Source organism: Mycobacterium sp. PDNC021 (genome assembly GCF_048282635.1).
Lineage (GTDB): Bacteria > Actinomycetota > Actinomycetes > Mycobacteriales > Mycobacteriaceae > Mycobacterium > Mycobacterium llatzerense.
This window is the reverse complement of sequence record NZ_CP182502.1, coordinates 2507810-2623152: the sequence shown is the minus strand read 5'-3', so window position 1 is coordinate 2623152 and position 115343 is coordinate 2507810. Positions and strand designations below refer to the sequence as shown.

Sequence of the window (115343 nt, the reverse complement as noted above, 5' to 3'; positions counted from 1 at the left end):
TGATCCCCATCGACGAAAGCACGTGGGCGCCGGCCAAGATCGCGCTGGCCTGGGCACCGGATCGGTTGAGCAACCGCGCCGAGATCGAGACGATCGTCGAGCAGCTCGCTATTGCCCTCTCGTAGGCCCTGAGTACCTGTCACCGCACAGCGGTAGGCTGCCTCGACGATCAAACTTCACCAAGGTGGCCCCGGAAGGTTCGATACCGTGCTCGACGCCGACGATGTGCGCCGCATCGCGCTGTCCCTCCCCGAGACCACCGAGAAGGAGCGTTGGGGTCATCCCACGTTCGACGTGGCGCGCAAGATGTTCGTCACCGTGCCCGACGATGAGACCTCTTTCGCGGTGCGCTGCCCCAGATTTGACCGCGAAGAGTTGATCGCCGCAGAACCACACAAATTCTGGGTGCCGCGGCACGAGGCGGCGTCGTCCTGGGTTCGGGTTCGGCTCGATGCCCTCGATGATGTCCAGGAACTGACCGACATCCTCCTCGACTCCTGGCGGCTGGCAGCCCCGGGCAGACTCACCGAGCCCGGGGAATCCTGATCAGGACGGGTCAGACCCGCTGCCTCACCCGGCCGAAGACCATGGACTCTTCGATCCGGTCGAAGCGGTGGTCGATGACGTCGAGCACGTAGTTGTGCCGCACGTGCCACGGCCGATGAGTACCCGACTTGGGCAGCGCGTGTGGGTTGCGGTTGATGTAGCCGGCGTCGAGGTCGAAGGTCTTCTTCTCGGCCATCGGTGCCGCGCCCAGATGCGGGTACGCGTGGGTGTAGCCGTGAGTGTCCATGTACTCCACCAGCTTTGCGAATGCTCGCGCCGTCATATCGGCACGCAGGGTCCATGACGCATTCGTGTAGCCCAGGCACCAGGCCATGTTGGGTACGTCCTCGAGCAGGAACTCCTTGTAGACGAACCGGTCGGACGGAGTGATCGGGTCACCGTCGACTGCCAGGGAGATGCCGCCGAGAGCCTGCAACTCCAGCCCCGTCGCGGTCACGATGATGTCGGCATCAACGCGCGCACCGGATTTCAGCACGATGCCGGTCGCGTCGACATGGTCGATGTGGTCGGTGACGACCTCGGCGCGACCGTCACCGATGGCCGTGAAGATATCCCGGTCGAGCACGGCGCAGAGGCGTTGATCCCACGGGTCGTACTTCGGGTTGAAGTGCACGTCGACCGGGTAGCCCTCCGGCAGTGCGGCCATGGCGCGGCTGCGGATGAGCCGTCGCCCGCCCTTCGGGAACTTCCGGAGCAGGTTGTAGCTGAGCACCCCGATGAGCACGTTGCGGAACCAGACGATGCGGTGGGCAAGCTTGCCCGGCAACAGCTTCCGGATGAAGTTGACCATCGGGTCGATCTGCCACTGCGACATCAGGTAGGTGGGCGACCGCTGCAGCATCGTCACCTTCGCGGCGGTCGTCGCCATCGCGGGTACCAGGCTGACGGCAGTCGCGCCGCTGCCGATCACCACCACCTTCTTGCCGGTGTAATCCAGTGATTCCGGCCAGAACTGCGGGTGGACGACGTCGCCGGCGAAGTTGTCGATGCCGGGGAAATCAGGGGTGTACCCCTGGTCGTAGTTGTAATAACCGGTGCCGCAGAACAGGAATCGGGCACGGTAGGACCTGACTTGGCCGTCCTGCACGGTCTGCACCGTCCAGGTGTCGGTCTCCGAATCCCAATTGGCCGACTGGACATGGGTGTTGAAGGTGATGTGACGGTCGATGCCGTGGGTGTGCGCCGCGGTGGTCAGGTACTCGCGGATGTGGTCGCCGTCGGCGATGTTCTCCGGTCTGGTCCACGGCTGGTACGGGAAGCTCAGCGTGAAAATGTCGCTGTCCGAACGAATTCCCGGATAGCGGAACAGATCCCAGGTGCCGCCGATGCGCGTCCGCCGCTCGAGGATCGCGTACGTCAGCTGCGGGTTGCGTTGGTGCAGCCGGTACGCGGCACCGATGCCGGAGATACCGGCGCCGATGATCAGCACATCGAGGAACTCGCCGTCGCTGCCCGTCATGAGTCTCCCTTGATCAAATCCGGTACCGCCGGTTTCACCTTAGGACATCACGGTCCTAGGCCGTCGAGCTGTGGGCCGACCCGACAAGCAGCGCCCGCAAATGCTGATTGACCTCGTCGGGACGCTCCAGGTTCGCGCAGTGCCCGCCGCCCAATTCGACGAACGACCAGAGATTCGGCACGTTCCTGGCGATCCGGCGGGACGCCGCGATAGGCAACAGCCGATCCTTGGTGCTGCCGATGACCAGCGTCGGCACCGTCAGGCTGTCGAGGCCGATGTGATGAGCATCGAGGTTGTCCACGAGCGCGTTGACCCACCCGCTGCGGCCGGCGGCAGACGTGCCCATGAACAGTTCGTAGACGTAGTCGGCGACCGCGGGGTCGGCGTCACGACCGACCGCGATCATGGCGACGAACTGGCGCGCCGCCTTGCGTGAACCCGGCACCAACGGGGCCCCGCCGAAGGTCTTGAGGATGCGGCCGGCCGCGTAGGCCCGGGATTTCGCCAGTGAGTTCGGGACCTGCGCCAGTTGAACCAGCTTCAGCAGGTCCCCGGTGGTGGTGTTGATCAGGGCGACGGCGTCCGCGCACTCGGTTACGCGCTGTGGGTAGCGCTGCGCCCAGGATGTGATGGCGATGCCGCCCATCGAATGCCCGGCGATGACGGCCCGCTCCCCTGGCCTGAGGGTCGCGCTCAACACCGCGTCGAGGTCGGCCGCGAGAAAGTCGAGGTTGTACTTGTGGCGGCCTTTGGGAGCTGCGCTCTGCCCGTGCCCGCGGTGGTCGTAGGCAATGACGCGGTAATCGGTCGCCAGGTCAGCGATCTGGTTACCCCATACGCCGATGGCGCAGGTGATGCCGTGGGCGAAGACGATCGGCTGCCCATGCTCAGGACCGAAAACCTCGGCGTGCAGTCGGGTCCCGTCGACAGCTGCGATCTCCAGCGAACGGCCTGGTGGCAGGGCTGCGGGACGTCCCGGTTTGACCAATTGGGGCTGATTGAAGACGGTCATACTGCTCCATTCGGGTTCGGCGACGTTGCCGGCGGGACATCCCGTACCAGCGAGCCTACCTAAATAACCAGCACAGGTTTGACTGCGCGACCGGCCGCGGCGTCCGACCAGGCGTCGGCGAAGCGGTCGAACTGGTATGTCCGTACCAGTTTGTCGACGGGCAACTCGCCCCGAAGGACGTGCCCGGCCAGCCGCGGGATGAAGCTGTGCGGCTCGCTGTCGCCTTCGATGACGCCCTGCACCCGCAGCCCGTTGGCCAGGATCAGACCGACGGGCAGCTCCGCGGTCAGCGCGCCCAGCCCGACGAGCGCGAGGCTGCCGCACTTGCGCAGCAGCGTCAGCGCGGTGCTGATGACCTCACTGCGCGCAGTGGTGTCGACGGCCAGGGTCGCCCCACCCCCGGTGAGTTCCGTGATCTCGGCCGGCAGGGTCTCCGAAGCCGAGTCGACGGCGCCAGTGGCACCCAATTCGATTGCCAGCGAACGCCGTTCGGCAATCGGGTCGACGGCGATGATCGCGCGGCACCCGGCGATCCGGGCACCCATCACCGCCGACAGACCCACCGCGCCGGCGCCCCACACCACCAGCGTGTCGGCCGGTCCCGCTGCCAACGTGTTCAGCACCGCGCCGACCCCGGTCTGCACACTGCAGGCCAGCGGCGCCGCCAGCTGTGCGTCGATGCCGTCCGGCAGGACCACGACGTTGGACGTGTTGGCCAGCGCGTGGGTGGCGAAGCTGGACTGCCCGAAAAATCCACCCCGAACCGGGCGACCGTCCAGCCGCAGCGCGCTCGTCTCGTCACCGCGGTCGCCCGCCATGTTCAGGCGGGTGGCGTTGTCGCAGTATGCGGGCGTGTCGGACGAGCACGCAGCGCACTGCGAGCAGCTGGCGAAGGTCAGGACGACCTGCCGACCGACGTCGATGCGGGCGTCCGGGCCCGCGGCCAGGACGGTGCCGGCGCCTTCGTGGCCGAACACCATGGGCAGTCGCTTCTCCGGCCAGCGTGCTGCCGTGCTGATGTCGGTATGGCAGATACCGACCGCATTGATGCCGACCAGCACCTCGTTGCCCTGCGGCTCGCGAATCTGAACGTCGGCCAGTTCGGGGGCCGAACCCGGGCGAAGCAATACCGCGGCACGTGCATCGATCATGCCGGGATGTTAGATGGTGACATCCTGCGACGAATTGAGGACACCATGCGCGCCATTCAGATCGCCCGGTTGGACGGCCCGTCAGCAGCCGGACTGAACGAGATTCCCGAACCCGACGCCGCCGGCGCCGTGGTGATCGAGGTGCACGCGGCCGGTGTCGCCTTCCCCGACGCGCTGCAGTCCCGCGGTCTCTATCAGCACAAGCCCGAGCTGCCCTATACCCCCGGCGCCGAGCTCGCTGGTGTGGTGCGCAGCGCGCCCGAAGGCGCGCATGTGGCGGCCGGAGACCGGGTGGCGGCCTTGACGATGCTGTCCGGCGCCATGGCCGAAGTCGTTGCACTACCGGCTGATCGGGTCTTCAAGCTGCCAGACACGGTGTCGTTCGAAGCCGGCGCCGGATTGCTGTTCAACGACCTGACGGTGCACTGCGCGCTGCGCACCCGCGGCCGCCTGGCTCCCGGCGAGACGGTGCTGGTCCACGGCGCCGCCGGCGGCATCGGCACGTCGACCCTGCGGCTGGCCCCGGCGTTCGGGGCGGCCCGCACCATCGCGGTGGTGAGCTCCGCGGACAAGGCCGAAATCGCGCGCGCTGCAGGTGCTTCCGACGTCGTGCTGGCCGACGGCTTCAAGGACGCGGTGCGCGAGCTGACCGGCGGGCGGGGCGTCGATCTGATCCTGGACCCGGTGGGCGGCGACCGGTTCACCGATTCCCTTCGATCGCTGGCACCGGGCGGCCGGCTGCTGGTGGTGGGGTTCACCGGCGGCGATATCCCGACGGTCAAGGTCAATCGATTGCTGCTCAACAACGTCGACGCGGTAGGTGTCGGCTGGGGCGCGTGGGCCATGACCCACCCCGGCTATCTCGCCGAACAGTGGGCCGAGCTGGAGCCGCTGCTGGCGTCCGGCGCGGTGGTCCCGCCGGCGCCCGAGGTGTATCCGCTGGAGCGGGCCGCGGACGCCATCGCATCGCTGGAAAACCGTTCCGCCAAGGGCAAAGTGGTGGTCAGGGTCCGCTGACCGGCAGCACCAACCTGGACTGCCCGCCGTCGCCGTGCGCGACGGTGTGCAGCGACGGCACCATCCGGGTCGCCGTTGCCAGCGGATCACCGGTGCCCAGATTGCGTGCGTACCGCGGGAAACAGCCACCGGCGATCAGCAGCCGGATCCGGTGGCCGGCCGCGAATCGGTATGCGGTCGCGTCGAGTTCCAGGCGGAGCAACGCCTCGGGGGCGTCGGCCGCGGTGAGCCGCAGGTATCCGTCGGTGACGTTGGTCGAATGCCCATCGGGCGCAACGTCACTGATCCGCACGAACACGTCGGCGTGCGGGTTGTCGGTGCGATGGTCCAGATCGACGTATGGCGTTCCGATGACGTCGACGTCAGCCGCCAACACGGGACCGGTGAACGACAGCACATCGGATCGCTCGGCCAGCTCGGTGTCGTCGATGTAGCCGGACTTGCCGGAAACCAGAAGGCGCCCACCGATACTCGGCGTCGGGTCGGCCGGGTCATAGACAAACGTGGACGACGCCCCAGTGTCCGGCGGAGCGTCTGCGAGGGCGCCACCAGGGTGCAGGTGCCACACCCGTTCGGCCGCCGGCGGCGGCCACTCCTGCATCTCGAGCCAGTCACCGCCGGCAACGCAGATCCGCACCGGGGCCGCGGCGCGGCGTGATCCGTCCAACCACAGCACGGATTCTTTGATGGCTTCGGTGCCGCCCGACCCGTGGGTCCACGGCCCCACGGTCAGCGCCACCTCGACGCCACGGGCCCGTAGCCGCCGGTACTGCTCCAGGGTCTGGTCCACGAATACGTCCTGCCACCCGGTGATCAGCAGCACTGGGCCGCGCAGATTGTCGAGGGCTGCCGCGACACCGTTCTCCGCCCAGTACGGCGATGACGGATCCGGCTGTTCGAGCCATGCGTTGAACCACGGCGTACGGCCGCCCAGCAGTTCAGCCGCGGCCGGATCGAGCGGCAGGGTCTCCACGACCGGCCTGAGGGTTCGGGGCGTCGCCATGCCGCGGAGGATCTGACGGATCCAGCCGCCACGGTGCTGCCAGGCCACCTGGTAGCTCCAACCCAGGAAGTCACCGAGCGCGAATGATCCTGTGCTCCAAACTGAATGGCCGAAATCGTGCGGCGCCATGGTGATCACCGAGGTGGTCAGGTCAGCAGGTTGGTCTACGAGCAGCGCCAGCTGGGTGAAGCCGAGGTAGGACGCGCCGACGGTGGCGAATTCTCCTGCATACCACGGTTGTTCACGCAACCACTGGACCGTGTCGGCACCGTCGTCGACCTCGTGCCGACCTGGCTCGAACGCACCGTCGGACCCGAAGGTCCCGCGCGTGCTCTGCAGCACGACATGGAAGCCCTGCCCCGCGTACAACCCCGCGAACACCCGGTTGGGCAGCCCGTCACGACCGTACGGACCCCGCATCAGCAACGTGCCGGCCGGCTTGCGGACCCGCGGCGCGTAGTGATCGGCCAACAGGACGGCGCCGTCGCGCATGGGTACCGGAAGCGAACGCTCCACCCGGAAGCTCTTGGCGCGCGGCAAACCCAAGCGGCGGGTCAGTGCGCGGGCACCGAGCCACGCCAGGGTGTCGCGTCGCATGTCGCAATCTCCTCGTCCGGTCGTGGGTCTGGGACCATTTTCCACGGCAGCAGCACATCCACAGCAATTCAGGGCCGGAACTGTGATCGGATCGACGGGGCAGGAAGCCCGGCGCGCGCGGGCTAGCGATTTGTGCACGATTTTCCGCGGCGGGCGCGCAAAATCGTGCACAAATCGCTAAAAAGCGGCGTTCTCCACTTCCATGACGTCGGTGTCCAGCGTCTCGATCACCTCACGCACCGAGGACAGCAGCGGCAGCATGTTCTTGGCGAAGAACTTCGCCACCGCGATCTTGCCGGTGTAGAACGCGTGGTCGCGTTCGGTGGCACCGGCGAGCGCCGCCTGGGCGATCTGCGCAGCGAGGATCAACCGCCAGCCGATCATCAGATCGCCGACCGCGAGCAGGAAACGCACCGACCCCAGGCCCACCTTGTACAGCTGCTCGGGGTCGCCTTGGGCGGCCATGAGGTAACCGGTCAATGCGGCGGCCATCGCCTGCACATCCACCAGAGCCGTTGCCAGCCTGTCGGTTTCAGCCTTGAAGTCCGGTCCGGCAGCCTCGATGGTGGCCGTGATCTGGTTCGACACGTGAGCCAGGGCCGAGCCTTGATCCCGGATGATCTTGCGGAAGAAGAAGTCCAGCGACTGGATGGCCGTGGTGCCCTCGTACAGCGCGTCGATGCGTGCGTCGCGGATGTACTGCTCGATCGGATAGTCCTGCAGGAACCCGGACCCGCCGAGGGTCTGCAGTGATTCGGAGAGCATCTCGTAGGCGCGCTCGGAGCCGACGCCTTTCACGATGGGCAGCAGCAGGTCGTTCACCCGGTGCGCCAGATCGGGGTCAGCGCCCGAAACCAGTTGCGCGACATCAGAATTCTGATAGGCGGCGGTGTACAGGTAGACCGAGCGCAGCCCTTCGGCGTACGCCTTCTGCGTCATCAGGCTGCGCCGCACGTCGGGGTGTTCGATGATCGCGACGCGCGGCGCGGTCTTGTCCGCCATGTGGGTGAGGTCGGCGCCCTGAATACGTTCCTTGGCGTAGGCCAGCGCGTTGAGGTAGCCGGTGGACAACGTGCCGGCAGCCTTGACTCCGACCGTCATTCGCGCGTTCTCGATGACCTTGAACATCTGCGCGATGCCGTTGTGCACGCCGCCGACCAGATACCCGATGGCGGGCTTTCCGTGGGCGCCGAACGTCAGCTCGCAGGTGGGTGAGGATTTGATGCCCATCTTGTGTTCCAGGCCGGTGACGTACACACCGTTGCGCTCGCCGAGTTCGAGCGTCTCGGGGTCGAACAGGAAGTTGGGCACGAAGAACAGGCTCAGGCCCTTGGTTCCCGGGCCCGCGCCTTCTGGGCGGGCCAGCACCAGGTGGAAGACGTTCTCGGCGGTGTCACCGACGTCGCCGCCGGAGATGAAGCGCTTGACGCCCTCGATGTGCCAGGTGCCGTCCTCCTGAGCGATGGCTTTGGCTCGTCCCGCGCCGACGTCGGATCCGGCGTCCGGCTCGGTCAGCACCATGGTGCCCGCCCAGCCCTTGTCCATCGCCAGCTGCGCCCAGTGCTGCTGCTCTTCGGTACCGACCTCGGCCAGGGTGTGGGCCATCGCCGGCCCGAGGCCGTACAGAAAGGTTGCCGACGGGTTGGCCGAGATGAGCATCTCCTGGATCGCCCACACCAGCGCCGCCGGCGCAGCCGTCCCACCGGCGCGCTCGTCGAGGCCCAGACGCCACCACTCCGCCTCCTTGACCACCCGGACGGTCTTGGCGAGCTCCTCTGACACCGTGATCCGGTGCTCGTCGGGCAGGAACACCGGCGGGTTGCGGTCTGCGTCGACAAACGACTCTGCGACAACGCCTTCCGCGAGTCGCGAGACCTCGTCGAGCATCGAACGGGCAGTGTCGGTATCGAGGTCGCCGTAGCCGCCCGTGTCCAGGGCCGCACCGAGCGGCAGCACTTCGAACAGATTGAATTCGATATCGCGCAGGTTGGCGATGTAGTGGCTCACACGAGTCAGGATCCGCGCCGCGCCGCAAGGTACGCAACCGTAGGTTTGATCAACCTACGGTTACGCACCCGAAGGGTGCGAGGTCACACCGCGTCGTGACCTCCGTCACAACGCACCCCATAGGGGCACAAATCCCGGAGTGACTACAGCTGGACGATGACGCTTTTGTTCTTCAGGTAGGCATCGAGCCCTTCGCGACCGAACTCCTGGCCCCAGCCGGACTGCTTGTATCCACCGAAGGGCACGTCGTGGTCAAAGACCAACTGGCAGTTGACCTGAACGCTGCCGGCCTGCAGCCGCTTGACGATGCGGTGCGCCCGGCTGACATTGGTGGTCCACGCGGTGGCCGCGAGGCCGTAGCTGGTGTCGTTGGCCATCGCAACGGCCTCGTCTTCGGTGTCGAACGGCAGGATGCTCACGACCGGCCCGAAGATCTCCTGCTGGTACAGGCGCATTCCGGGATCGACGTTGGTCAGCACCGTCGGGTGCACGAAGTAGCCCTTGCGGTCCAGTCGGTAGCCGCCGGCGACGATCTCGACACCGTCGTTCTTGCCTTCGTCGATGAAGCTCAAGACCCGCCCCAGTTGCTTGGCACTGATCAGCGGGCCGCTCATCACACCTTCTTCGTCCGGCCCGCCGTACTTCATGAAGTTGGCGACACCCGCGATGCCCTCGACCACCTGATCGTAGACGCCGCGCTGCACGAAAATCCTTGAGCCGCAGACACATCCTTGGCCGGAGTGAATGAAGATTCCCATGGCCGCGCCGAAGATCGCCTTGTCCAGGTCAGCGTCGTCGAAGATCAGCACCGGCGACTTGCCGCCAAGTTCCAGCATGACCTTCTTCAGGTTGCCCGCCGACGCCTTGACGATCTCCTTGCCGACTTCGGTCGAACCCGTGAAGGCGACCTTCTCGACGTCGGGATGCGCTGTGATGGCGGCGCCCGCGGTGTGGCCGTACCCGGTGATCAGGTTGATGACGCCCTCGGGGACGCCGGCTTCGTGGATCAGCCGGTCCAGCAGCAGGGCCGAAAGAGGCGTCTCCTCAGCTGGTTTCACCAGACTGCTACAGCCTGCGGCCAGGGCAGGGGCGATCTTGGCGCAGGCGTTGAAGATCGGCCCGTTCCACGGGAAGATCAGGCCGACCACGCCGTAGGGTTCGCGCAGCGTGTAGCCGTGCTGGTCGACATAGGCGTCGGAGGCGATGCCGCTGGTGCGGATGTCATAGGCGGTGCCGTTGATCTTGGAACACCAGCCGGCGTAATAGCGGAAGAACTCGGCGCAGGTCGGGACCACCAGCTCGGACTGCATCTTCATCATGCCCGTGTTGGCCGAGTCGATCGCCGCGAAGTCGGCGGCGTGCTCGTCGATCAGGTCGGCGATGCGCCACAGGATCTTGGCCCGCTCGCGGCCGGGCATGCCGGACCAGACACCGGACTCGAAGGACGACTTGGCGCGGGCGACCGCCTCGTCGACGAACTCAGGGCCGCAATCAGTGAATTCCCCGATCTGCTCCTCGCTCACCGGATCGATGATCGGGATGAGATCACCCGTGCCTGGGCGCTTCTGGATGTCCTCCAAGACCGACTGCAGCGTCATCGCGTGCCTCTCATCGTCAGCGACGCGCGCCCCGGGGTGAGCGCGCAACAAATGCTGTGCAGTTGCTTAGTATTGCCGTCGGCGGGTCGTCAAGAGTGGCTCACGACAGCCGTTTGTCTGGAAAGATCGGGATTGTGTCTGCCGGCCACGACTACACCTCCCCTGACCTGGCACGCAGCGCCCTGGTGCTGATCGACGTGCAGAACGATTTCGTCTCGGGGCCGTCGCAGGTCGACGGCACCGCCGAACACCTGCCCGCGATGGCGCGACTACTCGAGGCGTTCCGCGCGGCGCACCGACCGATCGTGCACATAGTGCGGCTGTACGTCCCCGGCGGCAGCGACGCCGACCCGCCGCGTCGGGCCATGGTCGAATCCGGCCGGCAGATCGCCGCACCGCACACCGACGGCGCTGCCGTGCCCACAGAACTGCTGGCCCACCCCTTGGACTACGACTCGCTGCTGGCAGGCGGTACCCAATACGTCGCGGCGGGCGAGGTCGTCATGTTCAAACCGCGGTGGTCGGCGTTCTACCGCACCTCGCTCGATGAGCATCTGCGCGACCTCGCGGTGAACACCGTCGTGGTGGCGGGCTGCAATCTGCCGAACTGTCCGCGCGCCACCCTGTTCGACGCCTCCGAGCGTGACTACCGCGCGGCGCTGGTCACCGACGCCACCTCTCAGGTGACACCGGAGCGGTTGGCCGACCTGGCGCTCATCGGCGTAGCGAGGCTGAGCACCGCCGATATCGAGCAGTTCTTCCAGGCCGGTGCGACGGCCGCGTCGGCCCAGTGAAGAATTCAGTGCGTGAGACCGCACAGTAAGACGCACCCCTGACCGCCCTCGCGATCACCGCGGTGCTGCTGGCCGGCGTCGCCGCGGGAGTGATCAATGCGGTCGTCGGATCCGGCAGCCTCATCACCTTCCCCGTGCTGATGGCCGTCGGCTACCCGCCACTGGTGGCCAACATGTCCAACTCCGTCGGGCTGGTACCCGGCAACTTCACCGGCGCCTACGGGTACCGGCATGAGCTCGGTGGCCAGGGCGCCCGCATCGTCCGACTCGGTGCGGTATCGCTGGTCGGAGCGATTGTCGGCGCGGTGCTGCTGCTCGAACTTCCACCGGGCGCGTTCACCGCGGTGGTGCCGTGGCTGATCCTGCTGGCCGGCGTGCTCGTGTTGGTGCAGCCCCTGTTGCGCCGCGCGCTCGACGCGCGACGCGGCACCGAACGGACTACCGACCATGCGGTGCCGCTGTATCTGGGCATCTTCGGGTGCGCGGTGTACGGCGGCTATTTCGGTGCGGCGCAAGGCATCATCATGATGGCCCTGTTCGGACTGTTCGTGTCGGAAGACCTGCAGCGGCTCAACGGCGTCAAGAACATCTCTGTGGGACTGGTCAATTCGGTCGCGGCCATCATCTTCATCGTCGTCGGCCAGGTGGCCTGGCTACCGGCGCTACTGTTGGCCGTCGGCTCCACGATCGGTGGCTACATCGGGGCAAAGATCGGACGGCGTCTGCCGCCCAACGCCTTACGCGCCTGCATCGTGGTGGTGAGCGTCGTGGCGTTCACGGTGATGATGCTGAGGTAGCGAGCGGCCAGCAGCTTGACGACGATCAACACCCACCACCAGTCCTGCGGAAGTTTCACTCCCTCAAGACATCCGCGGATGAACTGCGGCGGACGGATCGACATCAACGCGTCACCGAAGAGCACCGCCGCCAACAATGCGGTGGGCCACCAATAGTGCGGAATACCAGTCACTGCTCTTCTCCTTGTGCTGAATCGTGAATGACGCAACGGACGACGTCGCGTAGTTGGTCAGGTACCGACGCACCGCCGGACACTTGATTGCCGCCGGTCATGACGATGCCGAGGTAGGCGAAGTAGACGACCCGGGCGGCGCGCGGCGCGGCAGCCTTTGAGAGCCCGGCGCGCGCCAGGACCGCCTCCAATTCGGCGACCAAGGCGACGGCGAGGTCGCGGAAGATCGCCGATTCATGGCTGCCGCGAACGATGATCGAGGAGTACTGCCGGGACAACGCGGGGTCCTCGGCGAAGTACCGCAGAAACGGTGCGAGCAGCCCGATTACGGCATCGACCGTCGCGTCGGGGGTCAACGGGTCTGGCGATTCATCGCCGGCCTGACGGTCGCGGTGGACGGCGGCGATCCACTCGTCGAAGACCTCGATGAGCAAACCGTCCTTGTCGCCGACGCCCATCACGGTGCCTGTGCTGACACCCGCGTCGGTCGCGATCTGGCGAACCGTCGTCGCAGCGAAACCCTGTCCGCGGAACAGCCGCTCGGCGGACGCCAACACCTTCACCCGGGTCTCGTCTCTCGCCGCAGCACGTGACTGAACGTGTTCAGTGAACATGTTCAACGGCATGGCGTACCGGTGCCGCATCGTCAAGCCGCGGCCCGGCAATTCAGCCCTACCAGCAAATAATCAATCCCGACACGGCCCGCGTAGGCGAGCAGAAGGCCCGCCGACGTGTCAGCATGGACCCGTGAGGCCAAGCACAAGCAGAAGCCGAATCAGAAGCCTGACGACCGCTGCGACAGCCGCAATCCTGGTGGTACCGCCAGGATTACTGGCCGCCGCACTATTGCCGACAGCACACGCGGCGGACTGTCCGGACGCCCAGGTCATCTTCGCCCGAGGAACCGATGAAGCACCCGGACCCGGCGGGGTCGGGACAGCATTCATCAATGGGCTTCGCACCGCAATCAGCCCGAAAACCCTTGACGTGTATGCGGTCGACTATCCCGCTACCACCGACTTCCCCACCGCCGTCGACGGAATCCGCGACGCCCGCAGGCAGCTTGTGACCACCGCTGCAGCGTGCCCACGGACCAAGATGGTGCTCGGCGGGTTCTCGCAGGGCGCCGCCGTTGCGGGCTTCGTCACCGCGGGCACCATCCCCGAGGGGATCGCCGCCACCGACGTGCCGGCCCCCATGCCGCCGGATGTCGCGGATCACGTTGCGGCCGTTGCCCTGTTCGGCAAGCCCTCCCCACGTTTCATGCGAGCCATCGGCTCCCCCACGGTCACGGTCGGTCCGGTGTATCAGCCCAAGACCACCGATCTATGCGTTTCCAACGATCTGGTGTGTGACGCGCACGGGTCGAGCTTCGATGCCCACAACAGTTACGTCGACAGCGGATTGGTCACTCAGGGCGTCAACTTCACGATGAGCCAGCTGCAGGCGGGGTGGGCGGCCGACGCACTGGCCGGACCCGCGCCGTGGTCATCAACGACGGTGCAGGCCGCCGACCAGGCGGGTCGCGGTCAGCCCGCACCGGCCTCGACTCCGCCGACCGCCGCGGCGCCGGCCCACATGCCGGCGAGCGCGCCATGGCTGCCGGGGCCGGAGCAGGCCGCACCGTCGCCGGCACCGGACGCTCCACCCCAGTAGCCGCTACCGGAACTGCACACCCCGGCGCCGCACCCACCAATCGGCAAACAGCGTCCCGGCCATCCAGACCATGATCGCGACACCAAGGTGCACAGCACTTTTGGTGTCACGGCCGAGCACGGGACCGAAGACGTGCGCGACGGCGGTCGGCAGCGCCCGCCACAGCTCGCGGTGCTCGACCCCGCCGATCGGGTCGGCGACGAAGTACAGCGCGTAGGGCAACGCCAACGAGGACAGCCACAGCACGATGCGCCGCCGGTCATGGCGCTGACCCCACCGCTGAACCAGCGGAACTTCGGCCACCGGCAGCAACACCGAGACCACATTGCCGATCCCCAGCCAGGACAGGATCGGCACCGCGACATTCGGGATCGTCACGCCGAGCCGTGCCGGCGTCTCCAACCAGAGGGTCAGTACCGCAGCCACCGCAAGCACCGGAAGGCCGACGAGGACCAGCAATGCCAGGTTCTTGTGCAGCAACATTCGCCACGGCGGTATCGACTCCGCCAGATGCCGCTGGATCCGATCGTGGTCAGCGCCAAGCACATTGGTCGTCGTGGTGTCGGCCAGCACGAACGACGAGAAGTATGTGCCGACCAGGATCACCCAGTCCTGGTGATGACGTCCACCGGAGGTCAACGGCTGCACGGCGAGCCACACCAGGGCGAGCACGACGTTGGCCACCACGCCGAGGAGCCAGCTACGCGGCGGGGTGAACGCCCACCGCACTTCCGACCACACCGCGGGCCACATGATCAATCTCCCCCGTCAACGCCCCGCCCGGCCGCGGAGTGCGTGCGACGATACCCGGCAACAACCTTGCGGTACCTGTGAGCGCGGTGCCGCCGGCACAGATACGAATGGGAGCGCATGGCGGAACCGCACAGCACCGATCCCAGTGCCCACATTCAGCTGATCGTCGACCTGCTCGCCCGGTCTCTGAATCGTGCGGTGCTGCTGGACGACACTGCGATGACGCCCATGACCTTCAGCCGTCAGCACGGCACCGTCGACGACGTGCGGATGCACAGCCTCATCGAGCGCGCCACGAAACCCGAAGTCATGGCAGGGCTCCAGGCCTTCGGACTCGACGACGCCGACCCGGGCGTCGCGATCCCGCCACTGCCGCAGCACGGCATGGTGGCACGGTACTGCGTGCCGGTGCGCTCGGCCGGTGACCGCTTCGGCTACTTGTGGGTGATCGACCCGCAGCAGTCACTGAGCGCGGCCGAACGCGCCTTGGCCCATCAGGCGGGGGCGGATCTGGTGGCGATCCTGGACCGGCGTCAGACCACGGAGCGCGCCGTCGAGTCCGCGCATCAAGCCCTGCTGACCCGGCTGTTGTCGGACGAGCCCCTCGAACCGGTGCTGCGTGAACTCACCGCCCACGACATGGCCCGGCCGGACAGCCTGCTCAGCGTCTTCGCGTTTGCGCCATCCGGGGATTCCTCCGGAACCGAGCAGCGTCGCATCGCATTGCGATTGCGGCTGTCCACCGTCGAGCGGACGCACAACTGGTTCGTCCTGCCGGGCAATCCCGTCAGCGTCTTCGCCTTCTGCCCCGCACACGTACGGGTCCCGCCGCAGCGGTTGGTGGACACCGTGACCTCATCGATCCAAGCCACCTTCGATGACGATCCGGCCATCGGCTGGTCGGGCACCCGGCTGCCGTTGTCGCAAGCCGCGCGGGCAGTTCGAGATGCGCGGCTCGCGTGCGCCCTGGCCGCGATCGGCGCAGGTCCGGCCGGGTCCGCGACGGACTGGACCGCGGCCGGCTCGTGGCGGGCGGTGGCCTTGCTCGCCGACAGCTTCGCCGACTCTCCCGACGAACTCGATGCGCTGATTCACCCGGGTGTCGTCGCCCTGTTGGCCGAGGGACGCGACGACCTGATCCAGACTCTCGAGGCCTATCTGTCCTCCGGCGGCGACGCGAGGCGCGCGGCCGACACCATGCACCTGCATCGCTCGACGCTGTATTACCGCCTGGAGAAGATCACGCAGGCGCTCGGTGATGACGTCACCGACCTCACCGATGGCGAGGCGCGCTTCGATCTGATGCTGAGCATCCGGCTGGCCCGGCTGCGCCGCTGACCGCGCACGGGCTTCCGACTGCTGTCGGAAAAACAGCTGGATGTTGCGACAAGATGGCGCCTCGTTAGTCCCCCGCACCCCATGCCGATCGGCTTAGTATTCGCACACGCCAAAACGTGGTGCAGCTCACATCGTCGCTGGGCGTGGGCTGATAACGCCCTGACAATGCCGTCGGGGCAGCGCGAAGGAGACGACGTGAGTGGGACATCGACCCTGCAAAAGGGCCTGAGCCAGCGCCAACTATCGATGATCGCGATCGGCGGGGTGATCGGCGCCGGGCTGTTCGTCGGCTCAGGGGTCGTCATCAAGAACACCGGACCCGGAACGTTCATCACCTATGCGCTCGCCGGGGCGCTGATCATCATGATCATGCGGATGCTCGCCGAGATGGCGGTGGCGAACCCGTCGACCGGCTCGTTCGCCGACTACGCCCGCAACGCACTGGGCAACTGGGCCGGCTTCTCGATCGGCTGGCTGTATTGGTACTTCTGGGTGATCGTGGTCGGATTCGAGGCCATCGCCGGAGCCAAGATCGTCAAGTATTGGCTGCCTTCGGCGCCGATATGGCTCACGGCCCTACTGCTGTTGATCGCGATGACGGCGACGAACCTGTTCTCGGTGTCGTCGTTTGGTGAGTTCGAGTTCTGGTTCGCAAGCATCAAGGTTGCGGCGATCATCGTGTTCCTGGGAGCGGGCTCGTGCTACGTGCTCGGCTTGTGGCCGAACAAGTCCATGGACTTCTCCAATCTGACGGCCCACGGCGGATTCTTCCCCCTGGGCTCGGCCGCGGTCACCGTCGGTGTGGTGACCGTCATCTTCTCGATGGTGGGCGCCGAGATCGCGACCATCGCCGCCGCCGAATCGACCGACCCTGAGCGTGCCGTCGCCAAGGCCGCCAACTCGGTCATCATGCGCATCGCGGTCTTCTTCGTCGGCTCGGCGTTCCTGCTGGTGACCATCCTGCCGTGGAACGGCAATCAACTCGCCGCGTCGCCGTTTGTCTCGGCCTTCACCGCGATGGGCGTTCCCTACGCCGACCACATTATGAACGCGGTCGTCCTGACAGCTGTCCTGAGCTGCCTGAACTCCGGAATGTACACCGCTTCGCGCATGCTGTTCGTGCTCGCCGCCCGTCGCGAGGCACCTGCCCAGCTCGTCTCCGTGACCCGCCGCGGAGTTCCGGCCGCCGCGATTCTCACGTCGTCGGTCATCGGTTTCCTGGGCGTCATCGCCTCGGCATTCTCGCCGGAATTCATCTTCAAGTTCCTGCTCGATTCCAGCGGTGCGGTGATCCTCTTCGTCTATCTGCTGATCGCGATCTCCCAGATCGTGCTGCGGTACCGCAACGGCGACGGCCAGCTCAAGGTCAAAATGTGGCTGTTTCCTGTGTTGTCGATCGTCTCAGCGATAGCGATGGCCGCGATCCTGGCGCAGATGTACGTCCAGGGTGGGGACAACAGACGAGCCTTGTTGCTGAGCCTCCTGTCCTGGGCTGTGGTGATCGGATTGTTCTTCGCCAACCGCTGGTTCGTCTCCCGCCGGCCCGTTCCCGAGGTCATCGCCTCTACCGAGCGGCCGCAGCGCGTTCTGGTGCTGGCCAACGAAACCGTCGGCTCCGAAGAGCTGCTCGACGAACTACGCGCCATCGGCGCCGACAACGCCACCACCTATCACGTCGTCGTGCCCGTCAGCCCGATCGAGACAGGCGCCGCCGCCTCCCACGGCCCTCTCGATGTCTGGGAAGCCACCAAAATCCTTGCGCAGCAACGCCTTGATCAGACGCTCGCCGCGCTGCGCTCGGCGAACCTGGAGGCCGACGGCAAACTCGGCGACTACCGCCCGCTGCGCGCTTTGGCAGCCGCCGTCGCCGAGTTCGAGCCCGACCAGATCGTCATCGCGACGGAGCCGCCGGAACAGTCGATCTGGCACCGCTTCGATGTCGTCGACCGCGCCCGGGCCGAGTACCACGTGCCGGTGACCAACGTGATCGCGATGGTGCCCGCCGAGGAGCCCGTCGCGTGACGATCATCGCCGGGTTCAGCGCATCCCGGCACGGCAGCGCCCCGATCAACCTCGCCGTACAGATCGCGAAGACCACGGGCGAGAAGGTCATCGCGGCGGCGGTTCTCGAGCGCTCGTGGCCGCCACGCAACGACCCGGTCGAAGACGAGTACCTGCGCCACGTGAAGGCGCAGACGGCCCAGTCCTTGCAGGCCGTCGTCGACGGCCTACCCGGGCGACCAGACGTTCCGACACTGGTGCACGAATCCGGTTCCATCCCAACAGGTTTGCTCGAGTTGGCGCAGGAGTTTCAGGCCAGGGCCGTGGTGCTCGGCTCGTCGTCGTCCGGACTGCTGGGACGTGTGGCACTCGGCAGCGTCACCGAACGTCTGGTGCACACCGCGCAGGTGCCGGTGGCGATCGCGCCCCGCGGCTACGCCTTCAACACCGGTCCGATTCGCCGGGTCACCGCTGCCTACGGCGGCGAAGCCGATACCAACGGATTGATCCGCGCGGCCGCCGAGTTGGCCAAGGATTGGGGTACCCCGCTACGCGTCGTGGCGTACACGGTGCGGCCCGTGTGGGCGTTCGGTGGCGCCTCCGGCGCGGAAGACATGGTGGTCGCGCAATGGTCGAAGCGCACCGTCGACGATGTCACCAAGCAGCTCAACAAAATTCGTGAGCAACTGGCCGTGCCCGACGTCGACATGATCGTCAGCAGCGGGCGGGATTGGCAGCAGGCCGTGGAGAACACGGGATGGTCATCAGGTGATGTGCTGCTGCTCGGGTCGGGCGCAGCCGGGCAGTCGGCACGGGTCTTCCTCGGGTCGGCGGCGGCGAAGATTCTGCGTCATTCACCGGTGCCGGTGATGATCATGCCGCGCGCCTGATTTCTTCCGCCGAACGGCCAGTTGTGACACGCAAATCACGAAAAAGCGTGCCATAACTGGCCTTTCGGTGTCGGTCTAGCCCTTGCCGGAGAACGTCGCCTTGACCACGGGGCTGGCCGAAGGGGTCAGTGGTGCGGTCGGCGGGGCCGTGGACGTCGTGGTGGCACCGCCATCGATACGCGGCGCCAGCGGCGCTGGTTGGGCGACCGCCACGGTGGCGGCTCCCATGGCCACCAGGGCACTGGCTCCGATTGCGGCCGCGATGCGACGGACGTTGGCGGCGTTGGTCAGACGTGAACGGGACATCAAATTCCTTGAATTCATTGCGAGATGGATTGGTGCCGTCGGCCAGTGGCCACTCGCACCGCCGACCGCTCACGTCCCGCAGATGTGAACTGCGCCAACCAATGAGCAATCGGTGCAGCGAAATCTGCCGCAGCGCCTGACCTGCGTCAATAGCCAGCGCAGATGTTGAACAGACTGCGCAATTGTGACGTGGAACACTGTGATCCACGCATCATTCTGCTCGGTTACCCGTAGGTTGGCATCCGCGTCGACTTCGCCACCGGAACCGCGTCAGGTACCCGACAGCTGAAGCCGCGCGTCCAACGACGCATCAATCATGTTGGGGCTCAAGATGTGATCGAGCACCGTGGTTGCGCAGCCGACGATGCCGACGCGCTCCTGCAACACCGACGGGACGACCTGCAGCGTCCGGGTGGCCAGGGTGCTGGCGTTGCCGTACAACGTTTCTCGTAGACCAGCGACGAATACGTCGTAGGCACCGACCATGTCACCGGCGACGACCAGCACCGCTGGGTTGATCAGGTTCACCGCGGCGGCGAGCACTTCGCCGATGTGGCGCCCACTGTCACGAATCATGCTGCGAGCCTTCGCATCCCCACTATGAGCGAGAGCCACCACGTCACGCAGGTGGTTGACGGCGTACCCGTCGGCTTGCAAGTCCCGCACGATCGCCCAGCCGCCGGCGACCGCCTCCACACAACCCGTGTCACCGCAGCGACACGGAATACCTGCGGCCGCCGAGATCTTGCTGTGCCCGAAATCCCCGGCAGCCGCCGCGGCCCCGCGCCGGAGCTGACCGGCCATCACGATGCCCGCGCCCAGTCCGGTGGACGCTTTCACAACCAGCATGTCTTGCACGTCAGCGAATCCGAACCGCCGTTCCGCCAGGGCGATGACGTTGGCATCGTTGTCCATGACCAACGGAGCGTCGGTGAGATGCTGGAAGTACGGGGCCAACGGCACACCATCCCAGCCGCTCATGTTCGGGGAGTCCAGACTGGCTCCCCGCAGTTGATCGACAGTTCCGGGCAGGCTGAGCCCGATCCCGAAGACGCGGTCGCCGCGGCGTCCGGAGTCCTCCAACAGCACCTCGATGCGCCTGACCAAGCCGGGCATCAGATCGTCTGGACGCATGCCGGGCTCTTGATCGATGTCAGCGGTGGCGAGGATGTCGCCGGCGAGATTGCACAATGCCAACTGGGTGCGGCTGCGCCCGATCGCCGCAGCGAAGACGATGCCGGCATCGATGTTGAACATGAGTTGGGTCGCCGGACGGCCACCCGTCGACGCTGCGTACTCGGGCTCGATCACCAGATCGTCGGCCTCCAGAGCCGACAGCCGAGCCGTCACGGCGGTGCGGGACAGGCCCGTGATCCGGCCGATCTCGCTGCGGGTGATGGCTCCGCGCCCCCGGATCAAGGCGAACACATCGCCGGGTGTGGGTGCCACCAACGTGCCGCTGAGCGCCATGCGCCCCATTGAAGCAAGGCGACACACACCGATGCAAGCGTAAGAGCCCGATAGTTAGGTATTTGAAGTACTAAAGATGTGTTGCAGAAAATCCTAATCGGTGTAGGGTTAGTCCTGAACCGATCAAGCTCTAGATATCCAAGGAGATCAGCAGTGACTATTCGGATCGGCGTCAATGGCTTCGGACGCATCGGGCGTAACTTCTTCCGCGCTCTGGACGCGCAAAAAGCGGCGGGCATCAACACCGATCTGGAGATCGTGGCGGTCAACGACCTGACCTCGACCGACGCGCTGGCTCATCTGCTGAAGTTCGATTCGATCCTGGGCCGGCTGCCCTACGAGGTGCGGGTCGACGGCGACACCCTGGTGATCGGTGACACCAAGATCAAGGCCCTCGCGGTCCGGGAGGGTCCGGCGGCGTTGCCGTGGGGTGAATTGGGGGTGGACATCGTGGTGGAATCGACCGGGATTTTCACCGACGCCGCCAAAGCTCGGGGGCATCTGGAGGCCGGGGCCAAGAAAGTCATCATTTCGGCGCCGGCGACCGGTGAGGACATCACCATCGTGATGGGTGTCAACGATGACAAGTACGACGGCAGCCAGAACATCATCTCCAACGCCTCGTGCACCACGAACTGTCTGGGGCCGATCGCCAAGGTGCTCAATGACGAGTTCGGCATCGTCAAAGGCTTGATGACCACCATCCACGCCTATACGCAGGATCAGAATCTGCAGGACGGACCGCACAAGGATCTGCGCCGGGCGCGGGCGGCGGCGATCAACATCGTGCCCACGTCCACTGGGGCGGCCAAGGCCATCGGTCTGGTGCTCCCCGAGCTCAAGGGCAAGTTGGATGGGTATGCGTTGCGGGTGCCGGTGCCCACCGGTTCGGTCACCGACCTGACCGTCGAACTCGGCAAATCGGCGTCGGCAGCGGAGATCAACGCGGCGATGCAGGCTGCCGCCGAAGGCCCGTTGACGGGGATCCTCAAGTACTACGACGCGCCGATCGTGTCGTCCGATATCGTCACCGACCCGCACAGTTCACTGTTCGACGCCGGACTGACCAAGGTCATCGACAACCAAGCCAAGGTCGTCTCGTGGTACGACAACGAATGGGGCTACTCCAACCGCATCGCCGACCTGACCGCACTGGTCGGCAAATCGCTGTAGCTGTAGCTGTCGCTACGCCACGTTGCCAGCCGAAAGATACTCCCGCACAGCAGCTTCGAGCACCTGCACCGCGGTGACCATGGTGTCGATGCCGATGCTCTCGTCGTAGACCGCCCAACCGTCCTCCCCGGGGAACGCCGCCGCTGTGTGCTTGATTCGCCCGGCCTGGGTCAGCTGGGTATGGAACGCTTTGCCCGTGCGACAAGAAATCCAGTTCGGTGTGCTGGGTCCACTGCAGGTGAGCGTCGGGTCCACTCCGATTCAGGTTGGCACGCCGAAACAGCGCGCGGTGCTCGCCATGTTGATCGCGCACGCCAACCGCGCGGTCAGCGCCGCTGATCTGATCACAGCCATCTGGGCAGACGAACCGCCGGCTGCCGCGCGCATTTCGGTGAGTGCGTACGTGTCGAATCTGCGCCGCATCATCACGCAGGCCGGCGTCGACGCGCACGCCGTCGTGTCCACCGCACCCAATGGCTACCGCCTCGAAATCACCACCGAACAAAGTGATCTGGCGCGGTTCACCGCTGAGCAACAAGCGGGGATCAACGCCGTGGCCGCCGGACACTTCGAATCGGCCAGCACTCACCTCACCGCCGCATTGCGTCAATGGCGTGGCCCTGTCCTCGACGACCTCCGTGACTTCGCGTTCACCGATGTGTTGCGCAATGAGTTGGCCGAGGACAAAATTCTGGCGCATACCGCACGTGCCCAAGCCGAAATCGCCTGTGGCCGCGCTCATACCATCGTTCGGGAGCTCGAAACCCTGGTCGGCGAGCACCCCTACCGCGAACCGCTGTGGGCTCAGCTGATCACGGCCTACTACCTGACCGACCGCCAATCCGATGCGCTGGACACCTACCATCGGCTCAAGACCGCGTTGTCCGAGGACCTCGGCATCGACCCCGCGCCAACATTGCGCACCTTGTATGAACAAATCCTGCGCCAGGAACCACTCGACGTACAACGAAATGCGCAGGCCGCCGCCCAGACGATCATCGCTTTCGAACCCGACGCGACCACCCTGACAAGCCGTGTCACCGCTGTCCTACGCGACGTGCGTGATCAGGTTCATCGACTCAAGGGGTCGGCCACCCGCATCGGACGGCATCCCGACAATGACCTCGTCGTGGCCGATGACAAGGTGAGCCGGCACCATGCCGTCATCAACAATGCCGACACCACTCACATCATCACCGACCTCGGATCGGCCAACGGAGTCCATGTCAACGGAGAACGGATCCGCGCCACGGCTGAACTCCACGACGGCGACACAATTCGAATCGGTGGTCAGCTGTTCGTCTTCGAGACCTACCCGCCCGCCACGACGGAGGCCGGCGAGCGGGTCTGAGACCTGACCTCAGCCGCCGTACTGCGGCTTCAGCTGACCGGCCAACGCGGCCAGCGGAATGTTGGCGACGACGGTGCCGCCATCCATGGACCAGACGCGTTGTCCCGGAGGCGTGGGCTCTTCGCGCATCATCGGTTGATCGGGCATGTACAGCCGCAGCGAGTCGCCGGTGAGCGCGAACGCGCGATAGTTGCCCGAGTAGCCGGGGCCGGCACTGTCCGGCTGGAATTCGGGCACCGTGAACGGGTAGGTGCCCGGCGTATGCGGCGGCGGTACCGCGTCGAGGATCGGCGGCAGAATCGGCGCCGCGGCCGCTGAAACCGCTTGATTGGCATTGACTCCCGGCCGGAACAGATCGGGCAGGTAGAGCCTGCGCCCGGCATTCATGTCGAACGCGAACGACCGGTAGGCGTTGTTGGCCTGGACACCGAACGGCGCGAAAATCTCGTGGACCACGACCGACTGCAGGCCACCGGGTCCGGGAATGATCTCGTAGTCGGCGCGGGCGCTGCTGTCGCGCGGCGTGGTGTTACCGGTGTTGCGCCAGCCGTTGAACAGCCGCGTGTAGTAATCACGCAGCACCGGCCCGGCGGTCGGGTTGTCGATCAACTCGACCGGAACCCGCAGTGACAGCAGCATTTCCGCTTCGCGCTGGGATTTCACCACCGCGGTGCAGGCGCCGCCGTCCCACACGGCGCCCAGTCCCGCGCAGAAGCCGTCGACTGCCGCATGAGCGGCCGGTGCACCGGTGAGGCAGCCGGCGGCAACACCCAGCGCTGCCAGCGACGCCCGGAATCTATTTGCCACCACTTTTACCGTCCGCTCCGGCCAGCATCACTTCGGCAGCCAGCCATCGATCGCCCACCTTGCGCATCGTCATGGACACACTGACGTAGTCCGTGCGCTTTTCCTTCACCGCGGCGCTGGTGACGTCCTGCTTCACGGTCAGGAGCACGTCGACATCGTCACCGCGGACGGCCTTGACTGCCGCGTCGTCAACGACACCCGTTGTGCTGACCTTGTTGTCGATCAACATCTTTCGCATGGTCGCGGCGGCCTTGCTGTAGGTGTCTTTGAACTTGCCCGTGGCACCGCCGAGAACATCGGCGAAGTTCTTGTCGATGACGTTCTGATCGGTAGTGGTCAGGAGTACGGCATAGCTGCGTGCCGCATCCAGCGCCCCCGCGGCTTCGGCGTCGCGCTGGTGCTGGGCGAAAACCAGCCACCCTGTGGTGCCGGCCGCCGCAGTCAGTGCGATCACCACGGCCACGACAGCCCAACAGATCGAGCGACGAATGGTGTAGGTCTTGGGTTCGGCGGGCTCGGGTTGCGCCTCTTCGGAATCCACGCGTTCGACGTCTTCGGGCACGTCAGCTTCCTTGGTAGTCACAGGATTTCAACCTTGCTGGCCAGCCACCGGTCGCCGTTGCGCTCCATGGTCATGTCGATGCGGTTGCGGTCGATACGCGGGCTCGGGTTGTTCGCGTTGGTGATCGATTGGTCGACGAACAGCAGCACCTCGACCTTGTCGGGTGTCGCCGACTTCACCGCCGCAGCGACGACGATGCCCGTCCCCGATGCCTTGTTGTCGATCAGCACCTGCCGCAACTGATTGGCGCCCTGGCTGTACGCATCCTTGAACTCGCCGGTGGCACCGTCGAGCGATTTGCGGTAGTTCTCGTCAATGTTCTTGGCGTCCAACGTCGTCAGCACCACGGCATAGTCCTTGGCCGCCTGCAACCCGGCCTCACTCGCTTCGGTGAGCCGGTACTGCTCGTACTGCCGCCAACCCAGAAATCCCAGCGCCGCTACCAACACCGTGAACAGCAACGCGCACACCAGCGCGGCCAGACCGACCCGCCGCTTCGATGTCTCTGCGGCTGATTCCGTGGCCTCGGCGGCCGCATCTGCCTCCGTCACCTCGGCAGCCTCGGCATCAGGCTCGACCGACAAATCGGTCGCCTCGGCGGCTTCGGTCTCCGTGTCCTGCACCTGCTCGAAGACGTCCGCACTGGCAGTTCGTTTACTCATCACTTCTCGCGTATCTCGTGGCCCATCAGTTCGGCAGAGGCACCGGCATGACTGGACCTCCGTATGGGGTGTCAATGGTGTAGCCCGGGTAGTGCGGGGTCTTGTCGGTCACCGCGTGGGGGTCATATCCCGGCGGCGGGCCGGCAGTGTCGTCACCCGGTGGCCGCGGCGCATTCCGGGCGCCACGAACCAACAGCGATGGATCCTTGTCCTCACAGTAGGTGTACTTGTACGGCTCTGGGAAACTCGCATCCGATGGGGAGTGACGCGGCAGGTCGTAGTCGCACCGGTACTTCGGATAGATGTCACCCAGCGCCCAAATCCCGCCGTCGTGGACCATGGCGGAGAACCGGTCGATGAACGGATCACGGTCCGGCCGCCAGATGTACTCCAGCGCAGGGATTCGTTGGTAGATGATCTGCGACACCGTGGTCAGGTTCCCGAGGATCTGCACCACATTCTGGCGGTTGTCAGCGATGAGGTTGTCCAGCGTGGCCAACTGTGGCTCACCCCGCTCCACCAACGTGCGGAAGCCGCCGTCCATCTTGTTCACGCCGCCCAGCACCGCTTCCAGGCTCTTGGTCGTCGCCTGCAGGCCCGGACGGACGGCGGCGACAGTGCCGAACACCACCCGGGTGCTGCGGATCATGCTCGTGGTCTCCGGCAGCACTGAGTCGACGGTGTTCGCGAGCAAGCTGGCGCCGTCGAGGATCGCGGCGAGCTTGCGCGGGCCGTCCTTGGTCACATGCAGCTCGTTGAACATCTTGCCGAGCTTGTCTGCGTCCAGCTGCGCCAGCGCGCCGCGGCTGTGGTCGATGATGTGCGGCAGCGTCACCGGAATGCTGGCCTGCTTGCCCGAAATAACCGCGCCGTCAGCCAAATACGGTCCATTGCCACTGTCGGGACGGAAGTCCAGGTACTGCTCACCCGCCGCGGACAGACCCGACACCCGCACCGGCGAATCTTTCGGGATGCGGGCAGACGCGTCAATGGACGCGACCGCCTCGACACCGTTGTTGGTGAGATTGACGGCTGATACCCGGCCGATCGGGATGCCACGCAGCGTGACGTCTTGATTGGTCAGCAGCCCACCGGATTCGGGCAGCAAGATCCGCACCGCGATGGTCCGGTGCATCGGGTTGAACCGCAGGCCATCGATCGCGATGTAGGCGAAAGCCACCACCGCGGTCAGTGCCAGGCCGACCAGCGCCAGCAAGATCTTGCGGCTGGCCACTGCCTTGACAAAGCGAATAACCACTGCCAGAACGGAATTGAGAAGGGTGATCATGGGCGATCGGCCCCGTTGACTCGCCCGACAATCATGTTCCACTCGTACCGCAGGCTCCCGATCATCAGGTGCCAGTCGGTGCCGTCAGGTCCGTGGATGCCGGGGTCACCTGCGTAGTTCTTGTCCGGCAGGGCTCCGATCGCGATCTTCTCGATGGACGCAAGTCCATGCAGCGCAGCCGAATTCGTGGACTTGACCACGACGCCGATCAGTCGGTTGAATGCGGTCAGCGTCAGGTTCGGGTCCAACACGATGTCGTTGGAGACCTGTGACAGCTTGTTGATGTCGGCGATGAGGCTGCGGGTGTCGGTGCCCTGCATCGACGGGAACTTGGCCAGCTGCCGGGTGATCCTGCCGACGTTGTCGACCACATCCATGATCTGAGTGGTGTTGTCGGAGATGACGGCCAACGCCGGGCCGCCGGCCGACAACGCCGTGTCGATGGTCTGTTGGTGATTGGCCACTTCGGCAGCCATGTTGGACGTACTACGCAATGTCGAATCCAGTTGCGCCGAGCGCGCCGACATCTTCGACAAGAACTGATTTGTTTCCGAGATCAACCCGGCCAGTTTCTCCCCGCGGCCACCAACGACCCGGCCGGCACCGTTGACGTCGGTCGTCAAGGCACGGACGGCACCGCCGTTGACCAACATCGCCAGCGAATTGAGCAGTTCCTCGACCGTCGGCGCGGACGCCGTGTCCGCCAGTGGGATGGTGTCGCCACTGTGCAGCAGTGGGCCACCGTCTGTGCGCGACGGCGGACGAATCTGCAGGAACACGTCGCCCAATGGCGTGGCAGCACGCAATTCGGCGGTGCTGCCCACCGGCAGCGGCACATCCTTACGGATTTTCATGGCCACCCTGGCGGTGAAATCCTGCGCCTCGATAGAGGTGACTTCACCGATGTCGGCACCGTACAAACGCACCTTCGCCTTGGCCGGCAGATTCAGCGCATCGGTGAATACCGCATTCAACGAGTACGTCGGCCCACTCGATCCCGGGGAGGGCAAGGGCACACTGTCGAGGCCTGCGGCACAGCCGGTCATCAGCAGGACGCTGCCGAGCACAACGCTCCAGCGCGCGCCGCGAAGTACAGAGGTGGGACTGATCATCGTGTCGGCCCTGTCGGTGTAGCGGGTGCGGCCGGTGCCGGCTTCGCGCCGGGTTTGGGCGGTTCGCCCTGACCAGACGGACCGATGCCGTTGCCCATCAAGTCCAGCATCGAACCCAGGCCGAAATCTGGCCCGTAGTCCTGCAGGGTGCCTGTCGCACAACCGAGTTGCTTCAGGCCCATCAAGTTGCAGAGTTCCTTGTTCAGGTTGTTGTTGAGAATCACCTTGTCGGTCAACAGGTGGACGCGGATGCTACCGCCGACCGGGTCCAGGACGTTGTACAAGTTGTCGAGCGTCAGTGGCAGCACGTCAATGGTCTCCGTCAGCTCACGCTTGTTGTCGGCCAGCGATTTGGTCATCGTGTCCAGGTCACCGAATGCGCCCTTCAGCTGATCCCGGTGCCGATCCAGCAGACCGCTCACCTGCTGGAGGATCTCGTTGGCCTTGGCGCCGGTGCGCCCTGATCCCAGGTTCTGGTCCGCGAGGATGTCGCTGAGTTGGTGCACGTTGCTGCCGAAGGTGCGGATGGCGGCATCGTTGTCGGCCGCCGACTGGGTCAAATCCGAGACACTGCGGATGATCTGCTGCAGGTTCTGCTGGGTCTTGGCACCACCGTCAGGTCCGACCTTGAGCGCCTCGGACAATTTGGTCAGCGTCGACTTGATCTGGTCGCTGTTGCCCGCCGAGATCTGGGAGCCCAGATTCACCAGATCACCCAGCGGCCCACCGCCTTTGGCGTCACCGCGCAGGGCGGTACCGAGCTTGTCCATCATGGCCAGGGTCCGGTCGAATTCGACCGGGGTCCTGGTGTTCCCAATTCCGATCAGGTCACCGTCGCGGAGCTTTGCGCCACCACGGTACGGCGGGGTCAGCTCGATATGCCGGTCGGTGAGGATCGAGGCGGAAACGGTTGCGGCCACGACGTCGCTCGGGACGGGGACCTTCCGATCGATGTCCATGACGACCTCGACATAGCCACCCTTGTTCTCCACCGTGTCGACCCTGCCGACCTGCATACCCAGCACCGACACCGCGTTGCCGGGATACAGCCCGACGGCGTCCTCGAAGTGCGCAGTCACTCTGATGTCACGGTGCCAGAATCGCGGCACCATGATGGCCGCCGTCGTCACCAACGCCACGACCGCGATAACGGCGACCACGGCAATCATCAAGGTGCGCTTACTCATTTGCAGTCCTTGAAGTACTCGACGATGTTGAACTGACGGGCCCGGCCGCTGATGGCGCACATCCAGGAATCCACCATGAGACCACCGGACAGCGTCACATCCGCAGCATTCCCACTACCCAAGATGTTGGCGAAGTCGCGCGCCGCGATCGGCGCGTTCTGCAGGATGCTGCGAACGAGCGCATCATGGTCGGCCAGCATCTTGGCGAAGTCATGCAGGCTGTTGATCAGCGCGTCGAGTTGCGGCTCATCGCCCAGAATCGTATTCGCCCGGTCGGCCAGCAATGTCGCCCCGTCGAACAGGCGCTGCACCGCCGCCCGCCGCGTGGTGATTTCGCCGAGAATCTGGTTGCCCTGCAACACCAGTGCGCCCAGATCGGCCTTCTGCCGATGCAGAAGTGCCGCGATCGTATCGGCGTTGGAAATCAACGTGCCCAGCTGATCACGACGAGACTGGATCACGCCGGCAAGGGAATTGAGGTTGGTCAGCGCCTGCGGCAGAGCGTCGGGCAGGCCCTGCAGGCTGGCACTCATCACTCGCACCGACTCGGCGATCCGGTCAGCATCCAGCGGAGCCAGGGTGCTGGTCGCGCCCTCCAGCGTCTTCTGCAGGTCATACGGCACTTCAGTGTGACTCAATTTGATTGTGTTGCTTCGCAATTCACCGGAGCCCGCGGGGACGAGCTCCAGATAGCGCGAACCGAGAATGGTGGTGAGCTTGATCGCCGCGCGGGTCTCCGACCCCAGTCGCACGTTTTTGTCGGCTTTGAACGTGACTACCACGTGGTCGCCGGCCAAGGCGACGTCCTGCACCTCACCAACGTGGATGCCTGCGATCGTCACCCCATTGCCCGACTTGATGGCGGCGGCCTGGGCGAACTCGGCGGTGTACTGCTTCCTGCCGAAGTCCAGCACGCTGATCAGCACCACCGTGGCAACCATCACGACGATCACCGTCAGACCGATGACGCCGAGCCAGAACTTGTTGTAGTCCTCGAGAACTCGCTGCCGCCCACCCGGGATGTTCGCCGGGCGGAGCGGGCCACCGAACAGGCCGCTCATCGGCACACCGCCGTGTGCCACACTTCGTTGCCGTTACCCGGGGTGGCGGCGATGACGAAGTTCTGGAACCACTGCTTCAGTCCGCGCCACAGGGCGAAGTCGACGTCGCACGGATACGCGTTCAGGTACGTGCCGTCCTGCGTCATCCGGCTCAGACCCTTCAAGAGCAGGGGCACGTTGGCCATCATGTAGCCGAACCGGGCCTTTCCATCGGTGGTGCTGTACTTCAAGAAGCCCGGATCGCGGGCGATGAACTGCTGCATGTTCGGGGTGATCGCGTTGACGATCTGCGACAGCCGATTCACATTCGCAGTGATCGACCCCACCGAAGCGAGCAGTTCCTCACGCCGACCATTGAACGCCGCCAGCGACGCCGACGTCTGGCTCAGCATCGTCTCCAGGTTCTGGCTCTGCTTGGCCAGCGTCGTCATCAACTTGTCCAGGTTGGCGATCAGATCACCCAGCGCCGCATCCGGACCCGCCAGCGTCTGCGTCAACACGGAGGCCTGAGTGGTCAACGTCAACAGCGAGCCCTGGTTGCCCTGGAACGCCTGGATGATGGCGCCCGTCAGGTTGTCCACCTGTTTCGGGTCGAGCTCGGTGAACAGCGGCTCAAAACCGTTGAGCATGTACGAGATATCGAATGACGGATTGGTCCGACTCTCCGGAATCTGCGCGCCGGCAGGCAGTTTCCGCTTTTCACCCTCGCCCTGGCTGAGTCCGACGTAGCGCTGCCCGATGATGTTCTGGTACGTCACCGAGGCCAGCGTGTTGGTGTAGAGGGTCTGGTTGCTGTGCACCTGGAAGGTGACCTTGGCCCGATAGTCGGAGGTCAGGTCGATCTTGTCGACGCGGCCCACCCGAACGCCGGCCACCCGGACGTCATCGCCCTCGGCCAGGCCCGATACATCTTTGAACATGGCCGAGTAGCTCGTGGTCGGCCCGGCAATGTTGCGCTGCAAGGTGGCGAACACCATCCACGTGACTGCGACCGAAAAGACCAGAAACAGAGTCAGGAACAGGACGGTGGTGCGTTTCAGTTTCATCGCTGCCCCTCCGGAATCGGAGTGACCTGTACGTCTTGCCCGCGGGTAACGGGACCCAGCAACAGTTGGGTCGCGGATGTGGCTGGGCCACCGACGATCTTGCTCAACTGATCCTTCTCAACGTCGCTACCGACCGGCCCGACTGTTCCGCCGTAGAGCGGCGCGGACTGTTGCTGAATCTGGGCGGGTGCGCCGGCTTCCGCGGGCAGCGGTGGCCCTGCGGGGGCCGGCACGGCCTGGGGCCCCGGAGCGGGCGCCGCCTGAGGTGCCGGGGGCGCATCGGGGTCCGGCGGCCCGGGGAAATCGGGCACGATCGGCACCGAGAACCGCGGCGGAGCGGTGTTGGGGTAATTCTCGGGAACCCATGCAGGCGGGGCCATGCCCATAGAGGCCAACCCCGGGATGAGGTCAGGCGCCGTCGGCGTTTCCGGCGCAGTGTGGCAGCTCGGCCCCTCCATTGCCCCATACCGCGGGCAGTCGGCCCGGGTGTACTGCCGTGACGGATTCATCGAGATGACCGCCTTGACGGTCAACAGGTTGGTCACCGGGTTCCAGGCTTCGTCGTATGCCTTGTTCGCAAGGGCCTGCAGCCGTGTCGAAATACCGTGGAACTCGCCGGCATGGTCCGCGATCACACCCAGCCCCGGTGTCAGGCCGGTGCTGACCTGGATCATCCGGTCGATCTGGTGGTCGAACGCATCACCGAGTGTGCCCGTGGTCTTCAGCCCGCCGGCGAGGAAACTGGTCAACTGCGAACGCTTTTCGGCAAGCGTCCGCATCGGCTTGACCGAACTGTCCAATGCGGCGAACAGATCCGGTGACACCGTACGCAGGCTCTCGGATGCCGCTTTGAGTGCCGACAGCGTCGTCGGCCCGGTGTCGTCGGAGGCCACCACCGAATTCAGTTGCTGCATAACCCTGTTGAGACCACCGCCGGCATCGGTGAGCTTCTGCCCACGGCCGTGAGTGGCCTCGGAGATGGCCGCGAAGACACCGACGTTGTTCGCATCGGGTGACTGACCGACAGCCTTGAGCAGCTGGCGCAGCTTGGCTAGCACATTCTGGAACAGCACCGTGGGCAGGGTCTGGTCTTCCATGACCACATCGCCCGAACGGATGGGCCGCGCGCCGCTGCCGTTCTGCACCAGCTGCACAGCCGACACTGCAAAGAGGTTCGCCGGCACCACGCGAGCGGTCACATTGTCGGGAATCTGCGGCGCGAACTGCGGCTGGATGTTGACGTGCACCACGTTCGGCTGGCCGTGCTGCGAGGGTGTCACGCTCGACACCATGCCGACGATGACGCCGCGGAACTTCACATCCGAACGCTCCGGCAGCCCGTCACCGATGTTGATGAGCTTGAGGTCGACCCGGATGAAATCATCGAGCTTGCCTTGGGATTTGACCACCATCAGCACCGCGGCGATCGCGGCGATGACTGCGAAAATCGTGCCGATCACGCCCAGCTTGCGGTCGGTCGAGCCGCGCGGGTCGTGATCGAACGAGTTACCCATCAGCCACCGAACCTTGCGCCGCTGATGACGCCCCACAGCGCCATCGTGAGCAGCATGTTGACGATCATCACCACGGTGACACTGCCGCGCATCGCCCGACCGGCCGCCACCCCGACACCTGCCGGACCACCTGAGGCGAAGTAGCCGTAGTAGCACTGCATGGTCGAGGAAATGAACACGAACACCACCGCTTTGATCGTCGCGAACAGCACATCCCGGCCCTCCAGGAACAGACCGAAGTAATGCAGATAGGTGCCCGTGGACTGGCCGGCGATCACACTGACCAGCTGGCACGACAGGTAAGCCAGGGCCAACGACGCCAGAAACAGCGGCACCACCGCGATGATCGAGGCCATCACCCGCGTGGCCACCAGATACGCCACCGAATTGATCCCGAGGGTGTCCAGCGCGTCGATCTCATCATTGATCCGCATGGCGCCCAGCTGCGCGGTGAACCGGCAGCCGGCCTGCGCGATGAACGCCATGGCGATCATCGCCGGCGCAAGTTCTCGCGTGGTGGCGAACGACGACACCAGACCCGTTGCCGGCCCCAACCCCAACAGGTTCAGCGCGTTGTAGCCCTCGATCGCCACCAGCGCCCCGGCCGTAACGCCCAGCACCCCAGCCACATTCAGGGTGCCGCCGCCGACCACGATCGAGCCGTTACCCCACGTGATGTCCGACAGCAGCCGCAGGAACTCCTTGCGGTAGCGAACCCACATCGTGGGCATGGCCAGCACCACCCTGCCGAAGAACTCGACCATGTGACCGGTGCGCCCGGCCGCCTTCAGCAGCCCGTTGCCGACCGCGGCGACCGGCCGCAGCAGCTGCGGGGTGAATGTTGAGGGAGCTGCCATGTCAGATCGACGTCTTCGGGAAGATGATGACGTACAGCTGACTCATCACAACGTTGACGATCATCATCAGCAGCACCGACTCGACCACCGCGGCGTTGACCGAGTTGGCCACACCGGCCGGACCACCACGGGTATCGAGCCCCTTATGGCAACTGATCACCGCCACGATCACGCCGAAGACGATCGCCTTGACCATCGCCAGCGCCAGGTCCCCGACCGTCGAGAACGACGAGAACGTCGCAATGAACGAACCCGGGGTGCCGTTCTGCAGGTACACGTTGAACATGTAGCTCGCCAGATACCCGACGAAGCTGGTGACGCCGGTGAGCAGCACACCGATGAGCACCAGTGCGACCAGCCGCGGCACCACCATCCGCTGGATCGGGGAAACGCCCATGACCTCCATCGCGGCGATCTCCTCACGCATGGTGCGCGACCCGAGGTCGGCGCAGACGGCCGAACCGACGGCCGTCGCCAGCAACAGCGACGCGACCAGCGGGGCGCCCTGGCGGATGACCACCAGACCCGTGGCCGCACCCGACAACGACGACGCACCGACCTGGCCGGCCAGCAGGGCGAACTGGATCGACAATGTCACGCTGATCGGGATGGTCACCAGAACCGTTGGCGTGAAAGCGGTTCCGGCCATGAACGCGGCCTGATCCAGGAACTCGCGCCACTGGAAAGTCCGCTTGACGATGTCGCGGAACAGATACTCCAAGGCTCGCAACCCGAGCACGATCTGACCGCCCGCGGTACTCAGCGATGCGATCGGATGGTTCTGCAGGTAACGGCGCACCCACTCGATGGCCTCGTTGATCGCCGGCCACTTCGCCAGCCCTCCGGTTTGTGCTTGGTCGGTCACAGCGCGGCTGCTTCCCGGCCGGATTCCGGCCACTCGGTGGCGATGCCACGGCACACCAGTTCGTTGCTTGCGAAGGTCTGCGCGAGCAGTTCCTCACGGCTCGGCTTCTGCCCGTAGCGCAGGGCGATACCGAACGGGATGGCGCAGATCGTCTGGGCGGTGGCCCGCACGTCGACGTCGGCCCGGATGTAACCCTGCTTGATGCCGTCGCGCAGCATCGTCGCGAGGACGCGGGCGCCGTCGTCGAAGAGGTGCTGGAATTCCTCGGTCATCTGCTGATCGACGCCGGCCGCCTGCACCACGATCAACTGCATCAGGCGCGGCTCATCGGCCAGTAGTTCGCTGTAGGCCATCCCGATACCGAGCAGGTGATCGCGGAACTCGGTGATGGATGCCAGCCGTCCCGGCGTCGAGTCACCGATCGCGGCGAGCACGCGGGCGTTGACCTGGCGCACTGCGTGGTCGACGATGTCGCGCTTGTTCTCGAAGTACCGGTAGAACATCGAATGCCCGGACCCGAGCCGCTTGGCGATGTGACTGATCGAGGTCTGGTGATATCCGCGCTCGGCGAACTCCGCCAAGGCAGCTTCGATGACCTCTTCGCGCACCAGCTCAGCGCGTTTCGCGCGCTGGCGTTCCGCCATGGTCGCCCGCGCCTCGCCTGTCACGCGGATCACAGTAGCGCATCGATTCCGATTCCGGACACACTCTTCGCGAAACGGAATCAATTGTCTCGGGAGTAAACGCCGGGCGGTGCGTGGTTTGCTGAAAATCGCAGAGTGGCACTGCCGCAGGACAGTAGGGCGACCCTCGCGGCCATGTGGCCGTTTCTGCATTTTCACCAAAAGCCCACAGCTTCGGCGGTTGCCGTGGTAGCGCCCGGGCCGCACTATCCTGCGTTCATGACAACGGACCGGATCACTGTCGACATCCGCGACGGCATCGCCTACGCAACGCTCAACCGGGCGGACAAGATGAACAGCCTGGATCTGCCCATGCTGGAAGCGCTCGCCACCGTCCCCGGCCAGCTGGCCCGCGATCGTTCGGTGCGGGTCGTGATCCTGCGCGGTGACGGACGCGCGTTCTGCACCGGACTGGACTTCGCCGGCGCCAAACTGCAGGGGTTGAGCGCCGTGCGCAACTTCGGCAAGCTCCCCGGACAGAAGACCAACCTGTTCCAGCAGGCCTGCTGGGCGTGGCGCGAGCTGCCGGTCCCGGTGATCGCGGCAGTACACGGCCATTGCTACGGCGGTGGCCTGCAGGTTGCCCTGGCCGCGGACTTCCGGATCGCGACGCCGGATTGCAAGCTGTCGATCATGGAGGCCCGGTGGGGACTGATCCCCGACATGACCGGGTCGGTGACGCTGCGCGAACTCCTGCCGATGGATGTGGCCAAACGGCTGACCATGACCGCCGAGGTGTTTTCCGGGACCGAAGCCCTGGGCTACGGACTGGTGACATCGGTCGCCGACGACCCGTTGGCAGCAGCCGAGGAGTTGGCCGCACAACTGGTCGAGCGCTCCCCCGACGCGCTGGCCGCCACCAAGAAACTGTTCGACTCGACGTGGACGTCGACGCCGCGCTCAGCGTTCTGGACCGAGTCGTTGTTGCAGCTGCGGCTGCTTCGGGGGCGCAATCACCGATTGGCGCGCAAGGCCGGGCGGGACGGCAGTCCGGATTGGGCGCCGCGGTCGTTGGACTGAACTCCCGATTTGCCGTCTGACTCGGTCTTGGACTTCGGCTTGGGCTTGGACGTCAGTGCTTTCGTCAGCCCTTTCGCCAGACCGGCCAGCGGGTTGAGGACCTGACCGCGCGGCTTCGGCGGCGTCGACTTCTTCACGTCGTCGATCGGTGCCGACAGCTCCGTCTTCTCGGACTTGGGCAGTGACGTCGGCAGCGTCGGAGCTACGGCAGAGGTGCTGACGACCTTGGGCGCTGCCGCCGGCGCAGCAGCGCCGAAGGGCACGGCAGCGCCGGATTGCATGGCCGCGGCGCGCACCTTGTTGACCTCGGTGACGATCGTGTTCGCGATGACGGTGCCGGCCGCGGTGACCACGCCGACGGCGGTTTGGACACCTGCCATCACCGCGCGCACCGGGTTACCGCTTTTCGCCAGTTCCTGAGCGACGGCGTCGGGCACGTGGAATGCACCCGCGAGGAAGTCGTTGAAGGCCGGGAAGATCACGGCCGCAACCACATTGATGACGCCGATCACCGCGACCTGGAACACGCCGCGCGGCTGGACGGTCGGCTCGGGGTTCCGTACGACGGGCGCGTTGAGCGCGTCGTAGGTCTGCTGACGGAACTGTTGGAACGCGTTCAAGACGGCCCCCGGACCGCCCGTGATCGCGGGCGGGATGTTGAGCAGACCCACCACTGCGACCTCGAACGCGTTCAGCGCCCGCTTTGCGGGAATGGCCGCATCCGCATCGATCGCGCGATCCATGGCTGCGGCGGTGGGCCCCGTCATCGACGCGCCGGCGATGCCGAGCGCCTTGAGCGGACCGTTCGCCGGCAGCGCCGCGAGGAACACGCCCGGCTCCAGCAGCGTCGTCGTGATGCCCGTCGTGACGGTCTGCGCCAGCAGCGGACAGATGATCGAGCAGTAGATCCCCTGGTTCTGCACGAAACTGGTGATCAACCCGCCCGGCGGAACCGTTGCGGCCAAACGGATTTCCCGAGTCACGGTCGGTGGCGAGGAATGCTCGACGGTCGGGGCGACCGGTATCAGTGGTGCGACGACCACCAGGGCCACGGTGGTTGCCGCGAGGTCAGCGGGCAGGCGTGCGGAAAGTTGCATCGTGGTCCCCTTGCACAGCGGTTATGGGCACCACGAATTAGCGAGCCATTCGGTTCAATCGGAACGGGAATCGATCTGCGCGGCCAGCGCACCGAGGCTGATGAGCAGTTTCCTGGTCGGCGGCTGCGCGAGGTCGGCGACCGTCGTGGTGTTCAGCGACGCATAGAACGCCGCTTTCGCCTGCGCCAACGCCGAGCGGAGCCGGCACGCCGATTGCAGCGGGCAATCGAGTCCGCTGCAATCGACCAGCTCGGTGTCGCCGTCGTCTTCCAGCGACTGCACGACGTCGCCCAGCCGCGCCACGCGGCCGGCAGCCGTCAGGGCCAATCCGCCACCACGGCCGCGGTCGGCATCGAGCCATCCGGAAGCGGCCAGGTGCGCGCATGCCTTCGTCGCGTGCGTGTACGAGATCTGCATCTCCTCGGCGATCTGGCGCGTCGATATCCGCTGCCGGCCGTCTTCGGCGGCGAGCCGGATCAATATCCGCAACCCGACGTCACTGAAACCGGTTAGCCGCACCCGACCACGCTATTTGAATCGTCATTTCTGATGCAAATAAAAGTAGCCCGACCACAATGTCGGCCTGAGAGCGCGGTTGAGGATATATAGCCTCATTGGCGCTCTCAGACCGACATTGCGTCAACTCACCAGGTGCTTCTTCAACTCCGTGCGCGCGAGGGCGTTCTTGTGCACCTCGTCGGGCCCGTCGGCGAAACGCAGGGTGCGGATGCCCGCATACATCGCGGCGAGCGGGAAGTCCTGCGATACACCGCCGGCGCCGTGCACCTGAATGGCCTTGTCCAGAATCCACTGCACCGTCAGCGGCGTGGCGATCTTGATGGACTGAATCTCGGTGTGCGCACCACGATTTCCCACGGTGTCCATCAGCCAGGCGGTCTTGAGCACCAGCAATCGCAGTTGCTCGACTCGCACGCGCGATTCGGCGATCCAGTCGCGAATCACGCCCTGCTCGGCCAGCGGCTTGCCGAACGCGACGCGACTGGCGGCCCGCCGGCACATCATTTCGATGGCACGCTCCGCAACACCGATGGCCCGCATGCAGTGGTGGATGCGGCCCGGCCCGAGGCGAGCCTGGGCGATGGCGAATCCGCCGCCTTCTTCACCGATCAGGTTCGACACCGGCACCCGCACATCGGTGAACCGCAGTTCGGCATGGCCGCCGTGGTCGTTGTCGTCGTAGCCGAACACCTCCATGCCGCGCAGCACCTCGAGCCCCGGGGTGTCCCTGGGAACGAGGATCTGCGACTGCTGACGATGGCGCTCCGAACCGGGGTCGGTCTTGCCCATGACGATGAAGACGGCGCAGTTGGGATTCATCGCTCCGGTGATCCACCATTTGCGACCGTTGATCACGTAGTCGTCGCCGTCACGGACGATGGACAGCTCGACATTGGTGGCATCGGAGCTGGCCACGTCCGGCTCGGTCATCGCGAAGGCGGACCGAATCTCTCCGGCCAGCAATGGCTCCAGCCATTGGCGCTGCTGCGCTTCGGTGCCGAATTCATTGAGCACCTCCATGTTTCCGGTGTCCGGTGCCGCACAGTTGAAGACCGCGGGCGCCAATTGGATACTGCGGCCGGTGATTTCGGCGAGCGGCGCATACTGCAGGTTGGTCAAACCGGCACCCTTGGAGCCGGGCAGGAACAGATTCCACAAGCCGCGACTACGGGCCTCGGCGCGCAGCTCGGTGAGCACCGGGACGCTGTCCCAGGCCCACCGGTCGTCCAGAGCCGCCAGCTGCTCATGGAACGTCTTCTCGGCGGGATAGACGTGGCTGTCCATGAACGCCGTCAGTTCGGCGACCATTTCGTTGGTCTTGGCGTCGTACGCGAATTCCATGTCAGTTCTCCTTCAATGCGTTCAGTCCGGCGTCCAGCAGGGAGTGCACCGCGTCCCCGGCGAACGCGAACCCGTCGCCCACGGTCTGCCCGTTGACGTATCGGTAGTGGATACCTTCGAAAATGCCCGCCATCTTGAAGAAGGCCAGGGCCAGATAGAACCCGAAATCGCCCAGGCCGCGGCCGATTCCGGCGCTGTAGCGGTCGATGATCTCCTGCTCCGAGAGGAAGCCGGGCGCTTCGCTGACGTCGGAGACCTCTCCGATGCCCGACGCCGCCAACCGTCCGTAAGCCACCATCAATGCCAGATCGGTGAGCGAATCACCGATGGTGGACAGCTCCCAGTCCAGCACCGCCGCCGGCTGCCCGGCCGCGTCCATCAGGACATTGTCGAGGCGATAGTCGCCATGCACGATGCCCGGCGACGAGTCGGCCGGAACCCGCCCCGACAGCGCCTGATATAGCGCTTCCATGGCGGGCAGATCCCGGGTGCGGGCAGCGGCGAACTGCTTGTGCCAGCGCCCGACCTGACGCCCGAGAAACGCTTGCGGCCGACCGAAATCCGCCAGACCCACCGACGCCGGGTCGACCGAATGCACTGCGATCAGGGTATCGACCAGCCGCTCGGAGATAACCCTGGTGCGCTCGGCACCCAGCGCCCGCAGTTCGGCCGCCTGCCGGTACGGGGATCCGTCGACCTCGGCCATCACATAGAACGGGGCACCGAGCACCGACACGTCGTCGCAGAAGCCGTACATAGCGGGCACCGGTACCGCGGTGGGCGCGAGCGCCGACATCATCCGGTATTCGCGGCCCATGTCGTGCGCCGTGGCAAGAAGCTCACCCACTGGCGGACGGCGAACGATCCACGACGAATCACCGTCTGTGACAAGGTAAGTCAGATTCGACTTGCCGCCGGCGATCAGCGTCGCCGACAGCGTCGCGCCGGCACCGGGCACCGCGGACGGCAGCCAATCTCCGAGCTTGTCCAAATCCAGCCCGGGCAACTCGAGATGCGTGTCGGCAGCCATCAGACCCCGCCGCCCAGGAGCACGCCACCATCGATGGTCAATGTCTGCCCGGTCATCCAGCCGGCATCGTCCGACAACAGGAATGCCACCACCGAACCGATATCTTCGGGCACGCCAAGACGTTTGAGCGGGTAGTTCGCACTGACCTCGTCCTCACGGCCCTCGTACAGCGCGGTCGCGAAGCGCGTCTTGACGACGGCGGGCGCGACGGCGTTGACCCGAATGTTCGGCCCCAGCTCGACCGCCAGTTCCTCGGTGAGGTGAATGACCGCGGCTTTTGAGACGCCATAGAACGCGATGCCCGGAGCAGGCCGCAGGCCGGCGATGGACGCGACGTTGACGATCGCTCCGCCGTGTTCGGCCTGCCAAGCTCGATTCACCTTCTGCACCCACGACAGCGCCGACAGCACGTTGACTTCCAGAATCTTGCGCGCGGCGTCCATGTCGATATCCATGAGCGGCCCGTACACCGGGTTGATGCCGGTGTTGTTCACGAACAGATCGGCGCTGCCGAACGTCGCAATTGCCTTGGCCACCACAGCATCCTGGTGCTCGGCGTCATCACCACGGCCGGCCACGGCGAGCGCGACATCCGGCCCACCGAGAGCCGCAACAGCGGCATCGAGCGCGTCCTGCTTGCGGGCAGTGATAACGACCTTGGCGCCTTCGGTGACCAGTCGCTGGGCGATGGCGAATCCGATGCCACGACTGGCACCCGTGACGATCGCGGTTTTTCCTTCGAATCGCGTGCTCATGTCAACTTCCTCGTCGAGTTTCGGTACCTGGCCCCACCCAGTGGGACACATAGTCGAAGTGTGCCACACTGGCACACGGCGGTGCAATGTCCCATAATGGGTGGATGTCCGGAGCAGAATCGACGACGCATCCCCCGCGACTGGGGACGGCACTGAGCCGACAGGCCGCAGTCGATGCCGCAACCCGGCTGTACCTGGCGGGCGACCCGGTCGACATGTCGGCGCTGGCCACCGAACTCGGGATCGGCCGTTCTACTCTCTATCGACTGGTCGGCAATCGCGAAGACCTGCTCAGCACCGTGCTTGCCGAGGCCACCGAACGCACCTTCCGCCGTTCGGTCGCCAAGATCAGTGCCGGCAACGGCGATACCGTCGGCGTCGACAGGCTCCTGGCAGTCATGGAGCATTTCCTCAACGCGGTGGCCGACGCCAAGCCGCTGCAGGCGGTATCCCAACGCGAGCCATTGCTGATCGTCCGGCTGATGCTGCTGCCCGGACTCGTGGAGCAGACCGCCGGTCGCCTGATCGGCGAGGTGCTGGAGGCCGAGGTGGCCTCAGGTCGGCTGGAATTACCGCTGCCGCCAAGCACTTTCGGGCTGGCACTCATCCGGATGTGCGATGCCCACCTCTACGCCCCACTCCTCGGCGGCGGACCACCCGAGATCGACACCGCGCTCGATCTGGTTGCCGCGTTCCTCGGCCGCAGCCGAGCTGACAGCTGAACAGCCGTCAGTTCCGTAGCGGCGGTTACGCCGACGACGTCGCCGCCAGATTCTGTGCCACTTCGGCTTCCCAGTTCTCGATGGAATGCGTGGTGTCGATCTCGAACTCGAAGCGGTCCGTCATATCCGGCGTCACGTCTTCGACATCGACATAGAACTGCTCGTACCAACGGCGCTGCTGATACACCGGGCCGTCTTCTTCGGTGAGCAGCGGGTTGTCGATGCGGGCCTTGTGCTTCCAGATTTCGACGTCCTGCTCGAAGCCCGTCTGGACCCCATCGATGAAAGTCCTTGCCAGTTCCGCATTCTGCTCTTCGGTCATGTTCGGGAGCTTCTTCACGATGGCCCCGTACTGCAGCACGAACGAGTTCGGGCTGACCGGATAGTGCGAGTTGATCAGGATGGTCTCGACAGTCATGCCGTTGGCCACGCTGCGCAGCCGGTCGATCATGTACGACGGCCCGAAATACGAAGCCTCCGAATAGAGAATGGAGGACGGGTCATGGAAGGTGCTGACGACCATGTCGTCGCGGGGCGTCGAATCCATCACCTGGGTGGCGACGTGACCTTCGAAGATGTTCTTGAAGTTCCGGGGAAATGCGTAGTGCACGTAGAAGAAATGCGCCATGTCGACGTTGTTGTCGATGATCTCGCGGCAGTGCGAACCTTCGATCAACTGGATGTTCCAGGTCCAGTCGGTCCAGGCGTCCGTGCCGTACCCCTCGATCTCGGGGATGTCGACCTCCGGCGGCGGAGTGTTGCCCTGCGGGTCATTCCAGACGAACAGTTGCCCGTTGCGCTCCAGCGTGAGCCATGAGCGGGTGCGTGCCAGCCGCGGGGTTCGCTTGGAGTAGGGCACCAATGTGCACTTGCCGTCGCCGCCCCAGCGCCAGTCATGGAACGGGCACGCGATCGAGTCACCTTTGACGCTGCCGTGCGCCAGGTTGCCACCCATGTGGCGGCAGTAGGCGTCGAGCACGTTGAGCCGGCCCTGACTGTCGGCGAAGACCACCAATGACGTTCCGAAGGCGTCGATCTGGTGTGGTGCACCGTCATTGAAATCGCGGATCAGGCCGAGGCAGTGCCAGCCGCGGGCGAATCTGGTCGGGTCCTCCCCCGCCTCGATCTGACGGATTTCAGCCCACTCCTGCTCGGCGACCGACATACGCTCCTCCATCGTTGTGTCTGAATTCATTGGGGCCCAACCAGTGCGGGCATCGGCGCTGTGAGCAGGCCGACGACCATCGCGACGATGTTGTCCCGCGCCTCGGCTTCACTCAGTGCGCCACGGGGTGCGTCGCGCTGCTCATCAACCTGACGTTCGTGGTCGGCGAGCAGCGTGAACATCACCGATGCCATCGCGGCCATGCGTTGGTGGCGAAGCGCTTCGGGGAGGTGCTCCAGTGCGCGCAGCATGCGGGAGGTCAGGATTCGGGTCGCCGGCCACTGCTCGGCGGTCAGCGTGAGCTCGGCCATGACGGGGTGACTGCGGACGCGTTCGAGGAACCGCGCGTAATGGCTCGACCCGTCGGAGTACGGGGTATCGAACAGGGGCTCGACCAAGATGGTCACCAGGACGGCGATGTTGTCATCGGGCTTGCCGTTACTTTCGTGCTCCGCGAGCAGCGCCAGTCGTGCCTGCTCCAACGGTGCTTGCCGGTAGCCGATGATGGCTCTGATCAAGCCATCTCGCGATCCGAAGTGATAGTGAACGGCCGAATTGTTCCGCTGACCGGCAGCCACCGCGACATCGCGCAACGACACTTCCGGGCCTGATTCGGCGATCAATCGTTCACCGGCGAGCAGCAGCTGCGTGCGCGCGTCAGGCCGACTCATGGGCGCCAGTTTATCCCGAACACTTGAAAATGCAATCACCAACGCTTGACCATTTAAGCATTCTCGCTTATTTTGGGTCGTGCGCCCCTCGGCGTCGCTCGCCCCTCGGAAGGAACACCATGACCGTCGCGTATGGACCGATCTGCCAAATCGCCTGGGTCACGGACGATATCGAGGCAACCGAGCAGTTGCTGAGCAAGCAGTTCGGGGTGGGCGCATGGGTCCGGATGCCCAATATCGAGTTCGGGCCGGAGACCTGCCGCCTGCACGGCGAGCCGGCGGATTTCACCGCCCACATTTCGATGTCGTACTCGGGCGCCATGCAGTTGGAGCTGATCCAGCCGGTGCGGGGCGCCAGCATCTACACCGAATTCCTCGAGCGCAGCGGTCCAGGACTGCACCATGTGTGTTTCGAGCCAGGCGATTTCGACGCGGCCGTGGCGTCGGCGCAGGAACAGGGCCTGGCCATCGTCCAACAGGGCGAGATGTCGGGCGGTCTGATGCGTTTCGCCTATGTCGACGGCGCGTCTGCCGGGGTGCCGTACATCGAACTCGGCGCGTTCAGCCCCGAGATTCGTGCGATGTTCGAGCACATCAAGAAGGCTGCGGCGGGCGCCTGATGATTCCGGAAACAGTATCGGTACAGGGTGTTTCGTCGTTCTCCGACGAGGTCGACGTGCTGGTTGTCGGACTCGGCATGGCAGGCGGATGCGCGGCTGTCGAAGCAGCCGCGTCGGGTGCGCGCGTATTGGTGCTCGAACGTGCCGCGGTCGCCGGCGGCACCACAGCCATGGCGGGCGGCCACTTCTACCTGGGCGGCGGCACCGCGGTCCAGGAAGCCACCGGCCAGACCGACTCCGCCGCCGAGATGGCCGCCTACCTGACTGCGGTCTCGAAAGAGCCTGTGCCGGAGCTGATCAGCGCCTACTGCGAGGGCAGCGCGGAGCATCTCGGCTGGCTGGAAGCGCTGGGGTTCGAATTCGAGCGCAGCTATTACCCGCACAAAGCCGTCATCCAGCCGGAGACGCAGGGGCTGATGTACACCGGAAACGAGCAGGTGTGGCCGTTCCGCGACAGTGCGGTGCCGGCCCCCCGCGGCCACAAGGTGCCGGTGCCGGGCGATACCGGTGGCGCGGGGATGGTGGTCAAACTTCTGGTCGAGCGGCTGGCAGAACTGGGCGTGGAAATCCGTTACGAGACAGGCGTCTCCGCGCTGGTCGTGGAGGACGACCGGGTCGTCGGGGCAACCTGGAAGAGCTTCGGTGAGACCGGCGTCGTGCGGGCGAAGTCCGTCGTCCTGACCACCGGTGGTTTCGTGATGAACGCGGAGATGCTGTCGCAGCATGTGCCACAACTGGCCGACGCGCGTGTTTTCGCCTTGGGCAGCAGCTACGACGATGGCATCGGTATCCGGATGGGCCAATCTGTCGGCGCCGCAACAAAATACCTGGACCAGGCGTTCATGACCGCGCCGGTGTATCCGCCCGCCAAGCTGCTCACCGGCCTCATCGTGAATCGCAACGGGGACCGGTTCGTCGCCGAGGACTCCTATCACGCACGAACTTCCGCATTCGCTCTCGAACAACCCGACAGCGTCGCGTACCTCGTCGTCGACTCTCGGCACGTCGAGATGCCGACGATGCCGCTGGTCCAGTTGATCGACGGTTGGGAAGACGTCGCTGAGATGGAAACGGCACTCGGCATCCCGACCGGCCGGCTGCAGTCCTCTCTCGATAGGTACAACGCGAGCGCGGCGGTTGGCGAGGACCCCGACTTCCACAAGGCCGCAACATATCTGGAGCCTCAGGACGTCGGTCCATGGGCGGCATTCGATCTGAGTCTGGGCAAGGCGTTCTACAGTGGCTTCACCCTCGGGGGCCTGGCGATCTCGGTCGACGGTGAGGTGCTTCGCGACGACGGCAGTGCCGTTTCCGGGCTCTACGCCGCCGGCGCCTGCGCCTCCACCATTGCGCAGGACGCCAAGGGGTATTCCAGTGGCACACAGCTGGGCGCCGGTTCGTTCTTCGGGCGGCGGGCGGGACGCGCCGCCGCAGCGGCGGCGGGAGCGTAATCCCGGTAGCGTTGACCGCACGATGACCGGATCAGCTGACCTGCCCGCCCTCATGCCGGCGGCGTTCATCGGACACGGCAGTCCGATGAACGCCGTGGAACGCAACCGGTATACGGCCGCCTGGACGGAGTTCGGCCAGTCCGTGCCCCGCCCCCGGGCGATCCTGGTGATCAGCGCGCACTGGTACATCAACGCCACCGCGGTCACTGCCATGGCGCGGCCTCGCACCATCCACGACTTCTACGGCTTCCCACAGGAGTTGTTCGATGTGCAGTACCCGGCGCCGGGACTGCCCGAGCTGGCCGACGAGATCGCCGAGACCGTCAAACCGACCTGGGTCGGGGCCGACCGGGACAGCTGGGGTATCGACCACGGCACGTGGTCGGTGTTGGTACATGCCTTTCCCGACGCCTCGATCCCGGTGGTGCAGTTGTCGATCGACGCTGAGAAACCTCTGGAGGAACACGTCGCACTCGGCGCGCAATTGGCCGAGCTCCGCAGCCGGGGTGTCCTGATCGTCGGCAGCGGCAACGTCGTGCACAACCTACGGGCCATGAACACGCGGCTCGCCGACGGCGGATTCGATTGGGCCACAAGGTTCGACGACGCTGCGGCCGATCTGCTGACCCGCGCCCCCGACCAAATTGTGCGGCTGCGGGAACATCCCGACTTCGCCGCCGCCGCGCCGACACCGGATCATTTCATCCCGATGCTCTACCTCGCCGGATTGTGTTCAGCGGCCGACACTCCCGCGAATGTGCTCGTCGACGGCTATACGTACGGGTCGCTGTCGATGACGTCCTACACCCTGACCTGAAATCCGCTCAGCGCGCGCTACTGGCGTCAACCTCTGTCGCCCCAGCAGGTTTCAGCGCCTCGGCAGGCGTCACGTAGGCATGGCGGTGGTTGAGCAGCTGGCGGTGCGCATTTTCGCCGACCAGGGTCCGCACCTCGCTCAGCACCGCGCGCCTGCCCTGGTGCTGATGACGCAAGAGCCGTCCGGCCGAGCCGAAGAGTCGAGCCGGGCTCAGCACCTTCGATGGCTTCTCCCGGTGCGTGAAGAGGTCGAGGAATCGCCCGATCTGTCCCTTGTCGTGCAGGTCCGCAACCATCTGCGGGAACACCGCCGGGATCCGGCCCGACTTACCCAGATCGTTGGCGAACCAATAGTGGTCGGAGAATTCGTGGTCGCGCCACCTGCCCCACCGCGCCAACGCCGCATCCTGCCCTTCCGGGGAACCGCCGAGGCCTTCGACGATCTCCGGTACCGCCGCGTCGACCTGTGAGAACGCGTCGCCGATCCCCCGCCCCGGCGACGGGTCCTTGAAGTGGCCAGCGTCGCCGACGAGCACCCAGCCCGGACCGCACGGGTCCCGGAAGAAGCCGGTGTAATGCACCATCCCCAACAACTTGCCAACCCGCCGAGCGCCCTCCAATGCCTCCGCCACCGGCTCGCAGCTGAGCGCGTGCTCCATGAAACTGCTCTCGAGATTGGTACGGAATCGCGGTAGCTCGCACAACTCGGGGATGACGACCACCTGGTACAGCCCGTTGTCGGCTGCGGCACCGATCACGAACTTGTCGGCCCACCGGTGGAACACATTCGTCGGCTCAGCAGGCATGTTCGCGCCCTCGAAGAACGCCCAGTACGCGAACCGCTGATTCGGCACGATGTTGTACTTGCGCGCGGCAACAAGATTCGCGACGGTCGAGTTCCGCCCATCCGCGCCGACAACCAGGCGCGCGCGAAGTTCAGCCTCATGGCCGTGAGTCCTGACGCGCACACCGGTGACCCGATTGCCGTCCTGCACCAGTCCTGTGACGTCGGTGGCCATCCGCACCTCTGCCCCCGCCTCTTCGGCAGCACCGACCAGAATCGGGTCGAGCAACGTGCGTCGGACGGAGGCACTACCGCCCACATCACCGGAGCGTTGCGGCCATGCGGCGTTGAACTGAAAATCCTCGGCGCGGGAATTGGACCGCGTCATGAACGGCGCCCCGGTGGCGCGCAGCTGGTCCGTCACGCCGAGCCGGTCGAGGAACGCCAACCCATCTGCCTCGAAGATGTGTGTCGACAGGGTGTCTCGTGGAAACGTCGCTCGTTCCACTACAGCTACATTTGCTCCCTGCCGGGCCAGCATCGCGGCCAGCGGCGAGCCGGCGCATCGAGCACCGACGATGACGACGTCAAATCCCTGGGCCAACACGGTTGCTCCCGAAGTTCGCACTGCGCCGAGGCAGGCCGCACCCGGCGCAGCTCAGAAAAGCGTACGCCGCACGAAGCGCGGCGTACAGCAATTCTTCAGGAATTAGCCATGCTCACGCAGTGCGGGCTTGCGGCGGTTTTATCACGACCGCGTAAATGCCTCGGCGCGCTAGACCCCTTGTTCCACAGCAACTCTGGTGCGCCCGCGCTTGCGCGCGTCGGTCGTGTAGTCATAGCTGTCGAGGTCAAATGTCTTGCTGGCCAACCAAAGAGACACCCCGGATACCGGCCGCACAAACGGTGCGTCGCCATGGCGGTCGAAGTAGTAGCTGTTCGCCTGGGCGCAGCTGGGTTGCACGAAAACCGTGTGGGCGGCCTTCTTTCGCATGCTGCGCATGTACTCGTCGTGGGGTTCCTGCTTGACCGCCACGCGAGTGGCTCCGCGGCGACGGGCCTCTTGAAGACAGCGCACGATGTGGCGGCACCCCGCTTCGATGATCGAGAACCACGAGGCACCCGTCACCGACCACGGCCCGTTCATCAACCAGAAGTTCGGTGCGATCGGCGTCGAGACGCCCTCGTAATTCTGATAGCGATTCTCGTCCCAGAACGCACCCAGCTCCACGCCGCCGAGCCCGACGACCGGGAACGCCGGCATGGCACCGAGCTGCAGAATATTGAAACCTGTTGCCAGCACCAGAGTATCGACAGCATGCTCGATTTCGCGCCGTGCGCCGGTCTGCGGATCCTGCGTCTCGGTGATGATCCCGCGTTCGGTGATCCTGGCGATGGGATCGGTGACCAGATCGACGTCGTCCCGGTTGAACGTACTGAGGTAGGTATTGGAGAACGAGGGCCGCTTGCAACCGAATGCATATGCTGGAGTGAGCTTTTCGCGGAGCTCGCGATCCTTGACCTGATTTGCGAGGTGCCGGCGGCAGACCTGCTCGATGCCGCGGACCAGGAACGGCAGCCGCGTGTGGTAGACCACGCCGGCAGTGAAGATGAAGTCGGAGAGCGCCGTCGTGACCATGCTGACCGCGTCCTGCGTGAACGGCACGGCCGCGAACATACCCTGCACCCATTCCGGGATGGCGCCGTCGAACTTCGGCACCACCCAGATGGGTGTGCGCTGGTAGACGTCCAGGTGCGCGGCCCGCTCGGCCAGCTGCGGCACGAGTTGTAGTGCGGTGGCGCCGGTTCCGATGACCGCAACCCGCTTGCCGTCGATTTCGACCGCGTCATCCCACCGCGCGGTGTGCACCAACTCTCCGCGGAAATCGTCTATGCCCTTGATGTCCGGATTCTTCGGCTGGTCGAGTGGGCCGACCGCACCGATCAGAAACCGGGCGATGATCAGGCCGCGGTCGGTGTGGACGTGCCACACGTTCTCGCGCTCGTCGAACACCGCGCGGTCGACCTTGGTGCGCAACTGAACATGCGGTCGCAGCCCGTACTTGTCCACGCAACTCTCGGCGTACTGCCGCAGTTCGGCGCCGGGTGCGAAGAGCCGCGACCAGGATGGATTGCTCTCGAATGAGTACGAGTACGTGGTCGACGGAATGTCAACGGCGACACCGGGGTACCGATTGTGGTGCCAGACTCCCCCGATACCGTCGGCGGCATCCAGGATTCGGAAATCCTCGAAGCCGGCCTTCTTGAGCTGAATCCCCAGTCCGATACCGGAGAATCCGGCGCCGACAACGACGATCTCGTGATCCACCATGACGGTCCTTCTCCCCTTGAGGCGACGGCAAATGTGGTACATATTCGTACCAGGTGGTGCGGTACACGAACGTACCACGACCGTGGGGAAAGATGTCAAGAGTGCAAGAACGTCCGGCGCCGACTGCCGAAACCGATGCCAAAGGGCACCGGCAGCGGCTACTCGATGCGATGGCCGACTGCATCGTCGAGACCGGCTTCGCCCGCGTCACCGTCGCCGACGTGGTGCGGGTGGCCGCCACCTCACGGCGGACCTTCTATCAACATTTCACCGACATCGAAGACTGTCTGAAGGCGCTCTACTCGGAGAGCGTGCGGATCATCATCGACGCGATTCGGCAGGCCATCGACCCGGCGGCCTCGAGCGAAGACCAGATCCGTGCCGCCGTCGAGGCCTGGATCGGCGTATGCGACCAGCGGCCAGCGCTGACCAGTGCGCTGACCCGAGATTTCGCCGCGCTCGGCCCCAAGAGCTGGACCTTGCATTTTCAGTACGCCGAGGCCTACCGCGTACTCATCCAGAACCTCACCGAGACCGAGCAATTGCGCGAAACAGGCGCCGCCCCTGTGTCGTTGCTTCGGGTCGTCATGCTGCTCGGCGCGTTGAACGAGCTATTGACCTTTGCCGTCCATCAGGGGATTCCGTTGCAGGACATGGTCGATGAAGCCGTCGATGTCGCGCTCATGATGCTGGGGACACCGCAGCAAGGAACGCCCTAGACCAAACCCGGACCGGGAGACGACGATGTCGGCGCAGACACCGGTGGAACCGAACTGGGAGGCTGCAATCCGTAGCCCGTCTGCGGGCCGGGCGGCGTGCCGTAAGCCGGCGGCGGCCCCGGCAACGCGCCATAACCAGCCTGCGGACCAGGCCCGGGCTGCGGGCCATACGCCGGGAACTGCGAGCCGTAGCCGGGCAGGGTCCGAGCCGTCCCGGCAAGAAGCGCAGATGCAACGAAAGACGCCGCTTGGTCGGTGTACTCGGGAACGTAGCCCTGCGTGTGGCCGCTCCAGGAGTTGCCCGAACCCGCGTGGCAAATCGGGTCGGCAGGGTTGCACAGATCGATCGCTTTGGCGCTGAGTGGTGATTTCTGGGTCGGTGGCGCGCCGTCGGTCCGGTCAGCCTGATTGCCGAAAGTAGCCACCGCCGCAATGTTTTTCACGTACTCGGACGGCAGCGGATCACCCCAGTTGATACCGGAGAAGCCGGCCACAATATTGACCACACTCGCGCCTTGCGAGTAGCCACCCAGCACGATCTTGGTGTTGGGGCACTCGGCCACGGTGGACTTGACGCGAGCAATCGCGTCCTTGGCACCCTCGCCACTGTGCCGCTGCGTGATCGTGGCCTTGTAGTTCACCGCGTAGGACCTGATGACCAACCCGCTGGTCTTGCTACGGAGCGAATCGACGAGAGCGTCACCGACACGGCCCATGCCCACCGGCTCGTCAGTGCCGCGCGCAAAGATGACTTCGGCGTCGGGGCAGTCGTCGGCAGCCGCCACGCTCGGGATGACGAGCGGGGCCGCGACGGTGAGCAGAACCGAGGCCCCCAGGCCGGCCCAGCGAAGCACAGCAGACGAGCCAGCAACGCCTGAGCTACGTACGTGGCGAAACAGCATCCTTGCATCTTACCCGCACACAGGAAAGGAAGACAAACCTCTGACCAGCAAATACATGTCACGCAGCAATCACTGCACCGGCAGCGCATCGCTCCGCAGCGCGTTTCCGGCAAATCTCGCGGGAGGGATTGTGCCCTCAGGCACCGAGGGCGCGCGAGGAGCTGACCGGTATAGTCGCCCGCGTGGGTGCTCGTTCTGACCAGGTTCCCGCACCCATGGTGCGGGCGTACTCGTCGTGCACCCCGTCTTTTCTCTCCTCGATCTGGAACCGCGCCCGCCTGGCGCCGTTGAACAAATTCGCGCGCTGATTCTCGCTGCCCGAACGTTCACCCTTCCAGTTCCTGTGATGAAAAATGAAGCCATCTCTCTACGCCGTTGCGGCGTCGCTGTACCTCGCTGAGTACACCCTCTATTCGAATTCCTCGGCGACCGTTCTGCTGAACGCGTCGATCTCGGACTACTTCCACCTGCCCTACGGCGTGGCCGCCAACGTCGGCGTCGCCTTCCTCGCCGGGTTCTGTGCGACCCTGCTGCCGGCAGGCCTGCTGCTGCACCGCTGCCGGCCCGTCACGACGTTCTACGTCAGTTCGGCAGCGCTCGCCGTGCTCGGCATCGCCGCGAGCCTCAGCCCGGCGTTCTGGGTGCTCATCGTCATCCGGTTCCTGCAGGGCGCGACATCGGCATTGTTGGCGCCGCAGCTGTTCCGGATCGCGCGGCAACAGTTCTACCCGGATCACCACACGGCATTCCTCGGAACGTGGGGGCTCGTGGTGTCGGCGTCGGCGCTGTGTTCACCGTTGATCACCGCGGTGCTCAACGACGCGTGGGGGTGGCGGGCATTCCCGTACGAGACGGTCCTGACCACCGCCGCGTCGATCCCGCTGTTGGCGTGGGGCGCACGCGCGGAGGCACCCGAGCCCGACGCGGAGCCCGAGAGGTCGCGCAGAGGTGCGACGTTGATCGTCGGCTTCGGACTGGTGCAGGTCGTCATCTTCCTCGCGGCCGGGACGACAACCGAGCTGACGACCAAGGTGCTGTTGGGCGCGCTGGCGACGGTGCTGGGCGTCGGGGTGATCGGCGCCTGCCGGTGGTCGGGCGGCGACGGCGCCCGGCGGCCGATTCTGTACCGCAGCTTTCTGATCGTGTTCGCCGCGGGCATCGCGACCAACGTCTTCACGTTGGTGGTGATCTACGTCCTGCAACGGGTGCAGTTGTTCAGTTCCTACCGCGCGGCGCTGGTGCTGCTGCCGATGGCGGTCGTCGCGGGCCTCCTGCCGATCACCAAGTTCGGTCGCCCCGGCGAAGACGCGAAGAACACCCGGTTGGTGAGTTACGGGTCGGCTTGCCTGGCACTGGCCGGATTCGGTGTCGCGGTGGCGGCCGATCACGTCGGCTCGCTGCTGATCTGCGCCACCGTGATGGGCGGCGCCATGGGCTTTCTGTGGAGCTCGCTGGCCACGAACGTGCTGACCAATTCCGGCCGGGTCACGTTCGATTCCGCCGTGTACCACTATCTGCGTGCGTTGGGTGCGGCGATCGGGGTATCGGTCGGCGCGACGGCGATCGGCGGCTTCGATAGCCCGCACCGCCTGTTCGTTTTCTCCGGAGTACTGATCGCCGTCGTCGGCCTCGTCGCTTCCGCCGCGGCGCGGCCGGCGGTCTCCACTCGGGCCGGAGTCGCCCAGTGACGCACGACATCAGCTTCGCCTGGCCGCCCGGGCAACTCACCGTCGATCCCCGCCTTGCCTACAACGGCATCTCGAAAACCTATGCGCGACAGGCGTTCGAGAGCCTCGTCGACATCGACCCCGTGACCGCGCAGCTGCGGCCGTGGCTGGCGTCGTCGTGGTCTCGTCCCGATCCGCTGACGGTGGAACTGAGGATCCCGGCCGGTCGGCACTTCTCCGACGGTGTTCCGCTCACTGCCGATCTGGTCCGAAACAGCTTCTGCGACATCATCAATGACCTTTCAGGGGCCACTCCCCTGCCATCGGCGATTGCCGGTCTGGCCGGGTTGTCCGGTATGGAATCGCGCGGCGAGACGGTCGTGTTCCGGTTCGATCGGCACAACGCCGCGTTCCTGCACAGCCTGGCCGGCGTGAACTTGGCAGTGAGCAAGCCGTCAGCGGGTGGGATGCGTTTGGGCACCGGGTCGTGGGTGCCCGCCGGCGTGGGGTGCCTCACCGATGGCTGGCACCGACTGCTGTTCACTGCGGGCGACAACGAACTCACCGATGTGCACGCCGGACCCGCAGACGGCTTCCGGACGGCAGAACTCCACAATCCGGGGATCAGTTATGGACTGTGCCCCAACGTCTCTCGCGGGCCGCTCACCGATCCGCGAATCCGGCGCGCGCTGTCGCTGCTGATCGATCGCGAGCGACTGCGGCCGATTCTGGACTCGTGCGGCTACACCGTGGCCGGCTCGGTGCTCACGCCGACCGCGCTGCACTACCTCGATTGCTCAGCGCAGCTGGCGCACGATCCGGCAGCGGCCCGGGGACTACTCGATGCGGCCGGAGCCGACGGGTTGCGGTTCGAGGTGGTGTTCAACAGCTCGTTCTCCCCCGTTGACGGCGAACTGCTGTCCGCGGTGGCCGACCAGTTGGCCGAGCATGGCGTCGAGCTCGAGCTGCACGACGTCGACTTCGGCGAACTCCGGTCGCGGCAGCAGTCCGGAGCCTACGATTTCCGGTTCTTCTATTACACCGCAATAGATCCCGATGCGCTGCGGTATCAGTTCGCGGTCGATCAGCGCAACGCGATGTGTCGCGCGGAACGCGATCGGCTCGACGACCTGTTCGACGGTCAACTGCACTGCTCCGACCCCGCTGGGCGCCGGAAGCTGGTGCACGACATACAGCAATTGATCATCCACGACGGACTGTGGCTGCCGATCTGCAACGTGCGCACGGTCGTCAGCCACCGACCGGAGGCCGTGCCCCGACTTGCCCTCGACGCCGAGGGCCTGGCGCGCTTCACTCATCCCGGAACCTGAAAGGCACTCATTCGTGTCCGATCACAACACCACCGCACCCATCGTCGTCGGCGCGGGCCTCGGCGGCCTCGCAGCAGCGATTGCGTTGCGCCACAACGGCCACCACGCCATCGTGGTGGACAAGACCCGCGAGCTCGGCGAGGTCGGCGGCCCACTCGGGATCTCGCCGCCGACGCTGCGGTTGTTCGAAGAATGGGGAATGCTCGACGAGTTCAACCAGATATCTTCGGCAACAAGATATTTCGAGGCCCACGATCAGGCCGGTCACGTGGAATCTGTGGCCGACTACGCCGCCACCCCGAACATCGGTTCCGAACACGGACGGTTCGGGTACGCCGACGCCGAGCTGTCACCGCGCACCGTCCACCGGGCCGATCTGCACGCCCTCATGGTGGCCCATCTCGGCCGGGACCAGGTGCGCCTACGGCACCGACTGACCGGGCTCGCCGAGCACGCCGAGCACGACGAGCACGTCGCGCTCACGTTCGCCGACGGTGCCGTCCTGCGGACGCCGCTGGTGATCGGCGCCGACGGGCTGCGCTCCACCGTGCGAACGCTGTTCAGCGATGACGAAATCCACTACTGCGGTTCGGTGATCTTCCGCGCGGTCAGCCCGGTGGACTGCCTGGACGGTCGACCGAATGACCGTCTGCGCTCGTGGCATTCGGCCGACTACGCCAAACACGTCATCGCGATGCCGGTGCGCGCGGGCCGGCAGGTGGCGGTCGACGCGACTCTCGGCGTCGACGAGCCACCGCTGCACCTGTGGTCGGCGCGTGCGGATCTGACGGCGCTGGCTCGGCAGTTCGACGATTTCGAGCCCGTGGTGGGCCGGCTGATCCGTGGCGCAACCGGGCCGGTGTACATGCACCCGGTCTACGACCGGGACCCCATCGCACGCTGGACCACCGCCCGCATCGCGCTGCTCGGCGATGCCGCACACCCGATGACACCCTTCGGCGGACAGGGCGCCAATCAGGCGATCCAGGATGGTGCGGAACTCGCTCGCCAGCTCGCCGATGCTGAGGACGGTGACGTCGCCGCGGCGCTCCTGCGGTATCAGACTGTCCGGACGGGACAGACGGCGGAAATCCAGCGCTCGGCGCGACAGCTCGCGTCGCGGAGAGCGACCATCGCGCTGCGGCTGACCGACGTGCTGGTCGGCAACACCGAATTCAGCCCGTAGACCCAGAGCTCTGGATCAGCGACAGCCCCAGAAGGCGTGCAGCCACAGCTGCTCGATGGCGTGCAATGCCCTCGGAAGATCATCGGCCGATCGGACGAACGCGGTGTCGCCGCTGACGGCAAACCGCGTGGTGGCCGACAGGATGCGCACGAGTGCGGCAGCGTCGTCGACGATCGGCGCGGCGGTGCCGGCCGCGACTTCGGCCGCGATGTTCTGCTGCACCACCGCGATCACTGCGTCACTGAGTTCGTCGGTGATCGCGCGAATCTCGGCATCGGTCTGCCTGGCAGCCTGGCAAGCCGCCATCACTGGGTCATTGCGCGAAGTCACGGTGGCCAGGGCGTCGACCATTCTCGACACGAACATTTCGGGTGATTCCTGCTGAGTCCTGGGCGCGAAGTGGTCTGTCAGTTCGTCGAGTTCCGTGACGGCGGCTCGCAGCATGGTCGCCAATACGGCGTGTTTGGAATCGAAGTAGAAGTAGAAGCCCGATCGGGTAATGCCGGCGCGGGCGGTGATCGCACTAACGGAGATACTCTCGAAACTGTTGGTGCTCAGTAGTTCTCGGGTGGCGTTGAGGATCGCATCCCGCTGCAGGTCTCCGCGCCGAACGGAGGAGGCGGCACGGTAGGCACCGCGGCGTCCCTGACCATTCCCGGCGGCATCAGCAGGGTCAGCCCGGTTCATGAACGCCACAAAGGGGTTCCGGACCGTAGAGGTCGTCAATGTCGTCGGCGTATTTCTCCGCAACGACTCTGCGCTTGAGCTTCATGGTGAGCGTGAGCTCCTCTCCGCCGGGTTCCCAGAACGTTGGCAGGATGCGGAACCGCTTCACCTGTTCGACGCGGGCCAGCCGACCATTCCCGGCGGCGACTCCGGCGCAGATTTGTTTGATCACAACAGGATCAGCGACGAGCGCAGCTGCCGACGCATCAGGCAGGTTGCGCTGCGCAGCATAGGTTGATGCGCTCTCGGCATCGAGCACAATGAGCGCAGTGTTGTAGGGGCGGCCATCGCCGATGACAGCCATCGCTCCGATCAGTGGGGTCGCCGCTTTGATGGCGTTCTCGATATTGGTGGGTGACATGTTCTTGCCCGCGGAATTGATGATGAGTTCTTTCTTGCGGTCCACGATCCGGAGGAAGCCGTCGCCATCGATGGTGACGACGTCGCCGGTATGCAACCAGCCATCGGCGTCGATGACCTCGGCGGTCTTATCGGGCTCGTTGCGGTAGCCCTTCATGACCAGTGGTCCTCGGACCAGCAACTCACCGTCCGCGGCGATTCGCCCCTGCATGCCCGGAACCAGCTTTCCAACGGTGCCCAGTTTGGCCTCCCGTGGGTGGGTGACACTGCAGATGCAGGAAAGCTCGGACATGCCCCAGATCTCGGCGATCGGAACGCCGAGGCCGGCGAAGAAGCCGAGCGTCTCAGGCGGGATCGGCGCCGCCCCCGACAATGCCCACCGAACCCGGTCCAGCCCCAGTTTCGCGCGGATTTTCGACAGCACCAACTCATCGGCACGTGCCCATTCGGCAGCGATGTCCACAGGGACCGGCTGACCGGCCAGTTCGTATCGGCTGCGGTTGGCGGCCACCTCGAGTCCCCACCGCAGCCCTTGCCTACGCACTTCGTCCGACTCGCTGTCGACGCTGAGTTCGATTGCCGCCTTGAGCTTTTCCCATACTCGCGGCACCGCACCCCACACCGTCGGGTGCAACTCAGCCAGAGCCGGTGCGATCAGTTTGGCATCCGCAACGACGGTCACTTGGGTGCCAAGGACCTCCTGGACGTACAGCGCGGTCAACCGGTCGGCGATGTGCGCCGTCGGCATGAACGAGGTGATGGTGTCGCCGAATCGGAGTTCCAGGACCTCATCGATTGCCTGCACCTGGAACAACAGATTCGCGTGGGTGGTCTCCACACCTTTAGGACTGCCGGTGGTTCCCGAGGTGTAGATCAGTGTCGCCACATCGTCTGGTTGGACGGCGTGCCACGTCGCGTCGAAGTCGAAATCGTCTGCGCCACCGGCAAGCAACGCTGACATCGATATCGTTCCGGCCGGCGCCTCGTCGACACATACGACGTGCTCGGGCGCTGCCCCACTGGCCCGGATTCGTTCCACGTACTGGGGTTCACAAATGATCACCCGCGCACCGGCATTGCCCAACACGTGGCCGAGTTGCTCGGCTGACAGCGTGTTGTACACCGAGAACGACGTGGCGCCGAGATGCTGCGCGCCAACCTCCAACGGGTAGAACTCGATTCGGTTGGCCATCATCAGGGCCACGGTGTCGCCCCGCTTGATTCCCAGCGCGGCCAGTCCGGCGGCGGCCCGGCGCACGAGTTCGGCGTACTGCCGCCACGTCATGGTGTGGGTGTTTCCTGGCGTCCGCAGCGCCACCGCATCAGGGTCGACGGACGCGGTGTACTGAAACGCGGCCGGCCGCGTCGTGATAGCTGTTTCAGGCATGACTTCCTCAACTGTCGTGATGTCGAATCATGGTGGAATCTCAGGGAAGCGCGCGAGCCGGAAACCCGGGTGGTCACATCGCAGGTCGTTGCACGGACCCGGTGATCGATGCCAGGAATTGAGCGGCTGCGCGATAGGCCATGCGCGATTCGGGTACCACGACGGGTAGCGCCTGAAAGACATGGATTTGATCGGGCCACATCTGCAATTCGCACGTGGCACCGGCACGATGGAACCGGTCCGCCAATTCGACCGCGTCACCGCCGAGCAGTTCGGTGGTACTGGCTTGAATCAGCGTCGGCGGCAGTGACATTCCGGGCGCCGGCCGCAGGTCGTGCGGACCGGCGGCGCCGTCAAGGTAGTGCGCGACAGCGGCCCGCGCGACGGACATGGACAGGATGCCCTCGTCGACGGCCCCGTCGTGGAGTTCGGCGATCGACAGGCTGAGATCGGCCATCGGCGAGAACAGCATCAGCGCCGCCGGCTCAGGAAGTTCTGCGCGGGCGTTGGCGACGACGAGGTCGGCGGCCAGGTAGCCGCCCGCCGAGTCGCCCGCGACCACGATCTGGTCAGGCCGGTAGCCACAGCGCAGCAACCAACGATAGGCGGCATCGACGTCGTGCGCTGCGGCCGGAAAGGGATGTTCGGGTGCCAGCCGATATGCGAGCCCGAACACCGGTGCACGAAGCGCGGTCGAAAGTCGCGATGTCACACCGCGATACGCACGTGGCGACCCGGCGACGAAGCCGCCGCCGTGCACATACAGCACGACGATGTCATCTCGGCTCGTTTTCGGGCCCCTGACCCATTCGCCGCGAACGTCGCCGTGATCCACCAGTTCGATCCGGGTACCGCCAAGAGTGGGAGCGGAGGCCCGCAGGCCGCGCTCCAGCAGCTGCCGCACAACCGGAACCGTGCCGGCATTCACCGGCGCGGCGGCGGCCACCCGACGGATCGTCAGCGCCGACAACCCTCGCAGCGCTCGGGCGCGAACCGAACCACGTTGAGGCTCCGGCATGCGATGTTGTTGTGCCGTACACATGGTCACAGCCCAAGGGTTTTGGCGATGATGTCGCGTTGAATCTCGCTGGTGCCGCCCACGATCGTGCCCACGACGGTGGCACGCAGCATCTCCTCCATGCCGTATTCGGAGGCATAGCCGTAGCCGCCCATCATCTGCACACCCTCCAGCGCGGCATGTTTGGCCAGCTCGGTGGTCTTCAACTTGACCATGGACGCTTCGCGCGGCAGCAGCCTGTCGGGATGTTCGTCAACACGTTGCGCTACGTCATAGACGAGCAGCCGCGCGGCTTCCAATTCCATTGCCAAATCAGCCAATCGGTGCGACAACGCCTGAAATGACCCGACCGGCTTGCCGAACTGGGTGCGTTGTTTGACGTACGCCAGGGTGTCATCGAAGGCGCGCTGGGCCAGACCGAGGAACATCGCGCCGATGATGATCCGCTCGATGTTGAGTCCGGCGACCAACTGCCCCCAACCCTGACCCTCAACACCGACCAGCCGGTCTTCGGGCACGAAGCAGTCGGTGAGGTAGATGTCGTTGACCTCCCGGCCACCCATCGTCTCGATCTGCCGGATCTCCATGCCCGGGCTACCCGTCGGCACCGAAAACATCGAGATGCCTTCGTGTTTGGCGCCACCGTGCGACGTGCGTGCAACCACGACCACGTAATCGGCGAGGTGCACGTTGGAGCACCACGTCTTCTGTCCATTGAGCACGTAGCCACCGTCGACCTTGTCGGCGCGGCAGGTCAGCGACGCCACGTCCGAGCCCGATCCCGGTTCACTCATCGCGATGGAGGTGACCACGCCGGTGGTCACCCCGCCGAGGACCTGACCTTTGAGGAAGTCGCTGCCGAACTTCAGATAGGTGTGGGAGACGATGAGGGTCACCGGGAAACTCGACAGTGGCGCCCGACCTCGCGACATTGCCTCCACGAACAGACATGCGTCGAAAAGGCTGCCGCCGGAACCTCCGTGCTCCTCGGGGATCGACAGTCCCAGCCATCCCAGCGCAGCCATGTCGCCGGCAATCTTGGTGCTGTGCAGCTCTTTTCCGCCGTCGGTGAGCGCCAGCCGCTGCTCGCGGGTGTCGCAGTGCTTCTGGCAGAAATCCCGCACGGTCCGCACCAGGTCGTGCTGTTCTTCGGTGAGTTGCAGGCTCATTTCATCTCTTTCTTTCCAGGTCGTCGACCAACTCGCGCGCCGTGGCATCCGGGGTGGGCAGGTGATCGGTCACAGCGGATGCCTCATCGGCTGCCCAATTCGTCTGAGCCAGGATCGAATTACTCGGCTGCACGTACTTGGCCGTCCATCGTCGCGCAACCGCCTTCTATAGGAAGCGTATGTTTCCTATAGAATTGACTGATGTCAAGCCAGTCGACCAGACCGTCGTTCACGTCCCGTCATGGTCACTGCGAAAATCGGCTGGTGAGCTCACCGACCGAGGACTTGTGGCGCGGCCAGTCGTCTGCCGCCCGCGCCGCCGAACGACGCGAACGGCTACTTGCGGCGGGGACGGAGTTGTTGGGCACCCTCGGTGCGCCGGAAACGACGGTGCGGGGCGTATGCCGTGATGCCGGCGTGGGGCTGCGCTACTTCTACGAGAGCTTCCGTGATGTCGACGCGTTGCTGGTCGAGGTGTACGACCGCGTTGCGGATGCGCTGACCGCGCAGGTTCTCGAACAGGTGCTGACAGCCCCCGCCGATCCACAGGCGCGAGCACGGGTGGCCTTCGGAGCAGCCCTCGCCTTCATCACCGACGACCCTCGGCGTGGGCGCATCCTGTTCCGCGAAACCGTGGCCAATGACGCGCTGCGCGAGCACGGCGCCCAGACCGTGCCGCGGTTCGTCTCCCTCGTCGCCACCGCGCTGACCGATGAATCCGAGCGCGCCACAGTGGCTGACGACAGCCGCCGCGCGCTCCAGATCAGTGCGCTCTCCGGTGCATTGGTGAAGCTGTTTCTCGACTGGCTGTCGGGCCAGCTGAACATCTCGCAGGACCAGCTCGTCGACTACTGCACTGAAGTGATGTGGTCGATCATCGGCAACTGATGGTGTACTTGCCGACCGCGGCACGGGGCGTCAGGGGTTGATGATCGGCATCAGGTAGGTGCGCGCAAATGCGCTGAGTTCTTCGTCGGATTCCAGTGGGACCAGGCCGGCGCGAGTCAAGACCAGCGAATGGACGATCCGGCAGACGATCTCGGCGCGCGCCTGGATGTCCGGCGTCTCGGGCAGTAGTCCGTCGCGGATCGCCTGCCGGAATACCGCTTCGGTCACCGCGATGGACGTGGCGAACGTCGATGCGCCGTCCGTCGTCAGCCGTGGCAGGACCCGCTCGGGCTCGAGCGCCAGCATTCGAGTGACGAGCGGATGGTTGCGCCACCGCGTGATGACGGTGACGAAGATGTCGGCCACCAGATCGGCCACATTGTCGTGGCGCGCGGGGATCGCGGCCAGCTCGGCGAGGACGCGCGCGACCTCCCGGTCGTACACCGCCGCGACCACGTCGTCGCGTGAACCGACGCGGCGGTAAACGGTGACGCGGTCGACCCCGGCCTGCCGGGCAATGTCTTCGATGGTCGTCTTCTTGACACCGACCTTCTCGAACTGAACGAGCGCAGCATCAAGGATGCGGGCCCGTACAGAGTCGTCGGTCTCCGGCGCATCTGTCGAGGTGACAAGTGCCGAGGTCATGCCGCAACGGTAGCAAGAACCAGACCGTTGCAACATATCGAGGAAATTTGTAGCTGCAACATTGCAATCAATCTTGTTGCATCGTACAGTTCGATCATGGCTGAATCGGCCGGCGCGACGAGGCGCCGCTACCGCAAGGAAGAGCACGCGATCAACGCGCGCGACGTCCACTTCGACTTCGGCTCGGTGCCGATGCACTACATCCCCAATGAGGTTTTTGCCACCCACATCGTCAACGTCATGCATTTGGTGCTCCCCGAGGGCGAGCGCGCGATGGCCAAGTGTTTGGCCGAAGCGATGCCCTATATCGATGACGAGCGGCTCCGTGAAGAAGTAGCCGGTTTCGTCGGGCAGGAGTCGATGCACGCCAGCAGCCATGCCGGCGCTCGCGAGCATCTGCAGTCGATAGGCCTCGACGTCGACTCGATGGTGCGGACTTTCTCCTGGTTCGTCGATCGGATCCTCGGCGATCACGGTCTGTCCGGGCGCGCCAAGGAGGAATGGCTCAAGGAACGGCTCGGCCTGTTCGCCGGGATGGAGCACTACACCGCCGTCATCGGCGAGTGGATGCTGGAGAACGACAAGTTGGCAGAGCTCGGCATGGACCCGACGATGCTGGATCTGGTCAAGTGGCACGGCGCCGAAGAGGTCGAGCATCGCAGCGTGGTCTACGACGCCTACATGTATGTCGATGGCAGTTACGCACGCAAAGCACGGACTGCCGTTGTCGCAAGCGCCACCCTGCTGACCACCTTCTTACTGTCGTCGGTGTACCTGTACGCGAAGGACCCTGAGCCGGACAAGGGCCGCATGTGGCCGGTGCAGTTCGTGAGCGCGACGGTGCGCGGGATCGTGCCCAACTTCGCAACCTTCTTCACCGAGCTCCCGCGCTACCTGCGGCCGGGTTTTCACCCGTCGCAACTCGGCCCGATGGACTCGGCACTGCGCTACCTCGCGCATTCGCCGGCCGCGCGCGCGACCGGTCACTGATGGAAAGCCCCACTGTGACTGAGGAATTCACGCCGCCCGCACCCCTGCGCATGTTCGGTGCCGTGATGGACGTGTACAAGCAGGTGTTCGTCGGCCCGACCGCCCCCCTGTTCTCTCGCCCGAACCCCTTACAGCGCAATGGATTCGAGCTCGACGTCCGAATCGAGGCGGTGCGTGTCGAGGCACAGGACGTGGTGAGCCTGACACTGCGACCGGCCGACGACGCGCAACTGTCGGCGTGGACGCCTGGCGCACATCTGGACGTGTTCCTGCCCTCAGGCAAGCAGCGGCAGTACTCGCTGTGCGGCAACCCGAACGATCGCTCCCGGTACCGGATCGCCGTGCGCCGCCTTCCCGCCGGCGGCGGCGGATCACTCGAGGTGCACGGCGCGCTCGGGGTGGGCGACGTGATTCGGGTGCGCGGCCCCCGCAACGCGTTCACCTTTGTCGAGGCCCCGTCCTACTTCTTCGTCGCAGGCGGCATCGGCATCACGCCCATCCTGCCGATGGTCAAGGCGGCCGACGCCGCGGGCGTGCCGTGGAAGATGGTCTATCTCGGCCGATCACAGACGACGATGCCGTTTCTGGACGAGCTGCAGGCTCTGACCGGCGGTGAACTCGATATCAGGCCAGACGATGAGTTCGGCGCTCCCGATATCAGCGAGCTGATCGGCAGAGCCGAAGCCGGTTCCGCGATGTATGTGTGTGGCCCGCCGCCGGTGCTCGATGCCGCGCAGCGCGCCGCATTCACCGCCAACCCGACGGGATCCCTACACACCGAGCGGTTCTCGGCGCGGCCGGTCATCGACGGTAGGGAGTTCGACATCACGCTGGCACGCACCGGCGCGACCGTCCGAGTCGGCGCCGAGGAGACGGCACTGGCCGCCATCCGGCGCGAGCTACCCGGTGCCGCCTACTCCTGCCAGCAAGGGTTCTGCGGCACGTGCAAGGTGAAAGTCCTTACGGGTCAAGTGGACCACCGCGACCGGACGTTGCCCGACACCGAACGGGATGCCTACATGCTGACCTGCGTCTCGCGCGCGGCCGGCGACTCCCTCGTACTCGACCTCTGACCTAAGGACCAACAGTGGCCACGCTGACGAATGCCCGCACCAGACAAAAGGTTTCGACGTTCGACGTCCGCAATCCGGCGACCGGAACGACGGTGGGGACGTATCCGATGCACACCGTCGCCGAGGTGGATGCTGCCGTACACCGTGCGCACCGGGCCGCCGACTGGTGGGGCGCACTGGGATTCGCGGAACGGGCCAAGTACCTCGACGCATGGCGCGCGGAGATCACCCGGGGCCGGGCCGACCTGGCCCAGGTCATGCACGACGAAATGGGCAAGCCGATCTCTGACGCCAAACTCGAGATCGCAATGGCGCTCGAACACCTCAAGTGGGCGGCGCGCAACGCCGAGAAAGTGCTCGGCCGCAAGCCGGTGCCCTCCAGCCTGCTGACGATCAACCAGGCGGCATGGGTGGAGCACCGCCCGTTCGGCGTTGTCGGCGTGGTCGGTCCGTGGAACTATCCGGTGTTCACCCCGCTCAGTTCGGTCGCGTTCGCGCTCGCCGCCGGCAACACTGTGGTGTTCAAGCCGAGCGAATACTCCCCCGGGGTCGGATTGTGGCTGGCCGCCGCGTTCGCCAGAGTCGTTCCCCAACAACGGGTACTGCAAGTAGTCACCGGGCTCGGCGAGACGGGCGCAGCGCTCTGTCGCAGCAACGTCGGCAAGATCGGCTTCACCGGTTCCACCGATACCGGCAAACGGGTCATGGCGGCATGCGCGGAACGGCTGACCCCGGTGCTGATGGAATGCGGCGGCAAGGACGCCCTGATCGTCGACGCCGACGCTGACCTCGACGCCGCAGCGGATGCCGCGGTGTGGGGCGGGATGTCCAACGCGGGTCAAACCTGCCTCGGCGTCGAGCGCGTCTACGTCCACGAAGCCGTCTACGCGGAATTCGTGGACAAACTCATGGAGCTCGCCGGGGGGCTTCGGGCCGGCGGCGACGCCAAGATCGGCCCGATCACCATGCCCAAGCAGATCGACGTGATCCGGCGCCACATCGAGGATGCGATAGCGCGTGGCGCGACGGCACTGCTCGGCGGAATCGACGCGATCGACGGTCAGTTCGTACAGCCCACCATCCTGGTCGACGTGCCCGAGGACGCCCTCGCTGTCACTGAGGAAACCTTCGGGCCCACGCTGACCGTCGCCAAGGTCGCCAACATGGACGAGGCGATCGAACGCGTCAACTCCGGGTCCTACGGGCTGGGTGGCACCGTGTTCTCCCGCCGCAACGGGCGCCAGATCGCGGACCGGATCCGCGCCGGCGGAACCTCGATCAACGCGTTCGTCGCCCACGCCACGATCCCGACCCTGCCGCTCGGCGGCGTCGGCGGCTCCGGCTTCGGTCGCGTGCACGGTCCCGACGGCCTCAAAGAATTCACCTACGCCAAGGCGACGACGCAGCAGCGTTTCCCCTCGCCCCTGGCACTGACCACATTCGCTCGCAGCATCACGATCGACGCCGTTGTCGACCGACTGGTTTCCGTGCTGCACGGAAGGAGCCGATAGCCATGGCAGCACAAGCCGAACACAGACACATCGCCATCGTCGGCGCAGGCTTCGGCGGCATCGGGCTCGCGATCAAGCTGCGCGAAGCGGGATTCGACGATCTGGTCATCCTGGAACGCGCAACTGACCTCGGTGGCACCTGGCAGGCGAACACCTACCCCGGCTGCGCCTGCGACGTGCCCTCACACCTCTACAGCTATTCGTTCGCACCCAACCCGAACTGGTCGCGCACGTACGGCCAGCAGAAAGAGATCCTCGAGTACATCCGATCCGTCGCGACGAAACACGATGTGGTGCGCCATATTCGCTTCGGCGCGGAACTGCTCGGCGCGCGTTGGGACAACACAGAGTCGCTGTGGCACATCGACACCGGTTCCGGCGCGCTCACCGCGGATTTCCTGGTCTCCGCCACGGGCGCGTTCGCGGAGGCCAAATACCCGTCACTGCCGGGACTGGATACGTTCGCGGGCAATGCCTTTCACTCGCTGCACTGGGACCACGAGCACGACCTGACCGGCGAGCGGGTTGCCGTGATCGGCACCGGCGCGTCGGCCGTACAGTTCGTACCGGAGATCCAGCCGAAAGTCGCCGCACTCACCGTTTTCCAGCGCTCGGCTCCCTGGATCGTCCCGCGCATGGACCGAACCACAGCAGGCTTGGAACGCGCCCTGCTGCGCAATCTTCCGTTGACGGGCAAGGTGATTCGCGGAGCCTGGTACTCGGCGATCGAGGCGCTCGGGCTCGTCGGGTTTGTCGACACCCGGTTCCGCTACCCCTACGAGGCGCTCGGCCGATTCCAGTTGTTGCGGCAGGTCTCCGACCCGGGGCTGCGCAAAAAGCTGACACCGGACTACATGCTGGGCTGTAAGCGCGCGATCTTCGCCGATGCGTACCTACCCGCCCTGGCCAAGGACAACGTCGAGGTCGTCACCGACGGCATCGCCGAGGTTCGACCGCACTCGATCGTGACCCGCGCCGGCGTCGAGATCCCAGTGGACACCATCATTTACGGCACCGGTTTCGAACCGATCCCCGCCGCCTATGACCGCATCATCGGCCCCGGAGGCATCTCGATCGGCCACCTGCAACGCAAACAGCGCCAGACCTATCTCGGCGCCACGATTGCCGGCTTCCCGAACTTCTTCTGCACCCTCGGCCCGTTCGGTGCGGCGGGTAACCAGTCGGCGATCTTCATGATCGAGTCACAGATCACCTACATCGTGGATGCGCTGACGACGATGCGCACCGCGGGCGCACACCGCGTCGAGGTACGCCAGGAGGCACAGGATGCCTTCCTCGACGAGATGGAACGCCGCAGCACCTCGACGGTGTGGCTGACCGGCGGCTGCCAGAGCTACTACACCACCCCAGATGGCCACAACTCGGGGCTCTACCCCAACTGGAGCTTCGAATACCGCAGCCGGACAAGAAAATTCGATGTTGAAGCGTACGAGGTGACAGCGTAATGGATATCGGCCAGCTCAACCCGCTCAGCTGGGTATCGGCGACGACCTACGACGTCAGCGGCAAGACCGTGTTGATCACCGGCGCGGGTCAGGGCATCGGCTGGGAACTCGCGAAGCTGTTGTACCGCCGCGGTGCGCGGGTTGCCATCGTCGATGTCGACGAGAGCAGCGCGGAGGCCGCCGCCCGGCAGCTCGGGCCCTCTGTACTGGGGCTCGGGGCCGATGTCCGCGACCGCGAGCTCATGGAAAAGGTCGCCACGCGAGTCGTCGAACACTTCGGTCGCCTCGACGTCGTCGTCGCCAACGCCGGCGTGACGCCCGAGCCGGCGACACTGCGCACCATGGACGCTCATGATTTCGACCGCGTCATGGACATCAACCTCACCGGAGTGTTCAACACGCTGCGCCCGGCACTCGACCACGTGATCGCGGCCAACGGACACGTCGTCGTCGTCTCCTCGTGCGCGGCATTCGCACCGGGCATGGGCGGCGCGACGTACATGATGAGCAAAGCCGCAGTCGAACAGCTCGGACGCGCCCTGCGGGTCGAACTCGCCGCGGTCGGCGCGAGCGCCGGCATCGCCTACTTCGGCGTCGTCGAGACCGCGATGACGCATGACATGCTCGACAAAGACGATCTCGGCGTCGAACTCGGCAGTCTGTTGCCGTGGCCCCTGAACGTGCGCATCACAGCCGCACAGGCCGCGAAGGTGATCGCCGACGGGATCGGGCGCCGGGCTGCCCGCACCATCGCGCCCAGCGGCTGGGAGCCGTATGCCTTGCTGCGCGGCGCGATCAATGTGGGGCTCGACAGCTGGCTCGCGGGAAATGCGAAGGTGCAGGAGCTGATCCGCGCGGTCGAGCGCCGGGCCGGCCAAATCTGACGACCATCCAACAACCGAACCAAGGAGCGTTGCGCATGTTCAATGAAGAACTGTTTCAGAAGGCTCTCGCCCAACCGCGGCTGCGGAAGCCGCTGCCCGAGTTCCTGGCCGGTAACCGGTCAGGCGGCAGAGTGCCCGTCCTGGGCGAGGACGAGCTGACGGCCATGACCCAGCGGTGGTTCGATGACTTCGAGCGAAAAGTCGCACACTACAAGAACTTCGGGATCGACGTCGCCTGGCTGATCGAATGGGCCAAGAAGTACTGGTGGAGCTGGCTGATGCGGGACATGTCGCTCAACGACGAGCTGTACACCCAGGACCTCCGCTACAAGGACCCCACCACCTTCGGGCGGACGCTGGTCGGGCTGGACGAGTTCGTGAAGTACAACTTCGCATTCTTCGATGCCATACCCGATTGGCGCTACGACCCGCTGCCGGGACAGGTGTACATCGACATCACACCCGAAGGCGAGACCCGAATCGTCATCCGGTACATCGGAAGTGGGCACTTCGACGGGTCGCTGCGGTTCTATCCGTACGACGAAACCGCGCCGACGGTCCACGGCATCGGAACCTTCGTTCAGTGCACCGCAGTCGACCGCTATCACTTCAACTCCGATGGGCTGATGTACGAGGGCGAGACGCTGTTCGACCTCCTCGACGCGCTGCAGTCAGCCGGCGTCGTACCCGCCGACGACAGTTGGCAGTTCAAGACACTCATGCAGGCATCGCGGGTGCCGGTCATCGTCCAGAAGCTGCGCCGCAGCGTTCCGATACTCGGTCACTAGGCTCCGGCGACGGATGTTCGGGTGAACCAGTGACGGAAGCGCGCCCGCCTCGTCTGGTGCTCATCTCCGGTCACCTCGGTCCAACACCCCGCGTCATAGCTCGTGGTCTTCGGAGCTCCCAGTCGAACGATCTCCAACGATCCATCGTCGTGTTTGATGTAGCGGTCGGCGAAGCGGGAAAACTCGTCAATTGCCCCGCCGTCACATGTTACGCGTACGGCCATGGTTGAAATCCAATCCATAAAAGATGTAGTTCTCGCAGATCATTCCGACTGCGAGCGAATTAGCTTGCGGCTGATCAGGTTTGGCGCCCGGGGACGTCGGACTATCGTCTGCCATAACCGCATCGCACGTGATGCGGTACCGATTTGGTGCGCCCGACATCACTGCGGGAGGGTGGTGGCGTCATTGCGACGCTCCGATCTTGACCGCGAACCGGCCAGATTCTTCAACTCGGCGACGAAACGGCTTCGAACAGCCGTATGCGAAATACCGCCGATCTCCTCACCCTACGCCGGAGTCCATCGCCGGAAGACTCGGAGGCTGCTGACCTCACCCAGCGGATGACCGCGTCGTCGTAGACGGCCGGGTGGACCCGGGCATATCCTGAATGTGACCCACATCACTCTCCCGCTGCGAGGAGGCGAATGATGGTCGCGAGCACGACGCATTTTGACAGGAAATTGGTTCTGATCGGCGTCGTCGTGCTGGCGCTGTGGCATGCCGCACACCGCTTCCGGTTCACGTTCGAACATGCGCTCCAGCTGGGCAGGTTCGATCGCGCGATCGCGCTATGTTGTTATGGCACAGCTCTATTGGGGTCGGTCGGCGCGATCTGGATTTTGGTATCGGTGTGAGGACTCAAGGCCAGCACGTAGATGGCGACCACCGCCGGCGGCGCGAGCAGCGGTAGCCACGGCAGGTCGAGATTCAACGTGGTGGCGAACGCCCCGGCGGCCGTGAACCCGAGCATGGCAACCAATGTCGGTCTGGTCATGGTGACCACACCGGATCCGGCGGCATGCCGCATCAGCAGGTAGGTGGCCGCTGAAAGTCCCGACAGCGCCGCGACCACCGGAGGCGCGTCGGACAGCGCCAACGCCATCACGGTGAGCAGGACCGAGGCCGTGGCAGCCACCCGAAACAGCAGTCCGGCTCCCACCGCCGCCAGCGCCGCCATCGAAGCGACCGCCGCCGGGCCATGTGTCTCGACAGCTGCCGCAGCGACCATCAGGACGCCGAACCCGGTCGAAACGACCCGGGCGCCCGGCTGGCTCCACCCGGCCCGCGCGGTGGTCGTCATCGCATCACCGCCTCGCTGTCCGTCGGCGAACCGGCATCAGCCGCAGCGCCTGATCCAAGGTGACGGCCGACGGCCACGGCACCACGTCCACTCCGACGATCCCCATGTCGCGATACATCGCGTGCCGCTGCAAGGCCCACATGCGGGCCAGGGTCGAGTCCTGCTCGGCGTCGAAGGGCGGCCCCTCGAGAACGTCGACCACCACCACGGTGTGCCTGCGTCCACGCAACTCCGTCAGCGCCAGCGCGAACGGGGTATCCAACAAGGTCGAGAACGCGAACACGATCGCGCCCGACGGCACGGCCGCGCGCGGAGCCAATGTGCCTGTCGTGGTTTCGTATTCACGTCCCACGGACAACGCGGCGTCGAGCACCCGATAGAACTGGCGCTGGCCGATATCGGCGCCGATCCACCGCGGGCGCAGGCTGCCGAGCGCGACAATGCCCGCGCGGTCACCGTTTCGCAGGGCACTCTGCACCACCTGGGCGGCGCCGAGCACGACCCGCTCCATCGCGGCACTCGCCGGGCCGGGAGGCTGCATGCTGGTGTCGATGAGAACGACCACGTCGGCGGCGCGGTGGGTCAGCCGTTCGGTGACATGCAGCCGGCCCCGGCGAGCGCTGACCGGCCAGTTGATGGTGCGCAGCTGGTCGCCGGGAAGGTAGGCGCGAACGTCCGCGTACTCGACGCCCGGACCGATGTGCCGCGTGAGATGGGTGCCGAGCCGGTCAGGCAACTCGATACGCGGTATCGGCGTCGATTGCGGCGGGGCAATGGGAAAGGCAAAGACTTCGGCGACGTCCACGGTGCCTGTCCCTGCCAACAGCCCGCCGCCGGCCACGACGTCAACCGTGGCCCGGATCGGGTACCGGCCCCATCGTTCGGCCGACACCGCAACCGTCTTCAGCTGCGCGGAACTGCCCTCGAGAACCTCGATATCCATTCCGGATTCGACCGACACCGTGACCTCGGACGCGACGCTCGGCGCTGCCGTCGTCACCGACACCGACAGCCGGGTCTCGTCGTCCTCGAAGCATCGCGTCAAAGCCGGCTGCCCCTGGACAAACACCTTGGCAGCCGGACGCTGCCAGCTGATCGAGCACAGCACGCCCAGCAGCGGCGCCGCGAAGGCGATCAGCTGCCAGCGGGGGCCGAGCACCGCCGCGGCGAGGGCCGCACCCGCGCATGTCGCGATGGCCAATGTCAGCGGTGATGCGCGCCAACGTAATTCGACCTCGCGCGGCTCGGTCACGTTCGTCACGCCGGCCCGCCACGCGTCCGCGGCACGGGCAGACGCTGCAGCAACTGCTCCACGATGTCGCTGCCGTGGACACTGCGCACCCACATCTCGGGTTTCAAGCTGATCCGGTGCGAAATCACCGGAATGGCGAGAGATTTGACATCCTCGGGAATCACGTAGTCCCGGCCGAACAGCAGGGCACGTGCGCGCGCGAGTTGAACGAGGTCGAGTTCGGCCCGCGGGCTGGCGCCCACGACCACCTGAGGGTGATTGCGGCTGGCGGCCGCCAGCGACACCACGTAGTGCAGGACGTCGTCATGCACCGTCACCTGCTCGACCGACTCGCGCATGGCGAGCAGGTCGTGCGCGTCGACAATCTGTTTCACTATCGGTTCGGCCGACCCGCGTTCCAGACGCCGGCGCAGCATCACCGTTTCGTCCGCACCCGACAGGTATTTCAGTTCGATCCTGACCGCGAACCGGTCCAGCTGTGCCTCCGGTAGCGGGTACGTGCCCTCGTATTCGATAGGGTTGTCCGTGGCAAGAACGATGAAGGGTGTTGGCAGCCGGTGGGTTTCGCCGTCGATGCTCACCTGGCTTTCCGCCATCGCCTCCAGCAGCGCAGCCTGAGTCTTCGGCGGCGTGCGGTTGATCTCGTCGCCCAGCAGCAGATTGGTGAAGATCGGCCCGCGACGGAACTCGAACCGGCCCGACTGCATGTCGTAGATGGTCGAGCCGAGCAGATCGGCGGGCAGCAGGTCCGGGGTGAATTGCACGCGAGTGAAGCTCAGTCCCAGCGCCCGGGCGAAAGACTTCGCGATCAACGTCTTTCCCAGTCCGGGGAGATCCTCGATGAGCACGTGGCCACCCGCCAGCACGGAGGTCAAGATGAGGGTGAGCGCCGCGCGCTTCCCCACCACCACGCGTTCGATCTCGTCGAGCACCGCCTCGGCATGGGCCGTCGTCAACTCGGCCGGCATCGTCATAGCCGCTCCAATCGATGCAGGATTTCGTCGAGCGTGGCCCGGCCAGGGCCCGGCTCCCCACGAGAGGAACGGAGGACGTTCTGCGGATCCACCCACTGCCACAAGTGATCCCCGAAGACCATCCGGCCGGTGGCTTGCATCGCGGCCGGGTCCTTGGCCTGCTGCGCGCCGGTGGCCATGAAGAATTCGCGGGCCAGGGTGGGCCGCAAGTGGTGGTCCCAGTCCCCGCGCGTGGATTCCGACCACTGGATCAGCGTGTGGGTGCGAACCATCCAGTCCCGCAACGATTCCTCCGCGTCGTTCGCGATGGGCTCGGCCGGCGCCGGTCCGCGGTGGGCCAGCCGGCGGCGGACGGCCAGCAATACGAGCGCCGCCGCAACGGCTGAAACCCACCCCACGACTCGGCGATCGCCGAGCAGCAGCGTGATCAGCTCCGCTCCCACCGCCAGTGAAATCCCCACGATCGCAAGCCGCTTCATGTCAGGCTCCGCAACTCGGCCAGCACCCGGCGAAGCGCCTCCGCAGCGATGTCGCGATGCCGTTCGGACATGACATGCGGGCTGAAACGTGCCTCGGCGAACAATGCCACGAGTTCGGTTGCGCTGCCGGCATGCAATGCGTGGTGTTCGACAGCACGGGCCAGCACTTCGGAGGGCGTATCGGAATCCTGTGGTTCGGCGCCGGGGGCGTCCGCGAGGGCGCGCTCCATCGCCGCATAGCAGGCGATGATCGACTCACGCGCCCCTCGGCTGCGATCGCCGATCTCGGCAAGGCCGAATTCCGCCGCGCGCGTGAGCGATTCCGGTGTGGATGCGGCGACCGGCGGTTCGTAGGCGTGGTCGATCGGCAGCTGAGGTTCGTTGGTTTGCCGTCGTCTGCGGACGACGACGGCAGCACCCCAGAGCAGCAGCATCACCACCGTGGTGGCGAGCAGGTAGCCGAAGACACTGTGCTCGGGTTGCGGAGGCGGCACCGGCATCGGAGCCGGCGGCGGCACTGCGGTGGGCGGTGTGCCGCCCGGCGCCTTGTTCGACGGGCCTTCCGAGATCGGGAGGTCGGGCAGCTGCAGCAGCTGCAGGTGGGAGAGCAGGACGACGAGCGCCAGCCACACCAGGAGGGCGCCGAGCCCGATCAGCAGTACCCTGCGCACCGGCTTCCACCCGAGCTTGCCCTCGAACGAGCCTGGCAGCGCGAAGGGGGCCGACGCGGCGGCCGGCCGTGGGCGCCGTAGCGACGAGATGACGCCGATCCCGACAATGACGACCGAGACGATGAGCAGCGTGTCCACGCCAACCACGCTCGCGGTGCTGTGCGTCGGCTCGTCTGGGTGTGGGTGACCAACACCAGGCAGATATCCGTGCAGCGCGACGGCGACAACGAACAGCAGTGCGATCAGCGCGACCACGCGCCCCAACGCTTTGTCGATACCGCTCATCGGTACACCGCTCGGTTGTTTGCCCTGCCTCCATCGTGACATGCAACAGCGGATCCCGGGGAGATACTGAGCGGCCGATGGGGTTGTCGGCGACGAGTGATACCGCAGCTAGCGGGACATCTCCCACGGAGTGGCTCGCGACTGGCGTTCGCGCGGGCCTACGAGCGCGAGTCCGCCAGCGGGGGTATCCAGGATGAGGTCGGCAGCTCGGGCGGCCATCGCCATCGCGGGCGCATTGGTGTTGCCCGCGACCATGATCGGCAATATCGACAGGTCTACGACACGAAGTCCATCGATGCCGCGGACGCGCAGTTGATTATCGACCACGTCGTCGTCGTCGGGTCCCATGCCGCAGGTTCCGATGGCGTGGAATCCGGTGAGCCCCTGTGTCATCGCGTTGTACAGGAGTTCATCGTCAGACTGGACGTCGTCGCCAGGGGCCAGCTCCACTTCGACCAGTGCGGCGATCGGGGACTGCCGGAAGACCTCACGCATGGTCCGCAACACCCGGACAGCCGCGGCCCGGTCGTGCGCGGTGGCCAGATAATTCGGGTCGATCATCAGGGGTTCGTCCGGATCGGCTGAACTGATCCAGACGCTGCCTTCAGACGTCGGCCGCAGGATTTCGCCCATGCACGAGAGACCCGGCAGTCGTTCGACGTGTCCGCCGTGACCGGACAGCGTCAGAGCGGTGATCAGCATCTGGCCGTCGACCCGCGGCTGATCACGATCGGTCTTGAAGAATGCCAGCACGTCGCCGGCCGGCGCAGCCAGCGGTCCGCAGCCGGTGGCGGCGTACTTGATCGTGGACCGAATTTTGCCCGGCATGGTCGACAAGTGCCGGTTGTGTCCGATGTCCCGATTGAGCCGGTACGTATTCACCAGCGTCCGGTGGTCCCGCATCCGCCGACCAACGTGTGAGCGCTCCAGGTAGAGCGGCACTCCCGCGGCGGCCAATGTCTCTCGCGGCCCGATACCCGAAAGCTGCAACAACTTTGGTGAGCCAAGCGCGCCGAGGCTGAGCACCACCTCACGATTCGCCCGCACGACGGTAGACGTTGAACCCTGGCGAATCACGACTCCGGTGGCCCGTCCCCTGGTCAGCTCCAGCCGTTCTGCGGTAGCGCCGGTGAGTACCCGCAAGTTGGGGCGGCCGCGCACCGGATTCAGGAACGCGGTAGCGGCGCTGACTCGCCTACCGTTGTGAATTGTGGCGGGGGCCAGTCCAATCCGCGGTTCGTCCGATTCGTTCAGATCATCGAGGTAGCGCATGCCGAGACGGGTTCCGGCGGCGATGGTGGCCAGGGAGATCGGATCGGGGTCGGGCACGACACTGATCGCGAGCTCGCCCCCGAACCCCCGGCTGGACGACATGCCGATGGTGTTGTGTTCGAAACTGCGGTAGGTGGCCAAGATGTCATCCCAACCCCAGCCGATGTTTCCTCGCCGCTCCAGTTCATCGAAGTCGGCTTGCTGGCCGCGGTTGTAGACCATGCCGTTGACCGAGCTGGATCCGCCCAGAACTTTGCCGCGGGGCCACAGCTCGGCGGTGCCGTCGGGGCCGAACGGGATGGTCTGGTGCTGCCAGACGTACCGAGGATTGTCGAACAGCCGACTGCCGAGTTTGGGCACTCGCAGATAGGGGCTGCTCGCGCGGCCGCCGGCTTCGATCAGCAGCACCCGGTTGTGGGCACTGGCGGACAGGCGGTTGGCCAGCACGCACCCCGCGGTACCTGCTCCGACCACGATGTAATCAAACTCGACCATCCCAACCTCCGGTCGTAACATCGATTGGCGAAATATTTGCTGTAATCACATTCGCAAGTATCTGTTGGCACGAAATAGTGGCATAGATATGCAGTTAGTGGCTAGCTATAGCCCTCTGGCAATGTTCTGTTAATTCGCCAAAATCGCGCAATGCCGACAAGTAACCGGACTTGACCTCGACAAGCGACGCAGTCGATTGCGCCATCGACCTGCGCCGATCGCCGGCGAGCCGCCACAACAACGCTGCGGCGCCCGCACAGCCCGGCGAGCCAAACGGTCGCGGCGCCGCGCAACACCCGGTCGGCATCTGGCTGCCGATCGCACGAGCGACCCAGACCCCTATCCCCGTCGCCTCACAGGCCTGCGGGCGTGTTGTGAGGTACACAACACCGGTTGGTTAGCTGCCCTACTTGCCGTAAGCAAACCATAGGTATAACTTTGCTGAATCCGCAGCTGCTAACACAACCGTGGAGGTGCGTCGCCACCGTGGGCACGCACACGACCCCCAAAGCCGCCGGCTTGCCCGGCGCCGGCCACCGGGGTTGCGCCGACCAAGTGTGTCCCGCCCAGCAGAGAGCCGACCGCAGCCATGTCGACACCCACCATCGCAAAATCCCAGGTCACAGCACGACATACGCCAACCACCGACACCGTCACCACACCGTCCGAGGCACTGCCGACACCGGCCATCCACAGCAACCGCGGACGCTCACGACGTGAGCAGCGTCACGCAAAAATCGCCCGAAAACTCATTTTTAGCGACGCATTAGTTATTTGCTGTTCTGTCATTTTCGGGCAAATTGCGCGGTTCGCCACCACCGCCGGCCACCCCGTCTACGTCTCCTGGGACTCCGGCCCCCACATCCGCTACATCGCCGTCTCAGCCACCCTGGCGGTGCTCTGGATGGGCTTTTTGTCCCTGGGCAGCCGCTCGGCGAAGATCGTCGGCCGGGGGCTCGACGAATATGTCACCCTCGTCGCCGCCACTTTGCAGCTGTTCGGCCTCATCGCCATCAGCTGCACGCTGTTTCGTCTGGATATCTCCCGCGGCTACCTGGCCATCGCGCTGCCCGTAGGCCTGACCGGGCTCATCATCACGCGCTGGGCCTGGCGTCGCATCAACGCCGGCAGGCACCGCAACGGCCGAGACCAAAGCCGCCTGCTCGTCGTCGGCGCCACCAGCGCCGCCCACGACATCGCCACCGAATTCGCGAAGGATCCGTGGGTCGGGTACCAGGTGGTCGGCTTCTGCACCCCCATGGGACCCGTCCACGGCAAAGAGGTCATCACCGTCGCCGGCCGCGACATCCCCATCGTCGGCAGCGACGAGGCCATCCTCGACGCCGTCCAACGCACCGGCGTCGACACCGTCGCCCTTGCCGCCACCCACCACCTGAGCCCCGTCGCCATCCGCCGGTTGATGTGGGAATTGGAGGAGCAAGGAGTCGACCTGATGGTCGCCCCCGGCCTCATCGACATCGCCGACCAACGCCTCACCAGCCGACCCGTCGCCGGCATGGCCGTCTTCGAGATCGCCAAACCCCAATACAGCCGGGCGAATTCGTTGATCAAGCGAGCCTTTGACGTACTGTTCGCGGTCACCGCGCTGATCGCCATCGCACCAGTGATGATCGTGACCGCCCTGGCCGTCAAACTCACCAGCGCCGGACCCATCTTCTACAAGTCAGAGCGCATCGGAATGGACGGCGTGCCGTTCCGGATGACCAAATTCCGCAGCATGTACCAAGACGCCGACGGCCGCCAGGCCGAAATGATCGCCGCCAACGGCGGCAACGCGATGTTCTTCAAGATGAAGAACGATCCCCGTATCACTCCCGTCGGCAAGATCATCCGCAAATTCAGCATCGATGAACTCCCCCAGTTCTTCAACGTGCTGACCGGCGAGATGAGTGTCGTCGGCCCCCGGCCCCAAGTCCGCCGCGAAGTCGACACCTACGACGACCTCGTCAGCCGCCGCCTCTCCGTCAAACCCGGCCTCACCGGACTCTGGCAGGTCAGCGGCCGCTCCGACCTCGAGGTGGAAGACGCTGTGCGCCTTGACCTCTCGTACGTAGAGAACTGGTCACTGCTCCAAGACATCCTCATCATCACCAAAACAATCCGCACCGTCCTCGCCGGTGACGGCGCCTACTAACCACGCGAGATATACCACCCATCAGGCCCTGGGTCCCGAACGATGTCCCCGATCCATCGTTCGGGACCCAGTCCTGTCTGCGGTGTTCACCAGCCCAACGTAGACCGGACGTCCGATGGCCACGAGTCAGCCTTCAGGCCATGGGTTCTCAGCAGCGCCAGGGCAATGCGCTCCATTCCGAACCCTACGCATGCACTGTGCGCCGTTGCGCCGTCCGAGGTCGACAACCCGAACGTATCGCCGAAATGCTCACGGTGACAGTTGGCCGAGACCACCGCGGTGCCGTCGTCCAGATCACCGTAGAGCCGCACCAGCAGTTCGGTTTTCAGATTCTCGTCTCTCTGGTTGGCCGCCAACATACGGCCGACCCTCCCGAAGAACGGATCGTTCGCGGCTGCAGGCCGAGCCTGCAGGCCGAGCCCGATGAGCACCTCCATCCCGTGCGTCACCCACGAATCACGATGGGCCTCTGCCTGATCGGGTGAGCCGACGCACACATACTCGTGCATCCGGAAGGCCTGCATGCGCGCCGGGTCGATCGCCGGCTCATGGCGGAAGCAGTATCCGTAGACGTCCATCAGCACGCCTTCTGCCGGAAGCACCTTCGGCAAGGTGCCGTAACTGGGATGGCACGCGGCGGAAACCAGCATGGTGCCGGCCGGACTCAAATGTCCGTCCCACGGCAGACCAGCATCGCGATCGGCCAGCAATGCCCGATGTTCGGTGTTTCCGCCGGCGAACGTCGAGATGGCGCCTGTCAGATTCGGAAAAGACGCGATGTAGTCGGTCTTCTCGAAAGCCTCACGGGGGTAGAGCGGTGGGAACCGCAGCACCGCCGCGTCGTCTCCATGTACCGCTGCACCTTTGCCACGGACCGCGAAATCAATGCCGTCGACGATCTTCTCGAAGTCTCCGCCACGGCCGTACAGCCCGTCGATCCCCAGCGGGATCAGCAGGCCGGCACCGATCAGCTCATTGCGAAATTCGTTGCGCGCCAGTTCAAGCGAGTCGCCAGTCATGTTCAGGTCCTTTACCCCCGGTAGGCCAACACGAGATTGGCGTTGTTCAATCGGATGCGTTCATTGGAAACCATCAGCTGCGGCCCGAATGCGTCCCGCAGCAGCCGCCCCATACTCAATGCGTGGTCCTCGCGGTAGCCGTTGAGGCCGACGATCTTCAGCGCTTCGGTGACCACCTCGATCACCGCCGTCGACGCGGCAATCTTCAGATTGTTCATGGCGACCATGAAACTGATCGTCGCCTCAGCGGCTCCGGATTCAACCAACGCCTGATAGCGGCCAACCTCATGCAGCACCATCGATTCGAAACTCTGGTGCGTGACGGTCAAATCGGCCAGCAAGGACGCCTGCGGCACGGTCTTGTCCGGTGCCTTGCGCGCAGCTTGCCGAACTGTGGTGCGAGCCTTGGCATATGCCGCGTCTGCGATACCCAGCCAGACTGACGCCCAGAGCGTATGCGAGGCGGGCAACATCGTGGTGGCCAGGATGCTCGCGTAGTCGGCCGGCACCAAATTGGCCGGTGAGGTCCGGGCCGAAAGCAGATAGCCCGGGCTGCAGGTGCCACGAAATCCCATAGTGTTCCACGTGCTCGTGCGCTCGAGACGGGTGTCTGCGGACGGACACAGCAGTAGCACCTGATCATTGTTGGCCGCGTCAGGGTGGCGCCGCGCAGTCGCGCCGATGTAGTCGGCGAATTCCGCGTACGAGATGACTGGCGCGTTCTTGTCCAACACCACGGCGTCTCCGTCAGTGACCACCGCACAGGTGGATGAGCCGATATCACCGCCCGTGGTGATCTCCGTGGTTGCTGACGCAATAAGTGATTCATTTGCTGCGATCGACTTTGCCAGCTCTGCGGCCGACCCTGTTCGGGCATACTTCGCCAGCACCAAGGCCTGCGTCTGATGCATGGCGAACACCATGCCGGCGGCGCTGCACGCAGCCCCGAGCGACCGGGCGACAACCGCCAGCTCGCCGATCCGATAGCCCTGACCACCGAGCTCGGGCGGAAGCCCGCACGACAGTAGTTTTGCCTGCTTGAGTGCATTGACTGCCTCATGAGGGAAGCGCGCATCGCGGTCGACGTCGGCGGCGGCGTCGGCGGCGGCGCGTACCGCGTCGGCGAGTCCCGGGATGGCCGGCGCACTCCGCGCGGCAGCACCGTCATGGTCGGGCATATCGACTCCCTCGGGATGGCCACCAAGAACCTGGATTCCAGCAGCACGTGAGTTAGCTGTAGCTGATTCAGCGAACTAAAAATGGAACTTGCTCTGTATGATAGAACCATGCGGGAAACGATCGAGCGGGTTTTGGTGGCGCACGGCAGAATGGCCGTCGACCCAACCGGGGTGGCCGACGACGCCGACCTCTACGAATTGGGCCTCACGTCCCATGCGTCGGTGAACGTCATGCTTGCGCTCGAAGACGAGTTCGACATCGAGTTCCCGGACGAAGCCCTGAAGAAATCCACCTTCGCCTCGATAAAGAACATCCAGACCGTCGTCTCGACGCTCGCCAAGTAGGGACCGTGGCATTCACCGCGGTGCCGCAGACCGCAACGGCCCTGCGGATCGACGCCGTCCCCGGGCACTACCAACAGCATTTCACCCATGGCCCCGAACGCATCTGGACTGAGACGAACTGCTACCTCGACCTGTGGATCGAAGTTCTCAACTGCCTTGGGCTGGACCCCGTTCCGACCTTCGCGGCGCTCCTTTCGGCCGATCATGACGGATTGAGCTGGACGTTTGGCAAGCAGCAACCCGAGGATTTGCGCCGCCTCTACGGCATCGAGGTCGATGAGGAGAATTCGTGGCTCCCCTTGCTCGAGCTGATCGAAACCGGGCCTCCCCGCGGTGTGCTGCACACGGTCGAGGTCGACAGCTGGTGGCTTGCCGACACCGCTGGAACCGCGTACCGCACCGAGCACGTCAAGACCACGATCACCCCGGTTCGGATCGACCCCGCGAACCGGCGGCTGCGGTACCTGCACAACGCAGGATTGTTCGAACTCGACGGCGACGACTTCGATGGTGTCTTCGGCCTGACTGCCGAATCCGCGTTGCCACTGCCGCCCTATATCGAAGTGATCCGGCACTTTCCCGACCGCGCTCAGCCCGGTGCCCTGGCCAGCATTGTGCACGAGCACCTTTCGCGCCGACCGGACGGTAATCCGATCGATCGCCTTGCCGCATGTGTCGACCACGCCGCGACCTGGCTGCCCGACGCGGGCATGGCGCGCTTCCATTTGTGGGCTTTTGCCTCATTGCGGCAGTGCGGAGCGTGTGCCGAACTTCTTGCTGATCTGGCCGAGTACCTCGACAACGACTTCCCTGGCGCGGCAGCGGCAGCAGCTCCGCTGCGCGAGGTGGCCGCCGGGGCAAAATCATTACAGTTCAAGATGTCCCGCGTCGCCAGCGGTCGCAAGACTGACGTGTCTCCCATCCTCACGACCATGGCCGGCAACTGGCAGCTCGCACTCGACGTCATCGCCGACGCGGTAGGTTAACCCGATGCTGGAGCGCTGGCAGGTGCTGCGGTGCGACCCGGACACCATCGCGCGGCCCGACGAGTTGGTCGACAAATGGAGTACTGCACCGGTTTTCGAGGCACCGGCAACCGTGGCAACAGTGCAGCAGGGGAATCCCGACGACTACGACTGGTGGTGTCGGACCACGTTGGCGGTCGAGCAGCCGACGAGCATCGACTTCGAAGGACTGACCTTTCCGGCCACGGTATTTCTCGATGGTGTGCCGGTCGCCGAATGCGAGTCGATGTTCCTGCCCACCCGCATCGACTGTGATGCCGGCAATCACGAGGTGACGATCCGATTCGGTTCGATGAATCAGTGGCTGAGAACTCGCCGCCCCCGAGGGCGGTGGCGTTCGGCCCTGGTCGGAACGCCTGGCCTGAGGTGGGCTCGGAGCACGCTGATCGGACGGGCCCCGGTCTACGGGAAGCTCCCTGCTCCCGTGGGCATTTGGCGTCCGGTGACCGCTGTACCAACCCGCATTCACACCGAGGCGACAACACGGGTCGAAGGCAACGTGGTGACGGTGCGAGGTGCCACCAACGCCGCATCGATCCGGCTCACCCTCCGAGACCCGTCCGGCCGTGACATTGCCGATGAGACGACGCCCTCGGCCGATGGTGTGTTCCGATTCGATGTGACCGTCGCCGAACCTCTGCTCTGGTGGCCCAACGGCTATGGGCCACAGCATCTCTATCGGGTCGTCGTCGAAGCCGACGGCGTCCAGGTGGCCGATGAACCCGTAGGCTTCCGAACGATTTCGGTGTCCGACGAACGATTCCGGATCAGAGTGAACGACACCCCGATCTTCTGTCGGGGCGTGACCTGGTCCCCTCCGGATCCAGTGCGGATGTATGCCGACGGCGCTCAGATCTCCGACCAGATCGCGGCCTTCGCCGCTTCGGGAGCGACGATGGTGCGGGTCGTGGGCGGCCTGGCATATGAACAAGACGAGTTCTGGCAGGCCTGTGCCGAGGCCGGACTGCTGGTCTGGCAGGACACCATGTTGGCGACGTTCGACCCGCCGGCGGAGCACGGCGCGCTGATCGCTCGAGAGCTCATCGCAGTCCTGCAACGGGTCTCGGGGAATCCAGCACTGGCGGTGGTCAGCGGCGGCAGCGAGACGCTCCAACAGCCGGAGATGATGGGACTCAGCCACGAGGAGTCCGCAATGGCGGTGATCGACTCGTTGCTACCCGCGGCCGTGGCGCTACATGCTGACGCGCACTACGTCCGGTCCACACCTGCACCACCACCGGGTAGCACCGATCTGGCCATCCGGCCGGACACCGGAACAGCGCATTGGTTCGGCGTCGGCGGCTACCTACAGCCGATCGCCGCAGTACGCAGTGCAGGAGTCCAGTTCGCTGCCGAGAGTCTCGCGTTCTCCAACCCACCGATGCTCGACTACATCGAGCGACATTTCGGTTCCGCCGCAGTGGCTGGTCACCACCCCGAGTGGAAGGCGGGGGTGCCGAGGGACCGCGGATCGTCGTGGGATTTCGAAGATGTCCGCGACTTCTACGCGCAGGCGGTGTTTGGCGAAGACCTGCTGGCCGTCCGCCGCACCGACCCCGACCGGTACCTGCAGTTGGGCCGGCTTGCAGTCGCCACCGCGATGCGTGAGTGCTTCGCGTTCTGGCGGCGCGCAGACTCCGGCTGCAGCGGCGCGCTGGTGCTGTCCGGCCGAGATTTGACCCCCGGCGCCGGATGGGGCCTGCTCGACTCTGACGGCCACGCGAAACCCGCGCTGTCGGTACTTGGCAGGGTGTGGGCACCTGTGGCGGTACTGCTTTCCGACGAGGGCCTGGCCGGCATCCGAGTCGATATTCACAATGACACCGACGCGGCGCTGCACGGTGAATTGACCTTGACTGCAACCAGTTCCGCGGGCGTGACCATCGACGTGACACGGAGTATCGCGGTGCCGGCGGCGTCGTCGATCACATTTGCCGACGCAGAATTATCCGGCCGGTTCCGTGATCTGTCTCATGGCTTCAAGTTCGGGCCGCCAACCGCGGATGCCGTCCAGGTCACGGCGGCATTCGACGGCGGCCCCACACTGCACGACGTGCTGATCACCAATCCCGCGAGCCGGCAGCTCGCATCGTCCGTGACGGCCACCGCTTCGCGTCAGACGGACGACGGTTGGGTCCTCGAACTGATGTCCGAGGTGGCGGTGCGGTACATCGACATCGACATTCCGGGTTGGCGCGCAGGCGACAACTATTTCGATCTGGCTCCACGGCTGCCTCGCCGGATACCGCTACTCCGTCACGATGGCAATGAAACACCAATCGGCACAGTCGGATCGATCGATCTGCGCGCACGAGCTCCGATCCGGAGCCTGACATGATTCCTCCCGAGCTCCAGCTGCCCGGGCATCACATTCGTATCGGTTGCGACGTGGTGAGTCTCAGCGAGATCGAGCACTCCGTATCGACGTTCGGCCCGCGGTTCCTTTCGAAGATCTTCACCGCCGGCGAGCTCACCGCGTGTGCCGGACCGAATCAGCTGCCCCGGCTCGCGGCCCGATTTGCCGCGAAAGAAGCAGCCATCAAGGCGTTTTCGGCGCCCGATCTCCCATTCGTGCCGCGCGAGATCGAGGTGGTCACGTCCAAGCCCCTCGCGACGCTTCGGCTGACCGGCTCGGCCGCAGAGCTGGCCGCTGCGCAGAACTGGCATCAGATCTCGCTGTCGCTGACGCACGCCGAGTGCCACGCCGCAGCTGTGGTGGTGGCGGTCTGCGGCGAAGGCAACACCCGGTCAATCCGCGCAGAGTGACCCGCACATGGCCTGCGCTTCTGTTGCTGTAATTGCACGACCGGTGATTTCAGCAATAGTTTATGAACCTGGATTACGTCCATTCAGAGGCGATGCCAGTCTACGAAATATGTTGTTATACATCAGTTTATTGCCATTCCAGATACTGCCACGAACCGCCTACCGTTGCCGTGATGACAACCCATAGCGATGCCTGTTGATTGGCTAGAAAATTTGCCATATCGCGGCACATTCACTACTGTCTAGCTCACACGAATGGGTTTGGAGGGAGCCGACGTGCAACAGCGACGCAGGACTGCCATTTCGAGATGGATCACGCCGCTGTGGCCGATCACACTTGTCGGCATCGCACTCGGCGCCCTCATCGGCGCATTTGCCTTCGCCCCGAGCAAAGACGTAACCGCCAGCACGGTGATCCGGGTCGACGAGCCGATCGAGGCGAACCAGATCATGCTCGGCACACAGCCCTTGCTCAACACGATGCCGGATTACATGTCCGGAGAATTGGCGTACCTGTCCTCGCCGAGCTACCTGGATTCCGTCGCGAAGAAACTCGCGAAAGGGACGAAACCCCAGGTGTCTGCGTCGCAGACCGGCAAGTCGAACCTTGTCACGTTGTCGGCTACTGCGGCCAACTCGGACGACGCCCGTCATGCCGTCGATGCGGCGGTGACCGCCTACACCGGTCACATCTTCGATCAGAACCAGCAGCGGTATCAGGCCAGTCTCGACGCCGTCAATGCCGTCATCCCGAAACTCGAGGAAGCCCAACGGGCGAGCGAACCGAACGCCGGCCGCCCGACCGATGAGCTCGTCCAGCTCTACTTCAGGCGCACTTCACTCGAAGTGGAGCTGCTGCGGGCACCCGGGGTTCAGACCGTCGAACCAACGCGGATCACGACATCGACCGGACTGCTCTCCTCATCTGTCATCGGCCCGATCGGCGGAGGGCTCGTCGGCGGCATCATCGCGCTGGCCGGAGCCATGGTGTGGCGCACCCGTTCGCGTACCGTCACGTCGGTCGTTCAACTGGACGGGGAAGACCGGTTCGCGCTGCGACCCGTCCTCCGACTCGGCGAACAGGTTGACGAAGTGGCAGCGCGGTCGGTCTATGCGCAACTCCCCCTGCCACGCACGGGAAACATCCTCGTCGTCGGAGCATCGGCGAATTCAGGCAGTACCGCCGTCGCACGGCACATCGCGTTTGCCGCGGGAGAGCACGGCGAGGTGGTCACCGCGGAGCTGACCAACGGCGACAGCGACGCCAGCAGCGCCGAGACCGTGATCCTCGACGGGCACACCTGGAGTACGCCCGTGGCGGTCGAGACTGCCGACAATGCCGACCACATCATCATCGTCGTTCGGATCGGATTCGACACCGCCGACGATGTCGACATCGCGGCACGGGCCATCGCACACCGGGACGCGCCGGTTTCCATCGTGGCGACCCGCGCGTGACACCCCGATCGAGCCGGCAAGCATCTCGGTGATCGCGGCATGCTGACTGCAACGAGCCTCCGGCCCAAGGCCCGGCCGCGCACAGGTGGCGAACTGCGATTGGGCTGGTTGTCACCGGCAGTCGTTTCGCTCGCCGTCGGCTCCAGCGCAATCCTGCTGACCGCATCTATCAGCGATCAGCAATTCCGGACGTACTGGCAGGAGCCGAAGCTCGTGTCGGACAGCATGTTGTGGCTGTTCGAATGCGGCGTGCTCGCGTTCGCCTTCGGCGCGATGATCGTCATCGCTGCAATGCCGTCCCGCGACAACCTGATTGCGGTTTGGCCGGCGCTATCGGCACTGCGGCGCGCGACTCTCGAACGCGCCAGTACCGTACTGACGACGCTGACCGTCGCCGGCTACGTGGGTTTCGCTGTTCTGATCGTCAAGAGTGGACTCGGGCCCGCAGAACTCTTCGGCGGATCCGACCACCCATGGGACGCCCCGGCGAAAACCGCGATCGGCAACATCCCCGGAGTCACCGCCCTCACCCAGGTCGGCATCGCGGCAGTCGTCGTCTCGTCGATTCTCCTGGCGCACGGGTACACCCGCGCCGAACTGGCCAAGCTTCTGATCGTCCTCACGCTGTCGGTACCTCGCTCGTACATCTACTCGGAGCGCCTGGCGATCCTGGAACTGGTGGTGCCGATCGTCGTCGTCGGCTCGGCCTGGCTTGCCACCCGGGACCGCAAGCGCCGCACCGTCGCACGAACGATTCCCATCGCCGGGATCGCGCTGGTGGTCGGTACATTCGCCTTCTTCGAGTACTTCCGCTCGTGGATGTTCTACCGAATGCACGGTGAGGACTCGTTCCCCATTTTTGTGCTGAACCGCCTCGCGGGCTATTACGCGACAGCCATCAACAACGGCGCGGTCATCATCGACCACATGAGCTGGCCGGGCCGCCTACCCTACGACACCCTTGAATCGTTCTGGTCGGTCCAAGGCATCTACCAGGTGAGACTGTATGAGCTCCTCGGCGGCCATGATCGGCCATACCCCAAGACGTTCGACCCGAAATCACCCTATTTCCAAGCTCTCGAGCAATATGCGAATCCCGAGTTCAACAATCCCAGCGGGTACGAAGCCCCGTTCGTCGACTATGGCCCGATCGGCGGCCTGGTGTTCTTCTTCGGACTCGGCATGGTGGCCGGACTGCTGTACCGCCACTTCTGCCGAGGCAGCCTGGGCGGCCTGCTGATCTACCCGATGTTCTTCACCGGACTCGTCGAATGGCCGCGGTACATGTATTGGGTCCAAGGGCGGGTCACCTACGCGTGGGTCAGCCTCGTCGTGGTGATCGCGGCAGTACTGATCGCCGAGCGCAGGGCACGCCGGCGCGAGACAATCTGGCTGAAGCAACCGAGGCATAGTTTGCCGTGATTGTCGGGAAGGAATGCCTCGTGCGAGGTCAGGCAGTGCTGGCAGCGGTGGGAGCCATCGCAATGATGGCAGTGGGTTGCAAGCCGCTCTCAGCTGCGGACAACGGTGACTACCGCGACGACACCGCGTCTCTGCAAGCACAGTTCGACGCGCTCGTACCCGGCGCAACCCTGACGCTGGAGCCTCGGACTTATCACCACAGCGGCATGCTCACGGTTCGGACCCCCAACATCACGATCAATGGCAACGGGGCCACGATCACCGCCACCAACGACGAGACCTCCGCCGTTGACATTCTCGGCGACGGCATCACCGTGATGAACGTAACGCTCAGCGCACCCACGGAAGGCAAACGGTGGATGGGTGAGCAACAGCACAAGCTCGTCGTCAAAGGACAGCAGGCGACCATTTCGAACGTCACCGTGGTGGGGTCCGCCGGCGCAGGGATTTATCTCAGTGGCGCACAGCATTTCGTCGTCCGAGACGTGACCATCGTCGGCACCCGCGCCGACGGGCTGCACATGACCGGCGGCTCAGCCTTCGGCCAGGTGGACAACGTCAAGACCGACCAGACGGGCGACGACGGTGTCGCAGTCGTGTCGTACGACCATGACTCGGCGACATGCCACGACATCGTCGAAAGGAACATCACCGTCGGCAGTACCCGGTGGGGACGTGGCATCACGGTGGTCGGCGGAAACAACGTTGACATCAGACATTTTTCGGTGGCCAACACCAGCTCGGCAGGCGTCTACATCGCCAACGAGGGCAATCCGTTCTACACGCGATCCGTCGAACGGGTCACCGTCGCCGATGGCACCGTGACCGGCGCCAATTGGGACAACAACATCGAGCAGGGCGCCATTCTCGTGTACTCAGGGAACCGCGGGCGATTCGTACACGACGTCGAAGTCTCGGCCGTGACGGTCAATGCCACGAGCGCCCACGCCAACCGCAACGTGGCAATTGTCGACGAAACCAATGGCCGGGATCAGGCGATCCACGGAATCAGATTGTCCGACATCCACCTGACCGCGACCACCGTGGCACCGTTCTACAGCAACGTGCCCGCAGCCAGCTACACAATTACCAACTGGACCAACGACGGCAAGCACATCGACGTCGGTTCGAATTAGCTCTGAATTTGCTGAAACAGAACCGGCAACATTGATATAGGAATCGTCCAGGCTGCGTAGCGACGACCGCTCCGACGTACCCGACTGCCGGTTAGTTCATCGCCGGTGCCACTGCCAGCAAACCGATGCGCATGGTCGACATCCTGGCCGCACGAACCCGCCGAGGGTCGCCATCAGCAAAGAAATCGAACCGTAACTGACACTTTGGCAAAAACCTACTATTAGTACGAATAATAGTTACCCTGCACATTTGCCGAATAATGCGTCATAAAACAGTGATTTTGGCGAATTTTCGAGCCGCCTGGCGACGTCCAATTCTCTGAGATTGTTTTTCAAACACCACACATCCCGACAAATGATCGTCATCATCGTTGCGACAAATGACGGCCGCGTAGCTCTGCGGTCTGACACAGCGGCGAGAGGTCGGCAAATGGACGTCACTTTTTGCATCGGGCGAGTCGGCGCATTGGCAGTCGCGCTGGGCATAGGCACCGCCATCGCCAGTAGTGCCGGAACGTGTACAGCCACCGCAGCACCGGACACCACGTCCACAGCTCCACAGCACAACGACCCCCAGTCCCCCGCGGCTACCAAGCCGACCACCGCGCCGGCGTCGCAGTCCTCGTCGGATGAAGACAAGAGCGGTCCATCCGGACGGGGACGCAACCACATACGCAATCCGAGAACTGGTTCCACACACCCGAACACCACCGGAGCCGACACACCATCAGCAGGAACGTCGCCCTCATTGCGCAAACCACCTTCGGTGCAGAGAACCGCCGCACCAACTACGTCGCGACCGGTATCCGCCCGCGTGCAACCAACTCTCGGCGCCCTCGGGGCCTCATCGCCACAACCGAAGGCGATCCCAGCACAAGCGCCTTCGGCAGCGCCCAGCGGAGCGACGGCAGCCGCAACCGCGGTACACGTGCAATTGGATTCAACCGGCATCACAACTCCGACCGCGCAGGTGCCCACGACGGCGAGCATCACCACCTCAAGCGGTCCGCTGTCGAACGGCAACGCGCCGTCGGCCCCACTCGGTTCACCCATCGCATGGACGATCGCGGCGTGGGTACGACGTGCAGCCAGCCAACTCGAAACCACGACCACCAGCCAGACCCCCACGGCCGCAACAGCTCCCACCATCGCATCGCCCACGGCGGATCAGACCACGACAACCGACCTGGCCCCCGCCAGTGCCGCCCTCCTCAGCGCCCTCAAACCGGTCACCGCGGTCAAGCCCGCGCGCAGCACGCTCGTCGCGGGCACGCCGACGATCGGTACGCCGGACGCCACGACCGGTGCCGTGTCGGGGTCGTTGAACGTGATCAACCGCAGCACCGGGACGATCACGTACACCGTGTCATCGCAACCGAACTACGGCACGGTCACAGTGGACTCCAACGGAACATTCACCTACACGCCAACCCAACTCGCGCGTGACCTGTCCGCGGTGTCGGCCAATGCGAACACGTCGAGCTTCACCGTCATGTCCAGCAGCGGATCGTCCAAGGTGTCCCAGACGGTGACGGTGCCGGTCCTCGCGACGCCGATCACGGGCGACAGCACCGCCGTGCTGCAGGACGTGTTCAGCAATCTGAAGGCCGGCTCAACGCTCACCCTGGCGTCAAAGACCTTCTACCACTCGGGAGTTCTGCAGATCACGGTTTCGGGGCTAACCATCAACGGCAACGGCGCGACGCTGCAGGCCACCAACGACGCGACCTCGGCAGTCGAAGTTCTTGCCGACCACGTGACGATGAGCAATCTCACGCTCGGTGCCAATTTGACCGGCCCGCGCTACTACGCGAATGAACAGCACAAGTTGCTGATCGAGGGCAACTACGACTCGATCAGCAATGTGACGATCAACGGCGCCGCAGGTGCCGGGGTGTACGTCCTGGGTGCCGGTTGGTTCAACCTGACCGGCATCACGGTGAACAACTCACGCGCGGATGGCATTTCGATGACAGGCGGCGCGCACGACGGCGTCGTCAACAATCCGGTCACGAACAACACGGGTGACGACGGGGTGTCGGTCGTGTCCTACGTCGCGGACGGAACGATCTGCTCCAACATCACGATCAACAATCCGATCGTCAACGGCACGACCTGGGGTCGCGGCGTGACTGTGGTTGGCGGGCAGAACATTACGTACAACAACATCAAGGTTTCGAACACCAATGGCGCCGGTGTCTACGTCGCGTCCGAACCCAGTTACGACACGATGGGCGTATCGAACATCATCATCAACGGCGGCAGCGTCACCGGCGCCAATTACAACTCGGGCGTGGTACACGGCGCCATCCTGGTCTACGCCGGAAACGCGGGTCAGCCCGCGACGGGCGTCACCATCGAGAACCTTTCAGTGACCGGAACCGCTCTGACTGCCCAGCGCGAAGTCGGCCTGATCCGGGAGACCGGATCGAGTATGAGCGGAATCATCCTCAAGAACATCAGCTTCGACAACACCGCACTGCCGATTCTCTACACCAACACATCCAGCGGCAGCTACAGCGCGAGCGGGATCACCAAGGGAGGCACGACAGTAATCGTCTGACCGAGCGGCAGCGGTTCGGGCCGCTACTGATTCGGGCTGACGGGCGATGGCAGTAACGCGTCCAACATCGCCGGAAACGCCAGCGTTGCATCGTGGACGGCACAGACCCGTTCGTACGCCCGCTCGATCATTTCGGCGACGTCGGAAGGGTTCTCGAGCACGCGGGTGATTGCCGCAGCCAAGGCGTCCGCGTCCCCGACGGGAACCAACACGCCGGCACCGTCGCGCAACAACCAACTACTGCCGCCGTGATCGGTTGCGATCACCGGTACGCCGACGCTCATCGCCTCGAGCGCTACGATCGGGCCCGCCTCCGGTGAGGTGCTGGCATTGACCAACACATCCCAACTCAGCACGGCCGCGACCGGATCCACATGGCCGAGGAAACGAACCCGACCACCCAACTCCGTGTCCGAAAACCTTTGCAGCTCAGCGCGATAATCATCGTCGGCATGGAAGGCGCTGCCCGCCACTTCGCACTGGACCCCCGGTACGCGGGTGAGCGCCTGCAGCAGCACCCGGTGACCCTTCCACGGGGTGATCACACCCATGATGCCCACCACCGGCTGTGCACGCTCGCCCCGGCGCGCGACGACGCCTGGAAGGTCGACCCCCAACGGCGACACCGAGACGTCGAGCCCGAGCTCTTGAACCGGCAGCGCCGTAGGCGGCGATACCGCCACTGCGCGGCGCACGGCCGGCTTGCCGATCCGGATCATCGCTCGCTGTTTGGCTTCATCGATGGTGTCGTGGACGAGCCACGACACCCCTTGCCGGAGCCGCGCGAGGCGGGCCGCCGGCAGCGCCAATAGGGAGTTCACGATCACCACGTCGTCGGCGCGAACCGTCCGGCGAATGACCACCGCGGCACGCCGCCAGCGCCGCACCAAGGTGCCGACCGCCAGCAACCGCGCCACCCCCGAGGCGCCGCCGAGGTCGAGTTCTTCGATCTCGACGTGCTCGACGCCCTCGGGAAGTCGCTCGGCCAGCACACCCACCGGGCTGATCACGCACACCTGATCGCCACGCTCGCAAGCGACTCGAATCAGCCGCAGCAGAACGACTTCCGCACCCGAGACCCGACCGGCCCGGTTGATGAAAACTATCGAGGCCACGGTCACGCCGCCCGTGCGGGCCGCAGTCGAGACAGCATCTGGCAATCGAGCAGCCTCAGCGCGAACGCACCGCCGACGAACAGCACGACCGAGCACACGGCCACGACCACCCAGGGCACGTGTCCCTGGATGACCTCGGTGAGCGCGCACACCGCGACCGTCAGCGCGGCGATCAGCAGCAGTTTGGCGACAGGTATCAGCCGGTCGATCGGAATTGTCCGCGCCGCGAGCACCCACATGGCGACAAACATCACGATCTCGGTGATGACCGTGGCGCCGGCTGAACCGTTGAACGAAAAGCGCGGAATCAGATACACATTGAGACCGACGTTGAGTGCCAACGCGCTGCATGCCACCCACGGATAGGCGCGTTGGCGCTTGGCGGAAACCAAGGCAACGAGGATGAGGTGGGACAGCGCCGCGAACACCGCGCCGACCAGCAGCATGCGGACGGCGTCTGCACAGACGCCGAACCGGTCGCCATACAGGAACGACACGATCTCGTCGCCTGACGCCCACATCCCCACGACTCCAAGGCATGTCAGCAGTCCGATGGTCACCGCCGACGAGCGCACCCGGCCCCGGAAATCGTCGGTCAACAGCGGCCACGCCGCCACCAACAGCGTTGCCACCGGGGTCACTACGGCCAGCACCGCGTACGACAGCACGTCGGCGAACTTGTAAGCCACGCTGTACAGACCGACCGAATCAAAATGGTCGAGCTTGCCCAGCATCAGAACGTCGACCTTGGACAACAGCGTCATCATGGCCAACCCGATGCTCAGCGGAATGGCTTCCACCAACATCTCGCGCCATAGTTTGATACGCGGCGATTTGGTGACGCGCGGCCCGGCCGATCCGCGTCGGACGCCGATCAATTTCCAGGTGCCGGAGAAGATTTCATTCGCTATCGCGGGCAAGATGAAGATCATCAAGCCGGGGTGGATCGTGGCGATCAGGATGGTCAGGATCAATTGGAACAACTGGGCGAACGCTTCCGCCGCGGCCACCGTCACCATCTTCAACCGGCTCTGGTACAGGACTGACAGCGCGTGGCTGGGTGTGGCGATGACAACGACGAGGCCGGCCAGCGCGGTCGCCCGGATCACCTCAGCCGGGTAACCCATGACAGCGACGTACCCGACCGCGATCCCGTACCCGAGTAGGCCAAGTGCCGCCCGCAGGCCCACAAACGAACTCGCAAACACATCGGCTTCTTCGTCGTCTGACTCGATCAGCCTGCCCAGCACCACTCGGCCCACGCCGAGATCGGTGACGATCGACATCATCCCGAGAAGTCCGAACACGAACGAGAACACGCCCCAGTCCGTCGGCGAGAGCAGCCGGGCGATGAGGACGGTCCCCGACCAACCCATCAGCGCGATGGCGAGGCGGCTCAACAACAACGCGACGGTGTTGCGGCCGACGGCCGCGTGCTCCTCGTCCCGCCGGCGCTCCTGGGCATCGACGCCCGCCGACGCATCGACTTCGCTGCTGTCGGTGGTGCTCACGCCGCCACCGGATTCCACATGCACAATCGCCTCACGCCGCCTACTTCTCATTCCGATCACCGTCGCCCGCAATAGGACGCGGGTGGATCGACATCGCGATGTAACCCGGTCTGCCCAGCGTCTCCGTTGACCGATTCTGCAACGAACTCGGCAAACTCGCGCCGAGCCACCTCCAAAATCCGCGCACTGGCCACATTCTGGATGTCCCGTTGCAGCAACGGGTGGTCACCCGTCGGCGCGAGCGTGATCGAGGGCTCCCAGCCTCGCCGCGCCAGCCGCGCCAAGCCTTGCTGACCACGCTGTTTGTCGAACCATACGTGGTCTTCGGGCGACATGACCATGTCAACGACGATTCTGTTGCGCCTCAGTGCCGAGAGCAGTACTTCGGGCACTTCGGTCAATCCGAACCGCCCCATCAACAGCCACAGCGGATACGGCAACCAACGCCTGACCAGCTTCTTGAACTTGGCCTCCAACGTTCGGGGCTCCGGTGCCGGCTCGACACCGGGGTTCGGCGGCGTCATGCCGATCAACTTCTCGGGCCCGACGGCCTTGTGCCGCAGGCTGTACAGGATCACGTTGACCAACACCACAGCTCGCGCGCCGTACTTCATTGCTCCGATGGCCGAATTCCAAGCACCCGAACAGATTCCGGTCATCATGAGGCGCTCCGCCGGCACTCCTGCCGCCGCCATCGCGTCCCGCACGTCGACATTGGACTCCGGTGAATAGATCGTGGCGAAATCTGCAGTCGCCCAACCGGTGTCACCGGTGCCTCGACGGTCATAACGCACTGCTGCCAGACCGTCCCCGGCGAATTCGCGTGCGGTATCGGTCCATACCCGGCCCGACCCCACCCGGTGTTCGCAAGCGGTGTTGTGGATGAGCAACGTCGGCGTATCGACCGTCGCACCACGCAACGCGGTCCGGATCGCAAATAGCCGGTTGGGCCCTAGCTCGTCCAAGGTTTCGACGATCGCTCGCCCGTCCGGCAGTTGGGCGACCTCGGCCTGCCGCCTGATGGCGGGTACCACCGGATCGTCGCCGTCGGGCATGGCCCGATGCAGCCAGTCTGCGATCAGCACCAGGGTCGACACCGGGATCTTCACCACGAACGTCACCGGCTCCACATACTCGGGCTGCCCCCCGACCGACGCCGACTCGCAATCCATGCTGTCGACCAGTGCCCTGATCTTCGGCTCGGCAGCCCATTCCGATCTGGTCACCACGAACGTCGGCACGGCGACACCCAGCGATTCCGGCATCCGCATGGTCTTGAGAGCCAGCGCGGATTCCGGCGAAAACGTAGTTCCCAGAATCGATTCGCGGTGCACGTCGACCGCGTCTTCGCCGACAGTCATCTTGTACAACGCCCGCTGCTCGCGCAGGTAGCGCCGTCCATCGACCACCGGGTCCCACAAGACCACGGCCGCCAACCCCTCGATATCGCGCGCGCCGCCGGCCGCCAACATGGCGCCCATTCGCAGCCCGATCAAGCCGACGCGTGCCACGCCGCTGGCTCGCAGGTATCCCACTGCGTCGCGAATACTGTCCCGGTAGTCGGTCAGCGCCGTATCGGAGCCCACCGGCCCCGCGGAGTCGCCGGTGCCTCGATAGTCGAACCGCAGCACCGCGAACCCGCGACCGCACAACTCTTGGGCAAGGAGCTTCAGGCCGCGGTACGTGTCGACGTGCTCCTTACCCAGCGGTGGACAGATCACGATGCCGCCTCGGGCCCGGCCGCCCGCCGGGATGTGGAGGACGCCGAACAGCGGCGAGTTTTCGGGGCCGAACCATGTCGGCTGCGTATCGTCGCCGTCCTCATCCACGACCCAGAGCCCCCTCGGTGATGTCGAAACTGTTGCGTCGTCCGCTCACGACCTGGCCGCCCGGGAGTCGGACAAGCCGATGCGGTCGACGACGTCCAAGATACACGGCCGATCCCTCTCAGTGTTCGCTAGAACTGCGATACCAAACACTTTTAGCCCTCGGGATCGTGCTGGGGCAGCGTTGCTGCCAGCATGAAATCGACGACCACAGACAACCGTGCGTGACCCATATGCCAATTGACCTCGCGATACTTGTTGCAGGTGAAGTGTGGCCGCTGTTGGCGAATCGCGGCGTTGCGCTCCGAACTGGACCATGCCACCTCCACCAACTACGGTGTATGACAAACAGCAACTAGATATTTATTTGCTAGAAATCGTCATCGGAGGCGCGCAGTGGCAGACCCCGACTCCGCGTTGGGCATCGTGGCCAACAGGCAGCCGTCGATCATTCACGTCGCCGAATCGTTCGCCAGCGGTACGGCGTCGGCGATCGGGGACTTCGTGCGCAACTATCCCGAGGCTGAACATCACCTCGTCTACTCGTTTCGCGACGAAGCGGGATTGAACATCGACGAGCTGACGTACTTCGCAACGAAGACCCCGATGCCTTCGGGAACAATCGCGCGTATTCGGTTCCTGCGACGGTTCCTCCGCAAGTCAGCGGGCGACTTCATCGTGCACGCCCATTCGAGCATGGCCGGCGCCTACGTACGCGCCGCTGTGCGCCGATCCACCGGGCGCCCACTGGTTTACACCCCGCACTGCTATTCATTCGAACGACTCGACGTCTCGTGGCCGGTGCGGCAGGGCTTCCGGGTCCTCGAATGGTTGTTGTCGTTCAACACCACCGCCTACGCAGCGTGCTCACCACGCGAGGCCGAGTTGTCACGGTGGCCGCTCAGCTCGCCACGAGTCGTCACCGTGCCGAATGTGCAACCACCCGGTCTACCCCAGAGCGGCCCGCCGACTACCGTTGCCACGTTGCGGATCGTCGGCAACGGCCGACTCGGCCCGCAGAAAGATCCAGAGTTCTTTGCCAAAGCGTTCCATGCTGCGGCGCAAGCACATCCAGGATTGGAAGCCGTCTGGATCGGCGGCGGTAGTGAAGGAGACATCGAAAATCTGCGCGCGCACGGAGTCGAGGTGACGGGTTGGCTGACGCGCACCGAGGCTCTCGAGGTGATGGCCACGTGCGATCTCTACCTGCACACCGCGTCATGGGAAGGGTTCCCGATCTCCATCATGGAGGCCGCGGGCATCGGCTTGCCGGTGGTGGCACGTCGCCGGGCATATCTGCGCGGCGTCGATCTGCCGGTGATCCTGGACCGCCCCGAAGATCTGGCCACCGCCATCGGAGATCTTCGCCAGGCCGGAGCGCTCGCGACACTGCGGCAGCAGACCGCCGTCGCGTTGGCCGGAAATTCCGACACACAGCAACGGACGGCGCTTCGCGCCCTGTACGAACCGCTGAAAGGAAGACCGTGATGCAGCGGGTACACGTAAACGGAAAGTGGTTGGCGCAGAAGCTGACCGGCACGCAACGCTACGCCACCGAAATCGTCCGGGCCGTCATCGACAGCGGCAACACCGAACTGGTGGTCCACGTGCCGGCCGACGCAGAAATCCCCGATTGGATGTACACGCCGCGGGTCGAGATCCGGCAATCCCGCACCACCGGTGTGGTTTTCGAGCAGGTCTACCTCCCGGCCGCAACCCTTGGCGCGCTGCTGCTCAACTTTGCCGGACCAGCCCCGCTGGCGAAACGCCGTCAGGTCGTCACCATGCACGACGCCACGCCGTTCCGCTTCCCGCAGACTTTCCGCAAGGCGTTCGTGGCGTTCTACCTCGTCTCGTACTCCTTGCTGGGGCGATCGGCTCGACACCTGATCACGGTGTCTCACTTCAGCGCCCAGGAGCTGAAGGACGTATTGGGTATCCGCTTGGAGAAGTTCGTGGTCGCAGGGTGCGCCGCGAACGTACTGACGTCAGTCGAGGCGCAACGGCCCGAGCTGGCCCCAGACGGACCGTTCTATCTGATGGTCGGAACTCTCGCGGTGCACAAGAACCTGCCCACACCCGTGCAGACGGTCACCGATTCCGGCCGCACGATCGTCGTCGTCGGCGCATCCGGCAACGATCAGGTATTCAGCCAGGCATCTGGCATATCAACGAAAGCTGTTGTTGCCGGACGCCTTTCAGACGCCGAACTCGCTTGGTTGTACCGCAACGCCCAAGGCCTGATCTTCCCGTCGAGATATGAGGGTTTCGGCCTCCCACCACTGGAAGCCCAGACTCTGGGCTGTCCGGTGATCACGTCGAACGCGGCATCGCTGCCCGAGATCGCCGGCGACGCCGCACTCTATTTCGATCCAGACGACATGCCGGGCCTGCTTGCCCAGCTGGATCGACTCGAGACCGAAACGGGTCTGGCGGACAGCCTGCGTCGGCGCGGCCTGACGAATGCTCGCCGCTACTCGTGGGACGCCTCTGCCCGACGGATATTGGACAGCGTGGGAATCACGGCGCCGTAGCACGGACGCATCAGCACCCGACTCCAACCGGACGCGTTGCGCTGGAAGACATCCCGGGTCCACGCCGGAGCCAGGGAAGCACGTCGCTGAACGCGATGGGCGGGCTGAACAGATACCCCTGGGCAATGTCGCAGTTGAATTGCTGTAGACGAGCGACGGTCTGGTGATTCTCGACCCCCTCCGCCACCACTCCGGCACCCAAATTGTGTGCGAGAGTGACGACAGTGTGCACGATTTCGGCAATGCGCTTGTCATCGAGTATCGACGCGACGGATTGCCGATCGAGCTTGACTTCGTCGACGGGCAAATCCCTCAGATAGCTCAGCGTGGAATAGCCGCAGGCACTTTTCCGCCCACACACGATGGCATTTCCAGCCGCCACGAACTCAACCCGGCGCGAACAACCGCCGCCAGCCGACAGTCAGCAAACTATTGCTATCGTCAACAGTCGGCGGAAGACGAGCGGCGTGTCAAACCCATCCAGGCAGCGCAGCTTCCCGAGCAGTCGGTTCGTCCCGTTGCGACAGAAGCGGCGCATCGTCAGCCTGGGCGGGGGTAGCCAGCGAAAGCTCCTTCGGCCCAATGCAATCACTGGATTGAACGCTCCGCGCCGGTTTCGCTTCCCAACCTCTGCGACTCACGGACGCGGGGGACCTCGCCGAGTCATCACACGACACCGCGGGGCCCGAACAATCGCACACCGCGTCATCGCTCACAAGCAACGACTGCCGGGTTGTCGCGTCACCTCCACCACGTTTCGCCACGAACATCGCATGATCGGCGCACTCGATGGCGGCGCTCAACACCGATTGCGGATCGGCATCATCGCCGGCAAACTCTGACAACGCAATCGTGGCGACGCCGATACTTGCCGTTACCGGAGCCACCTCGGCGGTGGCGGAAACGGCCGAGCGCACCCGTTCACTGATGATGGCCGCCTGCCCGGGCCAAACGATGTCGACGACGACGAATTCCTCACCGCCCACCCGGGCCACCAATGCATCGTGCCGAACGTTGGCCGCAATCCGCTGCGCACTACGCACCAACACTTCGTCGCCGACCGCGTGGCCATAGGTGTCGTTGATGCTCTTGAACCGATCGAGGTCGATCACCATCACCAGCACAAATGTGCCGGGAACAACATCAGTCGCCCGATCGGTGAGCAGGCTGCCGATGCGCAGATTCAGGCCGCGGCGATTGAGTAGCGCGGTGAGCTGGTCGGTCACCGAATCGTGAGCGTCACTACGCAAGACCCAAATGCCGAACTGGACGACCGCGGGCACGACGACGAACGATGCCACCGCCACCAGCGTCTTTGCGGCCGCAAGATAGGGATCACCGTGCGGTCCGACGGCGATCGACACGGCGAACACCGCTGTCACTGCAAGGACCCAGGTCGTGTGCAACGCCAGCGCCTTCGGTCCCTCGAAGAACTTGACGTAGACGGAAATGAGCAGCAGCGCATTCAAGCCGAAGAAGCCGGCCAGCCGATCGGAGTCCATCAGCGCAACGGCGGTGATCCCGAGGTCTGCGTAGACAATGAATGCGATCGATACCGCGCGTGACGGCCAGGGCCCGAACCACCACACCAACGCCCATATCGCCGCTGACGCGGCGAAGCCGGACGAAGCGGCCCGAGCGAGGTCCGTCGTCGGTCCCGCCGGAGAAAGCTGGATGACGATCGAGATGAGCGCGAGCAAGGCCGCGCACGCCCCGACGAGCAGTTGCACGCCACCGAGCAACCCGCGTTGGGAGAAGTACCCAATTTGTGCGTCGTAATCCACTGGAGCGGACCACCAGGCGCGCGCCAGGCGAGCAACAGCCAACAACTCGCGCAGCCTTGCCAACACGTCCGGACCCCATTCCAGGTGAACCATCTGGACAAGGGCCTCCCCCAGCCCCGCAACGTACGCTAGCAGGGGATGCTAGTCGACCACTAAATCTATGCATGTCAGTGCGTTACATCTGCTTATGTGGCTAACGCTGCGCAGACGGCACAGGGTCTTCACGAAAGCCATCCGGCAGTCATACGCCGAACGCCGTCCGCCACCCCCGCGCGAGGCCCGGTTGTCCGGCCCGAACCGACGATTCGTTTGCCAGAAACGCACCAGCCCGACGTGCGCCGCCCCATATGCCTTTGCGATCGGCGTGCCCGAAATTCTTCTGCCCGGTTCACAGTCGGTGGCGCCGTGCCCCAATCTCCGTAGCGACGCAGCTCAATGACGGCGTCCTGCGCGTCGCCTTGCGGGCGGGGATGCGTGTTGTGAGGTACACAACACCGGTTGGTTAGCTGCCCTACTTGCCGTAAGCAAACCATAGGTATAACTTTGCTACATCCGCAGTTGCTAACACAACATCGGAGGCGCGTCGCCACCGTGGGCACGCACACAACCCCAGGACCGCCAGGATTCCCTACGCCGGCCACCGGGGTTGCGCCGACCAAGTGTGTCCCGCCCAGCAGAGAGCCGACCGCAGCCATGTCGACACCCACCGCCACAAAACCCCAGTTCAAAGCACGACATACGCCCACCGCCGACACCGTCACCACACCGTCCGAGGCACTGCCGACACCGGCCATCCACAGCAACCGCGGACGCTCACGACGTGAGCAGCGTCACGCAAAAATCGCCCGAAAACTCATTTTTAGCGATGCACTAGTTATTTGCTGTTCTGTCATTTTCGGGCAAATTGCGCGGTTCGCCACCACCGCCGGCCACCCCGTCTACGTCTCCTGGGACTCCGGTCCCCACATCCGCTACATCGCCGTCTCGGCCACCCTGGCGGTGCTCTGGATGGGCTTTTTGTCCCTGGGCAGCCGCTCGGCGAAGATCGTCGGCCGCGGGCTCAACGAATACGTCACCCTCGTCGCCGCCACTTTGCAGCTGTTCGGCCTCATCGCCATCGCCACCACCCTGCTGCGCATCGAAATCTCCCGCGGTTACCTGGCCATCGCGCTGCCTATGGGTCTCTTCGGCCTGATCGTGACCCGGTGGATGTGGCGCCGCATCAATAGCCGCAAACACCGCAACGGCCGGAACCAGAGCAAACTGTTGGTCGTCGGCGCCACCAACGCCGCGGCCGACATCGCCACCGAATTCGCCAAAGACCCCTGGGCCGGCTACCACGTCGTCGGCTTCTGCACGCCGATGGGACCCGTCCACGGCAAAGAGGTCATCACCGTCGCCGGCGACGACATCCCCATCGTCGGGTGCGACGAAGCCATTCTGGACGCGGTGCTGCGCACCGGCGTCGACACCGTCGCCCTTGCCGCCACCCACCACCTGACCCCGGTCGCCATCCGGCGGTTGATGTGGGAGCTGGAAGAACACGGCGTCGACCTGATGGTCGCCCCCGGCCTCATCGACATCGCCGACCAACGCCTCACCAGCCGACCCGTCGCCGGCATGGCCGTCTTCGAAGTTGCCAAACCCCAATACAGCCAAGCCAATTCATTGATCAAGCGAGCCTTTGACGTACTATTCGCGGTCACCGCGCTGATCGCCATCGCACCAGTGATGATCGTGACCGCCCTGGCCGTCAAACTCACCAGTGCCGGACCCGTCTTGTACCAATCCGAGCGCATCGGTATGGACGGCGTGCCATTCCGCATGACCAAATTCCGCAGCATGTACCAAGACGCCGACTCCCGCCAGGCCGAAATGATCGCCGCGAACGGTGGCGGTGCGATGTTCTTCAAGATGAAGGATGACCCCCGCGTCACCGCCGTCGGCAAGATCATCCGCAAATTCAGCATCGACGAACTCCCCCAGTTCCTCAACGTCCTCACCGGCCACATGAGCGTCGTCGGCCCCCGCCCCCAAGTCCGCCGCGAAGTCGACACCTACGACGACCTCGTCAGCCGCCGCCTCACCGTCAAACCCGGCCTCACCGGACTCTGGCAAGTCAGCGGCCGCTCCGACCTCAAAGTCGAAGACGCCATACGCCTCGACCTCACCTACGTCGAAAACTGGTCACTACTCCAAGACATCCTCATCATCACCAAAACAATCCGCACCGTCCTCGCCGGCAACGGCGCCTACTAACCATCGCCTCAGTTCCGACTGCGAAAGCAACGTCGAACTATCGATACACACAACCCAGAAGCCTCCGTTACATTCTCCGTCGCGATAAGGGGCGTGTCGCGTCGTGCGTTGGCTGATACTGGTGGTGCGCATACCAACCGACCCGTCGCGGCACCGAGTTGCAGTGTGGCGCGAACTGCGCAGGGTCGGCGCGCTGCAGATCGGCCAGGGCGTCTGGGCGGTGCCGGATGTGCCCGTTTTCGCCGACGGCGTCGCCCGGGTGGTCGAGCTTGCGCAGCGCGGCGAGGGCGAGGTCTTGACACTCACCGCGGAGGGGCACGATGAGCCGGACGCGGCTCGTTTGCAGACGATGTTCACCGCCGAACGAGCGGAGGAATGGGCCGAATTCCTTTCCAATTGCGCCAAGTTCGACGCCGAGATCGACAAGGACATCGCAGCGGGCAAGTTCACGATGGCAGAGCTGGAGGAAGAAGAGCAACCCTTGAGCAGCTGCGCCGCTGGCACCGAGATGTCAAGGCCCGCGACGTTTTCGGTGGTCCGACCGCCGACGAAGCGGATCAGCAACTCAGGCATTGCGCGGACCGACTGGCCGACTACACCGAACGGGTCTTCCAAGCCCTCCACCAGCTGTGACCGGAGTGAGCCGACGAGCTTGGACGACCGGATCGATGGTGGCGGCGTCGACTTGCCCCGCGAGTCCCGATGACACCGGGACCCACCAACAGCATCCCCTCGTCCCGAGCACAGCTGCTGCCGTTGTATGCCGCCGGTTTCGTCGCCGCGTTCGGCTCTTTCGGTACCGCCGCCAGTTTGGCCGGATACCTCCAGTTCCAGCACACGAATCTGCTCGCCCTGGGTGTGCTCCTGGCGACCTATAGCTTCGCCGAAATACTGTTCAAACCGGTGTTCGGAGCCCTTGCGGATCGGATCGGCGCGCGCCCCGTGGTGATCGGCGGCCTGGTGGTATTCGCCGTGGCCTCGGCTGCATTTGTCGTAGCCCACAACCTTGAACTGGTCGGATTGGCACGATTCGGTCAGGGTATTGCCGCGGCAGCCTTCTCCCCGACTGCCGGCGCCGTCATCGCCCGATTGACGCCGACAGCCCCGCGCGCGCTCGACAGCTACTGCGCGTGGAAAGCGCTGGGTTACACCCTCGGCCCTCTCGTCGGCGGCGTGCTCATCACCGTCGGCGGCTACTCGTCGCTGTTCACCACACTGGCTGTACTCGCCAGCGCGGTGGCCGGATGGGTCGCACTGGTCATGCCCGCCGTCGACATGCCGCCCCGGACTCGCCTGACCGTCGTCGACTTCGCACGACGACTGTCCAGTGGTTGGTTCCTGCGCCCCGCCGCAGCCTTGGCCGGCGCCTCTGCTGCACTGGCCGTTGGCGTCGGATTCCTCCCGGTCTTGGGCGCACGGGATGGCCTCGGACCGCTGTCGACCGGCCTCATCGTCTCCGTGTTCGCCGCCACCGTGACGACGGTGCAACCGCGCGTCGTCCGCGCCCGCGAATCATGGCGCCTCGCAGACCACACCGGGATGGCCATCGGATTGATCGTGGCCGCATCGGGGATTGCTGTCGCAGCGATGCTTCCGGGCACCGGCGCCCTGGTATGCGCCGCGGTGATCACCGCCATCGGCATCGCGCTGATCACTCCACGCGGATTCGCATATCTGACCCGCACCAGTCCCCCGGACCTGGCCGGACAGACCACGGGCGCCGCCGAAATCGGCCGCGAACTCGGCTACGCGTGCGGGCCGCTGCTCATCGGCGGCGTCTCGGCCGTGGCACCTCTGCACATTGGACTGCTCGCCATGACGGTTCTCTTGGCCGCATTCGCCAATCTGCTCGCCTTGGCCCGCCCCGGACCAGTAGACCGGCCGAACGGTGGCCTCGACTCCTAGCCGCGCCGGCGGTAGGTCCGCGCCGAGCTCAGCACGATCAGGCTGCTTCTCGTCACATCCGTGAGTATTCGGGTCGAATACCTGCCGCACTATCGACCGCAACATCAAACTCTAGTATCTTTGCCAAAAATGCACATACAGGTACGAAAGGCTCGCTCGAGTAGGAAGACGAGATAGGGTCGATGTCGCAGCAGGCAGATGGCCTCAGCCAGGACTACGCAGGTCATAGCAAACATCCAGAGACAACTGTGCCCCCTTCCCAGGCGATCAGCGAATCGGGGACCACCGGTTCATCGTTGGCATTTCCCGAACGTCACAATGTTAGCCAGACGCGGCAACAGCAATCACATCGGAGACGGTCTACGGTCGATCCGGCGACATTTGCAGAACGACTCAATCGACTGTTCGACGCAATCCGGCCCCCTGGTCAGCGCCCCATCCGAAACTCCGAGGTCATCCACGCGCTCTCGGAGCGTGGGTACAGCTTGTCTGCGGCGTACCTGTCGCAACTCCGAACCGGCTCCCGAAGCCACCCCGATCCCGATGCCGTGAGCCAACTCGCACAGTTCTTCGGAGTCCGTCGTGCGTACTTCACCGGCGAAGACGTCGCCTATGTCAACCTGGTGGACAGCGAGCTGCACTGGCTGAAGCTGGCACACGATCGCGATGTCCGCAGCATCACTTCCGCATTGCTGGGCGTGCCCCCCGAGGTCTGCGAAGAACTGTTGCGTGCCGCCGAGCACCGTCGCTGATCAGCCCCGCCAGCGACGGCCGACAACGGTCGCGCCAGTCCCGCGAACCCACGCCGACGGCGCCATATACGCGCAGATCGACCGCACGCGAGGTAATGTAACGACAGTCACTTCTAGTTGCTACACGCCGCTAGTACCGCCGGTTACCGCAAAGTCAGTTCGGCGGGGTCCGGCAGTGGAACAACGCGCTGGTAGCTCCATCGCCGGCCGTTAGCCAGGATAGCTACAGGACGATCGGGAGTCGGCAATCAGCGCGCGCAAATCGGTGAGTAGCGGCGGGGACGCTGGCGCATCCGCCGCCGATGCCGCTGTGAGTGAATTGCCCGAGCTCTACCGGCACTCCCTCGAGGCCGCCAACACCCGATTCGCAGCGCTGGTCGAGCGCAGCTTCGACGTCATGGCAATAACCACCGCAGATGGCTTGGTCACCTACATCAGTCCGGCCTGCACAACGATGTTCGGATTGCGCCCGGAGGAACTGACCGGAGCACATCTCGCCGACCGTGTGCACCCCGACGACGTGCGGAAGGCTCGTCGGTGGTGGCGTCGGCTCGGGGCAGGTGAGCTCGAGGTCGCGTCGTTCACCTGCCGGATGTGGCACACGCAACTGGGCTGGCGCCACATCGAGCAGACCGTCACCAGCTACCTGTCCCACAGCGACGTCGGTGGATTGGTAACCAACGCGCGCGATGTCACCGATCAGGTCGACACCCACGCGCGGCTGGAGCACCAGACCTTGCATGACGCGCTCACGGGCCTACCGAACCGGGCCTTCTTCCTGGACCGCCTCGAACGCACCATCGCCGGCGACACCCACGACGCCGAATCGGCCGTACTGGTCATCGATCTGGACCTGTTCAAGCAGATCAACGACACCTTTGGACATGTGGTTGGCGACCGCGTACTGATCACCACCGCCGAGCGCATCCGCGCAGTTCTGCGAACCACCGATAACGTCGCCCGACTCGAGAGCGACGAGTTCGCCGTGCTGGCCGACTGCGCAGACGGACGTACCGGGGCAACAAAGATTGCCGATCGGATCGCGGCAGCGGTCGCCGCTCCGATCACGATCGACGGGCAATCCGTATCGGTGGGATGTTCGATCGGGCTGGCCGTCCCGCGCGCCGGCGATCAACCCGAGGCCGTGCTGAATGCCGCGGACTTGGCGATGCACCAGGCGAAAGAGCGCGGGCGCAACCGCATCGAAATCGACGACCAAGATCTGCACACACGGACTCGGCAGCGCCTGGAAATCGAACAGGCAATTCGATGGGCACTACGCCACGACGGCGTCCACCTTGTGTACCAGCCGATCATCGACCTTGATACCGGATTCATGTCGGGGGTCGAAGCGCTGGTGCGGGTCCGCAACAACGCCGGCGACATGCTCACGCCCGAACAGGTCATCCCGATCGCCGAAGACAGTGGGCTGATCGTCCCGTTGGGCGAGGCCATTCTCGACGCGGCGTGTGCACAACACGAGCGCTGGCTCGCCGCGAATCAACCCATCGACCGGATCGCGGTCAATGTGTCGGCCCGGCAACTGGAATCGCCGACATTCGTCGGCCGCCTCACTGCGATCTTCGCCGACCATCACGTGCAGCCCGACCGGATATGTCTCGAAATCACCGAATCGACACTCATCACGAGCGGCTCACCGGCACATCACAACATCACGGCCGTCAAAGACGTGGGTGTTCAACTGGCGCTGGATGATTTCGGCACCGGCTGGGCCAGCCTGGCGCATCTGTCCCAACTCCCCTTCGACGCCATCAAGCTCGACGCCCGATTCATATCTGGGCTCGGTACCAGCAGAACTGACGACGAAGTAGTCAAAGCCGTCATCGGCCTCGGCCGGTCCTTGGGCATGACCGTCATAGCCGAAGGGGTTGAGACGACTCAGCAAGAGAGCATGCTGCGCCAATTCGGCTGTCGATACGCACAGGGCTTCCGGTTTGCGCGACCGGTTCCCGGTGAGCAACTTGCCACCATGACGCAGCTGCTGCGGCGCTGACAAGCGCCCCTGCACTTCAGGCAGGGACCGACGGCACTACTCCTGCCGCGCGGTCTCGATCGTCGCGAAGGTGGCGTCAGCGTGCTGAATTCTGTTGCCGCCGGCCCGCTTTGCCACGTACATGTGTCGATCGGCAGCGATCACCAGATCATCGATGGTCGACTCGACACCGGAGTCGTCGATAGGGCTCAATTCGACAGTGGCGATGCCGATGCTGGCGGTGACCGGGAAAGACATGCGAGCGATAGCAGCTCGTAGGCGTTCGGCAATGGTGATCTGGCGGGGTCGGTTGGTGACACCGGCGATGAGGAATTCGTCACCACCGACACGTCCGATCACCGCAGTGTCTCGCGTCTGTGCACGGAGAATGTCGGCCACCGCCAAGAGGGCACGATCTCCAACCGCGTGACCACGCTCGTCATTGAGGAGCTTGAATCCGTCCAGATCGATCACCATCAGGACCAGGTGACTGTCCGTATCGCGATGCTTGTAGACCAGTTCCTGCGCCTTCATGCTGAATGCCCGCCGATTCAGCGCAAGCGTCAACGGGTCGGAGTCCGCTTGGAGCAGGTCTATGCCCAAACTGTGCACGATGATCTGAATACTCGCGGGCGCCGTGGTGGTGAGCACAACCACCAACCACACGGCGCACATCCCGAGGACGAGGCGGCCGGATTGGCCGATGCGGACGGCTTCGATGACCGCGACGATCATCGCGATCTGGAAGTTGTACACCGCATATGGCGCCGTGTGAGCGAAGGCGATGTATGTCGCAGGAAGCGTAAACGCGGCGCACAGGAACATGGAAATGAACGGACCGCTACATGACAAAGCGACGGCCGCAATACACGCCGTAGTGCCGGCGGCAAAAATCCTGGAGCACCGCATGGTGGGCATTCGGAAGGCCCAGAGCAGCCCGAGCAGAAACAAGCACCCCGACGCAGCAATCGCCACCAAGCGAGATCGGTCGCCGGTAGGCCCCCGTCCAAGGTCATCAACACGAGCGGCAGCAGGCCACTGACGCACGTCACGATGGCGACCATGGTGCGCACCAAGCCGGCCAATCCGCTGGTTTTGATGTACGCCATGATCCAGTTGAAGTGATCGGGTTGGTGCCACCACCGCCGCAACCAGTACATGGCAAGGCCCTTCCCGATTCACCGTCGCAGTCGGCAACCACGTCACCTCCACCGGAGGCCGGACCGAACGACTCAGTAGTTTGCTGACTAGCAGGCAAACCACGCACTCGCCGACACCACGACCGAAATCTGGCAACAGCCGAAGCGCATGTTATCAAGCAATTTACGGTAGATTCCTCTGTCAATGGCCCCGACCGGCCATGAGGGGTTGCAACCGCTCCGACCACCGAACCTGATTGCTAAATCTGACTCATCGCGCACAAAGCGACTCCACAGTTGCCATCAGGGTCGCGCCTGGCGCGCTCAGCAGCCGGCGTCGACCGCGGGCGCAGCGCACGAGCAACTCATCGACGACGGCATGGCCGAACCAATCGTCGGTGTCCGCGAAGCGGTCCAGGTCGATGACGATCACCGCCACACCTGCCGCCGGGATGCTGTTGCCGCGCAACAGATTGAATGTTCCCGAACGCGTTCCCACCAAGCATGAAGAACGGCCCCCGGAGAGTTCTCCGGGGGCCGTTCTCACTAGTAGCGGGGACAGGATTCGAACCTGCGACCTCTGGGTTATGAGCCCAGCGAGCTACCGAGCTGCTCCACCCCGCGTTGGTGAATACAACGTTACCCAACGCTGCCGAATGAACCAAATCGTATGGTCAGACAGGGTTTCTGGACCGCATGCCGGATGGCCGGTAGATCCAAAACTGCCCAACCCCCGGAGGAATTGGGCAGTTTTGTGTCTTTCGCGCGGTGATTCGACTACTTCGCCTCGCGGTACTTGGCCATGGCGTCGTCCAGCTTCTGCAGAGCCGCGCCGAACTGGCCGAAATTGCCACTCTGCTGGGCCGCACGCATGCCATCGAGCGCCGCATTGACATCTTGCAGGGCAGCGGCTTTCGCGGGCGACAGCGTCACCGGGACGCCCGGTGGCAGCACCGCTGCCGGCACCGGCGGCTGCGGCCCTGCAGCGGGCGGCTGGACGGCACCAGGCACGGCCACAGCAGGCGGCGTACCGGCCGGCACGTCAGTCGGGGCCGGACCGGTGGCGGTCGCCCCCGCCCCGGGCCCGAAGATGCCGTTGAGGGCGTCCCGCACCGTCGGGCCGTAACCGATCTTGTCGTTGTACAGCATCGCCACCCGGATCAACCGTGGGTACGACGACGCCGCATCACTGGCCCCCGGCGAGGCGTAAACCGGTGCGACATAAAGCAACCCACCCTGCCCCACGGGCAGCGTCAGCAGGTTGCCCCAGCGGATCCGGTTCTGGTTGTCCCGACCGATGACACCCAGATCCTGGCTCACCGCGGTATCGGTGCTGATCGCGTTGAACGCCAGCTTGGGGCCGTTCACCTGGCCGGGAATGGTCAGCACGGTGATCTTGCCGTACGTGGCCGGGTCGGAGCTGGCGCTGATGTACGCGGCCAGGAAATCCCGCCGGAACCGGTTCATCGCCGTGGTCAGCTGGAACGACGATGAATCACCGCCGGTGGCAAGGTCTTTCGCCACGATGTAGTACGGCGGCTGGAAACTGCTGGCCGTCGGGTTGGGGTCCAGCGGCACGTCCCAGAAGTCCGACGTCGAGAAGAACGTCACCGGATCGTTGACGTGGTACTTGGCCAGCAGCATGCGCTGGACCTTGAACAGGTCCTCGGGGTAGCGCAGATGTTCAGCCAGCTCGTGGGAGATCGCCGACTTCGGCTTCACCGTGTCCGGGAAGACCTTCATCCACGCCTGCAGCACCGGGTCGTGCTCGTCCTGCTCGTACAGCGTGACGGTGCCGTCGTAGGCGTCGACGGTGGCCTTCACCGAGTTGCGGATGTAGGACACCTGCTTGTCGGGCAACATCCGGTTGACCGCAACCTCATTGGAGTCGGCGGTCGCACTCGACAGCGACGTCAGCTCCGAGTACGGGTAGTTGTCCAGAGTGGTGTAGCCGTCGACGATCCACACCATGCGCTTGTTGACGATTGCCGGGTACACCGTCGAATCGGTGGTCAGCCACGGCGCCACCGCCTCGACCCGGTGGGCCGGGTCTCGGTTGAACAGAATCTTGCTGTTCGGTCCGATGACGTTGGAGAACAAGAAGTTTCGCTCGGCGAACTTGGCGGCGAAGACCGACCGCGTCAGCCAGTTGCCGATATCGACACCGCCGGTACCGCCGTAGGTGTAGTTCTTGGTCTCGGTGTTGGTCTCGTAGTCGTACTCCCGGTCGGCGCCGTTCTTGCCGACGATCGCGTAATCCGACGCGGCACTGGCGATCACCGGACCGAAGTACACCCGGGGCTGATCCAGCGGCGCCGGGCCGGGCGACACCGCGGCACCGTTGGCACCGACCACGCTGGCCAGGAACTCGGGGTAACCGCCGTTCTGGTTGGGGTCGTTGGCAATTCCGCGCACCGTGTTGGCCGGCGACGCGATGAACCCGTTGCCGTGGGTGTAGACGGAGTGTTTGTTGATCCAGTCGCGCTGGTTGTCGATCAGCCGGTCCGGGTTCAATTCCCGTGCCGCCACGACGAAATCGCGCAGCTTGCCGTCGGGTCCGTTGTAACGGTCGATGGACAGCTGGTCCGGGAAGCTGTAGAAGTTCTTGCCCTGCTGGAACTGGGTGAAGGCCGGTCCGACGATGGTCGGGTCGAGCAGCCGGATGTTCGACGTCGTGGCCCGGTCAGCGGCGACCTGCTCGGCGGTGGCCGGCGCGTTGCCGCTGTAGTCGCGATACGTCACCGAATCACCGGTCAACCCGTACGCATCTCGGGTCGCCGTGATACTGCGACTGATGTAGTCGCGTTCCTTCGCCGCCGCATTGGGCTTGACGCTGAACTGCTCGACCAGCATGGGCCAGCCGGCGCCGATGATCACCGAGCTCAGGAGCAGCAGCACCAGACCGATCGCCGGAATCCGCAAGTCCCGCAACACGAGCGCCGAGAACACCGCCACGGCGCAGATCACCGCGATCGCCAGCAGGATCAGCTTCGCCGGTAGCACCGCGTTGATGTCCGTGTAGCCGGCACCGGTGAACGGCTTGCCGGCACGGGTGTGGCTGAGCAGCTCGTACCGGTCGAACCAGTACGCAACGGCCTTGAGCAGCACCAGGATTCCCACCAGCGCCACCAACTGCATCCGCGCCGCGCGGCTGAGCGCGCCCTGGCGGCCCGACAGCCGGATACCGCCGAACACGTAGTGGCCCAATAGGTTCCCGACCAGCATCAGGAAGACCCCGACGAACAGATACCCGAGCACCAGTCGGTAGAACGGCAGATCGAACGCGTAGAAGCCCAAATCCTTGCCGAATTCGGGGTCGTTGATGCCGAACGTGCCGCCGTGCAGGAACAGCTGCACCCGCACCCAGTAGGTCTGTGCGACGAATCCGGCCAGCAATCCGATGAAGGCGGGAACACCGATGGCGAACAACCGCAGCCTCGACAGGACCGTCGCGCGGTAACGGGCGACCGGATCGTTGGGCCCGGACGCGGGCACGAACACCGGCCGCGACCGGTACGCCAGTGCCATTCCACCGAACGTCACGGCCCCGATGAACACGCCGGCCACCAGGAAGACCACCAGGCGCGTCACCAGCACGGTGCTGAACACCGAACGGAAACCGATCTCGCCGAACCACAGCCAGTCCACGTAGGCGTCGACCAGCCGCGGGCCCACCATCAACAAACCGACGATCAGCAACGCGATCCCGACCAGAATCCGGCTTCGTCGCGTCAGCTTCGGCATCCTCGCCGCAGGCCGCATCCCCACTCGTCAGCTCCAGTCTGTTGAAAGTCCGTTTGAAAATCAGTAAGGCCAGCTGTGCCACGACTCTACGCATTCTGGGGTGGCCGCACGCTCAACAGCGGGGAGGTTCGCCACCAGCGGACACGGCATGCAGCGCGTCGACCGCTCCGTTCAGGTTCTCGACCTTGATCAACCCCAGCCCGTCGAGATGGGCCGAGACCGCTTCGGCGCAGTTCTCGGCGGGCACCATGAACACCGTCGCGCCGGCCTCCCGTGCGGCCAGCATCTTGTGCGTGATGCCGCCGATCGGGCCCACCTTGCCGTCGTCGCCGATGGTGCCAGTGCCTGCAACGAACTTGCCGCCGTTGAGATTTCCGTCGGTCAGCTTGTCCACGACGGCCAGGCTGAACATCAGGCCGGCTGACGGGCCACCGATGTTGGCCAGGTTGAAGTCGATGGCGAACGGCGCCCACGGCGCGTTGAGCACCGTGGTGCCGAGGTAGCCATAGTCGCGGTCCTTGTTGGACCCCAGGGTGATGGTCGCGACGCCGATGCCGGCGTTCTTGCGCCGGTAGTCGAGCACGACGTGGTCGCCCGGCTTGGTTTTCTTCAGCAGTGACGTGAACTCTTCGACATTGGCCACCGGAACGCCGTTGACCATGTCGATGGCATCGCCCGGGCGCAGCTGGCCGGCCGACGGCCCCGGATCGGCGACGGCCTGGACCGTGACTGCCTTCGGGTACTTCAGGTAGCTCAGCGCCGCGTACTCGGCGTCTTCCTCGGAGTTCTTGAAGTCGGCGTTGTTGGCCTTGTCCACCTGGTCCTTGGACTTGTCCGGCGGATACACCAGATCGCGCGGCACCAACTGCTCGCGGCCCGACATCCACAGCGCCAACGCCTGCCCCAGCGTCAGCCCGTCGCTCTGCGACACCGTCGTCATGTTCAGATGCCCCGACGTCGGGTGCACCTTGACGTCGCCCTTGATGTCGACGACCTTCTTGCCGTCGACCTCACCGAGCGTGTCGAACGTCGGGCCGGGACCCAGCGACACGAACGGCACGGTCACGACCGACACCAGCACGACGAACACGATGATCGGCACCAGAGCGACCACGAGCGTAGAAATCCGCCTGTTCACGCCGCCAACAGTAAAGCTCGCGGCTCGGTTCGCTGACAGCATGACCCGCGAAGCCACCGGCGGGCCGTGCTGGCAGTACGGTTGACGGTATGGCTGACCTGCCTTTCGGCTTCTCCAGCGGCGAAGACCCCGACCGCGACAAATCGAACAAAGAGCCTGGACCAGGCTCCTCCGGAAGCGCTTCCGGGGGTTCGTCCGGTGGTTCGTCGGACCCGTTCGGGTTCGGCGGTGCGTTCGGCGGTCCCGGTGGCGCCGGCATGCCCGACCTGGGCCAGATCTTCACGCAGCTCGGCGCGATGTTCAGCGGCGCGGGCGCGTCGATGAACAACCCGCAGGCGGGTCCGGTCAACTACGACCTGGCCCGCAAGCTGGCATCCAACTCGATCGGGTTCGTCAAGCCGGTGCCCGAGCAGACCGCGACAGCCATCTCGGATGCGGTACATCTGGCGGAGACCTGGCTCGACGGTGTCACTCCCCTGCCGGCCGGCACCACCCGCGCGATGGCCTGGACCCCGAGCGACTGGCTCGACAACACCCTGAACACCTGGAAGCGGCTGTGTGACCCGGTCGCCGAACAGTTGTCGAGCGTCTGGGTGTCGGCGCTCCCCGAAGAGGCCAAGGCCATGGCCGGCCCGCTGATGGCGATGATGTCGCAGATGGGCGGCATGGCATTCGGCTCGCAGCTGGGTCAGGCCCTGGGCACGCTGTCCAAAGAGGTGCTGACCTCCACCGACATCGGCCTGCCGTTGGGTCCGTCCGGCGTTGCCGCGCTGATGCCCGAAGCCGTCGAGGCATTCGGCGAAGGTCTCGAGCAGCCGCGCAGCGAGGTGCTGACCTTCCTCGCGGCCCGTGAAGCAGCACATCACCGGTTGTTCAGTCATGTGCCGTGGCTGGCCACGCAGCTGCTCAGCGCCGTCGAAGCCTTCGCCAAGGGCATGAAGATCGACATGAGCGGGTTCGAAGAGATGGCGTCCGGCCTGGACCCGGCGTCGCTGATGGGTGACCCAGGCGCCATGGAGAAGCTGCTCAGCCAGGGCATGTTCGAGCCGAAGTCCACACCCGAACAGGCCGCGGCCCTCGAACGCCTCGAGACGCTGCTGGCGCTCATCGAGGGCTGGGTGCAGACCGTCGTCACTGCGGCGCTCGGCGACCGCCTGCCGGGCACATCGGCGCTGAGCGAGACGCTGCGTCGTCGTCGCGCCACCGGCGGACCGGCCGAGCAGACGTTCGCAACCCTCGTCGGCCTGGAGCTGCGGCCGCGCAAGATGCGCGAGGCCGCCACGCTGTGGGAGAAGCTGACCGAGGCCGTCGGCGCCGACCAGCGCGACGCCGTCTGGCAGCACCCCGACCTGCTGCCCGGCGCAGCCGATCTCGATGAGCCCGCGGCCTTCATCGACCGCGCGCTCGGCGGCGACACCACGGGGCTCGACCAGGCGCTGGCCGACCTCGAGAAGGACCTGAAGCGGGACACGGACGAGGAGTAGCCGACCCGTAGCAGCGGGCTCAGCGAGCCTGTGGATAACTAATTCGCCGAATCGGCGTGCCATTGGCACAGTTGGGCCATGATCGCGGCCCGTCAGACCTTGAACCCGGCCATGCCGGTGTTGCAGCGGCCCGACGGCACGGTGCAGCTGGGGTGGGACCCGCGGCGCGCCATCGGCATTCGACCACCTGCCGGGCTGTCGGGCGGAGCTCTGGCCGATCTACTGCGCGGCATGCAGAGCGGCGTCGACGTCGAGAGCAGCCGGTCGCTCGCGATAGCGGCCGGGCTGACCGACGTCGACGGCTGGGCCGGGCTCCTCGGCGCGCTGAGCACGGCAGGCCTGTTGCGGCCGGATCCGGACTCTGACCGCCGACCGGTATCGGTGCGCGTGCACGGCAGCGGTCCCCTGTCGGACCTGCTGGCCGGCGCCTTGACCTGTTCCGGCGCCCGGGTGCGGACCAGTCGCTTCGGGCATGTGGCTCGCGCAGGCGCTGATCTGGTGGTGCTGTCGGATTTCCTGGTGGCCGACCGACGCCTGGTGCGCGACCTGCACCGCACCGGGGTGCCGCATCTGCCGGTGCGGATCCGGGACGGCACCGGGTTGATCGGCCCGCTCGTGCTGCCCGGAGCGACGAGCTGCCTCAATTGCGCTGACCTCCACCGCAGTGACCGCGACGCGTCGTGGCCGGTGCTGGCCGCCCAACTCGAGGGCACCGTCGGCAGCGCGGACCGGGCCACCGTGCTCGCCACCGCGGCGGTGGCGCTCAATCAGGTGGACCAGGTGATCGACGCGATTCGCGGCGGCGGGTGCCGCGCAAAACCGCCGCCCACGCTGGATGCCACCCTCGAATTCGACATCGGCTCGCGGACCACCGTGGTGCGCCGATGGTCCCGTCATCCGCTGTGTGACTGGTGCGACCAGAAACCGTGACAACACGCGTTGCCATGTCGCCGCCGTGCACTCAGCAACGTCGTGGATGATGTTGAACGTGGCTGATATCAAACGGGGCAGTGTGGCACGCAACGCGAAACTCGCCGGCCTGGCCGGCGGCATGGCGGGACGGGCCGCACTCGGCTTCGGCAAGCGCCTGGCGGGCAAGCCCAAGGACGAGGTCACCGCCGAACTGATGGACAAGGCCGCACACCAGCTCTTCACCGTGCTCGGTGAGCTCAAGGGCGGTGCCATGAAGGTCGGCCAGGCCCTGTCGGTGATGGAAGCCGCCATTCCCGAGCAGTACGGCAAGCCATACCGCGAGGCCCTCACCAAACTGCAGAAGGACGCCCCGCCGCTGCCGGCAGCCAAGGTGCACCGGATGCTCGACGGCCAGCTGGGCACCAAGTGGCGCGACCGGTTCCAATCCTTCGACGACACCCCCGTGGCGTCGGCCAGCATCGGGCAGGTCCACAAGGCCGTCTGGTCCGACGGCCGCGAGGTCGCGGTCAAGATCCAGTACCCGGGCGCCGACGAGGCGCTGCGCGCGGACCTGAAGACCATCCAGCGTCTGGTCAGCGTCTTCAAACAGCTGGCACCCGGTGCCGATGTCCAGGGCGTCGTCGACGAGTTGATCGACCGCACCGAGATGGAGCTCGACTACCGGCTGGAGGCCGACAACCAGCGGGCGTTCGCCAAGGCCTATCAGGGCCACCCGCACTTCAAGGTGCCGGGAATCGTCGCCAGCGCCCCGAAGGTCGTCATCGCGGAGTGGATGGACGGCATCCCGATGTCGGTCATCATCCGGGAAGGCACCGTCGAGCAGCGGGACCTGATGGGCACCCGGCTGTCCGAACTGACGTTCGACGCGCCGGCCCGCCTGCAGATCATGCACGGCGACACCCACCCCGGGAACTTCATGCTGCTGACCGACGGCCGGATGGGCGTCATCGACTTCGGCGCGGTGGCGCCGCTGCCGGGTGGGCTGCCGACCGCGATCGGCGAAATGATCAGCCTGGCGCGGGACAAGAACTACGACAAGCTGTTTCCGGTCATGGAGGACGCTGGATTCATCCAGAAGGGCGAGCAGGTTCCGATCGACGAGGTCGACGACATGCTGCGCCAGTACGTCGAGCCGATCCAGACCGACGTCTTCCACTACACGCGCCGGTGGATCATGAGAATGGCCGCGGGCCAGCTCGACAACGGTGTGGCCCAGATCAAGATGGCCCGGCAGCTCGATCTGCCGCCGAACCTGGTCATCCCACTGCGCGTCATCGCGTCAACCGTCGCGATCTGCTGTCAGCTGGACGCCCACGTCCCGGTGAAAGCCATTGCCACGGAACTGGTTCCGGGCTTCACCCCATAGCTCGCGCTGAAAGTGGGCGATATGACCGGTGTTTCGCCGGTTTCTCGGTCATATCACCCACTCTCGGCGATGGCCGGTGCAGCTAGGCCGCGACGACGTCCTTGCGCGGACGACCGCGCGGACGCTTGCGTGCGATGACGGCACCCCGCTCGAGGATCTCCCCACCCCAAACACCCCACGGCTCTTCACGTTCCAGTGCCTCGCTGAGGCACTGGCGCCGGATCGGGCAGTCGGCGCACAGCGCCTTGGCCTGTTCCAACTGAGTGGGGCTG

The 115343-nt window shown here is 65.0% G+C and carries 104 protein-coding genes, 1 tRNA gene and 2 pseudogenes (2 of these 107 running past the window's edge); 49 read left to right on the top strand and 58 right to left on the bottom strand.

The annotated features are described in order from the left end of the window. Both ACNO8X_RS12355 and ACNO8X_RS12350 read left to right on the top strand, forming a co-directional pair. Positions 1–125, top strand: partial view of a LysR family transcriptional regulator gene (locus tag ACNO8X_RS12355; protein ID WP_418005514.1) — the 3' end only. 787 nt of this gene lie to the left of the window's left edge; 125 of the gene's 912 nt are visible here — the last part of the coding sequence; its start codon lies off the left edge, out of view; its stop codon occupies positions 123–125. Positions 126–207: 82 nt separating this feature from the next. Next, on the top strand, positions 208–546 hold the full coding sequence (locus ACNO8X_RS12350; RefSeq protein ID WP_043400193.1) for an MmcQ/YjbR family DNA-binding protein: 339 nt from the start codon (positions 208–210) through the stop codon (positions 544–546). Positions 547–556: 10 nt separating this feature from the next. Here ACNO8X_RS12350 and ACNO8X_RS12345 read toward each other — a convergent pair whose 3' ends face one another. From ACNO8X_RS12345 to ACNO8X_RS12335, 3 genes are read right to left on the bottom strand one after another with little or no spacing between them, the layout of a single operon-like run. Continuing rightward, positions 557–2026 (bottom strand): flavin-containing monooxygenase, encoded by a 1470-nt coding sequence (locus tag ACNO8X_RS12345; RefSeq protein WP_418005513.1) that lies wholly within the window; start codon positions 2024–2026, stop codon positions 557–559. A 55-nt stretch (positions 2027–2081) separates the two neighbouring features. After that, the gene (locus ACNO8X_RS12340) at positions 2082–3038 is read right to left on the bottom strand and encodes an alpha/beta fold hydrolase (RefSeq protein WP_418005512.1); all 957 of its coding nucleotides are present in this window, start codon (positions 3036–3038) and stop codon (positions 2082–2084) included. A gap of 59 nt (positions 3039–3097) precedes the next feature. After that, on the bottom strand, positions 3098–4189 hold the full coding sequence (locus ACNO8X_RS12335) for an NAD(P)-dependent alcohol dehydrogenase (RefSeq protein WP_418005511.1): 1092 nt from the start codon (positions 4187–4189) through the stop codon (positions 3098–3100). A gap of 45 nt (positions 4190–4234) precedes the next feature. Here ACNO8X_RS12335 and ACNO8X_RS12330 point away from each other — a divergent pair, with 45 nt between their 5' ends. After that, positions 4235–5206 (top strand): NADPH:quinone oxidoreductase family protein, encoded by a 972-nt coding sequence (locus ACNO8X_RS12330; RefSeq protein ID WP_418005510.1) that lies wholly within the window; start codon positions 4235–4237, stop codon positions 5204–5206. On the opposite strand, the gene ACNO8X_RS12325 is transcribed toward ACNO8X_RS12330, so the two are convergent. From ACNO8X_RS12325 to ACNO8X_RS12315, 3 genes are all read right to left on the bottom strand, one after another. Continuing rightward, complete coding sequence (locus ACNO8X_RS12325) at positions 5193–6806, bottom strand: CocE/NonD family hydrolase (protein ID WP_418005509.1); 1614 nt, start codon at positions 6804–6806, stop codon at positions 5193–5195. The genes ACNO8X_RS12330 and ACNO8X_RS12325 overlap by 14 nt on opposite strands. 177 nt (positions 6807–6983) lie before the next feature. After that, entirely contained in the window at positions 6984–8813 is a 1830-nt protein-coding gene (locus ACNO8X_RS12320) for an acyl-CoA dehydrogenase (RefSeq protein WP_418005508.1), read from the bottom strand. A 143-nt stretch (positions 8814–8956) separates the two neighbouring features. Next, positions 8957–10411, bottom strand: a complete 1455-nt coding sequence (locus tag ACNO8X_RS12315) for an aldehyde dehydrogenase family protein (RefSeq protein ID WP_418005507.1) — start codon at positions 10409–10411, stop codon at positions 8957–8959. A 134-nt stretch (positions 10412–10545) separates the two neighbouring features. Between ACNO8X_RS12315 and ACNO8X_RS12310 the strand changes: the two genes are divergently transcribed. Beyond that, complete coding sequence (locus ACNO8X_RS12310) at positions 10546–11205, top strand: cysteine hydrolase family protein (protein ID WP_418005506.1); 660 nt, start codon at positions 10546–10548, stop codon at positions 11203–11205. Between the two features lie 62 nt (positions 11206–11267). After that, positions 11268–12002: a sulfite exporter TauE/SafE family protein gene (locus tag ACNO8X_RS12305; protein ID WP_418005505.1), complete on the top strand. Its 735-nt coding sequence runs from the start codon at positions 11268–11270 to the stop codon at positions 12000–12002. 169 nt (positions 12003–12171) lie between these two features. On the opposite strand, the gene ACNO8X_RS12300 is transcribed toward ACNO8X_RS12305, so the two are convergent. Further along, positions 12172–12738, bottom strand: a complete 567-nt coding sequence (locus ACNO8X_RS12300; RefSeq protein ID WP_418005504.1) for a TetR/AcrR family transcriptional regulator — start codon at positions 12736–12738, stop codon at positions 12172–12174. Positions 12739–13021: 283 nt separating this feature from the next. Here ACNO8X_RS12300 and ACNO8X_RS12295 point away from each other — a divergent pair, with 283 nt between their 5' ends. Beyond that, positions 13022–13831, top strand: a complete 810-nt coding sequence (locus ACNO8X_RS12295; protein WP_418005503.1) for a cutinase family protein — start codon at positions 13022–13024, stop codon at positions 13829–13831. A 3-nt stretch (positions 13832–13834) separates the two neighbouring features. Here the strand turns inward: ACNO8X_RS12295 and ACNO8X_RS12290 are convergent, their stop codons facing one another. Beyond that, on the bottom strand, positions 13835–14584 hold the full coding sequence (locus tag ACNO8X_RS12290) for a hypothetical protein (protein WP_418005502.1): 750 nt from the start codon (positions 14582–14584) through the stop codon (positions 13835–13837). A gap of 117 nt (positions 14585–14701) precedes the next feature. Here ACNO8X_RS12290 and ACNO8X_RS12285 point away from each other — a divergent pair, with 117 nt between their 5' ends. The 3 genes from ACNO8X_RS12285 to ACNO8X_RS12275 all read left to right on the top strand — a co-directional run bounded on the left by ACNO8X_RS12285 (position 14702) and on the right by ACNO8X_RS12275 (position 18813). Further along, a complete protein-coding gene (locus ACNO8X_RS12285; RefSeq protein WP_418005501.1) occupies positions 14702–15922 on the top strand; it encodes a PucR family transcriptional regulator in 1221 nt (406 codons plus the stop codon). Between the two features lie 195 nt (positions 15923–16117). Continuing rightward, the gene (locus tag ACNO8X_RS12280) at positions 16118–17944 is read left to right on the top strand and encodes an amino acid permease (protein ID WP_418005500.1); all 1827 of its coding nucleotides are present in this window, start codon (positions 16118–16120) and stop codon (positions 17942–17944) included. Then, positions 17941–18813, top strand: coding sequence for a universal stress protein (locus tag ACNO8X_RS12275; RefSeq protein WP_418005499.1), 873 nt, complete (start codon positions 17941–17943; stop codon positions 18811–18813). Before ACNO8X_RS12280 ends, ACNO8X_RS12275 begins: the two co-directional genes overlap by 4 nt. Positions 18814–18888: 75 nt before the next feature. On the opposite strand, the gene ACNO8X_RS12270 is transcribed toward ACNO8X_RS12275, so the two are convergent. Next, on the bottom strand, positions 18889–19119 hold the full coding sequence (locus ACNO8X_RS12270; protein ID WP_043400216.1) for a hypothetical protein: 231 nt from the start codon (positions 19117–19119) through the stop codon (positions 18889–18891). 270 nt (positions 19120–19389) lie between these two features. After that, entirely contained in the window at positions 19390–20589 is a 1200-nt protein-coding gene (locus tag ACNO8X_RS12265) for an ROK family protein (RefSeq protein ID WP_418005498.1), read from the bottom strand. Between the two features lie 153 nt (positions 20590–20742). Here ACNO8X_RS12265 and gap point away from each other — a divergent pair, with 153 nt between their 5' ends. Continuing rightward, positions 20743–21762, top strand: a complete 1020-nt coding sequence (gap, locus tag ACNO8X_RS12260) for a type I glyceraldehyde-3-phosphate dehydrogenase (protein WP_418005497.1) — start codon at positions 20743–20745, stop codon at positions 21760–21762. Between the two features lie 12 nt (positions 21763–21774). On the opposite strand, the gene ACNO8X_RS12255 is transcribed toward gap, so the two are convergent. Beyond that, complete coding sequence (locus ACNO8X_RS12255; RefSeq protein ID WP_418006077.1) at positions 21775–22017, bottom strand: hypothetical protein; 243 nt, start codon at positions 22015–22017, stop codon at positions 21775–21777. On the opposite strand from ACNO8X_RS12255, the gene ACNO8X_RS12250 reads away from it, so the two are divergent. Next, positions 21959–23113: a BTAD domain-containing putative transcriptional regulator gene (locus ACNO8X_RS12250; RefSeq protein ID WP_418005496.1), complete on the top strand. Its 1155-nt coding sequence runs from the start codon at positions 21959–21961 to the stop codon at positions 23111–23113. The genes ACNO8X_RS12255 and ACNO8X_RS12250 overlap by 59 nt on opposite strands. 9 nt (positions 23114–23122) lie before the next feature. On the opposite strand, the gene ACNO8X_RS12245 is transcribed toward ACNO8X_RS12250, so the two are convergent. From ACNO8X_RS12245 to ACNO8X_RS12190, 12 genes are read right to left on the bottom strand one after another with little or no spacing between them, the layout of a single operon-like run. Continuing rightward, a complete protein-coding gene (locus tag ACNO8X_RS12245; RefSeq protein ID WP_418005495.1) occupies positions 23123–23920 on the bottom strand; it encodes a hypothetical protein in 798 nt (265 codons plus the stop codon). Beyond that, the gene (locus ACNO8X_RS12240) at positions 23910–24503 is read right to left on the bottom strand and encodes an Mce protein (RefSeq protein ID WP_418005494.1); all 594 of its coding nucleotides are present in this window, start codon (positions 24501–24503) and stop codon (positions 23910–23912) included. The genes ACNO8X_RS12245 and ACNO8X_RS12240 overlap by 11 nt, the downstream gene beginning before the upstream one ends. After that, positions 24500–25144 (bottom strand): Mce protein, encoded by a 645-nt coding sequence (locus tag ACNO8X_RS12235; protein ID WP_418005493.1) that lies wholly within the window; start codon positions 25142–25144, stop codon positions 24500–24502. The genes ACNO8X_RS12240 and ACNO8X_RS12235 overlap by 4 nt, the downstream gene beginning before the upstream one ends. Before the next feature lie 25 nt (positions 25145–25169). Then, a complete protein-coding gene (locus ACNO8X_RS12230) occupies positions 25170–26402 on the bottom strand; it encodes an MlaD family protein (RefSeq protein ID WP_418005492.1) in 1233 nt (410 codons plus the stop codon). Positions 26403–26428: 26 nt separating this feature from the next. Beyond that, positions 26429–27544, bottom strand: coding sequence for an MlaD family protein (locus ACNO8X_RS12225; protein WP_418005491.1), 1116 nt, complete (start codon positions 27542–27544; stop codon positions 26429–26431). Then, on the bottom strand, positions 27541–28731 hold the full coding sequence (locus tag ACNO8X_RS12220) for an MCE family protein (RefSeq protein ID WP_418005490.1): 1191 nt from the start codon (positions 28729–28731) through the stop codon (positions 27541–27543). Before ACNO8X_RS12220 ends, ACNO8X_RS12225 begins: the two co-directional genes overlap by 4 nt. Beyond that, positions 28728–29792, bottom strand: coding sequence for an MCE family protein (locus tag ACNO8X_RS12215; RefSeq protein WP_418005489.1), 1065 nt, complete (start codon positions 29790–29792; stop codon positions 28728–28730). Before ACNO8X_RS12215 ends, ACNO8X_RS12220 begins: the two co-directional genes overlap by 4 nt. After that, positions 29789–30838 carry an MlaD family protein gene (locus ACNO8X_RS12210; RefSeq protein ID WP_418005488.1) on the bottom strand — a complete coding sequence of 350 codons (1050 nt, stop codon included), beginning with the start codon at positions 30836–30838 and terminating at the stop codon, positions 29789–29791. Before ACNO8X_RS12210 ends, ACNO8X_RS12215 begins: the two co-directional genes overlap by 4 nt. Further along, positions 30835–32352 (bottom strand): MCE family protein, encoded by a 1518-nt coding sequence (locus ACNO8X_RS12205; RefSeq protein WP_133761645.1) that lies wholly within the window; start codon positions 32350–32352, stop codon positions 30835–30837. Before ACNO8X_RS12205 ends, ACNO8X_RS12210 begins: the two co-directional genes overlap by 4 nt. Beyond that, a complete protein-coding gene (locus ACNO8X_RS12200) occupies positions 32352–33209 on the bottom strand; it encodes an MlaE family ABC transporter permease (RefSeq protein ID WP_418005487.1) in 858 nt (285 codons plus the stop codon). The genes ACNO8X_RS12205 and ACNO8X_RS12200 overlap by 1 nt, the downstream gene beginning before the upstream one ends. 1 nt (position 33210) lies before the next feature. Beyond that, positions 33211–34047 (bottom strand): MlaE family ABC transporter permease, encoded by an 837-nt coding sequence (locus tag ACNO8X_RS12195; protein ID WP_043985344.1) that lies wholly within the window; start codon positions 34045–34047, stop codon positions 33211–33213. A gap of 23 nt (positions 34048–34070) precedes the next feature. Continuing rightward, positions 34071–34718: a TetR/AcrR family transcriptional regulator gene (locus tag ACNO8X_RS12190; protein ID WP_313957377.1), complete on the bottom strand. Its 648-nt coding sequence runs from the start codon at positions 34716–34718 to the stop codon at positions 34071–34073. Positions 34719–34976: 258 nt separating this feature from the next. On the opposite strand from ACNO8X_RS12190, the gene ACNO8X_RS12185 reads away from it, so the two are divergent. Then, positions 34977–35777, top strand: a complete 801-nt coding sequence (locus tag ACNO8X_RS12185) for a crotonase/enoyl-CoA hydratase family protein (RefSeq protein WP_418005486.1) — start codon at positions 34977–34979, stop codon at positions 35775–35777. Here the strand turns inward: ACNO8X_RS12185 and ACNO8X_RS12180 are convergent. The 5 genes from ACNO8X_RS12180 to ACNO8X_RS12160 form a co-directional block, all read right to left on the bottom strand. Further along, positions 35711–36874, bottom strand: a complete 1164-nt coding sequence (locus ACNO8X_RS12180; RefSeq protein ID WP_418005485.1) for a hypothetical protein — start codon at positions 36872–36874, stop codon at positions 35711–35713. The two genes, ACNO8X_RS12185 and ACNO8X_RS12180, sit on opposite strands and share 67 nt — an antisense overlap. A 54-nt stretch (positions 36875–36928) precedes the next feature. Further along, positions 36929–37393: an RrF2 family transcriptional regulator gene (locus ACNO8X_RS12175; RefSeq protein WP_418005484.1), complete on the bottom strand. Its 465-nt coding sequence runs from the start codon at positions 37391–37393 to the stop codon at positions 36929–36931. Between the two features lie 120 nt (positions 37394–37513). Beyond that, positions 37514–38734, bottom strand: coding sequence for an acyl-CoA dehydrogenase family protein (locus tag ACNO8X_RS12170; protein WP_418005483.1), 1221 nt, complete (start codon positions 38732–38734; stop codon positions 37514–37516). A 1-nt stretch (position 38735) separates the two neighbouring features. After that, a complete protein-coding gene (locus ACNO8X_RS12165) occupies positions 38736–39764 on the bottom strand; it encodes a phosphotransferase family protein (protein ID WP_418005482.1) in 1029 nt (342 codons plus the stop codon). After that, positions 39764–40519 (bottom strand): SDR family oxidoreductase, encoded by a 756-nt coding sequence (locus ACNO8X_RS12160; RefSeq protein ID WP_418005481.1) that lies wholly within the window; start codon positions 40517–40519, stop codon positions 39764–39766. The genes ACNO8X_RS12165 and ACNO8X_RS12160 overlap by 1 nt, the downstream gene beginning before the upstream one ends. Before the next feature lie 104 nt (positions 40520–40623). Between ACNO8X_RS12160 and ACNO8X_RS12155 the strand changes: the two genes are divergently transcribed. Further along, entirely contained in the window at positions 40624–41241 is a 618-nt protein-coding gene (locus ACNO8X_RS12155; RefSeq protein ID WP_418005480.1) for a QsdR family transcriptional regulator, read from the top strand. A 25-nt stretch (positions 41242–41266) separates the two neighbouring features. On the opposite strand, the gene ACNO8X_RS12150 is transcribed toward ACNO8X_RS12155, so the two are convergent. Both ACNO8X_RS12150 and ACNO8X_RS12145 read right to left on the bottom strand, forming a co-directional pair. Beyond that, complete coding sequence (locus ACNO8X_RS12150) at positions 41267–42406, bottom strand: Rieske 2Fe-2S domain-containing protein (RefSeq protein WP_418005479.1); 1140 nt, start codon at positions 42404–42406, stop codon at positions 41267–41269. Between the two features lie 26 nt (positions 42407–42432). Further along, the gene (locus tag ACNO8X_RS12145) at positions 42433–43077 is read right to left on the bottom strand and encodes a TetR family transcriptional regulator (protein ID WP_260972963.1); all 645 of its coding nucleotides are present in this window, start codon (positions 43075–43077) and stop codon (positions 42433–42435) included. A gap of 119 nt (positions 43078–43196) precedes the next feature. Here ACNO8X_RS12145 and ACNO8X_RS12140 point away from each other — a divergent pair, with 119 nt between their 5' ends. The 3 genes from ACNO8X_RS12140 to ygiD are packed head-to-tail and all read left to right on the top strand — an operon-like array spanning position 43197 to position 45965. Then, a complete protein-coding gene (locus ACNO8X_RS12140) occupies positions 43197–43697 on the top strand; it encodes a VOC family protein (RefSeq protein ID WP_418005478.1) in 501 nt (166 codons plus the stop codon). Further along, positions 43697–45148, top strand: a complete 1452-nt coding sequence (locus ACNO8X_RS12135) for an FAD-binding protein (RefSeq protein WP_418005477.1) — start codon at positions 43697–43699, stop codon at positions 45146–45148. Before ACNO8X_RS12140 ends, ACNO8X_RS12135 begins: the two co-directional genes overlap by 1 nt. Before the next feature lie 22 nt (positions 45149–45170). Continuing rightward, the gene (gene ygiD, locus ACNO8X_RS12130) at positions 45171–45965 is read left to right on the top strand and encodes a 4,5-DOPA dioxygenase extradiol (protein WP_418005476.1); all 795 of its coding nucleotides are present in this window, start codon (positions 45171–45173) and stop codon (positions 45963–45965) included. A gap of 7 nt (positions 45966–45972) precedes the next feature. Here the strand turns inward: ygiD and ACNO8X_RS12125 are convergent, their stop codons facing one another. Further along, positions 45973–47355, bottom strand: a complete 1383-nt coding sequence (locus ACNO8X_RS12125) for an NAD(P)/FAD-dependent oxidoreductase (protein WP_418005475.1) — start codon at positions 47353–47355, stop codon at positions 45973–45975. Positions 47356–47523: 168 nt separating this feature from the next. After that, positions 47524–49080, bottom strand: a complete 1557-nt coding sequence (locus tag ACNO8X_RS12120; protein ID WP_418005474.1) for a flavin-containing monooxygenase — start codon at positions 49078–49080, stop codon at positions 47524–47526. Positions 49081–49181: 101 nt separating this feature from the next. Here ACNO8X_RS12120 and ACNO8X_RS12115 point away from each other — a divergent pair, with 101 nt between their 5' ends. Next, entirely contained in the window at positions 49182–49799 is a 618-nt protein-coding gene (locus ACNO8X_RS12115) for a TetR/AcrR family transcriptional regulator (protein ID WP_418005473.1), read from the top strand. Here the strand turns inward: ACNO8X_RS12115 and ACNO8X_RS12110 are convergent. After that, on the bottom strand, positions 49796–50701 hold the full coding sequence (locus tag ACNO8X_RS12110) for a cutinase family protein (RefSeq protein WP_418005472.1): 906 nt from the start codon (positions 50699–50701) through the stop codon (positions 49796–49798). The two genes, ACNO8X_RS12115 and ACNO8X_RS12110, sit on opposite strands and share 4 nt — an antisense overlap. 182 nt (positions 50702–50883) lie before the next feature. Between ACNO8X_RS12110 and ACNO8X_RS12105 the strand changes: the two genes are divergently transcribed. The 4 genes from ACNO8X_RS12105 to ACNO8X_RS12090 are packed head-to-tail and all read left to right on the top strand — an operon-like array spanning position 50884 to position 54885. Then, the gene (locus ACNO8X_RS12105; protein ID WP_260940680.1) at positions 50884–51009 is read left to right on the top strand and encodes a hypothetical protein; all 126 of its coding nucleotides are present in this window, start codon (positions 50884–50886) and stop codon (positions 51007–51009) included. Positions 51010–51054: 45 nt separating this feature from the next. Then, positions 51055–52389: an MFS transporter gene (locus ACNO8X_RS12100; protein WP_418005471.1), complete on the top strand. Its 1335-nt coding sequence runs from the start codon at positions 51055–51057 to the stop codon at positions 52387–52389. Continuing rightward, positions 52386–53699: an ABC transporter substrate-binding protein gene (locus ACNO8X_RS12095; RefSeq protein WP_418005470.1), complete on the top strand. Its 1314-nt coding sequence runs from the start codon at positions 52386–52388 to the stop codon at positions 53697–53699. The genes ACNO8X_RS12100 and ACNO8X_RS12095 overlap by 4 nt, the downstream gene beginning before the upstream one ends. Positions 53700–53712: 13 nt before the next feature. Next, positions 53713–54885: an FAD-dependent oxidoreductase gene (locus tag ACNO8X_RS12090; RefSeq protein ID WP_418005469.1), complete on the top strand. Its 1173-nt coding sequence runs from the start codon at positions 53713–53715 to the stop codon at positions 54883–54885. A 15-nt stretch (positions 54886–54900) separates the two neighbouring features. Here ACNO8X_RS12090 and ACNO8X_RS12085 read toward each other — a convergent pair whose 3' ends face one another. The 4 genes from ACNO8X_RS12085 to ACNO8X_RS12070 all read right to left on the bottom strand — a co-directional run bounded on the left by ACNO8X_RS12085 (position 54901) and on the right by ACNO8X_RS12070 (position 59545). Next, positions 54901–55572, bottom strand: a complete 672-nt coding sequence (locus ACNO8X_RS12085) for a TetR/AcrR family transcriptional regulator (protein ID WP_418005468.1) — start codon at positions 55570–55572, stop codon at positions 54901–54903. Continuing rightward, positions 55559–57358 carry a fatty acid--CoA ligase FadD11 gene (fadD11, locus tag ACNO8X_RS12080; RefSeq protein ID WP_418005467.1) on the bottom strand — a complete coding sequence of 600 codons (1800 nt, stop codon included), beginning with the start codon at positions 57356–57358 and terminating at the stop codon, positions 55559–55561. The genes ACNO8X_RS12085 and fadD11 overlap by 14 nt, the downstream gene beginning before the upstream one ends. Before the next feature lie 73 nt (positions 57359–57431). Next, a complete protein-coding gene (locus ACNO8X_RS12075) occupies positions 57432–58376 on the bottom strand; it encodes an alpha/beta hydrolase (RefSeq protein ID WP_418005466.1) in 945 nt (314 codons plus the stop codon). Positions 58377–58402: 26 nt separating this feature from the next. Then, on the bottom strand, positions 58403–59545 hold the full coding sequence (locus ACNO8X_RS12070; RefSeq protein WP_418005465.1) for an acyl-CoA dehydrogenase family protein: 1143 nt from the start codon (positions 59543–59545) through the stop codon (positions 58403–58405). Positions 59546–59809: 264 nt separating this feature from the next. Here ACNO8X_RS12070 and ACNO8X_RS12065 point away from each other — a divergent pair, with 264 nt between their 5' ends. Then, positions 59810–60433, top strand: a complete 624-nt coding sequence (locus ACNO8X_RS12065) for a TetR/AcrR family transcriptional regulator (protein ID WP_418005464.1) — start codon at positions 59810–59812, stop codon at positions 60431–60433. Positions 60434–60463: 30 nt separating this feature from the next. Here ACNO8X_RS12065 and ACNO8X_RS12060 read toward each other — a convergent pair whose 3' ends face one another. Next, complete coding sequence (locus ACNO8X_RS12060) at positions 60464–61078, bottom strand: TetR/AcrR family transcriptional regulator (RefSeq protein ID WP_418005463.1); 615 nt, start codon at positions 61076–61078, stop codon at positions 60464–60466. Positions 61079–61174: 96 nt separating this feature from the next. Here ACNO8X_RS12060 and ACNO8X_RS12055 point away from each other — a divergent pair, with 96 nt between their 5' ends. The 7 genes from ACNO8X_RS12055 to ACNO8X_RS12025 all read left to right on the top strand — a co-directional run bounded on the left by ACNO8X_RS12055 (position 61175) and on the right by ACNO8X_RS12025 (position 68647). After that, positions 61175–62068, top strand: coding sequence for a metal-dependent hydrolase (locus ACNO8X_RS12055; protein ID WP_418005462.1), 894 nt, complete (start codon positions 61175–61177; stop codon positions 62066–62068). Next, positions 62068–63141: a PDR/VanB family oxidoreductase gene (locus ACNO8X_RS12050; RefSeq protein WP_418005461.1), complete on the top strand. Its 1074-nt coding sequence runs from the start codon at positions 62068–62070 to the stop codon at positions 63139–63141. The genes ACNO8X_RS12055 and ACNO8X_RS12050 overlap by 1 nt, the downstream gene beginning before the upstream one ends. Before the next feature lie 23 nt (positions 63142–63164). Beyond that, the gene (locus ACNO8X_RS12045; RefSeq protein ID WP_418005874.1) at positions 63165–64652 is read left to right on the top strand and encodes an aldehyde dehydrogenase family protein; all 1488 of its coding nucleotides are present in this window, start codon (positions 63165–63167) and stop codon (positions 64650–64652) included. Positions 64653–64654: 2 nt separating this feature from the next. Beyond that, a complete protein-coding gene (locus ACNO8X_RS12040) occupies positions 64655–66118 on the top strand; it encodes a flavin-containing monooxygenase (protein WP_418005460.1) in 1464 nt (487 codons plus the stop codon). Continuing rightward, positions 66118–67002 (top strand): SDR family oxidoreductase, encoded by an 885-nt coding sequence (locus tag ACNO8X_RS12035; protein ID WP_418005459.1) that lies wholly within the window; start codon positions 66118–66120, stop codon positions 67000–67002. Before ACNO8X_RS12040 ends, ACNO8X_RS12035 begins: the two co-directional genes overlap by 1 nt. A gap of 35 nt (positions 67003–67037) precedes the next feature. After that, positions 67038–67790, top strand: a complete 753-nt coding sequence (locus ACNO8X_RS12030) for a nuclear transport factor 2 family protein (protein ID WP_418005458.1) — start codon at positions 67038–67040, stop codon at positions 67788–67790. Positions 67791–68437: 647 nt separating this feature from the next. Then, positions 68438–68647, top strand: coding sequence for a hypothetical protein (locus ACNO8X_RS12025; protein WP_418005457.1), 210 nt, complete (start codon positions 68438–68440; stop codon positions 68645–68647). On the opposite strand, the gene ACNO8X_RS12020 is transcribed toward ACNO8X_RS12025, so the two are convergent. The 6 genes from ACNO8X_RS12020 to ACNO8X_RS11995 form a co-directional block, all read right to left on the bottom strand. Beyond that, the gene (locus tag ACNO8X_RS12020) at positions 68590–69093 is read right to left on the bottom strand and encodes a hypothetical protein (RefSeq protein WP_418005456.1); all 504 of its coding nucleotides are present in this window, start codon (positions 69091–69093) and stop codon (positions 68590–68592) included. The two genes, ACNO8X_RS12025 and ACNO8X_RS12020, sit on opposite strands and share 58 nt — an antisense overlap. Before the next feature lie 4 nt (positions 69094–69097). Continuing rightward, positions 69098–70345 (bottom strand): DUF58 domain-containing protein, encoded by a 1248-nt coding sequence (locus tag ACNO8X_RS12015; protein WP_418005873.1) that lies wholly within the window; start codon positions 70343–70345, stop codon positions 69098–69100. A gap of 5 nt (positions 70346–70350) precedes the next feature. Further along, complete coding sequence (locus ACNO8X_RS12010) at positions 70351–71319, bottom strand: AAA family ATPase (protein WP_260940709.1); 969 nt, start codon at positions 71317–71319, stop codon at positions 70351–70353. Beyond that, positions 71316–71798, bottom strand: a complete 483-nt coding sequence (locus ACNO8X_RS12005; RefSeq protein WP_418005455.1) for a hypothetical protein — start codon at positions 71796–71798, stop codon at positions 71316–71318. Before ACNO8X_RS12005 ends, ACNO8X_RS12010 begins: the two co-directional genes overlap by 4 nt. Beyond that, the gene (locus ACNO8X_RS12000) at positions 71795–72754 is read right to left on the bottom strand and encodes a DUF4129 domain-containing protein (protein WP_418005454.1); all 960 of its coding nucleotides are present in this window, start codon (positions 72752–72754) and stop codon (positions 71795–71797) included. The genes ACNO8X_RS12005 and ACNO8X_RS12000 overlap by 4 nt, the downstream gene beginning before the upstream one ends. Before the next feature lie 108 nt (positions 72755–72862). Further along, positions 72863–74521, bottom strand: coding sequence for a GMC family oxidoreductase (locus ACNO8X_RS11995; RefSeq protein WP_418005453.1), 1659 nt, complete (start codon positions 74519–74521; stop codon positions 72863–72865). A gap of 589 nt (positions 74522–75110) precedes the next feature. Here ACNO8X_RS11995 and ACNO8X_RS11990 point away from each other — a divergent pair. Continuing rightward, positions 75111–76676: a sugar transferase gene (locus ACNO8X_RS11990; RefSeq protein WP_418005452.1), complete on the top strand. Its 1566-nt coding sequence runs from the start codon at positions 75111–75113 to the stop codon at positions 76674–76676. Positions 76677–76762: 86 nt separating this feature from the next. Here the strand turns inward: ACNO8X_RS11990 and ACNO8X_RS11985 are convergent, their stop codons facing one another. The 3 genes and pseudogenes from ACNO8X_RS11985 to ACNO8X_RS11975 all read right to left on the bottom strand — a co-directional run. Then, positions 76763–77695, bottom strand: a complete 933-nt coding sequence (locus ACNO8X_RS11985; protein ID WP_418005451.1) for an amino acid--[acyl-carrier-protein] ligase — start codon at positions 77693–77695, stop codon at positions 76763–76765. Positions 77696–77706: 11 nt separating this feature from the next. Beyond that, on the bottom strand, positions 77707–78606 hold the full coding sequence (locus ACNO8X_RS11980; RefSeq protein ID WP_418005872.1) for an acyl-CoA dehydrogenase family protein: 900 nt from the start codon (positions 78604–78606) through the stop codon (positions 77707–77709). A gap of 18 nt (positions 78607–78624) precedes the next feature. After that, positions 78625–78831: pseudogene (locus ACNO8X_RS11975) on the bottom strand (acyl-CoA dehydrogenase family protein); the annotation flags it as partial. On the opposite strand from ACNO8X_RS11975, the gene ACNO8X_RS11970 reads away from it, so the two are divergent. From ACNO8X_RS11970 to ACNO8X_RS11930, 9 genes are all read left to right on the top strand, one after another. Beyond that, positions 78754–78924 carry a hypothetical protein gene (locus ACNO8X_RS11970; protein ID WP_418006076.1) on the top strand — a complete coding sequence of 57 codons (171 nt, stop codon included), beginning with the start codon at positions 78754–78756 and terminating at the stop codon, positions 78922–78924. The pseudogene ACNO8X_RS11975 and the gene ACNO8X_RS11970 sit on opposite strands and share 78 nt — an antisense overlap. Before the next feature lie 57 nt (positions 78925–78981). After that, on the top strand, positions 78982–79218 hold the full coding sequence (locus ACNO8X_RS11965; protein ID WP_418005450.1) for an acyl carrier protein: 237 nt from the start codon (positions 78982–78984) through the stop codon (positions 79216–79218). Positions 79219–79223: 5 nt separating this feature from the next. After that, positions 79224–80204, top strand: coding sequence for a DUF1839 family protein (locus ACNO8X_RS11960; RefSeq protein ID WP_418005449.1), 981 nt, complete (start codon positions 79224–79226; stop codon positions 80202–80204). Positions 80205–80208: 4 nt separating this feature from the next. Beyond that, a complete protein-coding gene (locus ACNO8X_RS11955; protein ID WP_418005448.1) occupies positions 80209–82581 on the top strand; it encodes a glycosyl hydrolase 2 galactose-binding domain-containing protein in 2373 nt (790 codons plus the stop codon). Further along, positions 82578–83009, top strand: a complete 432-nt coding sequence (locus ACNO8X_RS11950; protein ID WP_418005447.1) for a 4'-phosphopantetheinyl transferase superfamily protein — start codon at positions 82578–82580, stop codon at positions 83007–83009. The genes ACNO8X_RS11955 and ACNO8X_RS11950 overlap by 4 nt, the downstream gene beginning before the upstream one ends. Positions 83010–83285: 276 nt before the next feature. Then, positions 83286–84467: a hypothetical protein gene (locus ACNO8X_RS11945; protein WP_418005446.1), complete on the top strand. Its 1182-nt coding sequence runs from the start codon at positions 83286–83288 to the stop codon at positions 84465–84467. 39 nt (positions 84468–84506) lie between these two features. After that, on the top strand, positions 84507–85889 hold the full coding sequence (locus tag ACNO8X_RS11940) for an O-antigen polymerase (RefSeq protein ID WP_418005445.1): 1383 nt from the start codon (positions 84507–84509) through the stop codon (positions 85887–85889). Between the two features lie 20 nt (positions 85890–85909). Next, on the top strand, positions 85910–87025 hold the full coding sequence (locus ACNO8X_RS11935) for a right-handed parallel beta-helix repeat-containing protein (RefSeq protein ID WP_418005444.1): 1116 nt from the start codon (positions 85910–85912) through the stop codon (positions 87023–87025). A 928-nt stretch (positions 87026–87953) separates the two neighbouring features. Then, entirely contained in the window at positions 87954–89588 is a 1635-nt protein-coding gene (locus ACNO8X_RS11930; RefSeq protein ID WP_418005443.1) for a right-handed parallel beta-helix repeat-containing protein, read from the top strand. A 23-nt stretch (positions 89589–89611) separates the two neighbouring features. Here the strand turns inward: ACNO8X_RS11930 and ACNO8X_RS11925 are convergent, their stop codons facing one another. The 3 genes from ACNO8X_RS11925 to ACNO8X_RS11915 all read right to left on the bottom strand — a co-directional run bounded on the left by ACNO8X_RS11925 (position 89612) and on the right by ACNO8X_RS11915 (position 94043). Next, on the bottom strand, positions 89612–90598 hold the full coding sequence (locus tag ACNO8X_RS11925) for a glycosyltransferase family 4 protein (RefSeq protein ID WP_418005442.1): 987 nt from the start codon (positions 90596–90598) through the stop codon (positions 89612–89614). A gap of 107 nt (positions 90599–90705) precedes the next feature. Further along, positions 90706–92214 (bottom strand): flippase, encoded by a 1509-nt coding sequence (locus ACNO8X_RS11920; protein WP_418005441.1) that lies wholly within the window; start codon positions 92212–92214, stop codon positions 90706–90708. A 56-nt stretch (positions 92215–92270) separates the two neighbouring features. Next, entirely contained in the window at positions 92271–94043 is a 1773-nt protein-coding gene (locus ACNO8X_RS11915; RefSeq protein ID WP_418005440.1) for an alpha/beta fold hydrolase, read from the bottom strand. Positions 94044–94436: 393 nt separating this feature from the next. Here ACNO8X_RS11915 and ACNO8X_RS11910 point away from each other — a divergent pair, with 393 nt between their 5' ends. After that, a complete protein-coding gene (locus ACNO8X_RS11910; protein WP_418005439.1) occupies positions 94437–95528 on the top strand; it encodes a glycosyltransferase family 4 protein in 1092 nt (363 codons plus the stop codon). Then, on the top strand, positions 95528–96574 hold the full coding sequence (locus tag ACNO8X_RS11905; protein ID WP_418005438.1) for a glycosyltransferase family 4 protein: 1047 nt from the start codon (positions 95528–95530) through the stop codon (positions 96572–96574). Before ACNO8X_RS11910 ends, ACNO8X_RS11905 begins: the two co-directional genes overlap by 1 nt. Positions 96575–96584: 10 nt before the next feature. On the opposite strand, the gene ACNO8X_RS11900 is transcribed toward ACNO8X_RS11905, so the two are convergent. Together ACNO8X_RS11900 and ACNO8X_RS11895 are read right to left on the bottom strand one after the other, a co-directional pair. Further along, positions 96585–96956 carry an EAL domain-containing protein gene (locus ACNO8X_RS11900; RefSeq protein ID WP_418005437.1) on the bottom strand — a complete coding sequence of 124 codons (372 nt, stop codon included), beginning with the start codon at positions 96954–96956 and terminating at the stop codon, positions 96585–96587. A gap of 88 nt (positions 96957–97044) precedes the next feature. Beyond that, positions 97045–98451, bottom strand: coding sequence for a diguanylate cyclase (locus tag ACNO8X_RS11895; protein WP_418005436.1), 1407 nt, complete (start codon positions 98449–98451; stop codon positions 97045–97047). A 600-nt stretch (positions 98452–99051) separates the two neighbouring features. On the opposite strand from ACNO8X_RS11895, the gene ACNO8X_RS11890 reads away from it, so the two are divergent. From ACNO8X_RS11890 to ACNO8X_RS11870, 5 genes and pseudogenes are all read left to right on the top strand, one after another. After that, positions 99052–100617 (top strand): sugar transferase, encoded by a 1566-nt coding sequence (locus tag ACNO8X_RS11890; RefSeq protein ID WP_418005435.1) that lies wholly within the window; start codon positions 99052–99054, stop codon positions 100615–100617. A 103-nt stretch (positions 100618–100720) separates the two neighbouring features. Further along, positions 100721–101250, top strand: a pseudogene (locus ACNO8X_RS11885) (Chromate resistance protein ChrB). Between the two features lie 69 nt (positions 101251–101319). Beyond that, positions 101320–102522 (top strand): MFS transporter, encoded by a 1203-nt coding sequence (locus ACNO8X_RS11880; RefSeq protein ID WP_418005434.1) that lies wholly within the window; start codon positions 101320–101322, stop codon positions 102520–102522. Positions 102523–103070: 548 nt separating this feature from the next. Further along, positions 103071–103274, top strand: coding sequence for a hypothetical protein (locus ACNO8X_RS11875; RefSeq protein ID WP_418005433.1), 204 nt, complete (start codon positions 103071–103073; stop codon positions 103272–103274). 310 nt (positions 103275–103584) lie between these two features. Continuing rightward, the gene (locus tag ACNO8X_RS11870; protein ID WP_418005432.1) at positions 103585–105288 is read left to right on the top strand and encodes a putative bifunctional diguanylate cyclase/phosphodiesterase; all 1704 of its coding nucleotides are present in this window, start codon (positions 103585–103587) and stop codon (positions 105286–105288) included. A gap of 36 nt (positions 105289–105324) precedes the next feature. On the opposite strand, the gene ACNO8X_RS11865 is transcribed toward ACNO8X_RS11870, so the two are convergent. The 5 genes from ACNO8X_RS11865 to ACNO8X_RS11845 all read right to left on the bottom strand — a co-directional run bounded on the left by ACNO8X_RS11865 (position 105325) and on the right by ACNO8X_RS11845 (position 111288). Further along, positions 105325–106464: a diguanylate cyclase gene (locus ACNO8X_RS11865; protein WP_418005431.1), complete on the bottom strand. Its 1140-nt coding sequence runs from the start codon at positions 106462–106464 to the stop codon at positions 105325–105327. A gap of 213 nt (positions 106465–106677) precedes the next feature. Beyond that, on the bottom strand, positions 106678–106839 hold the full coding sequence (locus ACNO8X_RS11860; protein WP_418005430.1) for a hypothetical protein: 162 nt from the start codon (positions 106837–106839) through the stop codon (positions 106678–106680). A 117-nt stretch (positions 106840–106956) separates the two neighbouring features. Then, a tRNA-Met gene (locus ACNO8X_RS11855) sits at positions 106957–107030 on the bottom strand. Positions 107031–107183: 153 nt separating this feature from the next. Further along, positions 107184–110174, bottom strand: a complete 2991-nt coding sequence (locus tag ACNO8X_RS11850) for a UPF0182 family protein (protein ID WP_418005429.1) — start codon at positions 110172–110174, stop codon at positions 107184–107186. Between the two features lie 88 nt (positions 110175–110262). Beyond that, complete coding sequence (locus ACNO8X_RS11845) at positions 110263–111288, bottom strand: PDZ domain-containing protein (protein WP_418005428.1); 1026 nt, start codon at positions 111286–111288, stop codon at positions 110263–110265. Between the two features lie 89 nt (positions 111289–111377). Between ACNO8X_RS11845 and ACNO8X_RS11840 the strand changes: the two genes are divergently transcribed. From ACNO8X_RS11840 to ACNO8X_RS11830, 3 genes are all read left to right on the top strand, one after another. Then, positions 111378–112772, top strand: coding sequence for a zinc-dependent metalloprotease (locus ACNO8X_RS11840; RefSeq protein WP_418005427.1), 1395 nt, complete (start codon positions 111378–111380; stop codon positions 112770–112772). Between the two features lie 78 nt (positions 112773–112850). Beyond that, positions 112851–113702 carry a TOMM precursor leader peptide-binding protein gene (locus tag ACNO8X_RS11835; RefSeq protein ID WP_418005426.1) on the top strand — a complete coding sequence of 284 codons (852 nt, stop codon included), beginning with the start codon at positions 112851–112853 and terminating at the stop codon, positions 113700–113702. Between the two features lie 46 nt (positions 113703–113748). Beyond that, positions 113749–115071 carry an ABC1 kinase family protein gene (locus ACNO8X_RS11830; protein WP_418005425.1) on the top strand — a complete coding sequence of 441 codons (1323 nt, stop codon included), beginning with the start codon at positions 113749–113751 and terminating at the stop codon, positions 115069–115071. An 82-nt stretch (positions 115072–115153) separates the two neighbouring features. Here the strand turns inward: ACNO8X_RS11830 and ACNO8X_RS11825 are convergent, their stop codons facing one another. Next, positions 115154–115343, bottom strand: the 3' portion of a protein-coding gene (locus ACNO8X_RS11825; RefSeq protein WP_043392947.1) for a WhiB family transcriptional regulator. 74 nt of this gene lie beyond the right edge of the window; the window shows 190 of its 264 coding nt (coding positions 75–264); the start codon falls outside the window, past its right edge; it ends in the stop codon at positions 115154–115156.

What these genes read in the sequence shown, in the direction of transcription:
- ACNO8X_RS12345 (WP_418005513.1), bottom strand. Translation starts at nt 2,026, where the DNA reads ATGACGGGCAGCGACGGCGAGTTCCTCGATGTGCTGATCATCGGCGCC.
- ACNO8X_RS12340 (WP_418005512.1), bottom strand. Translation starts at nt 3,038, where the DNA reads ATGACCGTCTTCAATCAGCCCCAATTGGTCAAACCGGGACGTCCCGCA.
- ACNO8X_RS12335 (WP_418005511.1), bottom strand. Translation starts at nt 4,189, where the DNA reads ATGATCGATGCACGTGCCGCGGTATTGCTTCGCCCGGGTTCGGCCCCC.
- ACNO8X_RS12330 (WP_418005510.1), top strand. Translation starts at nt 4,235, where the DNA reads ATGCGCGCCATTCAGATCGCCCGGTTGGACGGCCCGTCAGCAGCCGGA.
- ACNO8X_RS12325 (WP_418005509.1), bottom strand. Translation starts at nt 6,806, where the DNA reads ATGCGACGCGACACCCTGGCGTGGCTCGGTGCCCGCGCACTGACCCGC.
- ACNO8X_RS12315 (WP_418005507.1), bottom strand. Translation starts at nt 10,411, where the DNA reads ATGACGCTGCAGTCGGTCTTGGAGGACATCCAGAAGCGCCCAGGCACG.
- ACNO8X_RS12290 (WP_418005502.1), bottom strand. Translation starts at nt 14,584, where the DNA reads ATGTGGCCCGCGGTGTGGTCGGAAGTGCGGTGGGCGTTCACCCCGCCG.
- ACNO8X_RS12285 (WP_418005501.1), top strand. Translation starts at nt 14,702, where the DNA reads ATGGCGGAACCGCACAGCACCGATCCCAGTGCCCACATTCAGCTGATC.
- ACNO8X_RS12270 (WP_043400216.1), bottom strand. Translation starts at nt 19,119, where the DNA reads ATGTCCCGTTCACGTCTGACCAACGCCGCCAACGTCCGTCGCATCGCG.
- ACNO8X_RS12265 (WP_418005498.1), bottom strand. Translation starts at nt 20,589, where the DNA reads ATGGCGCTCAGCGGCACGTTGGTGGCACCCACACCCGGCGATGTGTTC.
- ACNO8X_RS12235 (WP_418005493.1), bottom strand. Translation starts at nt 25,144, where the DNA reads ATGAGTAAACGAACTGCCAGTGCGGACGTCTTCGAGCAGGTGCAGGAC.
- ACNO8X_RS12225 (WP_418005491.1), bottom strand. Translation starts at nt 27,544, where the DNA reads ATGATCAGTCCCACCTCTGTACTTCGCGGCGCGCGCTGGAGCGTTGTG.
- ACNO8X_RS12220 (WP_418005490.1), bottom strand. Translation starts at nt 28,731, where the DNA reads ATGAGTAAGCGCACCTTGATGATTGCCGTGGTCGCCGTTATCGCGGTC.
- ACNO8X_RS12215 (WP_418005489.1), bottom strand. Translation starts at nt 29,792, where the DNA reads ATGAGCGGCCTGTTCGGTGGCCCGCTCCGCCCGGCGAACATCCCGGGT.
- ACNO8X_RS12210 (WP_418005488.1), bottom strand. Translation starts at nt 30,838, where the DNA reads ATGAAACTGAAACGCACCACCGTCCTGTTCCTGACTCTGTTTCTGGTC.
- ACNO8X_RS12205 (WP_133761645.1), bottom strand. Translation starts at nt 32,352, where the DNA reads ATGGGTAACTCGTTCGATCACGACCCGCGCGGCTCGACCGACCGCAAG.
- ACNO8X_RS12200 (WP_418005487.1), bottom strand. Translation starts at nt 33,209, where the DNA reads ATGGCAGCTCCCTCAACATTCACCCCGCAGCTGCTGCGGCCGGTCGCC.
- ACNO8X_RS12190 (WP_313957377.1), bottom strand. Translation starts at nt 34,718, where the DNA reads ATGGCGGAACGCCAGCGCGCGAAACGCGCTGAGCTGGTGCGCGAAGAG.
- ACNO8X_RS12185 (WP_418005486.1), top strand. Translation starts at nt 34,977, where the DNA reads ATGACAACGGACCGGATCACTGTCGACATCCGCGACGGCATCGCCTAC.
- ACNO8X_RS12180 (WP_418005485.1), bottom strand. Translation starts at nt 36,874, where the DNA reads ATGCAACTTTCCGCACGCCTGCCCGCTGACCTCGCGGCAACCACCGTG.
- ACNO8X_RS12170 (WP_418005483.1), bottom strand. Translation starts at nt 38,734, where the DNA reads ATGGAATTCGCGTACGACGCCAAGACCAACGAAATGGTCGCCGAACTG.
- ACNO8X_RS12165 (WP_418005482.1), bottom strand. Translation starts at nt 39,764, where the DNA reads ATGGCTGCCGACACGCATCTCGAGTTGCCCGGGCTGGATTTGGACAAG.
- ACNO8X_RS12160 (WP_418005481.1), bottom strand. Translation starts at nt 40,519, where the DNA reads ATGAGCACGCGATTCGAAGGAAAAACCGCGATCGTCACGGGTGCCAGT.
- ACNO8X_RS12155 (WP_418005480.1), top strand. Translation starts at nt 40,624, where the DNA reads ATGTCCGGAGCAGAATCGACGACGCATCCCCCGCGACTGGGGACGGCA.
- ACNO8X_RS12150 (WP_418005479.1), bottom strand. Translation starts at nt 42,406, where the DNA reads ATGTCGGTCGCCGAGCAGGAGTGGGCTGAAATCCGTCAGATCGAGGCG.
- ACNO8X_RS12145 (WP_260972963.1), bottom strand. Translation starts at nt 43,077, where the DNA reads ATGAGTCGGCCTGACGCGCGCACGCAGCTGCTGCTCGCCGGTGAACGA.
- ACNO8X_RS12140 (WP_418005478.1), top strand. Translation starts at nt 43,197, where the DNA reads ATGACCGTCGCGTATGGACCGATCTGCCAAATCGCCTGGGTCACGGAC.
- ACNO8X_RS12135 (WP_418005477.1), top strand. Translation starts at nt 43,697, where the DNA reads ATGATTCCGGAAACAGTATCGGTACAGGGTGTTTCGTCGTTCTCCGAC.
- ygiD (WP_418005476.1), top strand. Translation starts at nt 45,171, where the DNA reads ATGACCGGATCAGCTGACCTGCCCGCCCTCATGCCGGCGGCGTTCATC.
- ACNO8X_RS12120 (WP_418005474.1), bottom strand. Translation starts at nt 49,080, where the DNA reads ATGGTGGATCACGAGATCGTCGTTGTCGGCGCCGGATTCTCCGGTATC.
- ACNO8X_RS12110 (WP_418005472.1), bottom strand. Translation starts at nt 50,701, where the DNA reads ATGCTGTTTCGCCACGTACGTAGCTCAGGCGTTGCTGGCTCGTCTGCT.
- ACNO8X_RS12100 (WP_418005471.1), top strand. Translation starts at nt 51,055, where the DNA reads ATGAAGCCATCTCTCTACGCCGTTGCGGCGTCGCTGTACCTCGCTGAG.
- ACNO8X_RS12085 (WP_418005468.1), bottom strand. Translation starts at nt 55,572, where the DNA reads ATGAACCGGGCTGACCCTGCTGATGCCGCCGGGAATGGTCAGGGACGC.
- fadD11 (WP_418005467.1), bottom strand. Translation starts at nt 57,358, where the DNA reads ATGCCTGAAACAGCTATCACGACGCGGCCGGCCGCGTTTCAGTACACC.
- ACNO8X_RS12075 (WP_418005466.1), bottom strand. Translation starts at nt 58,376, where the DNA reads ATGCCGGAGCCTCAACGTGGTTCGGTTCGCGCCCGAGCGCTGCGAGGG.
- ACNO8X_RS12070 (WP_418005465.1), bottom strand. Translation starts at nt 59,545, where the DNA reads ATGAGCCTGCAACTCACCGAAGAACAGCACGACCTGGTGCGGACCGTG.
- ACNO8X_RS12060 (WP_418005463.1), bottom strand. Translation starts at nt 61,078, where the DNA reads ATGACCTCGGCACTTGTCACCTCGACAGATGCGCCGGAGACCGACGAC.
- ACNO8X_RS12055 (WP_418005462.1), top strand. Translation starts at nt 61,175, where the DNA reads ATGGCTGAATCGGCCGGCGCGACGAGGCGCCGCTACCGCAAGGAAGAG.
- ACNO8X_RS12050 (WP_418005461.1), top strand. Translation starts at nt 62,068, where the DNA reads ATGGAAAGCCCCACTGTGACTGAGGAATTCACGCCGCCCGCACCCCTG.
- ACNO8X_RS12040 (WP_418005460.1), top strand. Translation starts at nt 64,655, where the DNA reads ATGGCAGCACAAGCCGAACACAGACACATCGCCATCGTCGGCGCAGGC.
- ACNO8X_RS12035 (WP_418005459.1), top strand. Translation starts at nt 66,118, where the DNA reads ATGGATATCGGCCAGCTCAACCCGCTCAGCTGGGTATCGGCGACGACC.
- ACNO8X_RS12030 (WP_418005458.1), top strand. Translation starts at nt 67,038, where the DNA reads ATGTTCAATGAAGAACTGTTTCAGAAGGCTCTCGCCCAACCGCGGCTG.
- ACNO8X_RS12025 (WP_418005457.1), top strand. Translation starts at nt 68,438, where the DNA reads ATGATGGTCGCGAGCACGACGCATTTTGACAGGAAATTGGTTCTGATC.
- ACNO8X_RS12020 (WP_418005456.1), bottom strand. Translation starts at nt 69,093, where the DNA reads ATGACGACCACCGCGCGGGCCGGGTGGAGCCAGCCGGGCGCCCGGGTC.
- ACNO8X_RS12010 (WP_260940709.1), bottom strand. Translation starts at nt 71,319, where the DNA reads ATGACGATGCCGGCCGAGTTGACGACGGCCCATGCCGAGGCGGTGCTC.
- ACNO8X_RS12005 (WP_418005455.1), bottom strand. Translation starts at nt 71,798, where the DNA reads ATGAAGCGGCTTGCGATCGTGGGGATTTCACTGGCGGTGGGAGCGGAG.
- ACNO8X_RS12000 (WP_418005454.1), bottom strand. Translation starts at nt 72,754, where the DNA reads ATGAGCGGTATCGACAAAGCGTTGGGGCGCGTGGTCGCGCTGATCGCA.
- ACNO8X_RS11995 (WP_418005453.1), bottom strand. Translation starts at nt 74,521, where the DNA reads ATGGTCGAGTTTGATTACATCGTGGTCGGAGCAGGTACCGCGGGGTGC.
- ACNO8X_RS11990 (WP_418005452.1), top strand. Translation starts at nt 75,111, where the DNA reads ATGTCGACACCCACCATCGCAAAATCCCAGGTCACAGCACGACATACG.
- ACNO8X_RS11985 (WP_418005451.1), bottom strand. Translation starts at nt 77,695, where the DNA reads ATGACTGGCGACTCGCTTGAACTGGCGCGCAACGAATTTCGCAATGAG.
- ACNO8X_RS11980 (WP_418005872.1), bottom strand. Translation starts at nt 78,606, where the DNA reads ATGCATCAGACGCAGGCCTTGGTGCTGGCGAAGTATGCCCGAACAGGG.
- ACNO8X_RS11970 (WP_418006076.1), top strand. Translation starts at nt 78,754, where the DNA reads ATGAGGGAAGCGCGCATCGCGGTCGACGTCGGCGGCGGCGTCGGCGGC.
- ACNO8X_RS11965 (WP_418005450.1), top strand. Translation starts at nt 78,982, where the DNA reads ATGCGGGAAACGATCGAGCGGGTTTTGGTGGCGCACGGCAGAATGGCC.
- ACNO8X_RS11955 (WP_418005448.1), top strand. Translation starts at nt 80,209, where the DNA reads ATGCTGGAGCGCTGGCAGGTGCTGCGGTGCGACCCGGACACCATCGCG.
- ACNO8X_RS11950 (WP_418005447.1), top strand. Translation starts at nt 82,578, where the DNA reads ATGATTCCTCCCGAGCTCCAGCTGCCCGGGCATCACATTCGTATCGGT.
- ACNO8X_RS11940 (WP_418005445.1), top strand. Translation starts at nt 84,507, where the DNA reads ATGCTGACTGCAACGAGCCTCCGGCCCAAGGCCCGGCCGCGCACAGGT.
- ACNO8X_RS11905 (WP_418005438.1), top strand. Translation starts at nt 95,528, where the DNA reads ATGCAGCGGGTACACGTAAACGGAAAGTGGTTGGCGCAGAAGCTGACC.
- ACNO8X_RS11895 (WP_418005436.1), bottom strand. Translation starts at nt 98,451, where the DNA reads ATGGTTCACCTGGAATGGGGTCCGGACGTGTTGGCAAGGCTGCGCGAG.
- ACNO8X_RS11890 (WP_418005435.1), top strand. Translation starts at nt 99,052, where the DNA reads ATGTCGACACCCACCGCCACAAAACCCCAGTTCAAAGCACGACATACG.
- ACNO8X_RS11880 (WP_418005434.1), top strand. Translation starts at nt 101,320, where the DNA reads ATGACACCGGGACCCACCAACAGCATCCCCTCGTCCCGAGCACAGCTG.
- ACNO8X_RS11840 (WP_418005427.1), top strand. Translation starts at nt 111,378, where the DNA reads ATGGCTGACCTGCCTTTCGGCTTCTCCAGCGGCGAAGACCCCGACCGC.
- ACNO8X_RS11835 (WP_418005426.1), top strand. Translation starts at nt 112,851, where the DNA reads ATGATCGCGGCCCGTCAGACCTTGAACCCGGCCATGCCGGTGTTGCAG.
- ACNO8X_RS11830 (WP_418005425.1), top strand. Translation starts at nt 113,749, where the DNA reads ATGATGTTGAACGTGGCTGATATCAAACGGGGCAGTGTGGCACGCAAC.